The sequence below is a fragment of the Rhizobium sp. BK399 genome, from assembly GCF_014194695.1.
Classification (GTDB): Bacteria; Pseudomonadota; Alphaproteobacteria; order Rhizobiales; family Rhizobiaceae; genus Rhizobium.
In genome coordinates, this window is record NZ_JACIAH010000015.1 from 1 (window position 1) to 114730 (window position 114730).

The following is a 114730-nucleotide window of genomic DNA, read 5'->3' on the forward strand; positions in this document are numbered from 1 at the left end:
GGCCTGGATCTGGATCGGGCTGGAGAACTTTGCGGTTTGCCAACCGCTGAGAGACTCGTTGGTGAAAGTTACAGTCGTCAGGAGCGTGCCGTCAGAACTCCAGATCGATCCGGTGTGCGCCCCAGTGTCGCCGGCCGCCTTATAGAAACGAATTCCGGTAATCGTACCGCTGCTCGATGAGGTGAACTTCATGCCCAACTCGACCGCGGATCGGTCGCTAAAGGCTTGTCCGGTCGGACCTTCATTTGGCTGAAACAGCGAAACGCCGGCCGCAACTTCCTCCACGGAAAGGCTCACGCTTCCCTGGTCGGTGCCACCTCGTCCATCTGAGAGGGTGTAGCTGAAGCTTGCCGGACCAACGTAATTGGCGTTCGGTGTAAAGATCACGTTGCCCGTTTGAGTGTCCAGCGCAACCGTTCCGTTGACTGCATTGCCAACCCCGGAAATGGTAAGTACGTCACCATTGGCGTCGGTATCGTTTGCTATCAGAGAGGCGAATGACAGTGTCAGGCTGCCGTTGCGTGCGATGGTGAACCCGCCGTCGTCGGTTGCCACAGGTGCCGTGTTGGGACCGGCGTCAAACACAACATCGACCCAATAGTTCGAACCGCCAGGGCTATTGCCCGGGAAAGTACTGCTGGCGCCGTATGCATAAACACCGCCACCATCGACTGCCTTCAGCACGCCATTTGCGTATGTCGAACCGGGACCAAAATAGTTCTCGGTGACAGAATAGTAGCCGTTGCTATGGTAGGAGGCGACGAATGTCGTCCCTGCGGGGATATGAATTGGCGAGGAGAAGGTAACTGTCTGCCAGCCCGAAATGGACTCGCCTGTCGATACGCCTGTGGCGAGCAACGTGCCATTGGCATCCCACAGACTGACCGTATGCTCACCAATGTTATAGAAACCCTTGTAGAAGCGAATTCCTTCAACGAAGCCACCGATGGTTGACTGAAAACGGATCCCGAGTTCGACACCGTCGCGGTCGATCGCAGTCTCGAGCGCTGGCTTTGATGCCAGTGTCCAAAGGCCGGTAGTATCCGGCAGTGTAATTGTAACCTGCTTTCCGGATGATGGCGTCTCCACGTTGACGCTGTCGTCGACGGCACGCGACATGACCGTATAGGTGCCGCTCGCCTGGACGACCCAATTGTAGCTCCAGTTCTCGCGTCCGGATGCCTTGAACCAATGTTGTCCGCCGTCAGTGGATACCTCGATACCGGCGATAATCCCCCCGCCGAAGTCCTGGGCCGTTCCAGCGATCGTGACGTGCTGGCCTTCGACGAAACTCGCACCAATGATTGGCGACGTAATCGTTGATGTTGGCTTGACGTTGTCAGTGGACTGCGTCGCGAGAATAAGGCTGGCATCCAGCGTCGTTGGCTGGATTCCCATATCCGCGAACATGTTGACCATAGCCTGCTGGACGTTCGGGTCTGTCGGCGTTTCCGGTCCTTCATGCTGATCGTTCAATCCCCACGACCAGAATACGGTGCCTGCGCCGAATACCAGCGCTCCGCTTGCGGCTCGATACATCGTCAGGCTATGATTTACGACGGCATCGCCGATGGTAGTGCCATAGTCCCGAAGATAGGTGTTCACTGCCACTGTGGACAGGGACAGGTTGATCAGCCCGTCTGGTCGGAACCCATTTTCGACGTCAGAATCCCATTCGTAGCCGAGCAGGTTCTGAACGAGATTGTATGTTTCTCCGGGCTGTAGGTTGGCAACGTCGGTGTTTCGCCAGAAGCGCAGGTTCGAATAGTCATAGGGGATGGAAATTGTATCAAGCCGGTAGCTGTCGACGGTGAACATGGTTCCGGTCAGCGAATTCTCCGGCTCCTGTCCGGGGTCCGCGTAGCGTGGATCGCGCCACGTGCCGGTACCGACACTGCTCGGATCCGTGCTGGTCCCCCAAGTCTCCTTGTAGCAAACCATGGTCCGGTAGGCTTGGCCGTTGCCATCAATGCTGCTTTCCCACCGCACCTTCCAATAACATTCGTTGCCGCTCCAGAATGCAAGGTTGACGCCGCTATCCCGTGCCGCCTCGACGTTGGCACGTTGTTCGGCAGACCAGTATTCGTCATGCCCGACGGAGAGATAAGCTTGGTGGTTGAGGAGCAGATTGCCATTGCGGGCAGCATCGACGCCCGTCACATACGACACGTCGTATCCGTTCTGCTCCAACCACTGGATCGCCGAATGTTCGACGCCAAAGATGAAGTCATGCGTGCCGCCAACGGGGCTGGTGTTGGTGATGATGGGGCGGTTGTAGCTGATCGCCGATGCGCGGCCGATTGCCGTCAGGCCGCAACTGCAATTGGGAGGCAGGTAGCCGATCATATCAGCCGGGTCGACAGGCACCTGTCCGTAGTAAAGGCTCGCCCCACCCCAGGCATTATAGGCCTGCCAGGTCGTATCCGAGGTCTGGAAGACGATGTCGCTTGTTGAGGCATCGTCGCGCACCACAAACGGGATAATGCTGGCGTCTTCGACGCCATCCTCGCGGACCAGTCTGGCGAAATAAACGCCCGATACTGCGTCCCCTGGGATCTCCCAGCTTGCCGAAACCGACCAGTTGCCGCAATCGATCAGGCCGAGCGACATATCGACGATCGGATGCGGCTGGATCTGAGCCGTCGTCAGGGACTTGTCGATCGAGGCAACCTTGCGCGCGCCGTCGCCGCCGTAATAGCCGAGACGATAAATGTCGATGCGGTAGTGGGTCGAGTCCGTTGCGATCTTGAAGTCAACGGTCTGGCCGATATTGGTACTAATCTCGGTCGCAAAGCCCTGGATGGTACCGCCGCCGTCGCCGTCGATGCCCCATTCGCTGATCGGGTTGCCCTGCTTCATGTTTTCGAGGGCAATCTTGTTCAGCGTCGGAGTAGCCGCTACCGTCTGAGTGACGGCCACCACCGTTGTTGTTGATGCGGTCGCAGCGAGGGTCATCGGCGCTGGCGCGGCGGACGCATCTTGCTCAGTGGTTCCCACGTCAGCCGTTGCCACGCCAGTGGTTCCGACGATTGCAGCCGAAAACGTCATGGCCGGAATACTCGACGTATCGGTCGTGCTTGAGACCGGCAGCGTGACGTCAGAGGCAACCGACAGAGAGGACTCTAGCGAGATCGCGGCAAGTGGTGTGGAAGGATCGGGGGGCAATACGGTACGGGGCTGAGCTGTCGTCTCTGGATCAGTAGCGGAGGAGCTTGCCGTCGATGTCGCATCGGCGGTCAGCGTCCGGCTAGCTCCACCGGTCGCGTCGCTTGTGGAGGTAGCGCTTGAAGCCGGCGACATTTGCGTCGCGGCTGGATCATTCGTCAAAGGAGACAGAGTGGTTTGCGATCCCGTGAGCGAGTTCACGGAGCCGACAGCGCTGGGATCAGTAATCTGCGGAGCACCGGCTGACGAACCAACAGCTGCGTTCGCGAGAAGAGAGCCGCCCGTTGCCACTGCGCTGTAAACGGTCGACGTGCCGCCGAACGCGCTCAGATAGTCACGGTTCTTGATGTTGATCCTCAGCATGAAATCCACCCCCCAGTCGCAAATGCAGCAGGTGTCAATCGTGTCATGTTTGCCGCGAAAGTGTACGACAGCAAAGAGCGGTACTCGACGTTGCAGACCCTACGCCGATAGGATGATATGGCACTCGCCGACCTGAGCTAGCGAGGAATTGGTCGAGAAAACCGACATGCCTCGATGCTTGCATGTTGCCTCCGCGAAGTGATCCGGAAGCACGCTTCAGGCTCGTCTATAGTTCATTTTTCCAAGTTGCTCAGGCGCTGCTACAGATCGAGACTAAGTAACTAAACGCTCATCGCCGCAGCGAGCGAAGGCGATGAAGCTAGCTGCACAATTGGGCGGATCCAGGTGCCGTATCACTTCGATTGGAGGCCGGGAATCGGTGATCCCACGATTGGCGGATGGATTACCGTCGCACTCTATTTTGTTGCATGCGTGAGCTGCCGCAGGACGATGGCAACCGTCCTTTCACCGGGCTCGAGCAAGCAATTTGACGGCTTCATCTGGCGTGGAATTGCCATCATGTTTTTCTTACTGGGCATAAACAAGCAACTCGACCTCCAGTCCGCTTTCACGGAGATTGGCCAGATGATCGCTGCATCAGAGGGGTGGTATGACGAGCGTCGAACGGTACAGTTCTACTTTATCATAGGCGTTGTCTTTATCATAGGCGTTGTCGCCCTTTGCGCGGTTGCGTTGCCAATAGCGGCTTTCTTCGCAAGAAGACTCCCACACCAAATTTGGCTGGCCCTCGCGGGATCGATGCTTGTGGTGGGCTACGGCGTCATTCGAGCAGCATCTTTTTATCATTTCGACCAATTCATCGGCAGCCACCTATGGGGCCTCAAGTGGAACTGGGTCCTTGAGATGACGGGTATTGTCATCGTGCTGCTCGCGAGCGAATGGCGGCGAGCAGAACTCCATCGTCAGATGCGGCGACGGACGATTCTCCAATAGACGATGCGATGATCAGCGCATTTCGCGGACTTAGCGGGCGCGGCCCAGCATTGATCCGTCTCTGTCAAAAGAGAACGAACGCCGCAAATTCAATCCAAGGGTCTGCGTAAGGCAGAGACCGAGAAATGTCGGGTCCCTAGCACGCTCATGCGCTCGTTCCACAGGATGTTCCCAATATACAAACGCGGGCAAGTGTAGGCGAACCCAACAGCGACTTTGACCAAGACCGTCATAAAAGTTTCATCCGGCACTGCCGGCGGGAGGCTTGCACGCTTTTGCAGCAATATGCAAAATCTTGCAAATGGAGATCGAGCCGTGTCCGCAAAAGTGTTTGTGAGCAGCCAGGAAGTGGCTGAAAAGGCGGGGTCTCACGATCTGCGGTGTCGCGGACATTTACGCCGGGCGCCAGCGTGTCCCAAGAGACGCGCCGGCGCGTGCTCGAAGCAGCCGAGGCGCTTGGGTACCACATCAATGAACTTGCTCGCGGTCTCATGCGAAATGAGAGCGGCATCGTCTGCCTGATCGTCTCCGACGTTGCAACGCCCTACCGTTCTGCCCTTTTTGGAACAGCTTACACTGCTGGTTCAGAACGCTGGCAAGGTCGCGATGCTTGTCAATACGGACCGTGCCGATGGCAGTGTTGATCGTACTCTCAGGCAAGCGATCCGTTATCGCGCGGATGCGTCAATCATTCTCTCCGGCATGCCTGATAAGTCCATTGCCGAGCTTTACCTGCGCAACGGGCAGCGTCTCGTCCTTATCAATCGCGACGATGCGCAGCCCGGCCCGCTGCGGATCAACCTCGATGACTACGAGGACGCCGGACGCGTGGTGACGGCGCTCGTCCGGGCCGGATGTCGAAAGCTCGAATTCGCCAAGTCCAACGCGGGAACACCGAGCCTCATAGCCAGAGAGCGGGGCTTCATCGCTGCGGCAAGGGCCCTTGGAATGGAGGTTTCAGTCGAGCGTCATGGGTGGACGGGCTGCGAAGCGGGCAGGGTCCTGGCTCAGCGAATATTGACGCGCGCAGAGCGCCCGGATGCGGTCTTCTGCGCAACCGACCTCCTGGCTTGCGGTTTCATGGACGCAACGCGTCAATACCGGGCGAGTTATGCATCGCGGGCTTCGACGATATCGAGCAGGCCTCGTGGTCTTCCTACGACCTGACAACCGTTGGCCGTTTTCTACGATCGCTTCAAACGCAGTCGAATGGTTTTCGAGGGCCACAGTCGGAGAATGGGGTGCAGTCGATCAAGCTTCATGCCGAACTGATCTGGCGGGGATCAATCAGGGGGGCATAGCGCCCACGGCCTCTCAGAATAACGGGAGGTTGCTCCACTGTGCCAGGTACCACCCGGCCCAGATGGCAGGTGCCAGAAACGACGCGTAGGGGATGCGAGCCGTTGCGGGCCAATGGCCCTGGTGCCTGCTTTTGGCGAGAACAAAAAGAAGTGCGGCAAGGGTACCGAGAAAGACGACAAGGGCGAATTGCTGCCATCCGACCCATACGCCGGCAGCCGCACCGAGCTTTACGTCGCCAAGCCCAAGTCCCTCGATACCACGCAGCCTCAAGTAAACCTCACGTACCAGAAGCAGTGATCCGCCGGTGAGCGCTGCATCTGCAATGATACCAAGCAATGACCTCTCCACATCGTCACCCAGCGGATCGAGACCGAGCAGGAATGCGCCGACCCCGATCGCTGCCAGCGCGAGATTCAGAAGGTTAGGAACCCTGAAATTGAGCCAGTCCTCGATTGTAACCAAGGTCACCAGGGCGGCAAGCACCGCGCCGAGGGTTGCGCGCGGCAATGGCAGGGTCGTCAATCCGACCACAAGGGCAGCCAGTGCCGCGATCGCCACTGCTGCCAGACGTGTATCGATGGTTTTTGGCCACTGCACTATTTGACCTTGCGCCCGCCCATTCCCCACATTTTCGACTGCAGCTCCTCGGCGACGCTTTGCGCATCGCGACCGTCACGAATGACCATGGGCCTGATCAGGATCAGAAGCTCTGTCCGGGTATTGGCGCGGTTCTTGCTGCCGAACAGATTGCCGACGACCTTCATCCGATTGAGGCCCGGGATGCCGTCCTTTGCGCGCTGTGCCTGTTCGCTGATCAAGCCGCCGAGCAGCACAGTCTGGCCGTCGACGACGGACACGGAACTCGAAATGCTCCGGTTGGAAATCGTCGGCGTCAGGCTGTCCGGCGACGAAGACGAGGAGATCTCCTGTTCGATGCGCATTGCTACGACACCGTTCTCGGCGATGCGTGGGCGGACATTCATGATGATGCCGGTATCGCGATATTGCACCTCGTTGCTGACAGGCGCATCAGCCGCGTCTACAGGGGTAACGGTGCGCGTGATGATCGGGATCTGGTCGCCGACCTGGAAGCGCGCAACTTCGTTTTCCAGCACGACGAGAGACGGGGACGACAGGATCTGAACGTCTGTGACCTTGTCGAGGGCGCTGATGATGATGTCAGGGCTGCTTTCGGAGCCAAGAACGAAATTGAAGCCGGGCACTTCGCGCGCGATATTGTCGGCGAGCACGTTGAAGAGGCCAACCGAACCGTTGTCCGATCCCGCTCCGAGGTGATGGCTCTTGACGAAATACTGGACGCCGAAACGCATGTCGTCGGTCAGGCGCACTTCGGCCATCGTGACGCTGATTGCCACCTGTAACTGCGGCACGTCAATCCGGGTCAGCGCACCGAGCACCCGCTGGCGCATTTCGAGATCGCCGTAGATCACAATGGAATTGTTCGAAGGGTCGGCACGAATGCGCACCGCGTCGGCACCGAGTTCGTTTGATGTCGGTTGACCGAAGCGCGCAGGATCGATCTCGGCCGTGTCGGTTCCGCCGCCGCCGGTTTGGCCGGCACTTGCGTCCGCTGGCTGGGCAGCAGCATCGGCGGTGTCAGCAGACGCTGGAGTTGCCCCTGGTTTTTCGTCGCTTTCCGTGTCGTCGCCAGTCGAGAACAGCTTTTGCAGCAGCTCGGCAATCTTCGTCGCGTCCCGGTATTTCACGCGGTAGACATGCACGCTCTGCCCGAAATCGGGGTTTTCCCGGTCGAGCCGACGAACCCATGTCTGCGCGCGCTCCGTCAGCGTGCGGCTTTGCGACACCGCCAGAATTGCGCGAAGACGCGGCATCGGCATGAACTGGATTGCACCGTTCTCGCTGCCCTTGGCCGCGAATATGCGTTCGAGTTCAGGTATAACAGCCTCGGGCCGGGCATTCTGCAGTGGTAGAATGCCAACCGCCTGATCCTTCATCCAGTCGACATCGAACGCGCCTGCCGTTTCGATCGCGGCCTGGCGGTCAGCACCACTGCCGGCGATGACCAGCAGATTGCGTGTCGTTTCCACACGAATTGCGCCAGGCCTTGCGCCGAAGCCATCGATCAGACGGGCAAGCGTCTGTGCGCCGATATAGCGGACGGGAAGGATGGTGATGCCGAAGCCAGGGCCGCTTCCCCTGACCGTTGTCTGCCCAGCTACGGCCGAACCGGCTTCAACGATCTGGTAGGCGTTGCCACGCTTCACGAGGTCGGCGCCATTCATGTTCAGGAGCGTTTCCAGGATCGACAGCAGTTCGCCCTTTGCGACCGGGCGGGCCGTCGAAAGCGTCACCGAGCCCGAGACCTTCGGATCGATCGTATAGGTCTGGCCAAGCGTGTCGCCGAGGATTGCCTGAACCACTTCACGCAGCTCTGCGCCCTGGAAGTTCAGGTTGACCTCGCCTGCGGCCGGCGTCTGCCCCGTATGGATAGGGTCTACGACCCCATCGCCCGGCGTCACAAATGTGACTGCCTGGAGGGGGCCCGAGCTCGTTGCGTTGTGAGACGCCACCGATCCGTCAGGGCGCGGCGAACGAGCGGACAGGTCTGCATTCGTCACGGAACCGAGGATAGACTTGGGGCTATCCATGGAACCATGATCGGGCAGCACGCATCCGGTGGCCAACACACACCATCCGAACAGCAGGCCTGCACGACCAATTGCACTGCTAGGTCCCATCTCCCCTCAACTGATTCTCTAGCTTCCAGTATCCGAACCTAGCATTTTTCAGGGGGCGCGTTATCGCTAATGGCGACTATGCACATCTTACAGTAGGCAAACCGTAACGGCCTGATATCTTACCCAAAGGTCGGCATGGACTTGTCGTTCAACTTGGCGGACGCTGTTGCAAATCGCAGGAAGGACGCAGCGCAGACGAGGCGATATCTGGATGGCCACTGCAACGACGTTGACGGACTTTGTCCGATATCTGACGACGAACGATAATCTGGTCGGGCCATCCGAGAGGGTGTCGCTTGAGCGGATGTTGAAGGCTCCCCCTTCGAGCTACAGTCAAATCTGGGAGACCGGCGTACTGTCGGGAGATCAGCTCGCCGAGGCAATTGGCGAATTTCACGGGCTCGGTCGCGCCGCCGTCGACCAGATAGAGTTCCGGCCCGAGCTTACCGCCGATCTGTCGCCGCGATTCCTGCGCGCGGCATGGGCGCTTCCGGCACTGGAGAAGGGCCAGCAGATTCTGGTGATCGCCGACCCGACACGCGAGGAGGCGATCGAGGCGGCGGCGGCCGCGCTCGGACAACGCGTGGAAATGAGAGTGGCGACGTTCGAAGAGATGGCGATGCTTTTCGAACGGTTGCTTTCTAAGGATCGGGCAAACGTCCTTTCGCCTGCCGACCAAACGGCAGCGCGCTCGCAGAGTGCGGCCGAAGAGGATCTTGATCGCCTTCATGATCTCGCGAGCGGCGCGCCCATCGTCAGGGCCGTCGACCAATTGCTGGAAACCGCGTTGAACTTGTCGGCAACCGATATCCACATCGAGCCCCAGCCGGATGGCGTGCGGGTGCGAATGCGGGTGGATGGCATGCTGAGGACCATGCAGCCGCTCTCGAACGATATCGCTCGTGGTGTCGTTTCACGCATCAAGATTCTCGCCGGACTCAACATCGCCGAGCACCGGCTGCCGCAGGACGGGCGCGCTCGTATCACCATCAACACGACGCGCGCCGATTTTCGTGTAGCGACGATGCCAACCTTGCATGGCGAGGCGCTTGTTGCCCGAATTCTCGTCAAGGGTGCCGAGGCACTTGATCTTTCCCGACTTGGCATGGCCGCCCGCGATTTTTCTATTCTGCGCACCCAGATCGCCGAGCCGCATGGGCTGATCGTCGTTGCCGGCCCGACGGGGTGCGGCAAGACGACGACGCTGACGGCGGCGCTCTCCAGCCTCAACAGTCCCGAACGCAAGATCATGACCATCGAGGATCCGATCGAGTATCAGATCGCCGGCGTAAGCCAGACGCAGGTGAAGCCATCGATCAATCTGACCTTCGCGAATGCGATGCGCTCCTTCCTGCGCCAGGACCCCGACATCATGATGGTCGGCGAGATGCGTGACAGCGAAACCGCGTCGATCGGCATCCAGGCAGCGCTCACGGGGCATCTAGTGCTTACGACGCTGCACACCAACAGCGCAGCCGATGCGATCATCCGGCTGATGGATCTCGGCGTCGAAACCTTCCTCCTTGCGTCCGCCTTGCGGTGTGTCATCGCACAGCGACTTGTCCGCAGGCTCTGCGAACGCTGCAGGGCGCCTGTGAACGATGGTGCCGGCGCTGAGCATGCCGCCCTTGCGCGTCGCGGCTTCGTCCCGCGCCCTGGGGACAGCTATTTCCGTGCAGTCGGTTGTGCCTATTGTGGGGAAAGCGGTTATCGAGGACGCGTCGGGATATTCGAGGTCCTGCCCGTCGATGCCGAGCTCAGCGGGCTCATGCGCGATGACGTCGATCCCCAGAAAATCCAGACAGCGGCGGTGCGTGCCGGCATGACCACGATGCTCGACGATGGCTTTGCGAAATACCGAAAGGGCATCACGTCGATCGAGGAGGTTCTGCGCGTTACGATCTGAGCGTTAAGATCTGACGGGCGCTATTGGGTCGGGGCAAACATCCGATAGTCCTGGCGCTGGCCGTTCTGTTCGAGCTTGACCGTACGGTTGTCGACGATGGAGACGACCCAGTTCTGAAGCCTGTCGCCGTCCTTCAGGCGATGGATCTGGCCGCTCGCGGGGTCCTGCAGGAGTGCCTGGCGGTTGCCGCTGATCGAAATGATCCCCACGAGCTTTATCTCAGGTGCAGATGGCGACGTTTCGGAGACACTGGCAATGACTGGCGCAACGTCTACGACCGGCTCATCAGCGACCGGGGGCTGCCTTGAGGGTGAAAACAGCGGGTGAAGCCGGGTCGCTTCGAGCTTATCAAGGGTCACGCCACTCAGCCACGGCGTCGCTGGAGCGCTGGGCTCCGATTGGGACAGAGCCGCGCCCGCCATCGCCACCAGGGCGACGCCCGTCACAATTCCAGATCTTTTCAAGCCGGTCACAGCTTGCTCCTTCGCCAGTAGCCCTCGACCGAGGCTGAAACGCGCAGTACAGGCGGCTCCCTGCTGCTGACGCTTGTTTCCGCGCTCTCGATCGTGATCGATTTGAAGAGCAGGGCTGTCGGGTTGCTTTCCGTCGCAAAGAGAATTTGCTGCAGCGGCTCCGTGGTCGTCTCAAACAGAACGCGCATTTCGACGGCGCCGTCGTCGGGTGCATCCTCTCCGGGGTCGACGAATTCAAACTGAGCGATCTTTGCTCCGGTCTCGCCGATCACATCGGTCATCAGGCGTTGCAATTCGGCGGCTGCGACAGCCGGCGTGTCGCCTGGGAGGTAGATCGCGGCACCATCGCCGTCTTTGTCATCCGTGTTGCCTTCGAGCGCCGCGAGCCTGGTCTTGAGTGCCTCCAGGGACAGCCGCTGCTCGGCATTTTCCTGCGACAGCCCACGTGCTTCCATCACGCTCCATGCCGCTATCGCCCCAGGAACGAAAAACAGGCCAGCGAGCACAGCAATCGTTGCCATTCTGACGTTTCTCGCGGCGCCCTGCTTCCGGTTCATTGTGTTTTGGCTCCTGCAAGATGGGCCAGGATTTCGAACCGCTCTTTGCCGTTGTCGCCATCGCGGACGACCGGCGCGGAGAAATTTGCGGCTTCGAGCATCTCTGAGTCTTCGATGATACTGATCAGCCGCGCGGCATTGGCGGAAAATCCTGCAATACGCACATTTCGATCTGCAACATCAAGCGTGGTGAGATAGGTCGTATCGGGGATGATCTTCGAGAGTTCATCGATCAGGACAACCATGGAGGCGGCATCCCATTTGCGCGCCAGTTTCGCGCTGGAACTGTCGGCCTGTTCCGCCTTCTGACGCGCCTTGTCAATCGTGCCGCGAAGGCTGGCGAGGGAGGCTTCTATCTGCTTTTTCTCCTGCGTTGCCTGTTGGAGCTGAAAGCCGCCAACTGACAGCATGGCTGCCCCAATTGCCGCGAGGACGCAAAGGGACGCGAGAGCGATGCGCGTACGTCTCGCCGTAAGTGCCGCTTTCGCGCCCGGTAACAGATTGATCCTACTCGACTTCGCGAGTGGATCGGTCGCAAGTCCGACGACGACGGGCTTGATGCCGACAGCCTCGAGGGGATCGATCGCCGACCGCATCGCAGCGAGCGAGACCGCGACGACGCGAACATCTAGCTGATCGGCGGTGTCGGTCGCTTCGCCGTCCTCAAGATCGTAGTCGAACGTCATCTTGTCCGCGGGCCATGGAAGAAGCTGTTCGAGCTGATGGCGGATGATCGCATCGACATGGTGTCTGCTTGCCGCCGGGAGTTTGAGCGATCGCACGACCGAACGATCCGCGCCAAGCCGCATTTCGACTGGCTGTGTTCCGACGACGCTGCTAAGCCAGCCGAGCTCATCACGGGGTCCCTCGGCCTTGTGGATCGGCCCCGCCCTGGAGACGCGGTAGCAAACGAGCCTCGCCGGCTCCTCGACAACGAGAAATGTTCCACGGTTCCTGCGGGGGATGTTCGCTGCGGCCTGCCAGGAAACCATCTCGCCGAGCAAGGCTGAAAAGCTTCGTTTGATCGATGTGGTTATCCCGGTCATTCGATACATCTCGCCATCAACGTCCCCCCGTTCCGGTAAATGTCCAGGCATAGACGACATAGCCTTTGGGGGTGTCGGTTGCGTCGGCGACGACCATCTCGGCGGTTCCGACCCGGCCGCTTTTGCTGTGGGCAACGAGGTTCACGCGAAAGACGGTCGGCCTCTCCACCGTGAGGAAGCCTTCATATCTCTTTACCAGGGCACGCCGCTCGTCGCTGTCTTCGTCGTTACGCAACGCTGCAATGGTCGTGGCGTCCGCCTCGCTCATACCCGGGATCGCAAGCAGCGCCTTCCGGGAGGCCGCTCCCGGATCAAGCATGCCAGTCCGGTTGTGCACCGTGAGAAACGACTCGAGTTTCATGTAGTCATTCTCGCTCAGTCCCTTGAGAAAGCGCAACTCGCCAACCGACTGGAATTTTGCATTCATGGGCAGACCGCTTGCTCCGTTCCCCCTGTAGTCGGAGCGCTCGGCGCCTTCGGGTGTCCGCTCGTCGTCTCCGTCGCGCCAGTCGACGACCCGCGCCGCAAACGCGTCGGGGGAAAGCGACTGGCCATCGACTGCCTTGAATAGCCCTTTCAGCAGTTCGGGCGGAGAGGCATTGAGATCGAGCCGTCCCGCTTCGGCGGCAACCTGCAGGGTGACACTTCCGGTCGAAAGCGTGATGATGCGACCGTCGACGAATGCAGCGTCTCTGTCTTCGGTAAAAAGAAGGTAGGCGGACGCCGTGGCGCCGCTGTCGAGCAGGTTCTCGGTCACGAGATCGTCCACGCCCAGACGCGTGAGAACCAGGGTCGGCTGCGCCGACAGCACCAGCGTCGATACTATTCCTGCCAGCAAGCCGCATACGACAAGGGTTGCCAGCGTGACATATCCGCCATCACGTTGCATCGGGACCTCCCTCGCAGCTCGCGCCTTCCGGGCATAGCCGTGGCGGATCGACATGGGGGGAAACCACCAGCGTCAAAGGTGCGCGCCGCGAATCCGACTTGCTCCATATCTGCAGGCGAATGACATCGGGAAGCGTCGGGCGATCGGACCAGGAATTGCTCCACACGAAGCCTTTCCGGGTGTTTTCAGCAAACGAGAAGCGATAGTCCCATGCTCCCTGCAGCAGTGCCGTCGGTGGAGCGGCGCTCACCTTTTCAAAACTGGTTGCCGAGGGAAATCGCGCGAGGGCAGACCGGACGAGAGCGCCAGATCTGACTGAAATCCAGACCAGTTGATCGGATGCGGAGCCGGTCGCGAGACCGACTGCAGTTTCACTGCCATAAAACAGGAGGGGCGCGCCGGCCTGCTCGCTGGTCTTGATGGCAGCAACCTCTGACAGGTCGCGCCTGAGGGCAGTGAGCCCTGTGGCAAGACGCTCGATGTTTCCGGCGTCGCGACTGGCCGCCGCAGAAGACCGGGTCACGAGATAGGCCGACAACAGCAGCGCCTGAAAGACGAGCGCGCTGAGCAGGAGGACAACCAGGGCCTCCAGCATGGCAAAACCACCCTCTGAACTCTTGCGCTCCTTCCTCATTCAGCCACTCCGACCAACAGTCGATCGACCGCCAGCCGTCGCGAAGACGATACGTCGACGGAAAGCCTCGCCTCGAGCAGTGTCTGTCCCTCCGGCCCCCGCCCTTCGGCCTCGGGAGATCGTGTGATGACGGCACGCCACCTGCGTCCGTGGCTCACGCCAGCAAACGTGCCGGGACGAACGATCTTTCCCTGCAGTTCCTCGGCGAGGACTTCCTCGGCGACCAGCCGTGCTTCGAGCCAGGCATGCGATTGAACGACGGAGGCGCGCGCCGAGACCAGGCTTCTCGGGACCACGTATAGAACAGCTGCGAGGATGGCGACGGCCACCAGAACCTCAAGCAGCGTAAATCCTTGATCGCGCCGGTCGTGTGCATTCGGGGCACTCTTAGTGGGGGCCGCACACATGCCGGGCCTCATTCGAGTGCTGACAGCGCAATGCCTGACGTCAGCGGGTTGACCGAGATGCGGAAGGTCGCGCGCGGTCCCGAGATATCGAACGTCCCGCCGGAGGAGCGGCCATTGGCCTGAAAGGATACCATGCGGCCGTGCGCGGCGCGCTCCACCCGGATCGCAGATCCTTCGCTCAGCATGACCCGTCTTGCGGAGGAACCGGACAGGACCGTGCCGCGACGCGTGTCGATGGTCGATACGACGGTGCGGCCTTCCGCCATCGCGATGTTCCGGTCCTGTCGCAGGAGTGCCGCGATCTCCGCTGCCTGAACCTTCAGGCTCATCGCCTGGCCGGCGTTGATCATGTAGGGCAGTGCCATCGCCGCCACGAAAGCAATGATTGCGAGTGCTGCCAGAAGTTCCAGCAGCGCAAAACCGCCATCACTCGAAGAATGGCTACTGGATCGCGATGTCTGCGGCATTGTCGGCCCCCCCTTCAACGCCATCGGCACCAAAGGAAATGATCTGGGGTCGCCCCTTGTCACCAATGCGGTATTGATATTCGTGGCCCCAAGGATCCAGCGGAACCGAGGCCTGCTGGATATAAGGGCCCTTCCAGCGCTTGATCGCCGAGCCGCTGACCAGCGCGGTGAGGCCCTCTCGTTCTGTGGGGTAGCGCGAGGTGTCGAGGTAGAAGAGATCGAAAGCCGAGGTCAGGGCTTCGATCTGCAGCCGTGCGGCACGCACACGAGCCTCCGAGAGGTAACCAAGAACGCGCGGAGCAGCAATGCCAGCAACCAGGCTGAGGATCACGAGCACGACCAGCAATTCCAGGAGGGTAAAGCCTCCGTCGCCCCTTACCGTGCGGCGCCGGGGCGATTTGCGGGTGGTTGGCAGTGGGTGTTGCAACGGCTTTTTCATGGCGGTCACATCAGTAGATCGTTCAGGCTGAGCAACGCCGTGATCACCGAAACGATGATCCAGGCGATCAGGGCACTGACAGTCAGCAGCACCAGCGGGCCGATGATCGCCGTGGCACGGGCAATCGAGCGGTCGAGCCGGGTCTCGTAGTAGGTTGCAACCCGCAGCGCGGCCTTGCTAGTGTCTCCGGTGGTTTCACCGACCCGAAGCATCTGCAGGCCGTAGGGCGGAAGGAAGGAAACGCGGGAAAGGGCATCGGTGAGCTGACTGCCGTCTCTGACCCTTGCCAGAACTTCGGCCACGACCTCTGCGGAGTGCTCGTCACGCATCAAGCCGCGTATAAGGCGAAGGGATGTCGGCAGATCGACGCCACTCTTGTGCAGCATGGCAAATGTCGAACAGAAGACGACGGCGCGCTCCTGCATCAGCAGCGTATCGAAGCCTGGGAGATAACCGAGCAGGGAGAGGAGGATCGACTTTGCCGTCTTGCTGCGGGTGATGACGAGGGCAAGGCAGAGCGCACCGACACCGATGGCCGATATCAGCGTGCTGTTGGCCGCGACCGCGCGCGACAGGGTAAAGACGATCGAGGTCGATGCCTTCGCGTCCGCGCCCATGCCGACCAGCGCGTTGTCGAATTCGGGAATGACGACGGTCAGAACGAAAAACAGGACGCCCACGGCTGCAAGGACCAGAAATGCAGGATAGGCGAGTGCCGAGGTCAGGCGGCGTCTGAGTTCCCGACCCCGCCGCCGCTCCTGGGCAATCACCTGCAGCGTGACGTCAAGGTTGCCGGCAACCTCGGCGACCTCGACCATCTTGATGTAGGTCGGGGGAAATGCCGCCGGATAGGCGTCGATCGCTTCGGCGAAGCTGTGTCCCTTTGAAACCACGTCCAGAAGCGAACGCGTCATGTTGCCGAGCGCATGCCGCTTTGTGGATTGATGGATGATCTGCAACGCCCGGTCCAGGGCAACACTTGCAGAAAGGAGGGCAGCGAGATCTTCCGTGAAAGCTGTTACATCGTCGTAGGACGGGGTCGACTGGAACGACAGGCCCAGTCCTGCGCCTGTTTTCTTCACTTCCTCTATATCAATTGGAAACAGGGACCGACGCTCAAGCTCCGCGGCCATCAGCGCGCTGGAGTTTGCCTGCAGAATACCCTCGAGCATGTGCCCCGAGAGATCGATCGCCCGGTACCTGAAGTTTGGCATTTTCGTACATCGCCCCTGATGCGTCGAAAATTCATACAGTATCGATCGAGTTCATATCTGGAAATAAGTACAGGGTAATTATACGAAATTCGGGAAAACATTCAACCGTCCCACTATTTAGAAAATATAAATTCGACGGTTTGTTTCTGAAAAAAACTGAATATTTTAAAAATACTACGATCCTGTTTGTTTTCACAAGTTTTAGGGTGTATTGTAGGGCCACCGTCACGCATTGATGGAACTCGTTACATTTGATTGGGGGCTGGTCGAATGTATATCTCTAAAAACGCGTCAAGAATCCGTCAACGAGAAGCACAACTTGCTCGAGATAATCGGGCAGAGATAGTTTGGGCATTGAACCAGGGGCAGGTCACCCGTCGAGAATTACTCAAATGGGGGATCTTTACGGCAAGCGGATATCTCGCCTGCAAGAACGGGCTAAGCCCGTTTGCAACGAGCGCCTATGCGTCGGTTCCGACAGGAACACCGCGAACACCGCTGTTCGGCATCCAGAAATTTTCTCAGCCGATGCATCGGCTGAACCATCTGAAACCGTTGCCGATCACACGGACGGCTGAGGGCCATGCGGCCTTTCCGGCCGGCCTTGGCGAACGGCCGGCCAAGCGGCTTTCCTATCACACGGATTTTTCCGCTGACCCCGCGAATGGGGCGTTTATCAATCCGCTGACGCATCACGGGCCGATCGAGGGACGGCCGCCCGGCGAGGTGTTCGCGCACCAGCGATGGGACGAGTTCTTCCCCAAGGTCGGCTACATCATGCGGCTTGGCCAGATTTCGCAAACGGGCGGCCACAGCTATTTCCACGACCATTTCCCGGTACAGGAGCCGAACAGCTGCTGGACCTATGCGTCGGGTCGCGCTGGCGAATGCGGCTTGCCGCCATTCCTGATCAAGGGGCGCTATGGCGAGCCGATCATCACGCGCATCTACAATGACCTGCCGACCGACCGGAAGGCGAACAACGGCTTCGGGCGCAATGAAACCCAGTTGCATTTCCATAACGCTCATAACGGTGCGGAAAGCGACGGAGCCGCGAATGTGCATCACTTCCCCGGTACGTTCTACGACTACCGCTGGAGTACGGCGCTGGCGCGGCGCGACAAGATCAATACCCAGGCCGGCGACCCGCGTGCTTCCGGTCCCGACGACAATATCGGCCTCGTCAATGTGGCTGGTGATTTCCGGGAACTGCAGGGAACGATGTGGGCGCACGACCACCGCTTCTTCTTCACGGCGGAAAACGTCTACAAGGGCAACCTTGGCGCCATCAATTACTACAGCGGCCCGGACCGGGGCAATGAAGAGCTGAATGACGGCGTCAATCTGCGCCTGCCAAGCGGCAAGCTTCTCGGATGGGGTAACACCGACTTCGACGTCAATCTGATCTTCTCGGACTGCGCCTGCGACGCCGGCGGTCAGCTCTACTTCGACATCTTCGACACCGACGGCATGCTGGGCGACGTCCCGCTCGTCAACTTCGGGTTCGCACCCTTCTTCGAGGTGCTGCCACGCAAGTACAGATTCCGCGTCCTGAACGCGTGCATGTCACGCTTCCTAAAGCTCGGACTGGCCGATGCCAGGGGTAATCCGGTTCCCATCAAGTTCATTGCCAACGACGGCAACCTCGTTGTCACACCGTTGACGATTCCGGCTCTGCCAGTGCAGGGGATCGCCGAACGCTACGACTTCGTTGTTGATTTCTCTGGCTTCAAGATCGGCGATCGCATCAAGGTCGTCAATCATCTGCGCCATGAAGATGGGCGACGCCCCAAGGAAGAGCTTAGTCTCGCAAAGGCGTTACAGGGTACGCCGGACGATCCGGTCGTCGGGCCGATGCTGGAGTTCCGCATCGTCGGGGCTGTTGAAAGCGTCGATGTCCCGGGCGTCATTCTTCGCGCCACCGATCCCGACAAGAGCCAGGTTCCAGCAACGCTCACGGAACAAATTCCGATCGTGACGCCGGTGCGCACGCGCATGGTCGAATTCGGCAGGGCGGGAACCGGGGACTCGCGTGGGCCGAATGGCTGCACGCCGGATTGCGGTGAGACCGTGACCTTCCCATGGACCATTCGCATCAACGGCGAGACGGCGCATTCGATGAACGCCAACCGGATTTCCCTGCTCATTCCCAAGGCCGGGGAAGTGGAGCACTGGACCTACAAGAACGGCGGCGGCGGCTGGGATCATCCCATTCACCTGCATTTCGAGGAAGGCATCACCATGCTGCGGAATGGCCAGGCTCCGCCACCGACCGAGAACCTGCAGCGGAAGGACGTCTGGCGGCTTGGAGAAAGCGGCAGCGTGACGTTCCAGATCCAGTTCGGCGAGTTTGGTGGGTCCTACGTGAACCATTGCCACAACACGGTGCACGAAGACTTCGCGATGCTGGCGCGCATTCAGTTGCTGACTGGCGTTGCGGGGACGCCGCAGGCAGCGGTGACGCCAACGCCCAATCCGACCGAGTATGGCGTCTTCTTCACCACGCCGGAAATATTGCCTGAAGGTGCGCCAAAGGGGTGGACGAATACCCAGCCGCAGATGCAGGCCCAGCTGAACACCAATCCCCAACCATGACGGCTGCGCTGATTGCGCAGCCTTTCTCTGTTCGGGGTGTGGGTTTCCGGAGGTGTATTTATGAGACGTAGGCCCGTGGCCGTCCTGGCTATCGCTGCCATTCTGTCAGTTCTATGTGGCGGGGCTGCTTCCGCCGCTTCGCGTTGGGGAAAAGACTACTTTCCCAACGTCGAAGTCATCACCCAAACCGGCGACAGGGTGCATTTCTACGATGACCTGATTAAGGGCAAGATTGTCCTGATCAGTTTCATTTTCACCAGTTGTACCGATCTGTGCCCGCTGACGACGGCCCGCATTACCCAGGTCGTTGACCGGATCCAGGACCAAATCGGCAAGAAGATCTTTGTGGTATCGATCACTGTCGATCCCGAAAACGACACACCTGAAAAGTTGAAGGCGTTCGCCGATGCCTTCTATAAGGGACCGGGCTGGACGTTCATCACCGGCAAGCCTGAGGACATACGCGCCATCAACGCAAAGCTTGGGAACAAAAGCAACGTTGCAACTGATCACCGCAACGAAATCGTGCTTGGCAACGACACCACCGGAGAGTGGGCAAGGAATTCGCCTTTCGCCGACATCGAGAGCGTGGAACTAGCGATCCGCGATATGGATCCGGCATGGCGCGAGGGGCATTACGCTCCCGCGCTATCGTTGGCTCCAGCCACAAATCAACAACAAGCCGGCCTGACGCTGGATCGCGAGCCGGGACAGGTTCTGTTCAAGAAGATCTGCGCACCGTGCCACACGGTAGGGGTCGGCGACCGTATCGGCCCGGATCTTCTCGATGTTACGGTCAGCCGCGATCCGGCATGGCTGAAGCGGATGATCATGAATCCTGTCCGGCTGAGGGCGGAGAAGGATCCAACGCTGGCCGAGCTCGACGCGAAGTTTAACGGTGTGCGCATGCCGAACCTTGGTATGTCGGAGGCGGATACCGCCGATCTCATATCATACCTGGCGACGAAATCGGCCGAAATAGCGGAGCTGCGCGCCCAACCCGAAGCGACGCATGTTCACCAACCTGACGATGCATCAGAACATCACGATCATGCTGGAATGATGCCTTCCAATCCTTAAAGGTGGCACGCGCCTTTTCCGTTTACCCGGCATGCGCGTTGAATGGGAAGCTCAACGCGTTCGGAAGATCCAAGGACGACTGCAGGTCACGCTCGTTGATGACTTGCGGCGACCGACAGATCCATCCTGCATCAGATGCCGCGCGGCGATCATGCGGGCGGTCAAGGCCCGTTCAATCGGCTGGCTATTGGATCACGCATTCTAAGAAGCATGGCTTGCCGGTCCGAACTTGGTATCGCTCGACCATTGACAGCGCCTCCAGAAAGAACAAATAAGGAACTGTCTAAGGGAACGGAGACCAATGCCGGAGATCCATCCATTCAAGCGACTCCGTGCCTGGACGTTGCTCGCTGCTCGCGATCAGGGCCAGCTCATATCAATTACATGCGACTACTGTCGGGTGACGCATCGGTATCTCGCAACAGATCTCATCGAGCTTTGCGGCAACGTTACCCTCGACAAAGTCCTGCGACGGTTCAGATGTGAGAGATGCGGCAAGAAGAACTACCTGAACATGACCTTGCATGTTCCTCACGGAAGCGAGTTCGGGGACCTGCCAATTCGGCGGCTGCGTGAGGTCCGCACCACGAGGATTCCGGTCTGGTGCGACGATCTCCTGCGTTAGCGCGACCGTGATGTCTTGACTGACCGATCTTTTATCGGGTTGTCCCAAAAACGAACGCAACCGCAGCGACGACGGCCATCGCAGTGATTGGTCTCTCCCGGATCGTGTTCTCGATGTCCTCGAGAACCCTGCGGGTTCTCACCCTGACGACGTCGACGGATCCCGCCGCTGCCCCGGATAGGGAATCCTTCACCGTTACGGCGTCGTGGCGCAACGTGCGGAATTTGTTTTGCACGATCTCCCGCTTGTCATGAGCCTCGGACCGGTCGACTCCCACGTCGTAAGCATCCGGTGCCGTGCTGACACGCGCGGCGCTTTCAACGTCGGTCCGGCCGGCCGGGATCGCCGTATGAGTGACGGAGACCGGATCAGACGCCGGGAAAGTGGATTCCAAACCAGCCTCGAGTTCTCCCTTGCGCGCGCGGCGGCGTTGCTGAGCCTGCTCCTTGCGCATCGATTGTACTGCCGGGGATTTGCCTGGATCGTCAGCCATGTCGTTGTCTCCTTGCATTGCGTGGAAACTTAAGCTCCCAGATGAAAAGAAGTTCCGGCGGAAAGACAATTCGTTAGAAGATCAGGCTGTTGAGGGTTACAGTCTGGAGGGTAGAAGGCCGCCTGGTCGGAGTGTTGTCCGTCGGTCAGCAGGGCCCCAGGGCCGACCTGGATCCGTGCGTCACCCGCCACGCAGGGAAAGGCGGCCTGAGACACGCGGCAGCGAGCGCCTGAGAGCCGCTTGGCGAACGACATGGCGTGGCGAGCCTTTGACATATATCGGAGCCGGTGGTGTTGCCAGCGTCGCTGCGACCTTTTGCTGAGGCCTTGTTCGTCCCGGCAGCGTCAGGGAACCATCCGAGGGAATATTGAGTTAACAGCATTCACGATACCGGGAGCGCAGCATGTTTGTCTCATCGCCCGTACCAATTCGCCGGGTCGCCATCTCCTTTCACGACACCGATAACCGACAGATCGCCACAACGGTCTCCGAAATGACGGAATTGCTGCTCTCGAGCCGATGGCCGAAGAAGCCCAACGACACGCTTTGGCGAGACGCGCTGATGACATGCCTCCGCTCTCAGCAGGATAAAAAGAAGGCGAAACGTGCCCGCAAGGCTTTCGTCAAGGCAGCGCGCGGGGCAAGGATCACCGTCATCCCGAAACACTGAAGACCGGGGCGACCTTTAGCGCGGACGCTCGACGCGGTACCCGCTTGATTCTGCAGTCATGGCGATGACTTGAGCGCTCCCGCGATTGCTTTTGCCACACGCTTCTTGCACCTGCAGACGGAATTCCTATCTGTGATGCGACCGCATTGCGGAGATGTGACATGGATAGTCAAACAAGCCACCCGACGATCGAAATCGTTCCTCCCCGACGTACGCGTCGCCGTTGTCCGGATTTTGTCCTGTGCTTGTGTTGCAATCGCCCGCATGCGCCATCCGAGATGGACGAAGACGGTTGCGGTATCTGTGATGAGTGCCTTGGCGTCAGCGACATGTCCTCGGCCCTCTCAGCATTCGAAGACACGTTCGAACAATTTCCCGATGGCTACATGGAGGGCGTTTTTGAGGGACGCCGCTGGAGTGCGACCGTACGCCGATCCTTGGACGGACGACGCACGTGGATGCTGGCCGAGGAGCTTGGCGGGAACGAGATCGTCAGCTTCAACTGGTATCGACTTTCCGAAGGACGTGGCGTTTTGAAACCCTGCGAGATGTCGGCGTCGAAGGTGATCGATTTTGTTCTCGGGTTTCGGATCGATCCGAACTGCGTTGAAGGCCAAAGCGCGCTTGCGCGGGTCGCTTGGCCGTCCGCCACTGGTTGAGACGGTGGCAGAAACCGGCCTGCCAATCCTGAACATCGAAAAACGCCGTTGCACACGAAAACAAGGGTGGCGGGGAAGCGATCCATCGATTGGCGAAATAATCCTGCCTGAGCGGCAATCCGGTCGGCTGGATCGTCTGTTGGCGCGGCACGCGGACCTATTTCCATTCAAAAAATCTGTCTGACGATAAAGGCCGACGTTGCGCGAGCACCTGAGCCCGCTCGGTTTCCTGCTGGTAGGCCACGGCATCCTCATCGCTGTTCAGCCCGACGAAATGCATCTTCGTCGATTCCGTCCTTGATGCGCCCTTCTGGCGATAGACGAGATGCACCGCGCAGGTCGGATACTGCCAGCCACCGGTCAGAAATTCGGCCAACTGCCCGGCATTCTGCTGTTGCACCTGCCCGGAAAAGGCCAGGAACTGGCCGAGGCCGAAGAACCCGCTGAACAGCCCGTAAGCGTTTTGGGGTTGCATCTGCACGGCGCGACCGGTCGTGAAATCGCGCCGATAGCACAGGCCCTCCGTCTGCCCCTTCGCCTTTTTTTCCGTGTAGGTGACGAGGTTCCTCTGGGCGAGAAGTTCCATCGTCAACGCGAAGGTCTGATAGCGCTCCGCATCCTCGTGCAACCGGTCGATCCTGTCCTTCAGGTCAACGACGTAGTCCCGGTAAAATGCGGCTGTCATTCTCAACGCTCCGATTGTGATCAACGCGCTAGCTATCAGATAATCCGGCATTGCCAAACAGGGATGGAGATGAGGCAGGACGCCGCCGTCCTCAGATGTGCAGGGCGTGCCCCAGCGCCTTCAATGCCGCTTCCTGAAATGCTTCGCTGCGCGTCGGATGCGCATGGATCGTGCCTGCGATATCCTCCAGCCGTGCTCCCATCTCGATTGCGAGCGCAAAGCTTGCCGAGAGTTCGGAAACGCCGGCACCGACAGCCTGAACGCCAAGGACAAGACCGGTATCGGCTCGCGCGACCACACGCACGAAGCCGTCTTCTGCCAGCATCGTCATTGCGCGGCCATTTGCGCTGAACGGAAATTGTCCGAGGCGGATGGCAAATCCCTGTGCGCGTGCCTCATCCGGTGACAGGCCGGCGGTGACGATTTCCGGATCCGTGAAGCAGATGGCGGGAATGCAACGTTTGTCCCACGCACGCTTTCGCCCGGCGACGATTTCGGCGACCATTTCGCCCTGCGCCATTGCGCGGTGCGCAAGCATCGGTTCTCCGGTGACATCACCAATTGCATAGACGCCACGCATCGAGGTGCGACAACGATCATCGATGCGCAGATAAGTGCCGCTCCGATCGAGGTCGAGTTCATCGATACCCGATCCCGCTGTCCTCGGTCGACGACCTGCTGTGACGAGCACACGATCAACCGGGAGGCGTTCGCTCCCGCCGTCCGACGTTTCGATCGACAGCGCATCGCCATCGAGACCCGTGGCCTTCGTACTCGTCAACAGCCGGATACCGAGCTCACCAAGCCGCCGTGCAATCGGCCGCACCAGGTCTGCATCATACTGCGGCAGGATCTGCGGCGTGGCTTCGACGACGGTAACCGCCGATCCCAGCTTGGCAAAGGCCGTGCCTAGTTCGAGGCCGATATAACCGCCTCCCACGACCACCAGGTTCTTCGGCAGCTCGCGAAGGGAAAGGGCCTCCGTCGAGGAAATGATCCTGCCACCGAAAGGCAGAGCTGCGAGTTCGACAGGCTCGGATCCCGTGGCAATGACCACCGTCTCGGCACGGATCACCTGGAGGCCGATCTCTGTCTCGACCTCGACCGTCTTGCCATCGCGGAAGGCGGCCCGACCATGAACGATCTTGACCCGTGCCTTTTGCAACAACGCGGTCACGCCGGCGTTCAGGCGGCCGACAATGCCGTCCTTCCAGCTCATGGTCCTTGCGAGATCGATCGACGCCGCTTCGACGCGAATGCCCATCGCGTTCCTGCCTTCAAGCATGTGTGCCGTCGCCGAAAACTCCTCGGCGGCGTGGATCAGGGCCTTCGAAGGGATACAGCCGACGTTGAGGCAAGTACCCCCGGGCTTGTCTGCCTCGACGATGACAGTATCGACGCCGAGCTGTCCGGCGCGAATGGCGCAGACATAACCTCCGGGGCCAGCACCGATGACAAGGAGTTTGCAGGTGATCTCTTTCATGGACCTAGCCTTCGATGAAGATGAGTGCCGGGGTTTCGAGCAGGAGCCGAACGCGCTGGACAAAGGTGGCTGCATCCCAGCCGTCGATGATCCGGTGATCAAAACTGGAGGAGAGATTCATCATCTTGCGCGGCACGAACTGGGTGCCATCCCAATGCGGACGGATGGCGATCTTGTTGACACCGACGATCGCCACCTCTGGATGATTGATCACGGGCGTTGACACGATACCGCCGAGCGCACCGAGGGAGCTGATCGTAATGGTCGAGCCGAAGAGTTCGTCGCGGGTGGCCGTGCCCGTGCGTGCGGCCTCGGCGAGCCTGCCCATTTCAATCGCGCAGTCAAAGATGCTGCGAGCCTCTGCGTGCTTTACGACCGGGACAACTAGTCCGGCTGGGGTCTGGGCGGCGATGCCGATGTGGACGGCGCCATGCCGGGTCAGGATGCCCTTGTCGTCATCGAAGGTTGCGTTGACGCTCGGTTGCTCGGCGACGGCCTTGACGATCGCCCGCATCAGGAACGGCAGGACGGTTAGCTTAGGGTGCTCCGGCTTGCGGTCGCGGTTCATGGTGTTGCGCAATTCCTCGAGCGCCGTCATGTCGACTTCCTCGACATAGGTGATGTGGGGAATGCGCGACGTCGACAGCGTCATCTTTTCGGCGATGCGGCGTCTGAGCCCGGTGAGCTTGATCTCCTCGGTCAACGTCTTCCTTGCCATCGCAGGCGCCTGCGGCGCGGTCTCGCCACGGGCAAGAAACTGCTCGACATCCTCGTGCAGGATCCGGCCTGCGGGGCCGGTCCCCTTGACCAGGCGAAGGTCCACGCCGCTATCGCGCGCGACGCGTCTGACGGAAGGCGATGCGATCGGTTTCTCGATATCCGAATTGTTCAGCCGGGCCCCGTCTCTCAAGGTCTTGTCGACTTCAGTTTTGTCGGACTGGGCCTGGTCTTTCTGCACCTGCTCGGGCCGCCCCCCGTCAACGCGTGCCTGATCAGCGCGTGCGGGAGAAGCACGCTTCGCCTCGACGCCACCATCCATTGGCTGCCCCGGGCTGACGGGAGCAACATCGGGAGCCTGCGCCTCGACCGGCCTTGCTGTCCCGTCGTCGGTCTCGATGCGGACGAGGGGGGCCTTGACGGCGATCTTGTCGCCGACCTCGGCGCCGAGCCAGACGATCGTTCCCGTGACAGGTGACGGGATTTCCACCGTCGCCTTGTCGGTCATGACTGCCGCGATCACCATGTCCTCGCGGACCGGGTCGCCCGCCTTCACATGCCATTCGACAAGCTCTGCCTCGGCGACACCTTCACCGACGTCAGGCATCTTGATGATGAACTCGCCCATTCCTCAGGCCTCCATGACTTCGGCAAGGGCTCGCCCGACGCGACCGGGGCCCGGGAAGTAGTCCCATTCCTGTGCATGCGGGTAGGGCGTGTCCCAGCCCGCCACGCGCACGACGGGGGCTTCCAGGTGATAGAAACAATGCTCCTGCACGAGAGAGGCGATTTCACCGCCGAACCCTGATGTCAGCGTGGCCTCGTGCACGACCACGCAGCGCCCCGTCTTGTTGACCGATCGCACGATCGTCTCGAGGTCGAGCGGCAGCAGGCTGCGCAGGTCGATGACTTCAGCATTGATGCCTGTATCCTCGGCAGCGGCGAGCGCGACATGCACCATTGTGCCGTAAGCGATGACCGTCACAGCCGACCCCTCGCGGCGCACAGCCGCCTTGCCGATCGGAATTGCGTAGTGGCCCTCTGGCACTTCGCCGAGCTCATGCTTCGACCAGGGCGTCACGGGACGCTCATGATGGCCATCGAAGGGGCCGTTGTAGAGCCGCTTCGGTTCGAGGAACATGACAGGATCCGGATCCTCGATCGAGGCAATGAGAAGCCCTTTTGCATCATAGGGGTTTGACGGCACGACCACCTTCAGCCCGCAGACGTGGGTGAACAGCGCTTCCGGGCTCTGGCTGTGCGTCTGCCCACCGAAGATGCCGCCACCCGTTGGCATGCGAAGCACGATCGGACAGGTGAAATCACCATTCGAGCGATACCGGATGCGGGCTGCTTCCTGGGTAATCTGGTCGTAGGCCGGGTACATGTAATCGGCGAACTGGATCTCTACGCAGGGTTTCAGTCCATAGGCTGCCATGCCGATCGCCGTACCGACGATACCGGACTCGCTGATTGGCGCATCGAAGCAGCGTGTCTTGCCGTATTTTGCCTGAAGGCCTTGCGTGCATCGGAAGACGCCGCCGAAATAACCAACGTCCTCGCCAAACACGACGACATCATCATCGCGCGACATCGAAACATCCATGGCGCTGCGCACCGCTTCAATCATCGTCATCCTGGCCATGTCAGAAACCTGCCTTCTGCCGCTGCCGACGAATGTGTGGCGGCATCTCCGCATAGACGCCCTCGAAGATATCACGCACGGACGGCCTGCCTCCGGCATGGAGGGTGCCATGCTGCTCGGCCTGCTTCTGCGCCTCGATGACCTCGTCCATGATTTCGGCTTCCATCTGGACATGGCGCTCTTCCGACCAAGCGCCCGTGACAATCAGGTGCTTTTTCAGACGCAGCACGGGGTCGCCGAGTGGCCAGGCCTCGGATTCCGTTTTTGGCCGATAGGCGCTTGGATCGTCGGAAGTCGAGTGAGCGCCTACACGATAGGTTACGTATTCGATCAAGGTCGGCCCGAGATTGCGCCTGGCGCGTTCCGCGGCCCAGCAGGCGACGGCATAGACGGCGAGATAATCGTTGCCGTCGACCCGCAATGCCGGAATGCCGAAGCCGAGCCCACGCGCCGCAAACGTCCCGGACCCTCCGCGCGCAATCCCCTGAAACGTCGAGATGGCCCACTGGTTGTTGACGATGTTGAGGATAACGGGCGCCTTGTAGGTCGAGGCGAAGACGAGGGCGGAATGAAAATCGGATTCGGCTGTCGAGCCGTCGCCGATCCATGCGGCGGCGATCCTGGTGTCATTCTTGATCGCCGATGCCATGGCCCAGCCGACAGCCTGGACATATTGCGTGGCAAGGTTGCCCGAGATGGTGAAGAAGCCATGCTCCTTCGACGAATACATGATCGGTAATTGGCGGCCCCGCAGCGGGTCGCTCTCGTTCGAGAAGATCTGGTTCATCATCTCGACCATGGGGTAGTCGTCAGCGATCAGGAGGCCGGCCTGGCGATAGGTCGGAAAATTCATGTCGCCCTTGCGCAGCGCCTTGCGGAAGGCGCAACTGACGGCCTCCTCACCAAGATGCTGCATGTAGAAGGACGTCTTTCCCTGTCGCTGCGCCATCAGCATCCTGGCATCGAAGGCGCGCAGCTTCATCATGTTGCGAAGGCCGGTCAGCAAATCCTCATTTGACAACAGGCCGGCCCAGGGGCCGACGGCCTCTCCATCACGGTTCAGGACACGAATGATGGAATAGGCAAGGTCGCGAATATCCTCTGAGGCAACGTCAACGGCGGGGCGCGGCACTGCGCCAGCCTTTGCAATCTTCACATTGGAAAAATCCGGTTGTCCGCCCGGCCGGACGGCGGGTTCGGGCACATGCAAGCTCAGTTGAGCGGTATCCGTCATCGTCAATTTCCCTCCCGTTTGCGATGGCTGCTCCTCCCTTTACGCGGGGCATCGCACGATCATGTCTTACAGGTTGCGCGCGATCACCATTCGCTGCACGTCGCTGGTTCCTTCGTAAATCTGGCAGATGCGGACATCCCGATAGATCCGCTCCACCGGATAATCGGCCATGTAGCCATAGCCGCCATGGACCTGGATCGCGGCCGAGCAGACCCGCTCTGCCATTTCGGATGCAAAAAGCTTGGCCATCGACGCCTCCGACAGGCAGGGCAGACCGCTGTCGCGCAGCGCCGCTGCGTGGAAGACGAGCTGGCGGGCAGCTTCGATCTCGGTCGCCATGTCGGCAAGACGAAAGGCGACCGCCTGGTGTTCGATGATCGGTTTGCCGAACGACGTTCGCTCGCGCGCATAATCCCTGGCTGCCTCGAAGGCTGCGCAGGCCATGCCAACGGCCTGGGCACCAATGCCGATGCGCCCACCCTCGAGGTTCGCCAACGCGATTCTGTATCCCTCACCCTCGTCACCCAGCCTCAGGTCGGCGGGGATGCGCATGTCATTGAAGGCAATCTGGCAGGTGTCCGTCGAATGCAGCCCCAGTTTTTCCTCGACCCGGACAACCTCATATCCTTGTGTGTCGGTCGGGACGATGAAGGCGGTGATGCCCTTCTTTCCGGCGGAAGCGTCGGTGACGGCAAAGACGATGATCATCTGGCCATTCTTGCCGGAGGTGATGAACTGCTTGGCGCCATCGAGGATGTAATCATTGCCATCACGACGCGCCCTTGTGCGGAGATTGGACGCGTCTGAGCCGGCCTGCGGTTCCGTCAGCGCAAAACCCCCGATCCATTCGCCACTCGCAAGCTTCGGAAGAAAGCGCTGTTTCTGCTCCTCGGTGCCGAATTTCAGGATCGGTACACAGGCAACGGAGCTGTGCACGCTCATGATGGTGGAGCAGGGCCCGTCGCCTGCGGCGATTTCCTCAAGCGCCGCCGCATAGGCAAGGGTGCCGGTTTCCGATCCGCCGTAATTCTCTGGTACCAGCATGCCGAGGAGGCCAAGTCCGCCCATCTCTGCAAGCTCTTCGCGAGGAAACCTGTGCTCGCGATCGCGGTCGGCTGCACCCGGAGCAAGCCGCTCGCGGGCAAAGTCTCTGGCGAGATCACGGATTTGCTGCTGCAATTCGTTCAGGATCATCGTGCCTTTCCTCCCGCCTTTCTAGGCGCGCTCGATCGCAACCGCGGTCGCCTCGCCACCCCCGATGCACAGAGCGGCCATCCCGCGCTTTCGATCATAGCGCTCAAGCGCGGCAAGCAGGGTGACGAGGATACGCGCACCGGACGCTCCGATCGGATGACCAAGCGCGCAGGCTCCGCCGTGTACATTCACCTTTTCGTCAGGCAGGTTCAGGTCACGCATGGCGGCCATGGCGACAACGGCGAATGCTTCATTGATCTCGAACAGGTCGACTGTATCGAGCGGCCAGCCGGTTCGGTCCGACAGCTTCTGCAACGCTCCGATTGGAGCGGTTGCAAAAAGCGCTGGTGTCTGGGAGTGAGTAGCGTGGCCGCTGATCGTCGCACGCGGCTGCAGGTTTCGGCGCTCGGCCTCGGAGCGGCGCATCAACACGAGAGCGGCCGCACCATCGGAAATCGAGCTCGAATTTGCCGCCGTTACCGTTCCGCCATCGCGGAAGGCAGGCTTCAGCAAGGGTATCTTGTCGATCTTCGCCTTGCCCGGCTGTTCATCCTGGTCGACCGACGTTTCACCCTTCCCCGAGGAGACGGTCACCGGTGCGATTTCCGCGGCAAAGCTGCCGTCGTCGATGGCCCGCTGCGCGCGGGTCAGGGACATCACGGCATACCGATCCTGCGCCTCGCGCGTGAACTGGTAGGCTTCTGCGCAGTCCTCTGCGAAGGTTCCCATGAGACGTCCCTTGTCGTAGGCATCCTCCAGCCCGTCGAGGAACATATGGTCGGTCACGCGGCCATGGCCGAGCCTGTAGCCGCCGCGGGCACGATCGAGAAGATAGGGCGCGTTGGTCATGCTCTCCATGCCGCCCGCGACGCCGATGGCAGCACTTCCGGCCGCCAGGAGATCATGGGTGAGCATGACGGCCTTCATGCCGGATCCGCACATCTTGTTGATGGTGCTTGCGCCGGTGGAAAATGGCAGACCAGCCGCAATTGCGGCTTGTCTCGCCGGTGCCTGGCCCTGGCCGGCCGGCAGAACGCAGCCGAAGATGACTTCGTCGACCGCCTCCGGCGCGAGGCTGGCGCGTAGGAGGGCGGCCCCGATCGCGCCAGCTCCGAGCTTTGGTGCCGTTGCCTCCTTCAGCGCTCCCTGGAAACCGCCAATCGGCGTTCGGGCTGCTGCGACAATCACAATCGGATCCTCTAGAGCCATCCTTCTTCCTCCCTTTTGTCAATGGGTCAGTGCGCGGGGTCAGCGCGCGCTCATGCGCAAGGCGCCGTCGAGGCGAATGACCTCGCCGTTGAGCATCCTGTTCTCGAGGATATGGCGCACGAGCGCCGCAAATTCAGCTGGCCGGCCAAGACGCTGGGGGAAGGGCACACTCTTGCCGAGCGCTTCTTGCACCTCTTGGGGCATGCCGGCCATCATCGGGGTCTCAAAGATCCCCGGCGCGATGGAGACAACACGAATGCCGTGTCGGGCAAGTTCGCGCGCAACGGGCAGCGTCATGGAGGCGATGCCGCCCTTGGAGGCAGCGTATGCGGCCTGACCAACCTGACCATCGAAAGCTGCAATCGAGGCGGTATTGACGATGACGCCGCGCTCCCCTTCCTCGTCCGGCTGCTGAAGCTGAAGCGCCAGAGCCGCAAGGCGGGTCATGTTGAAGGTGCCGACGAGGTTGATCGAGACGGTACGCACAAAGCTCTCGAGATCATGCGGTCCGTCACGGCCGATGATCTTCTCGGCCGGTGCGACGCCGGCGCAATTGACAAGCCCGTGCAGGCTGCCAAACACGTCGGTCGCGGTGGCAATGACAGCTGAAGCATCATCGGCGCGCGTGACATCGGCTTTGACGAAGCGTGCATCCGACCCGAACTCCGAGGCGATGGCCTCGCCGGCTGCCTGGTTGAGGTCGGCGATGACAACGCGCGCTCCGGTTTCGATCAGCAACCGGGCAGTGGCTGCGCCAAGACCGGAGCTGCCGCCGCTGACGATGAATGTTCCTCCACGGATCTGCATGACTGTCCTCCCATGCGTCGCTGGTCTTTTTTCGATCGCCCAACCCGCTCCCCTGGGCGGCAATCGACTGCAGCTATGCCTGCAGGCTGTCGCCATTTTCGCGATTGCTGCTTGCAACAGCAGACTGCCAAAAAAAGCTCCGGCATGCCAAGGAAAGTGACGCAACTTTCCTGCGTTTTTCATGGTTGCGGAGCTGGAAAGCGAAGGTTTTTCCGGGCTTCGGCGAAAGTACGTTGCGGCGTGCCGGAAAAGGCATCAAAACCGCCGACAATGGGGCATTTGCCGCCGTGCCGGATGATTGTCTATCGCCGTGAAGCACAGGACCTGGCCGGCGGCATTACGCGGCTTTGATGAAATGTGCAGCCATTTTTCAAGAGTTCCGACAGCTTTCACACTGATGTGTTTGAGTAGCGCCATATGGTTGGAGTTCTGGCGATCCTCCCAAAGTTTAGCGTTGCAGCAAAACCGGGAGGACGGTAGGCTTTGCACTTGCTGGGGAGCTGCGGTCGTGATCGAAACGAACACTGTCCAACTTGTGTTTGCGCTGAGCGTTGCTCGGGAACTTGCCTCCTTCGAGGGGCCGGACTTCGATCTGGTGGTCTTCCATATCCAACAGGCTCTTCAGGCCGCAAGGGACGAGGCGCTTCGGAAGGGAATCGTTGTCGAGATCGAGGGCGACGAGACGATCCAGTAGGGGCGGCCGTTGCCCACGGAGAAGGCATGGTCCGGGCGCACAATCGTCTCTCAGGCATGAGAGATGACTTCCATTAACGTTCACATTGGTCGTCTGCATCATCGGACGCGATAAGCAGAACATCTGGCGACATTTTTATTCGCTGTGTCGTAGACTTCAACGTTGAACTGATTGCGTTAAAGCCGTCAGGATTGGGCGTAAGTTCTGGGACGAGCTGAACGATTGAGAGAGGCTGTCACGGCCTTGGTTGACCCGAATTTGGCGTGCGAAACAATGCATTAGGGACAAGACCTGCACTGGACGAAACAACTTGCGGCGCCATGTATCTATTGGGTTTCAGGAATGGCCGGTGGGGTCACCTGATGTATCAGCCCGATGGGATGCCAAATGGAGGCAACGGGCAGCTCATCGTATCCTGATAGATCCGGGGACCTCGCCGCCATGCTGAGGGGGCCCGACGGGATGGGAACGTTCCAGTTCCACTACCCTGTCTGATCCGACATCGTCGACGCTAGGTCGCATCAGGTGGCACCGGTTCATGTGACGCCGATATGTCGTCCGGCTCCGCCTCACTGAGCATTCCCCGGTAGATCCCGGGAACAGACCCTTCGATCGGGATTGCACCGACGCTCTGGCGATAGAAGTCCATCGGGCCTGCGCCACCGATGATGCCATAGGCATATCCCTGTGCGGACATGTCGAGCAACGTTGTCAGGAGCAGCGCCCGGCCGACCCCTTGACCGCGCGCTTTGGTATCCACACCGGTTGGTCCGAAGAAGCCCTTCGCAGTCGCCTCGTGGCAGGCAAAGCCGATCAACGTGCCATCCTTTATCGCGATGAAGCATGTGGGCGGCTGCCGCATTGCCGCGGCTGTCGCCTCGCTGGACCAGCCGGCTCCAAAGCGCGGCGTGATCCAGTCTGTGAGTGTCTTCAACTCCGGCGGAAGCAGGCGGCGGATGGTAATGCCGTGGCGCTCCATCATGGCGCCCACCGACGCATCCGGCTTGAGATCGTAGAGTTTGACGAGCATGTCCATGATGGGGTCCTTCTGATGACTAACCCTTGACGGCACCGGAGGTCAGTCCGGCCACGATCCGTCGCTGGAAAACCAGCACGACGGCGATCAGCGGCAGGGTCACCGTCACCGACGCGGCCATGATCTGGCCGAAGGGATATTCATAGCGGTTTGTGCCTGCGATCAGCCCGATGGCGACGGGCACGGTGCGGTTTTCATCCGTCAGGGTAAAGGTGAGGGCAAACAGGAATTCGTTCCAGGCAAGGATGAAGGCAAGGATTCCGGTGCTCGCAAGGGACGGCCCCATCAGGGGAAGGAGGATCTTCACGAGGATGCGCAGATGCGAGCACCCATCGACGATCGCGGCCTCCTCCAGCTCCCGCGGAAACTCCCGTATGAAGGTCGTCAATATCCAGGTTGTGAAGGGGACCGTCGACAGGAGATAGGTGAGAACGAGGGCGCTTGGACGGTTAAAGAGGCCGAGCCAGTTGATGAGCTCGAACATGCCCGACAGCACCACGACCTGCGGAAAGATCGAAATCATCAGGATCACCATCAGCACCGCACGGCGCTGCGGGAAATCGATCCGGCCAAGTGCGTAGGCGGCGCTGATGCCGATGAAAAGAGACAGGCAGGTGGTGGATACGGCCACATAGGCGGAGTTCAGAAGCGATCCCATGAACACGGGATTGTCGATCAATTGCCGGTAATAGGTGAAATCAAGCGCGGGCAGCAGAACCGATCGATAGAGGGCTGCCCCCTGCTTCGTCGATGAAACGAAAGCCCAGTAATAGGGAAACAGCGTATAGACGAGCACCAGGCCCAGTGCGCAGACTTGCAGGGTCCGAAACGCGCGGCGCCGCAGCCGGTAATGGGCACTGGACCTGCGCAGCGGGCGGGAAAGGGTCAGGTCGGCCATCATCAATGCCCCGCTGCTTTGTCGAGGCGCAATGCGCCGATCAAAATGATGGCAACGAGGGCGACCAGCAGGAAGACCCATGTCGAGGCCGCGGAACCGATGCCGAGTTCCTGGAAGCTGATCAGGCGGTCGCGAGCGTAGATCGAGACGGTCATGACCTTTTCGTTGCTGCCGGCGAGCACATAGGACAGGTCGAACATGCGCAGCGCATCAAGCGAGCGAAACAGGACTGCGACGCCGATTGCGGGCCGCAGCATGGGAAGAGTGATCGACCAGAACCGTTTCCATGCCGGGATCCCGTCCACGGCCGCCGCCTCGAAGATTTCGTGAGACAGCATCTGCAGGCCAGCAAGGATGAGAAGGACCATGAACGGCGTCGTCATCCACACGTCGATGAAGATAACGACACCCATGATCAGCGAGCCGCTCGCGGTCCAGGCAACCCCGTGATCGATGAGGCCGAGTTCGATCAGCACCTTGTTGATCACCCCGAACTGGTCGTTGAGCATCCATTCCCAGATCTTTGTCGCGACCACCACCGGAATGGCCCACGGCACCAGGATCGCCGCGCGGGCAAGGCCGCGGCCGGGAATTGCATCGTTGATCAGGAGCGCGATTGCGAGCCCAAGGACGGTCTCGATCGATACCGATATGACGGTGAATACCAAGGTGTTCCTGACGGCAAGCCACCAGCTCGGATCGTTGAAGACCTCGAGGAAATTGGCAAGGCCCACCATGGTGTAAACGCCCGGGTCGTCGAGATAGGCGTCGGTGAACGCAAAGAAGAAGGTGCGCCCGAGCGGCCACACGGCCACGACGAGCATCGCTGCGATGACCGGCAGCAGGAAGAACCAGGCGGCGCGATGGTCGCGGCGGGCAAGGCGGGCACTCATCGGATCGCCCTCCTTGCATCCGTCTCGTCAGACGGAACCGCGATCCGCTCACCGTCGGCGGCAAAGAAGAAGATGGAGTGATCCTCGAAGGAGAGCGCAACGTCCTTGCCGATTAACGACTGTTCGGGGGAGGCTGCAAGCCGGATCACCCAGATCGGGCCGCCAGCGATCCTGCAATAGGCGAAATGCTCGTGGCCGAGATCCTCGACGCGCTCGAGCACGCAGTCGAAGCGGCCGGTACCGGCCGGGACAATGCGCAAGGCCTCCGGCCTGACACCGATTTCCGCCGGTGCCGCAAGGTTGGCAACCCGTGGGAGCCACAGGCCGCCCGGGCCGAGCACGCCCTCGCCGCGATCGTCCGCTCCTGCCTTCACGGGAAGGAAGTTCATCCGCGGGCTGCCGATAAAGCCTGCGACGAAGCGATTGTCCGGGCGATGGTAGAGCTCAGAGGGCGTACCGATCTGCTCTACGCGGCCGTGGTTGAGAACGACGATCCGATCGGCGAGGGTCATGGCCTCCGACTGGTCGTGGGTGACATAGATCATCGTGGTGCGAAGGTCCTCGTGGAGCCTTGCGATTTCCATCCGCATTTCCATCCTGAGATCGGCATCCAGATTGGACAGCGGTTCATCGAACAGGAAGATGTCCGGTTGCCTGACCAGCGCCCGCCCAATGGCGACGCGCTGTCGCTGGCCTCCGGACAGTTCACGCGGTCGCCGCTGCAACAGGTGGTCGACCTTCAGCATGCGGGCGACGGTTTCTACCTTGCGCGCGATCGCATCGCGCTTGATCCCCATTGTTTCCAGCGCAAATCCGATATTGCGGGCAACCGTCATGTGCGGATAGAGCGCATAGGACTGGAAGACGAAGGCAACGCCTCGCTTGGCGGCGGGGACGTCGGTGACGTCGTCGCCGCCGATTCTGACTGTTCCTGACGATGCGGAGATCAGGCCGGCGACGATGCGAAGCAGCGTTGACTTGCCGCATCCCGAGGGACCGACAAAGACGACGAATTCTCCGTCCTTAATCGCAAGGTTCACATCCTGAATGACCTTATGTGTTCCGAAACTCTTCGAAACGGATTCCATCGAAACCGATGCCATTGTTCACCTTGGCTTGCACAGGGGCAGGGCCGGCTTGCTGCCGGCGAAAAAAGGACGCGGGGGTCAGCGCCACGGTCGCCCTGCGACGCCCCCCGCGTCTTTTGCCGATTAGCGGCTTTCCTTGAGCTTCTCGAGGCGTTTGCCGAGTGAAGCGAAACCGTCCTTGGGATCGGTGGAACCCGACAGCATGTCGTGCACGGAGCGATAGAAGGCCTGGGAGACTCGGTTGTAGCTGGTGCCCGTATAGCCTGATGGCCGCACCGCACTGTCTGCGAAGGCCTGCTGGTTGTCCTTCAGGAACGGGATCTTTTCCAGAACCTCGGGATCGCTGTAAAGCGACTGGATGGATGGATTGAGGGTTGCGTCGACGGCACGCATCTTCTGCATGTCGGTGCCGGTGATGAAGTTCACAAAGTCTGCAGCGACCTCAGGCTTTGCACTGTACTTGGAAACGCCATAGTACATCGGACCAAGGCAACCGCTGGATTTCTGCCCCTCCTTGCCGACAGGCAGTGGCATGACCCCGACCTTGTCGATGATCGCGCTGCCCTCCTTGTGGGAGGTTCCCCAGACATAGGGCCAGTTGCGATGGAATACTGCGTCGCCGGCTTCGAAGACCGCCCGTGACGCCTCCTCATCGTAGTTCAGGACGCCTTCCGGACTGATCGAACCAATCCATCCCTTTGCCTTCTTGATCGCCTCGGCGGCGTCGGCATTGTTGATCGTCACCTTTCCGTCATCCGAGATGATGGTGCCGCCGCCATTGGAGGCAATCACCTCGATCGCATCGCAGGTCAGGCCCTCATAGCTTTTTGCCTGCCAGGCATAGCCCCACATCTTGTCGTGGCCGTCAGCACGCTCCTTGTCCTGGATTTCCTTCGCCGTGCTGGCAAGTTCGTCCCAGGTCTTCGGCGGCTGCTTGCCATATTTTTCAAGGAGGTCCTTGCGATAGAACATCAGGCCCACATCCATGTAGGCGGGCATCGCGACAAGGTTGCCGTCAAGCTTTGCCGCATTCAGCGTCGAGGCGAAATGCTTGTCCTGGTCGGCCTGGGGGATCATCGTCTTCAGATCGAGAAGGTTGGCCTTGAACATGCCAAGCCAGATCACGTCGAGAAATAGGACGTCGACATCCTTCGATTTTGCGGCCAGCAACTGCTGGTAAAGCGGGATCGCATCATCGAGCAGCGCCGGCATCTTGTTGATCTTCGCCTCGTTTCCGGTCTTCGCCTTCCAGGCGTCGGCAACCTTGGTGCAAAGCTCGAATTCCGTCGGTGAACAGAAGGCCGAAATGGTTTCCGCATGTGCGGTGCTGGCCCAGAGGCCGGCAACGGCTGCAGCCGCAGCGAGGCATTTCTTCAACATGAGCTGTTCCTTGTCTTTATCACACTTGAACTGTGTGGAACTCTGTGGTTCCTGATCCTAATAGGACTGGTTATGACCAGTCATGTCAACTGGACTCTTGCACTTACTGCGAGCAAAGATGTGACACCGCCTAGCAAGCACCGATCCGGGAGCGGAGCGTGACGACAGGACAGAGAGCGACAAGCAAGGCCGGTGAGGCGACCATCGACAGGACTGCTCCCCGTCCGCTCCATCAACAGGTTTATGAGGCGCTGCTGTCGTCGATCCGCGAGGGGAAGGTGCCATTGCGCGGCAAGTTGCCTTCCGAGCGCGAGCTGGTTTCGCTCTACGATGTCAGCCGTATCACCATACGACATGCCGTGCGCGAACTGATCCGCCAAGGTGTCGTGCAAAGCCAGGCTGGCAAGGGTCTCTACGTTGTCGACAACGGTGCAGGTTTCGAGCTCGAAGTCCTCAAAAGCTTCACCAGCACCGCCCTTGCAAGTGGTCGCACGCCCGGGCAACGGCTGCTCGACATCGCCGTCGTCAAGGCATCGCTGGATGTCACCCGGCCGTTGATGCTGCCGCCTGGATCGGAGGTCATCGTCCTGTCGCGCTTGCGTCTGCTCGATAAAATTCCGGTCGTCCTGCAGACGGACTGGATCGCGGCGTCGAGGGCCCCCGGCCTGACCGGTCTTGACTGGACGATTGCAAATCGGTCGCTCTATTCTGAATTGCGAGAGCTCTACAAGATTCAGCCGCGCCGGGGCCAGACAACGCTCAGCGCGCGGCTCGCGAGTGCGGTGGAAGCAGAACTCCTTCAACTTCCACAGCCGGGGGCGGTGCTGACAGTCGACCAGATCGCCTTTGATGAGCGTGACCGGCCGATAAACATGACATCCCTGATCCACCACCCCGAACGTTACCCGCTGACATTGCTGCAGTCGGCCACCGGCGACTTCAAGCACTACGGTTGATGTTGTCGCATGGCGGAGGGCCGCGGCCTGTACCGCCGTTTCATAAGAGTGAGAGACGCGATGAACGGCACAAAACCGCGCGGCTCTGAATTGTCATCCCGGCGACCTCGATCGCTCCTCGGCCCTCGCTCCTTGGCCCCGGGACGGCTACCCGATGATCTGTCGCCTAGGGACAATTGACATCAGACCGTCCCCAGCGATTTCGGGAGAAATGGTCGTGTAGTTTTCGATTGATGGGCGATTGCCGAGATCTTGCTTGTGACCGGCGGCTGTTATCACCAGGACGCTTGCTCCCGCCGCTTCGCCCGCCTGCACGCCGGCCTCGACATCCTCGAAGACGAGACAGTCGGCTGAACGAACGCCGAGGACCTCGGCGCCAAGGATGTAGCACTGGGGATTCGGCTTGCCGATGGTAACGTCGTCTCCGGTGACCATGAAGCGGGGAACGGGCAGCCCTGCTGCGCCAAGCCGGCGTAGGGCCAGAGGCTTGGTCGAGGAGGTTACGATTGCCCAGCGCTCGGGCGGCAGCGCGGCGAGGAACTCCGCAGCGCCGGGAATGGCGACAACACCGTCGACGTCGTCGATTTCGGCCTTCGTGATCTTGTCGGATTCTGCGACAGGATCGATACCGGGAAGGCCGAGCTGACGGATCGTGTCGATACCCCGTTTTCCGTGCATGGTCGGCAGGAAGCGGACGGGATCAAGTCCGTGGCGCTCTGCCCAGGCTCCCCAGACCCGTTCCGCTGACGCGGTCGAGCTCAGGATGGTGCCGTCCATGTCGAAGAGGAACGCGGCATACTGGTTTGGATCGGGAAAGGCGGACGGCACGGTGATCTCCTGGCTTTACGGATACGGCCTCATATGTGGCCTGTGTCGCAGAAGGCCGCAAGGATCGGACTGACGATCATCGTGGAGATCACGTGAGACCGCTGAGCGTCAGCATGACGCAGAAAACGAGAAGAACCGCGGAGCCGCAGCGCCGGGCAAACAGCGGCATTTCCTGCCTCCGGCCGATGATCGCCCGTCCGAAGGCAAGCCACAGAGCGGAGGTCGCCGCCGTGGTTGCCAACAAAACCAGCATAGTCGGGACGGCATCTGCCCCCACTGACGGCACCATGGCCAGCCCGATGATGATGGCCTTCGGATTGAGGAGCGTCGTGACGAAGAGTTCGCGCGGGCCAACGGTTGCTGCCTTCCCACCTTGAGAAGGTGCCCACAGTTTCAATGCCAGGGCGAGAACCCAGGTCGCCGCAAGAAACTTCACGGCCTGGGCGATTTCGGGATGTGAATGAAAGATTGGACTGGCAAAGCCGGAGACCAGCAGGACCATGATTTGATAGGCGACAACCACCGCACCCACAAGCGTGAGGCATCGTCCTGGTGTGAGGGCGGAGGTGGCCAGGGCAAGCACGGCATTTGTCGGGCCGGGTAGAACGAGAAGGCCAAAGACGCCAAGCCCGAATGTTAAAAGATCCATGTCACAAACCTTCCTATCTGGCATCCTTCTGGCACGACCGCGTCAACAGTCTTGATCGGAATCAACTGTGACGACCCTGATGAGAATATTGGCTTATAACTAGTTATAATGTATCTATCTTATATCTCCATAAACCGGAGATGTGCGCCTTGTCCGAGCATGCGTCCCTGAACCACGGATGCTGGTCAGAGGTGTGATTGACGACAAGATCGATCAGGACGCGTATGCCGCGCTGTTTTGCGCCATGGGTGAATTCGACGAAATCGCCAAGCGTGCCGTATCGACGATCGACGTTGTAGTAGTCGGAAACGTCGTAACGGTCGTCGCGTCCGGGGGACGTCTGGAAGGGCTCAGCCATATGGCGGTGACGCCGAGTCCGGCGAGATAGTCGAGACGTCGCTCAAGGCCCTGAAAATCACCTACGCCGTCGCCGTTCACCATCCATGAATGTCCCGACGGAAAGAGAATAGATGACGGCGTTCTTGTACCAGAGGTCATTGATCAAGATCATGCTCCCTTGAAAGACGCACCCCGGAGGCAAGCGTGCGAGCCCGCGAAAGGTTCCCTGGCCAGGAGTGAAGGCCCGATCCGGTACGCAGAGACCGAGCCCCCGGGCATCGTGACGTGACGCCGTTGCGCAACGGAAGGAAAGGGCCGCAGAGCGTGACGCCCCCTCTATGTGAGGCTCTTGCCCGTGCGCCTTGCCGCTTCATTGCGAACCAGGTGCCAGCATTGAAGGTCGAGCATTGCGTCGGGCAGGGCGCGGTGGGTTGGCGCATTGCCGGACCTGATGGTGGCAATGACGCCCTCGACAAGGTTTGCGAGCGCGGCTTCGTCCGCTGCAGGTGCCATGAGATCGCGCGCAGCGGCGAGAAATGCGTCCCTGGATTTGCCGATCCTCAGAGCGTGGCGTGGCAGGCCGCCGGCGCGCAGGAGGACGCTCAGCCATTTTCCGTCCCATGAGGGAGCGCTGGCATAGAGGTCGTGCCCTGAAAGCTCTTTCATCATGCCCTGCGCCACCTCATCCGCGGCGATGCCGTCGCTATCGATGAGTTCTCGCGAAATGCCGTGGATCGCTTGCGCCTCGGTGGACCAATCGGTCCAGTCGGGTGCGGGGCGTATCAGGAAGGAACGGGAGCGACCGTCCTGAAACACCCAGGCAACCTCGATCGGGAAGCTCTGCTTGGCGAGTGACGATGCTTCGAAATCCAGGAATACGATCAAGGGGATATCACCGGTGCTGCTGCCTCCCACCATGTCATTGGCCAGGCTCGGGGGCGCGCGTCGAGCCAGTGACGAATTGGCCAGTGACGACTTGGCCAGTGACGACTTGGGCCAGTGACGAGGCGGCGCCTTGCAGCATCGGTATCATATCCGGCCGCCGTTGGCAGCCATTACATCGGATAGCTCGAGGTTCGGGACGAGCCGCTCGTCGCAGTGCAGACCGGCCTGCTGGCCAGACAAGCCCAAGGCGCTCTGGAAGTCAGCGCCAGCGCGTCGCGATCGGCCGCGCCATCATTCGCAATCCGCAGGTCTTCTTTTCGAGGAGCCGCTATCGAATCTCGATGCACCACTGCGCTGCACCTCGAACGAACTGCACGCGAAACTCGGCGCGACGATGATCTACGTCGCCCAAGATCAGGTCGAGGCATTGACCATGGCAGACAAGATCGTTGTCCTGAATGGCGGGAAATCGAACGGGTTGGCAGCCCATGACGCTCTACAACAAGCCTGCAACGCCTTTCGTCGCCGGGTTCAACGGGGCACAGAAGATGAACTTCTTCAATGGAGAGCCTGCTGCGAAAGAGATGGTGAAGCCCCGGCGCAGCAGGGCAGGCACCTGAAAGCAGAGGACTTGCCGGAGCCAGTCGGACTAACGCCAAGGATGGACTTGCCGGCGAGCGCAGCAAGGATGATCGGGAGCTGTCCCTTTCGGGAAATGGGAGACACCGAACAGGCGCAGCACCGGGCCGAAATTCATGTCGGCTTCGAGCGATCGCGCATCCCGGTCGAGCCAGCGGGCAAGACGCATTGCCCAGCGCTCGATTGCCCGTCTTGCCAGCCGTCCGGCGAGGTTCGGGTGATGTGCTGCATGGCAGCCGTTGCAGAGCACGACCAGGCTCGACAGTTCATAGGAGCCGCCCATCGATCGCTGCAGGAGGTGATGAAAGTCAGCATCACGCGATCGCAGCTTCGTCAAGCACGAAACGCACTTGTATCCATCCCGCGCAAGCACAAGGCGGCGCGTGTCTTCCCAATGTCCCACGAGGCGAAGCTCGTCGTCGGTTGTCGTGCTGCCAGTCTGAAGGATAGTCGCTGAGAAATGGAACCAGATTGGTGCCCTCACACCGGCCGCGCTGCCCGGTCTGAAGCCCCGGGCGCGGCTTGCAAGGCATGGGCTATCGCACCAGCTTTCGAAGCCGCGGCATTCCCCTGGAAGCCATGACAGGCGCGGTGAAGGGGCGCGGCACTGATGGCATGACAGTCGTCCGCAGGGAGGCAACCCGATGGTCGCCGCAACGATAAGCGCCGATCGGCCGATGGTTGGCGAACGTCAGCTGGCGGCCTTCAAGGCCTGCGTCGAACGTCCAGTGATCTCGTTGAGCGTCGAGAGAATCTTTCGAACGCCGTAGTGGTCGGTCGAATAATAGATCGTCTGGGCGTCGCGACGGGTTTTCACGACATTCCCCTCACGAAGACGGGCGAGATGCTGGGAGAGAGCCGATTGCGAAAGGCCGACGCGTTTCGCCAAGTCGCCGACGTTCAATTCATTGTCCAGGAGAAGGCTGGCAATCAGCAGTCTTTTTTCATTTGCCAGGAGCGAAAGAAGTCTAGCCTCTTCCTCGAATTCTGTATCCATGCGCATTTCAGGAGTTCACCTACATTCACAAAATCGATCGCTTACTTAAACGTAAGATGACAAAATAGCCATAACCATGATTGAATTTGATTGGGCTACTTTAGGTTAATAGACCTTCGACCGGGTCCGAACCGGAACCCGGGACTGTAGTGATCAACTCTATGAGGCCGGCGGATCGGGCGCGAGTTTTGTAAAGTTCGGCCTGAGCATTGGCGGAAATTCGGAAGGAGCTTTTCCGGCCGACTACTCAATTTGCCGGAATGCGTGAAGAGCGTTGTGGTCGTCCAATGTTACGAATAGGCCGTGCGTGAACACATCACGGACCGGCGTCGTCTTGCCGATTTGCCTTTGTCCTATAAGGTTGACAACGCGGGTGTTCTCCAGCGCCGGCTGTCTGAGCCTATCGTTCGGCTGGGAAGGATGCCGTTGTGGCTGCGTCGAGCGCGTGACGGCCGAATGGATTGATAGCCACGAGTACCATCAATATGGCAGCCGCTGACCAAATTCTGACTAAAACGATATTGGCTTTCATTCGATAACCGTGGGCGCGTACGCTGAACTGGTCGCGCAAGGTTCTAGTACTATTCATTGGTCAAAAAAAGATTACCGCGATCCGCTGACCTGACGACCGATCCTGCCATCCGCAGCCTCTGTCGCCTGGCGGTTTCTGTCGGTCGAGATGACGCCGTGCGACCAATATTTATGCCCCTGTGGTAGACCTGATTGGCTGTGACCGGCTTGCTCTCATTCCGGGTTGGTAGGCGAATCCACGATCGCCCCTGGACCGGTGTTCAGCGTTCGAAGGGCTCGCCGAGCGATGCTACCCCATTCAGCTTTAGAAGACGCCGGTCTGACGAAATGATGCCGAGGACAAGGATAGTGACGAGGTAAGGCAGACTTGCCAGCAACTGCGATGGAATGTTCACGCCTGTTGCCTGTGCGGCAAGTCCCATCAGGGAGACCGCTCCAAACAGGCAGGCGCCAAGGAAGATCCGGCCGGTAAGCCAGGTTCCGAAAACAACAAGTGCGATCGCAATCCATCCGCGACCTGCGATCATTCCGTCGGCCCAGAGCGGAGTGTAGACGACTGCGGCATAGGCGCCGGCAAAGCCTGCCATGGTCCCGCCGAAGGCGACGGCCGCAACGCGAACGGCAATGACGGGATAGCCGATGGCGTGCGCTGCCTTCGGGTTCTCACCGACGGCACGCACGACCAGGCCGGTCTTGCTGTAGGAAAACATCGCCCAGATCGCGAGTGTTGCTACGAGTGAAAGCCAGACGACGATGTCCTGTTTGAAGAGCCCGCCAACGACAGGGATCTGGGAGAGAAAGGGAATGGCGATCTTGGAGATCCCAGGAACCGTAAGCGCTTCATAGGGCTTACCGAACAGCGCCGAAAGCCCTTGGCCAAGGATACCAATGGCGAGCCCGGCCGCGACCTGGTTTGCCCGGAATCCAAGTGCGACAAAGGCAAAGACCAGCGACAGCAGCGCACCGCCGACGCCAGCGGCGACGAAGCCGAGAAAATGTCCGCCCCCATGGTAGACGATCACGAAGGCGAGCACCGCGCCGAAGGCCATCAGACCCTCGATACCCAGGTTGAGCACGCCGGCGCGTTCGACGACGAGTTCACCGAGAGCGGCGAGAAGAAACGGCGTCGCGGCCGCGAGCGTGCCGGCAAGGATGAACTGGAGGGCGTTCATGATTGGCTCCGGTGAACGGCGCGAGGCCAGTCGATGCGGTACCGCACGAAGGCGATGGCTATGAGGTAGGCGAGCAGGAGACTGCCCTGGAAGACGCGGACAGCAGCGATCGGCAGATTGGCCGAGACCATCGCATTGTCCCCGCCGATGTAAAGAGCTGCCATGATCAGCGAGGAAACGATGATGCCGAGCGGATGCAGACCTCCGAGATAGGCGACGATGATGGCGGCATAACCGTAGCCGGTCGAGATCGAGCGCTGCAACTGTCCGAGCGGCCCCGCGACCTCGGCAGCGCCGGCAAGGCCCGCGGCAAAACCGCCGATCAGCAGCGAGAGCCAGATCGCCCCGCTTTCACTGAAGCCGGCATAGCCGGCAGCGCGAGGGGCAAGCCCCCCCACCTGGAGCTTGAAGCCGGTAAAGCTGCGCTGCATGAAGATCCAGGCAAGGGCGGACAGCACAAGCGTGATCACAAGCGAGACATTGACGCGGGTGCCGGGAATGAGAAGCGGCACCATGGCATCGTACTGGAACATCACCGACTGCGGGAAGTTGAAACCGTTCGGGTCCTTCCATGGGCCTAGCAGCAGGTAGTAGAGGAGTTGCGCTGCCACGAGGCTCAGCATCAGCGATACGAGGATTTCGTTGGCGTTGAACCGGACACGCCAGACGGCGGTCAGTGACGCCCAGAGCGCGCCGCCGACGGCGCCGAGCAGTAGCATCGCCGGCCAGATCCATTGGCCGGTAGCGTTTGGATACCAGATCGGAATTGCCGAAGCGAAGATCGCGCCGAGAATGAACTGGCCCTCGGCGCCGATGTTGAAGACCTTCGCGCGAAAGCCGATCGCAAGACCCTGGGCAATGAGAAGAAGCGGCCCCATCTTCAGGAGTACTTCGGAAAACGACGACCAGGACAGGAACGGTTCGAGCAGCATCGCATAGACGACGGCTGTCGGGTCACGGCCCATCAGGACATAAAGTGCGAGATTGAGAAGCGTGGCCACCACGAGCGCGATTGCCGGGGCAAGCAGGGTTGCCGTGAGAGAGGCGCGCTCCCTGCGCACGAGGCTCGGGAGGAAATGGAGGGTGGAGGATGCGCTCATGCGAAAGCCTTCTCGGAGGATTGTGCCCCCATCATGTAGCGACCGATCTCTTCCGGCCGGGTATCGCGGGTGACGAGTGGCCGGCTCAGCGTGCCGTGATAGAGCACCTGGATGGAATCGCAGAGCTCGAAAAGCTCCTCGAGTTCCTCTGAAATGACGAGGATGGCCATCCCTTCGTTGCGCAGGGTAATAAGCCGGCGGCGTATGGCAGAGGCTGCTCCGACATCGACGCCCCATGTCGGTTGGGCGACGAACAGCAGCTTCGGCGACAGCATCATTTCGCGTCCGACGATGAATTTTTGCAAGTTGCCGCCGGACAGAGAACCAGCCTCCGCCTCCGGACCGGAGGCGCGAACGTCATGCTGGCGCATGCAGTCCTCGGTAAAGGCAATGGCTTTGGCTCTGTCGACGAGGCCATGCTGCAGAAGATCGAGGGGATGCGCAGTCAGGAGGCTGTTAAGGGTGAGGGGCATTTCCGGTACGGCGCCGCGCCCGAGCCGGTCCTCCGGCACGAAGGCGAAGCCGAGCTTCCGGCGTGCGGCCGCATCGAGCCTGCCGACGTCCCTGCCCATCATGAGGATATGGTTCGCCTGGTCGCGAGGCAGCATTGTTTCGCCCGATATCAGCCTGGCGAGCTCGGCCTGTCCGTTTCCCGAGACCCCAGCTATGCCGAGAATTTCGCCAGCGCTGACCGCCAGGCTGATACTGGAAAGGGAAACAGCAAACGGGTCGTCGGGACGGTGGCTGAGGTTATTGATCTGGAGCCGCTTTTCGCCACCGGCGTGGGGAACCGCCGGCATCGGCTCCGGCATGTCGTGACCGATCATCATGCGGGCGAGGTCATGGGCATCGTGCTCGCGCGGATCCACGTTGCCGGTCACCTTGCCGCCGCGCAGGATCGTCGCGTGATCGCAGATTGCCCGGATCTCCTCCAGCTTGTGCGAAATGAACAGGATCGAAACGCCGCCATCCCGCAACCGGCGCAAGGTATCGAACAGCGTCTCGACGAGCTGGGGCGGCAGCACGGAGGTGGGCTCGTCGAGGATCAGGAGCTTCGGGTTGGTCATCAGGCAGCGAATGATCTCGACCCGCTGGCGCTCCCCGACAGAAAGCGCGTGCACGTGGGCGAGAGGGTCGACTTCGAGGCCGAAATCGCGGCCGAGTTTGCGGACGCGCTCGGTCAACTCGCTCTTGCGTCCGGGTACCACCAGATGGATGTTTTCAATGACCGTCAGTGTCTCGAACAGCGAAAAATGCTGGAAGACCATGCCAATGCCGCGACGGCGCGCCTCGGCGGGAGAGGCGAGGTCGAGGACCTCGCCTTCCCAGGCGACGGTTCCGTCGTCCGGCTGCTCGACGCCGTAGATGAGCTTCATCAGCGTCGACTTGCCCGCCCCGTTCTCGCCGAGGATCGCATGGATGGACCGCGCAGCCACGTCCAGATCAATGCCCTGGTTGGCTTTGGTCTGGCCGTAGCTCTTGGAGATGCCGCGGAGTGACAGAAGGGGTGCAGGCATGGCTTACTTCGGCAGAGGCGTGGTGACGCCCTTGACGTGCCAATCCATGGCAATGATTTCCGCGTCCGAAAGCGTCGCGGCTGCAGCCGCGGCCTGGCTGCCATCCGCCTTGGTGACCGGACCGGCAAAGGGCGAGCCGCTCCCGTCGGCGAACTTGGCCTCGACTTCCTTCATTTTCGCCGCCACGTCGGCTGGGATGTCCGGGCTTGCATCGGCAATGTGAACCACCTTTTCCTTCATGCCGAGGAAGGCGTTGGCACCCTTGAAGGTCCCCGCCAGGTGGGCGTCGACGGACGCCTTGAAGAACGGCGACCAGTCGGTGGCGGCACAGCCGAGGTAAAACTTCGGCGCATATCTCTTCATCGAGGAATTGAGGTTCAGCGAATAGACACCTGCCGCTTCGCAGGCCGAAACCACCGACGGCGTGTCCTGGGCATTGGAGAAGATCACGTCGCAGTCCTGGGCGACGAGCGCCTTGGCTGCTTCCTGCTCCTTGGCCGGGTCGAACCAGGAGTTCACCCAGACGACCGTAACCTCTGCCTTCGGGTTGACTGCCTGTGCGCCGAGGGTGAAGGCGTTGACGGAGGCAATCAGTTCCGGAATGGCGAAGGCGGAGACGGAGCCGAGCTTGCCCGTCTTCGAGAGTGCGGCGGCCGCCATGCCGAGCACGTAGGTGCCTTCGAAGTTCTTGGCAGCGAAGGGCGAGAAGTTCGGCGCCACCTGGAAGCCGGAAGCATGAAGCACGCTGACCTTCGGATTGCGACGCGCGATCTGCAGCGCACCATTCTGGTAGCCGAAGGAGCCGGCGATGAGGAAGTTGTTCCCGTCGGCCACCGACTTCGTCATGATGCGGTCGGCATCCGGACCTTCCGCGATGTTTTCGAGCACGGTGACCTTGACCTTGTCGCCATGGGCGGCTTTGACCGGTTCGAGCCCGTCCTGGAGCGCGCGGCCCCAGCCGACATCGCCGATCGGCGAGGGAACGACGAGGGTGATGCCGAGCGGGCCGTCGGCTGCGAGGGTTGCTCGTGCGCCGAAGGTCCCGGCAAGGCTTGCGGCGGCAACGCCCTGCATCAGAGTTCTGCGGGTGATGTTGGTCATTTTGGTTCCCCTTTTTGCATGCTTTAGAAATTGACGGTCGCGAGCGCGGCTTCGGCTTCGGCAAACAGCCGCTTTTCGTCAAGGCCGATGAACTCGCCGTTCTCCCACACGATCTGGCCGTTGATCATCGTCATGTCGGTCGCCATGCCGATGCCGACCTTGGCAATCAGGCTCAGCGGATCATGACGTGTGCCGACGTAGTCCATGCGTCGCGTATCGATGGCAAACAGGTCGGCGGCCATCCCGGGCGCCAGCCTGCCGATGTCCGCTCGACCAAGCAGCGCCGCGCCACCGGTCGTGGCATAGCCGAGGAAGTCGACCGGAACCGGGACGGGGTGTTTTCGCCCTGAAGCCGCCAGGCATTGCAGCATGTAGGCCGAGTGCACGCAATGCATTAGGTTCGAATTGTCGTTCGAAGCAGCGCCATCGCAGCCGATCCCGATACGCAGGCCTAAGGCCTGCATGGCCGGTATGTCTGTCACCTCTGCCCCGACCAGATAGACCGGTTCCGGGCAATGGGAAACGCCGGTGCCATCTGCCGCCATCTTCGCCAGTTCGTCATGGCTGAGTTCCCAGCAATGGGCATAGAAGGCATCGGGGCCGGCAAATCCGAGTTCCGCGCAATAATCGACGGTCCGCATTCCGTGGCGCGCCGCAATGACCGGGCTCTCTCCTTCTCCGACGTGGGTGTGCATCCGCACTCCGCGATCGCGTGCCAGCGCTACCGACTCCACAAGGGTCTCGCGATAGCTGTTGACGGGCTGACAGGGGGCAACCACCACTTGTCGCATGCTGAACGGACTGTCGTCGTGATAGGTGTCGATCAGGCGGGCGCAATCGGCGATGAATTCGTCCGTCGTTTCCAGCATGGCGTCCGGGATGGTGGACCCTTCCGATTTCGGCAAGGTGTTGCCGCCACGCCCGGCGTGAAAGCGCATGCCAAGCAGCTCGGCAGCCTCGAACTGCCGGTCGATCAGCCGTTTGCCGGCATGTCTCGGGAAACAGTACTGGTGATCAAACGCCGTCGTGCAGCCATGCTTGATCAGTTCGGCCATGGCGGTGACAGAGGAGTGATAGAAGCAATCCTCGTTGAGCCGCGAGAAGACCGGATAGATCAGATCAAGCCATTCGATGACAGACAGTTTCGTCCAGTCGAGGTCGGCCCGGTTGCGTACGAAAGTCTGGAAGAAATGATGGTGCGTGTTGACGAGCCCGGGATAGACGAACCAGCCGCTGGCGTCCCTGGTTATCGTATTCGCCGGAAGCTCAAGCTCAGCCAGATTGTCACCGATCGCCCGCATGACGGGACCATCCGTCAGGACATCGACATTGCGACGGGCGGTCGGCCCCTTGCCGTCGTCGACGACGACAGCGGCGCAGTTTTTCAGGAGATAGCCGGCCATGTCATTCCTCACCCGCCTCGATCGATGGGTCGGGCTTCAACTCATGCAGCCGATGAATGCCTGGCATCTCGATGAAACCGTCGAGCGCGCGAATGGCGCGCGACCAGAGACGGATAGCTGGGTAGGGATCAAGCAGGACGCCGCCATCGGGGGCGAGCGCGACATAGGGGAAGCAGGCTATGTCGGCGATCGTCGGCCGGTCGCATGCGAGGAACGACTTGCCCCGCAGTCCCTGTTCGACCAGGCCGGCCTCAAGTTCGCGCAACGCCGCGATCCCGTGCGCCTGGAGAGCGGCGATGTCACCTGGCCTGTGCAGCATCTCATGCAAGCGAGCCCCACCGAGATTGGCGGTCAATCGATGTGAGAAGGAAAGCCACTGCTGCACGCGGGCTGCCTGTTCGGCCGTGCCGTCACCCAGCCACTCGGGCGCGGTTTTCATCGAGAGATAGACGAGCATCGCCGAGGATTCGGTCAAGACAAGATCGCCATCCTCCAGGATCGGGATCGAACCGGCCGGGTTCAGCCCCAGGAGCTCTGCTTTCCGATGCTCGCCGCCCGGATGGAAATCCACGGGCCTGATCTTAAGAGGAATGCCCGTCAGGGCAGCCATCAGGCGCACTTTGTAGCAGCTCGGGGAAAGGATGTAATCGTAGAGTTTCATTGCGCCACCAGCTGTGCACCATAGGTGTAATTGTGACGTTTGAGCCAGCGCCGGTAAGCCACGGACGTCATGTCAGCGCGGGTGGGGATCTCCATCCCGGGATCGAGCGGCAACAGGTGCGGGATCTGGTTTTCGAGGATCGAACGGTCCTGCAGAAAGATAGTCTGCTGGAAATGGATGAGGTCCGTCATCGAGGTCTCGTCGTCAAAGAGCGCCATCCACGGCCAGACATCGCAAAGATCCTCGGCCAGCGGCTGGACGAAGAGGGCAATGACATCCCATTCGGTTGGCCGGGGTGGGCAGGTCTTGTAGAGCACCGAGCAGGTCGGTGACGGGACGCGATACATGTATTCCGTGGTGATACCGCCGCTTGCGGACTTCGCCGCCTGCGGCTGGTAGAACTTGACCTGGGTTGCCCAGACCTCGTCCTCGACGTCTCGAATTTCCACCTTGTAGTTCTGGACTTCCGTGTGTGGCTCGGCGCCGAGAATGTCGGTGTGAACGAAAGGAAAATGCGCGATGTCGAGAAAGTTCTCGACCGCGCGCAGGGGCGAACAGCGGACGCGAACGACACCGACTTCGACAAACCGGCGGCCGGGCTGATCAGCCTCGGGAATGGAAAAGAGGTCCTTGGTAGGTTCTCCAAGCGATGACCAGACATGTCCGAAACGCACGAGGACGGGAAGGATCCGACCTGCGGAGGTTATTACAACAGCGTCTCCGTTCGCGTCGGCCGAGACCGCGATCTTTTCCCCCATCAGGGCCGTCTTGTAGACGCCCATGGCGAGGTGGCTGAACAGGCCAACGGGATACCACTCGTTGAGCATCGCATTCCCTGCCATTATGCGATCCCTCCCTGCAGGCTTTCAGCGCGTCTGCGCAGGCTTTCGGCTGCCCTGGACGCCATGATGCGTTCGGCGGGCGTCGCGCCGTCATCGACGAGAACATGAACGAGCGTGCGGTGCGGTTGCAATTCGACGAGCAGCAGGCGGACTGCCTGCGAATTCTCCACGGTTTCCAGCACGCCGCGCGCGTCCAGGGTCGCGCCGGCGGCGCGCTCGATGGCGCCAATGTCTGCTTCCACCGTCAGCGACCGCAGCGGAACAAGGCCGGCGAGTGCGGGCGGTTGATGGGCGGGGTCTCCGACAGCCACCCAGAGCAGGCCGTCTGCCTCCTCGACCTTTTGGGTTGCGACGCGGATTGTCTCCGGCGGCGAGAGGCCGGGATGGGCTGGAATGCGAAGACAATTTCCTGCCTGTGAGTAGCTCCAGCCGTGATAAATGCAGGACAAGGCCTCGCCGCGGACAAAGCCATGCGACAGGCGCATGCCACGATGAGGACACCGGTCAGCCGAGGCCGCGACGCGACCCGACTGTGACCTCCAGAGAGCGATCGAGCCGGCTGTTGTGCGTGCGGGGATGACCGTTGCTGGCGGTAGATCCCCTGATAGCGCAACTGGCGCCCAGAAGCCCGTCATTTCGGCTGGCATGGTTTGAACTTTCTTTATATTATCAATGTCTTGCCGTACTTCAAGTGTGGCTGGTCATTTCACGACTTGCAACGGGCGGAAAGCACGTTTGCATAATCTTTTCGCATTGGCAACGCTGATCAAATAACGTGCACTGGAAAATCGAGGCGGCGTTCCCGGGCTAGTTTGGATCCTTGCCAACCGGCGTTCGAACGATGGTTTCCACCCAGACATCGATGGGGCCGAGCGAGCATCCCATTTCCATCATGTCGATCAACTCTTCGGGGCCGGCAACATCGAGTTCGATCCGATCGGCACTGCTGTGGGATATGGATTGCGACAGGCCGAGTTTTTCAGCGTGACGCCTGATCCAGGGGACGAAGGAGGGGGCCTCGAGGTCTCCGAGGATTGTTATTCGTTCCTTCGGTTGAGCCTGTGTTTGTTCTGCCATGAACGTCTCGCGCTGTGTTTGATCACAGCATAGCGTCTAATCGAGCCAGTGAAAGCGCGATATCGTGTCTGTGGACAATGCTGTTTCGTGGAAACGACGGCCGTAACTGGCCGTCGACTGGCCCGGACGGCGGTTTAGATGACGGTGGCCCCCAGACGCGTCCTCGCGTCGAGGATGGCGGCGCAGGCGGCGGCAGCTTCCTTTCCTTTCGTCACGAAATGCTGCTCGAAAAAGCCGACATGGACGTCTGTTTCCTGGAAGTGATGCGGGGTCAGCACCACCGAGATGACGGGAGTGCCGGTATCGAGCTGAACGCGCATCATGCCGTCAAGGACGGTTGCGGCAACGAAATCGTGTCGATAGATCCCGCCGTCAACGACGAAGGCGCAGGCAACGACGGCGTCGTATCGGCCGGTGGCGATCAGTGACTGGGCATGGAGCGGAATTTCGAGGGCGCCCGGCACATCGATGACCTCGATGTCGGAGCTGGACCGTCCGATGGCCGTCCATTCGTCGGCGAAGGATTGAACCGCCTTGTCGACAATATTGGCATGCCAGCGGGCACGGACGACTGCGATGCGTTTTTGCTTTGAAACCACGGTCTGAAGCATTGAAATGCCTTTCAAGGGTATGCCGGTGGCCCGGCTGTGACGACAAAGCCCCGGAGGGCCTGATCCCTTGAGCGAACAGACAGGACGCACTTCTTTCGCTGCGAAAGACGCGCCTGCCATGTCCTCTTCCATCCGGACTGTACCGTCGGCTCCGGCATCGCACCGGATCTGCTGACCTTCCGGCAACACCGGAAGCGCTCGCGGGCTCCAGGCCTCGGCCTGATACCGCCGGTGGGGAATTGCACCCCGCCCTGAGAACGGCAACGACCTTAGTCCGGCTGCCACTGGCGATGCAAGTCCCCGTCCGCCGGACATTGTCGCAAAACTGCCCGTTGACGGGCGAGGCAGCCGGTTTCTGGCGAAATCGGCCGCCGGCCCGTCCCGGAGATCAGGTCCTCGAAGGTGCGCTTGATTGCCTCGATCAGGACGACGGCGGAGGCGGCACCTGGATCCATGTGGCCGATGACCCGGTCTCCAAGCCGCGAGGAGCGCCCCTTGGCGGCAACCATGTCTTTTGTCGCTTCCGCGCCCCTTGTTGCGGCCTCGAGCGCAGCGCTCAGACATTGGCCAAGGGGGCTGCCTTGAAGGCGAGCGGATCTCGCTGCCGCTGTTGCCGGCAGCCAGGCATCGATCATCGTCTTGTCGCCCGGTTCAGCCTTGCCCCTGTCCTGGATCCCCTGTCCCATTGCCTCGATGGCATCGACCATGTCGTCGTCGGACAGGACAGGCTTGCTCGTCGTCGAAGACGAACCCCTTATCCGCCGGATGCTGAGGGACGAGCTCGAGGACGCCCGAATGGTTGTCAGCGAAGCGCGGGACGCGGCTGACGCGCTTGCCGTGCTTGCCCCGCGACCCCTTTATCGAAGCTATCATCACCGACATCCACTTCAAGCAGGGGCTGGACGGATCGGCACTGGCACGTTGGCAAAGTCGCTGCGACCTCGGGTCAAAGTCATGACCATGTCTGCCGATCCGAGCCTTGCTCTCCCGGAGCTTCCTTCCGGCTGTCGATATTTCGCCAAGCCCTACGAATGCAGACAGGTCGTCGCGAGCATAGGGAACGAAGTCAGGGGATATGTCGCGTGAATGGCAATCCGAATGGGGACGGACCTGCTTCGGGTTCGAACAGGGCTATTGTCTCTTTCGGGCCGCTTACTCGCAACGCCTGCGGCGTCGTTTATCAAAGCCCGGATATATCTAGCCGGTCTCATTCGCCTGGGGCGTGCTCGCTGGAATCCAGACGCGTGTCGTTATCGTGTTGCCTGATGTCAGGACAAGGCCGCAAAGGATGGCCGCCATGGCCCAGCAGAATGACGATGATGGGAAAGGCCCAGCGGCCCCGGCGGCGCTCCAAGCCGCCGCCGGGAGCTGCCTGCTATGCCGTGAGGATATAGACGATCGCGAGAGTATCGGGATCTACAATGATGATCCGGCCATCCGCAAGGAGGAAGAAGCGGTAGCCTTCATACTCCGGTACGATCTTCACAACCCGCGGCGGCAGCGGTTCAAGATGGACCTTCTTTGGAATCCTGGTGCCGACCGAAACCGTGAAGTCGGGCTCTCTTACCGGCTGGACATGAACCTCCTTCACGACCTGGCGAATTTCCGTCTGCTGCTCGACAGTCACGTTGACGTTCGTCTTGTTGTTCGTAGTCTGGTTGCTCGTCGTGCTGTTGTTGTTGGTGGTGTTGGTCGTCGTCGAGTTCTGGTCGCTTGACTGCTTGGTGGCATCACCGCTCTGGGTAGTGTTGCTCTTGTCGGTTCCGTCAGACGACTTGGACTGCGTGCTGCTCTTCGAGCCTGAGGTCCCCGAGCCGCTGGTGTCGGACTCGGTCTTCTGCTGCGTCGTCGTGCTGCCTGTGGCGTCCTGCGATCCAGTCTTCGACTTGGTCTCAGTCGATGTCTTGCCCGACGCGGTTCCGCTGGTCGAGCCGTCGCTCGACGGCTGCTTGGCGCTCTTCTGGGTTTCCGACCCTGAGCCTGTTTTCTGTTCGGACGACATACTCTTCTTTGAGCAGGCGCCCGAGGCGTCAGGCGAAGAACAATCGGTGCCCGAGGTGCTTGAATCGGACTGCGACTGGTCGGACTTTGTACCCGACTCCGAACCCGACTGGGAACCGGGCTGCGTGTCGGTCTTCGTGCCTGTCTGCGCGCCTGTACCTGATTGGCTCTGGGTCTGCGTATCCTGCTGGGCCTTGGCCGGCAGGGTGGCAAACGGCGAGACGCTGAGCGACAGCGTTGCGATGATTATGGCGAGATTGTTGTTCTTCACGATTTGATCTCCTAAAGATCGGGGAACGCTATGCACTGCGCATCCTCATGCGCGTCACGCGTACCCTCATTGCTGGAAAATGGCGGCTGCAGCCGCCCGTGGTCACTGGATGACCTGGATGACCTTCCGGGAGGAAGGTTCGACGATCACACGCTCGTCGTTGACGATCGCGTATGCGTACTTCGGTTGATCAGGAACCGGAGTAACGACAACGGTCTTCGGCAAGGGCTGTCCGACGACAATCTTTTCCTTGACGACGATGCGTTCTGTCGGGGCAGGAGCCTGCTGGACATAGGTCACCACCTTCTGAGGCGGTGGATCGAGAAGGGTACCTGCGACGCCACCGACGACGCCACCGACGGCCGCACCCACGGGACCACCGACGACGGCTCCCGTCGCGGCACCACCGGCTGCACCGGTAACCGTCGACGACTGCGCAAAGGCGCACGTCGATGCCAGGAGAACCCCGGCCACGATTCCTACTGCTTTGTTATTCATAGAGTTTCCTCCTTTTGTTGTGGCGGGTTTTTGCCACTGCGGGGTCACAACCTACAAATCATGGCACTGTTCCAAACTTGGGACTTCAGTCGGAGGGGCCTTAGACTTAAGTCCCGTACATGCTGGCTCGCGAGTGCTCTCGACACGTTCGGTTCTGCTGCTGAAAGATGCCCATCCGGGTTGAACCAGTCGGCTCCTGAAGCGAACCTGTCTGCGCTTTGACCGGGATGCCCTAGAGCCAATCAAAATCATCGGACCAAAGTCCGAGATCAGAACTTTATGATCGGTCGAATGTTTCCGTCTTACAGCGATGTGAAGGGATTGGGCCATGACCTGCGGCAAAGACTACTCTCCGCATGAAGACGCGGGATCACTGGCTCGGTGCGGGATCGAACGAAGACGTCGACGGAAGCCAGCGAGTTCAGCCCGCACCGCAGGGAAATTAATTCCGGCGACGATGCATTGGCTTTTTAATTTCGCCTTGTCTGCCGACAGGTCGCTTCCTTGTCGATCGGTGATGCGGCGACCGGGCGAGTGCCAGCCGTTGGAGTAGCCGAGCATCAGAGATTTGGTCGTGATTTTCTTCGCCAGTTTCTGCGCGCCTTAAAGACTTGATCGGAGGACCAGCCGGATGGAAACAGCAGGATGTGAAATCGGACGTCAGCGTTCGATCGGACCTGAACGACGGCCTGTCCACCTCTTCGTTGCCATGCCTTTGGTGCGCCGCCCATGACAGACATTGAATTCCATCGAGGTCCTGCCAACGGCGCTGGGCAAGATGAGGCTCATACGTCTCAGCAGGCGACGCCCGCTGTCGAACCCCCGCCGCCGCCAATTGCCATCGAGCCCGATCCGGAGTTGACGCCGGAAGAGATAGAGCAGGTGCGCAAGAAGTATCTGCTGAAGCGTTTCTGGATAAGCGCCCGTGGTTACTGGGGTCCTCATGGAGGCAGGCTCGCCTGGGTATGCACGATCGGGTTACTGGGACTGATCGTGATAAACGTCGGCTTCCAGTACGGGATCAATGTATGGAACCGTCGAATTTTCGACGCCATAGAGCAGCGTAATGCTACGACCGTATATTTTCTAAGCGGCGTGTTCCTGCCACTCGTGTTTGGAAGCGTGGTGGTTGTCGCGGCGCAAGTTTCTCTTCGCATGATGATCCAGCGGCGCTGGCGTTCGTGGCTCACGAATGCGGTGCTTGCCCGTTGGCTCGCAAACGGGCGTTACTACCAGTTGAACCTCATCGGCGGAGACCACAAGAATCCCGAAGCGCGTATTGCGGAGGATCTGCGGATCGCCACGGAGTCGCCGGTCGACTTCATCGCCGGCGTCATGTCGGCATTCCTGGCGGCCTCGACCTTCATTGTCGTGCTCTGGACGATCGGCGGAGCGCTGCATGTGACAATCGCAGGCTCGACGGTCACGATTCCCGGCTTTCTCGTCATTACCGCTGTCATCTACGCTGCGATCACATCAAGCTCGATGGTGGTGATCGGCCGCAACTTCGTCCACGTGTCCGAGGTCAAGAATCAGGCGGAAGCCGAATTCCGCTATACGCTGACGCACGTGCGGGAAAACGGAGAGAGCATTGCACTGCTCGGTGGTGAGGAAGAGGAGCGTAGCGACCTCGACAAGACGTTTACCAACGTGCTGAGGCAATGGGCATTGCTTGCAGGCCAGCACCGGCGCACGACGATTGTGTCACAGGGATCGATGCTGTTTGCGCCCGTTGTGCCTGTCCTGCTCTGCGCTCCAAAGTTTCTCGAGGGCAGCATGACACTTGGGCAGGTGATGCAGGCGGCTTCCGCTTTCGCCATTGTTCAAAGCGCGTTTGGATGGCTGGTCGACAACTATCCCCGCCTTGCCGATTGGAACGCCTGCGCACGGCGCATTGCGTCGCTGATGGTGTCGCTCGACGGGCTCGAGCGCGCGGAGCAGAGCGATGCCCTCGGACGCATCAAGCATGGTGACGTCGAGGGCGAGGCGATCCTCAGCCTGAACGACCTGTCCGTCTCGCTCAATGACGGCACCGCGGTGGTCAAGGAAACACAGGTCGAAGTCGTTCCCGGCGAGCGGGTCCTTGTCGCCGGCGAGTCCGGTTCGGGCAAGAGCACGCTGGTGCGGGCCATTGCGGGTCTTTGGCCATGGGGTGGAGGGAGCGTCAATTTCCGGCCTGGTCGGCGACTGTTCATGTTGCCGCAGCGGCCCTATATCCCGTCCGGGACGCTCCGGCGTGCTGTCGCCTATCCTGGTGCAGCCGACAGCTGGTCCCTCGAAATGATCAAGGAGGCCCTCGACAAGGTTGGACTCGACTATCTGAATGACAAGATCGAGGAGGAGGCGCCATGGGACCAGACGTTGTCGGGTGGCGAAAAGCAACGCCTCGCCTTTGCCCGTCTGCTGCTCCACAAGCCCGATCTTGTCGTGCTCGATGAAGCGACATCAGCACTCGATGAGAAGAGCCAGGACAGGATGATGGAGACGATGATCCAGGAATTGCCGAAGGTCACGATCGTTAGCGTCGCGCATCGCGCCGAACTGGAAGCCTTCCATAGCCGGAAGATCACGCTGGAGCGCCGCGAGGGCGGGGCACGACTTGTCAGCGACGAGGATCTCGTCCCGCACAAGAGAAAGCGCAGCCTTCTGTTGCGCCTCATGAAGAACCAGCAGGCCCTGTCGAAAAGCAGCACAAACCTCGGCGCGGCTTCCTCGCCGGACGTCGACTGAACGAGCGCCTCCGCTGCAGCAAGCGGCTCGGGAGGTTCCATGACCGCCGCGCTGTTGTCGCGCCGCCGTCTGCACGATGAGATGGTTGCGCGCTGCCGGGTGGGGATCGCCTGCAATATTACAAGCTTAACCAGGAGATCCATAGCGGGATCGTCAGGCTGGCCGCGAACTCGACACTGAGCGGAGTTCACCAGATGCTGCAGACGCGGCTCAAGCGGATCCGTTTCATCCGTCACGAAGGCGACGAGAAATGGGCTGCGGCGGTTGCCGAGCACGAGGAAATGATTTTTGCGCTCGAGGCAAGGGACGAGAGCCGGCTCTCGGAAGTTCTCGGCCGGCATCTTGGCAATGCCTGGGAGCGGGTTCGAAGCGCGATCTAGGTCACCACGGACGAGCCGGCGCGTTTCGGTGCAACCGGCGCCGGCCATGGCCTGTCGAATGAGCAGTGCCGGATCGGCCGAGCTCTCACGAGCATGTTTCAACTCACATCTGGATGATGGGTAGGTTAGCCTATTCCGAAGGGCGCCTTTGAGACAGGCGTCCGAATTTCGCGCACGCGATGGCGTTGTGTTCGTCCTCTCGCGGCAAGAAGCCTGTCCATCTCCTGTTGGCGGTTGCCAAAGCTTTCGATCAATCGCCGGGCTTCTCCCCTGTTCAGGCAATACTGCTTCTGCAGCGCGGCGAGCGTATACATTCCATGCACGTCTTCAGTCATGTCGGCTCCTTTCCCATTGGAAACAGGGCCGGCTCCGCACTGGTTCCGTCACGCTATAAGACCTGTTGTAACCATTTGGTGAGCGCCTTGCACTGACAAGTGCGCCTTTCCGGCCCGATGTCCCGGGCGGGAAACAACGTGTGCCAACCGGCGACAGAAATTGCATACTAAGATCGCATGCATTTTTGCGCGCAAGTTGTAGACATATTTTCGCGCGGCCGCTACAAGAAGGTACCGTTCTCCTGATCAGTGCGATCGCTTGGCGGCCGCTGGGGACTTGTTCCTTTCGGCTGTTGCGATGCTGGGCGCTTCAAAGACAAAGATATGACTGACATGATCGACATGCTTTTTAAGAATGCCAGACTTTCTGACGGCGGCACCTACGATATTGCGGTCGCAGATGGGCGGATCAGATCGATTGCAGACAAGGGCAGCGACGCCGAAGCGGGATGCGTCATCGATATCGCTGCAGAGCTTCTTGTCCCCGGCTTCGTCGAGGGCCACATCCATCTCGACACCAGCTTCTACGGCGATGCCTGGATTGCGCACAAGCCTTGTTCCAACGGCTTCGACGTCCATGAGCGCGTGGCCTTCCAGGCGCAGAACATGGCAATCGCCGCACCCATGGACGAACGGGCACGAAAGCAGCTCGATCTCTGCATAGCAAATGGCGCGCTGCTGATGCGCAGTCACGTGATGGTTGACGCATCGGTGGGGCTGAAATCCCTGGAGACCATCCTGAAGGTTCGGGAGGAATACCTTGACCTGATCGACATTCAACTCGTCGCCTTTCCTCAGGGCGGCATTCTGAAAAGTCCGGGAACGGCGGAGCTGCTGGACGAGGCCATCGTTCTAGGCGCCGATCTCGTCGGCGGCCTCGATCCATTGAGTTTCGACCGGGACATCAAGGGGCATCTCGATGTCGTCTTCGGGATTGCGGAGAGGCGCGGCGTTGACGTCGACATTCACCTCCACGACCCGGGAACGCTTGGTTCCTTCACAATCGAAGAAATCTGCGCGCGCACGACTGCGCTCGGCATGCAGGGACGGGTTGCCATCAGTCACGCCTACGGACTTGGTGACCTTTCCCCCGAGGCCGCCGGCAAGAGTGCGGGCCTGCTTGCGAGGAGCGGTGTATCGATCATGACCAATGCGCCCGGCAGCCATAACTTTCCGCCGGTTGCGCTCCTGAGGAGCGAAGGGGTCGTGGTTTTCAGCGGCAGCGACAACATTCGCGATTCCTGGTGGCCTTACGGCGATGGCGACATGTTGAGGCGCGCAGAGATCATTGGCTACCGTTCGGGTTTCTACACGGATGCAGAGCTCGATGCTGCGTTCGATGTCGTCACCTCAGGCGGTGCCAAGGCCCTCAATGTCGAAGGCTACGGCATCGAGGTCGGGGCGAGGGCGGATTTCGTGACACTTGCGGCGAGCCACGTCCCCGAAGCTGTCGTTTCTGTTCCGAAAGGTCGCCGCGTGTTCAAGGCCGGCAGGCTCGTCGCCGAGAACGGTGCGATCATCAATCGCCGCTGATTGAACGGACGCTCCAGTCAAGAGCGCCGTTCAACATCAGGAAGCTGTCGCCTCCGGCTGCCAGGACGCCTGAGTGTCGAGGGCGGCATGAGAGGATCATCGAAGCGCCGCGGAACTATGTCGGGCGATGGGCTGGACGAAGCGTGAGGCGCTCGATCCTGCCCGCCAGCGAGAAGATCAGAACCTCGATATCCGTGTCGATCCTGTCGCCGTCCAGGAGCCTGACGACGTCATCGACACCCGATGTCGGCTGGCCGTCGATCGCCAGCAGGTAGTCTCCTTCGTGCAGCCCTGCGCGGGCTGCAGGGCTGTCCGTTTCGACCCGGCGCAGGCGCACGGCTGTCGTCTGCGCAAGGCCGGCCTGAAGCGCAATGCGGCGATGCAGTTCGACGGTGTCGGCTGCAATGCCGATATAGGCGCGTCTCACATGTCCGAAGCGGAGCAGTTCCGACACAACATGCTTGGCGGTGTTGGAAGCGACGGAAAATGCGATGCTCTGTGCGCCCTGGATCACCGCTGTATTGACGCCGATAACCTCGCCTGCCGACGATACGAGCGGCCCGCCGGAGTTGCCGGGGTTAAGCGCTGCATCCGTCTGGATGATATCGTCCATCAGGCGACCGCTTGCCCCTCGCATCGAACGCCCGAGCGCTGAAACGATGCCAGCCGTCACGGTCCATTCAAAGCCGAGCGGATTGCCGATCGCGATTGCGATATGGCCGCGCTTCAACGATTTGGAATCGCCCAGTCTGGCAAAAGCCCCAGACCAGTCGTTGGCACGAATGAGCGCCAGATCACTGTCGGGGTCGCGGCCAAGGACCTTCCCTTCGATCGCGAACCCCTCCGGTGTCTTGATGCGGACGGTCCGGCTGTCTTCGACGACATGGTTGTTGGTGACGACAAGACCATCAGGTGAAATTGCAAAGCCGGATCCGTGTCCGGCGCGGCCACTCACACGTTCGATGCGGCTGACGGCGGGGCCAACCAGATCGACCGCGTTCGATACCGATTGCGAATAGGCATCCAGCAGCCCCGCGTCAGACGGCTGGATGTCGCGATCAATGAATCCCATGAAAGACTCCTCGGACGCAGGAAGCGTCGAAGTGAGGAACGGCAGCGGCTGCGGAAAGCGAGGGGCTGTCGGTTCGACAGGTTGAACAACGATGATCAGATGAGGTGGCTCAGATCCCAAATCAAGTGGGCAGGGCCGTCGGCCCGAAACTTGGTCGCTGACCGGTGAGCTTCACCGAAAGTTGACTTTCGAGCGGCAGGGCGACGGCGACAATGTGCTACATTTCTCGCAGCGGGACGATCGAACGGAGGCCTGATGCTTGCAACACTTGCAGTGCTCATGAGTTTGTCAGGTCCGACGCCGGCCGCCGCACTGCCGGCAGGAGGCGAGGTCGACGTCAAGCTCGTGCTCGCGGTCGACACGTCCCGGTCCATGGACCAGGAAGAGGTTCGCATCCAGCGTGAGGGCTACGTCGAGGCGCTGAAACACCGCGAGTTCATCGAGGCAGTGACCGGCGGGCTCAACGGCCGCATCGCGATCAGCTATTTCGAATGGGCGGGCTATGTGGTTCCGGATTCGGTCATCGACTGGCAACTGATTGCCACGGAACAGGACGCCATCGACTTTGCTGCAAGGCTAGAAGAGCGGCCGATCACGACGCAGCGCCGGACATCGATCTCGACAGCCATAGCGCAGGGCGCGGCCATGATCGTTTCGAGCCCTTATAACGGTCGGAGGCAGGTGGTCGACGTCTCGGGTGATGGCACAAACAATTCCGGCAATCGCGTTGAGCCAACCCGCGACAAGGCCGTCGAGGCCGGAATCGTCATCAACGGGCTTGCACTGATGCTGCGTCCCTCCGGCGCGCCAGGCGGCCTCGACAAATATTACGCGGACTGTGTGATCGGCGGGCCAGGTTCCTTCGTCCTGCCGGTCTACAAGATCGAGGACTTCGCGACCGCAGTGCGACGAAAACTTGTCCTCGAGGTGAGTGGCTTTGTTCCTCTTCCCTTCTCACACAGGATTGCCGACCAGGCGAAGACGGATTGCATGATCGGCGAGCGGCAATGGCAAGACATGTTCGATCGCTGAACGCCCAGATGACTGGATTGCTTCACGGACAATGGTTCAACGCCTCGCGCAGAACCTCGTAGACCCTGTCGTCAAGAGACTGGGAGACATTGAAGCGCATGTATTGCGTCGCAGACTGGGAGAGGCTGAAGGCGTTTCCCGGCGCCAGAACCACACTTCTGTCCAGCGCGGCGCGAGCGACCTTTGCAGCGTCGGCATTCCCCGGAAGTCGACACCAGAGAAACATTCCTGCCTGGGGTTCGACAAAGGGAAGGATGCCGAGCGGCTTCAGCCGTCTGCTGACGTCGAGCGTCGACTTCGAGAGGCGTGTGCGCAGGGCTTCGACGTGCTTGCGGTAGCTGCCGTCGCTCAGCACCTTGTAGACGAGCTCGGCAGAAAGCCGTCCGCCGCCGAACGAGGTTGCGATCTTGAGGTCGATGACGCTCTCGATCCACTCCTTCCTTGCCGCGATGAATCCGCACCGAGCCGAGGCCGAAAGGGTCTTTGAGAAACTGCCGATATGGACCACCCGGTCAAGGCCGTCGAATGCGGCGAGCCGGGGCGCAACGGTGTGCTCGAAATCCGCGAAGATATCGTCCTCGATAATGGTCAGGTCGAACTGGTCGGCAAGCTTCAGGACCCTGTGGGCGACAACAGGTGAAAGCGTGGCGCCGGTCGGATTATGAATCGCCGAGTTGGTGATGTAGAGGCGGGGGCGATGCTCAGCCAAGACCTGCGCGAAAAGATCGATGTCAGGCCCCGACGACGTATAGGGGACGCTGACCATGGTTGCACGATGGGCCCGCAACAGCGCCTGGAAGTTGAAATAGCATGGGTCGTCGACGAGCACGGTATCGCCGGGCTCGAGAAAGAACCGGCACAGAAGATCGATCGCCTGGGTTCCGGACTCCGTCAGCATGATCTGGTCGGGCGATGCTTCCATTCCGCGGTCCGCCATGCGCCTTGCAATGAGCTGTCGCAGCGGCTCCAGGCCAAGAGGGGAGCCATAGTCGGAAAGAGCCGTGTCGTCGCTGCGCGACAGCGCGCGCAAACCCTTGCGGATCGCTTGATTGGGAAGCCAGGACGAGGGCAGCCAGCCGCAGCCTGGTTTCGGGTCGCTCTCTCTTGCCTCCAGTGATTGTCGCGATACCCAGAACGGGTCGACGGCGCGATCGAGTTTGGGACCGGCAGCCGACAGCGAGAATGGCGCGGCCTGTGGGGCAACAAAGAACCCGGACCCGGGCCTGGAGACAATGACGCCTTCCCCGACCAGGCGCTCATAGGCGTCGACAACTGTCGATGTGGAAACGCCAGATATTGCAGCCATCGCCCTGACCGAGGGCAGTCTTGCCCCGGCTGTCAGGCTTCGCCCGGCTATCCTATGGCGGATGGTTGCCATGACGGTCTCGACGCGGGTGAGGGTGTGTTGGCCGGCTTCTTCCATCTGTATGGCTGCCTCTAGCATAACAGTTTTGTCAAACTGTATCAGACTGTCGCTGGTATTGTCAGCGGTTTGGCGCGATCAAGGCGGCTCTGAGACGAGGTATTTCCATGGAACGTTCAACATCCGGATGGCTCAGCGGCTTTATCGGTGTCGTGATCTTCAGCGGATCGCTGCCTGCCACGCGGCTGGCGGTGGCGCAATTCGATCCGATATTCCTGACCGCAACACGGGCAGCGATCGCCGGCGTCCTCGCACTTTTGCTGCTGATCTGCTTTTCCGAGAAACGTCCTGAAAGGCGTGACATCCCATCACTGCTGATTGTGGCGGCAGGGGTTGTCGTCGGCTTCCCGCTTCTGACCGCGCTTGCATTGCAGCACATCACATCAGCGCATTCGATCGTGTTCGTCGGCCTGCTGCCACTTGCGACGGCCGCCTTTGGCGTCATCCGCGGCGGCGAGCGCCCCAAACCTCAATTCTGGCTGTTTGCGGTCACGGGAAGCGCGGTTGTCTGTACCTTCGCCATTCTGCAAGGACTGACCGCAGCACCGGTCGGCGACGGACTGATGCTTGCTGCGATCGCGCTTTGCGGCCTTGGCTACGCCGAAGGTGCAACACTGTCCCGGCGACTGGGAGGATGGCAGGTGATTTCCTGGGCGCTCGTCCTGTCATTGCCCGTCATGGCCGCTCTTTCGCTGTTGTCGATGCCGTCGAGCTTTTCCGGAATCCAGGCGCCAGCGATGGCTGGTCTCGCCTATGTGTCGCTGTTCAGCATGCTGATCGGCTTCATTTTCTGGTACCGAGGCCTTGCTCTTGGCGGTATCGCCGGCGTCGGCCAGTTGCAATTGCTGCAGCCGTTTTTCGGCCTGATCCTGGCGGCTACATTGCTCAATGAAACCGTCACCTGGGCGATGTTTGCGGTGACGGCGGCCGTGGTCGCCTGCGTCGGCGCCGCCCGCAGGTTCGCGCGTTGACCGCTGGCCATTGCCAGCACTCAGGAAAAGACAGGCCTAGGCCGCGTCCCGTTCTACTGCGGCCGGGTCGTGTCCGACGAGAATCATTGCCTGCGAACAGGTCATGCCCCTTGATGCCATGAGCAGCAGGCTGAGTTCCACGGCCCGCGGAACGGGTACTTCGCCGCTCGCCCAGCGACGGCACGTGATGTAGTCAATCTGGAAAAGCTGCTGGACGGTCCCCGCTGTCAATCCGACTACAGCAAGCGCCGCCTTGTATTCAGAGGGTTTCATTGTTGCGTCCCATGCGCGATTCGAGCGCGCTTTATTTCGTTGCTGACGAGATTAGGTTCTTTTAATTTTAACGAACCCTCATATGCGACATATGGTGTCCTTCCTGCGACAATGCGGCTGCGTCGCCCTCCATAAAACGAAAGTTTCCAGCGCGGTGATGCGCAGGAAGAACGGAGACGCCCACATCAATTTAGCACAGGCTTGCTTAATAGGGTTGAAAGGTCTTGCTGCGACGATCAGATTGATTAAAACTGGATGCAGCATGATGACTTCGATACGAATGCGTTGGCTGCAATTGGGCCTGATTGTCCTGTCGTTTGCGGGCTGCACGAGCGTGGAACCTCTCGACACATCTTTGACAACACAATCCACGCCGCAAATCAGGCAGGCCGACACCTCGATCATTGCCGAGAGAGTCGGGGAGTCGGCCGTCGGCGTCGAACCGCTTGCCTGGGCCAATCCGTCGACCGGGAGCACTGGCGTGATAGAGGAAATCACCGTTGCACCAGGGTTGGATGGAGAATGCAGAAATTTCGTGACAACGCAGCGCTCCCTGCAGGGCGAATCACGAATCAAGGGTGTCGCATGCCATTCTGCCAATGCGGGTTGGAAGGTCAGCCCGGCAAATTGAAAGCCAGTGCTCGCGTCGGCCTCATGGGTGGATGACGGCCAGAAGCGGCAGGTTTCCAACCGATCCCGGGGACACGGGATCTTTTGGCAATGACGATCCAATCAAAGCCAATTTGGGTAGAGACCCGATCATATAGTTTAATCAATCGCGGTCGGACGACATCGAGAAAATCTACCAAGGCCGCAATACCCTGACCTGAAAAGGGCTCCAAGCATGGCAACGCCACGAAGAGCTTGCAAAGATCACAAAAGGTCTGGCCGAGTTTTACGAATGGTATGAAAGCGGAGATGCCCTCGAAACCCACAAGGACAGCGAATCAAAAGCCAATAGGGTTTACGCAACCGCCATTGCTGGCATCCTCGAATTGGCCCACAAGAACAGTAGCTCTCCACATCATGTCTTGTCTTTGGCCGGGCATCAGTATCTGGGTGGGTTGGGAAAGAACGACAATCGCCTCCGTGTGACCAGCGATGTACTCAGTCTAACTTCGGGCGTTGCGGCAAAAATCGAGGGTGTCGAGAACTGGCCGTGATTCCGGATCGGTGTGAGGTTTTGGGAGCCGATTCCGCCGGATTGTTAAGTCCATTCCGCTTGCGTTTGAGGCGCAGGCGGAGTTCTCCAACAAAAACAACAACGCCGTTTGCGCCTCGGTCTGAGGCGCTATAGCCCCGCTTCCTTTCCGAGGAGGCTGACGGGCCTGCCCGCAGCCTCGCGGAGACCGTTGCCAGCACAAGCCTTACCTGGCGCAAACTGCGACGGTATCATCGTCAAGGCTGACGAAGGAAACGCCGCCGCTTTCGAAGGCAAGGCGCAGTTGCGCCTCCGTTGCCCGATGGACGTCATGTCGGTTGCCTTCGTAGTCACGCACGGTGCTCCTTGATACGCCAGATCGGTCAGCGAGTTCGCTCTGGGTCCAGTCGAGGAGCCCGCGCGCCGCGCGACAGAGTGCCGGCGTCAAAATCTTGGCATTGATAGCTTGACCCATTGTGCAAACCTGCCCATATTGGTTATTATCTAACATATATAGCAGTTTCACTTGCTTTGCTAGACGCTGTAGCGGGTTGTCCGCGGTCGACCGGGCGGAAAAGAAAAGGATCATGGTGTTGGGATAACAGGCGGACCATATCTACTCGTTATCCTGCTCGTCCTGCCCTTCGCAGGAAGTCTCCTGTCCGTATGTCTGCTGAACACCACATCCCGCCGCCTTCCGGCCGGCCTTGCGGGGCTGGCGACACTTGCCGCACTTCTTCTGACCGCCAGCCTCTATCCGGCCGTGTCGGATGGCGGGGTTGTCAGGTACAGCGCTGCCTGGTTGCCCCAGCTTGGTCTCGACTTCTCGCTGCGCATGGATGGTTTCGCATGGATATTTTCCATGCTCGTGACCGCAATCGGGCTGCTCGTCGTCGTCTACGCACGCTACTACATGTCTGAGGCAGACCCGGTTCCGCGATTCTTCTCGTTCCTGCTCGCTTTCATGGGCGCAATGCTCGGCATCATCATCTCGGGAAACGTCATCCTGCTGTCGGTATTCTGGGAAATGACGAGCATCTTCTCGTTCCTCTTGATTAGCTACTGGCACAACAGTGCGGCCGCCCGCGACGGTGCCCGCATGGCGCTCACGGTGACGGGTATCGGTGGCTTCTGCCTGCTGATCGGCCTGCTTCTTCTTGGGCATATCGTTGGAAGCTACGACCTCGACAAAATCCTGGATTCGGGTGACCTCATCCGCGCCCATGCGCTCTACGTGCCAGCGCTCATCTTCGTTCTGCTCGGGGCGCTGACCAAGAGCGCGCAATTCCCCTTCCACTTCTGGCTACCGAACGCCATGGCGGCGCCAACGCCGGTATCCGCGTTCCTGCACTCGGCCACCATGGTTAAGGCAGGGGTCTTTTTACTTGCGCGCTTCTGGCCGGCATTGTCGGGGACCTTTGAGTGGTTCTGGATCGTCGGTGCCGCCGGCATGATAACACTTCTGCTCGGGGCTTACTTCGCGATGTTCCAGCAGGACATGAAAGGACTGCTCGCCTATTCGACCATTAGCCATCTCGGGCTGATCACCACCTTGCTCAGCCTTTCGAGCCCGCTGGCCACGGTCGCTGCGATCTTCCACATGCTGAACCACGCGACTTTCAAGGCCTCTCTCTTCATGGCAGCCGGCATCATCGACCACGAGACCGGCACGCGTGACATGCGAAGGCTGAGCGGTCTGTTTCGTTTCATGCCCTATACCGCGACCCTTGCCATCGTTGCGAGCGCGGCCATGGCCGGCGTTCCGCTGCTCAACGGATTTCTCTCCAAGGAAATGTTCTTTGCCGAGGCGGTCGAGACGCATGCGGACTCGATCCTCGATCGCATCCTGCCCTATGTCGCCACCGTCGCATCCGCATTCAGCGTCGCCTATTCGCTCCGCTTCATTCACAGCGTCTTCTTTGGTCCTCCTCCGGTCGACCTGCCGGTCAAGCATCCCCACGAGCCGCCGCGCTTCATGCGCTTTCCGATCGAACTGCTGGTCGTCCTTTGCCTGATTGTCGGCATCATTCCGGCGCTGTCGATCGGACCGTTTCTCAGGGCTGCGGTGATCGGCGTGCTTGGCAGCGATACTCCGGATTACAGCTTGGCCATCTGGCATGGCGTCAACCTGCCACTGATCATGAGCCTGATTGCGCTTGTCGGCGGGACGGCGATCTTTCTGACGCTGAAGGACTATTTCGCGCGCTGCGAGGACGGCCCCCCCTTGCTGCGACGCCTCAAGGGCCAGCGCATTTTCGAGCGTGCCCTGGTCGAGGTCTCATGGCACTGGGCCCGCATTGCCGAGCAGCGTCTCGGGACGCGCAAGCTGCAGCCCCAGCTCCGTTGGGTCGTGATCATGGGCTTTGCCGCCGGTCTTGTGCCTCTTTATCTCAGGGGTTTCGAAAGCCGCCCCTTTCAGAATTCCGGCGTTGACCCGGTGTTTGCCATCCTCTGGACAATTGGCATCTGCCTGGCGATCGGTACGGCCTATCTTGCCAAATACCATCGGCTGGCGGCGTTGATCATGCTCGGCGGTGTCGGTCTGATCGTCTGCACGACGTTCGTGTGGCTTTCGGCGCCCGATCTTGCGATTACCCAGCTTCTTGTCGAGATCGTCACCACCGTCCTCATTCTCCTTGGTCTGCGGTGGTTGCCGAAGCGCACGGAGGGAATTGGCGAGGCGATGACGCTGCGCGCCCGCTTCCGCCGCTTTCGGGATTTCGCTCTCGCCGTTGTCTGCGGGATCGCAATGTCGTTCATGGCCTATGCTGTCATGACCATGCCAGTCCCCGACGCGATCGCAAACTACTTCCTTGAAAACGCCTATTCCGAAGGAGGAGGTCGCAACGTCGTCAATGTCATTCTCGTCGATTTTCGCGGTTTCGACACGCTCGGCGAAATTGCCGTCCTCGGCGTCGCGGCGCTCACGGTCTATGCCTTGCTGCGCCGCTTCCGCCCCGCTGCCGACAGTATGGACATGCCGGAGCAGCAGCAAATCCAGAACCGGTTCGACGAGGAGCGGCCGGAGCGGTCGGCCGGGGATACTGTCCGGGACTACCTCTTGATCCCCTCCGTCATCATGCAGTGGATGTTTCCTGTCATCATTACCCTTTCCGTCTACATCTTCATGCGTGGTCATGATCTTCCAGGTGGCGGCTTCTCGGCCGGCCTGACCCTCTCGATCGCCTTCCTGCTGCAGTATCTTGCGGGCGGAACGCGCTGGGCTGAGGACCGTATTCGCATCCTGCCATTGCGCTGGATGGGCGCAGGGCTTTTGACGGCTGTTCTGACCGGTGCGGGCGCCTGGGTTCTCGGCTATCCGTTCCTGACCTCGCATTCGCGGTATATCGACCTGCCGCTGATCGGCAAGATCCCCGCCGCCTCCGCGCTTTTGTTCGACCTCGGCGTCTTCAGCCTGGTCGTTGGCTCGACGGTGCTCATTCTCGTCGCACTCGCCCACCAGTCCATCCGCATCAACCGCCTGCGCGCCATCGACGCTGCCAAATCGGAGGCGAGGTAATGGAACTTGTCCTGTCCATTGCGATCGGCGTGATGACCAGCTGCGGGATCTGGCTCATTCTGCGCCCTCGCACCTACCAGGTGATCGTCGGACTGTCGCTGCTGTCCTATGCCGTGAACCTGTTCATCTTCGGAGTGGGCGGTGTGAAGGCCAATGTCCCGCCCATCCTCGGGGATGACGTTGCGGCAGCCGCCCTTGCCGACCCGGTACCGCAGGCGCTCGTCCTCACGGCCATTGTCATTGGCTTTGCAACGACCGCGCTGTTTCTCGTCGTGCTGCTTGCCTCGCGGGGTCTGAGCGGAAATGATCATGTCGACGGGAGGAACGAGCCGCGATGACCGGCTTGATGCATCACCTCATCGTCGCGCCGATCCTGCTTCCGCTGGTCGCAAGTGCAATCCTGCTTCTGGTCGATGAGCGTCGCCGCACGACCAAGGCGATGATCAGCCTCGGCTCAACGCTCTTTCTGATCCTCGTTGCCCTTGTCTTGTTCCGGACCGAAATCGGGCAAGGCGACTTCGAAGGGGTCTACCTCGTCGGCAATTGGGCGGCCCCCTTTGGCATCGTGCTGGTGCTGGATGCACTGTCTGCGCTGATGCTGCTCCTGACCGCGCTTCTGGCGGTTTCGGCGCTGGTCTTTTCACTTGCCCGCTGGCATGCGGTGGGCGCCCACTTCCACAGCATGTTCCAACTCCTGCTGATGGGGGTCAACGGTGCCTTCCTCACAGGTGACCTCTTCAATCTGTTTGTATTTTTCGAGGTCATGCTGGCTGCATCCTATGGTCTCCTGCTGCATGGCTCGGGGCCGCTCAGGGTCAAGGCGGGGATGCACTACATCGCCGTCAACCTGGTTGCGGCGCTGCTCTTTCTGATCGGTGTCAGCCTCATCTACGGCACGGCGGGGACATTAAACATGGCAGATCTTGCTGCCCGCATTCCCGAGATCGAACCGGATCGCCGCATGCTGATGGAAGCCGGTGCCGGAATTCTCGGGATCGTGTTCCTGATCAAGGCCGGCATGTGGCCGCTCTGCTTCTGGCTGCCCACCGCCTATAGTGCCGCCTCCGCACCGGTTGCCGGAATTTTCGCCATTATGAGCAAGCTCGGCATCTATGTCATCCTGCGCCTGACGATGTTGCTGTTCAGTGTAGGGCCGTCGGCCAGCTTCGGAACTGTCGTGCTGCTTTATGGCGGGATGGCGACCCTCATCTTCGGGACCATTGGCGTGCTTGCCTCGCAGGCACTCGGGCGCCTGGCGGGATTTTTCGTGCTGGTGTCGTCGGGAACGCTTCTGATGGTCATCGGGATCAACGACGGTGCGATTTCCTCAGGCGCGCTGCTTTACCTCGTTAGCTCGACGCTGTCGATCAGCGCCTTTTTCATGCTGATAGAGCTTGTCGAACGCGGCCAGGACGCTGGCGCCAACGTGCTTGCGGTGACCATGGAAGCCTATGGGGATGCCGAGGACGACGAAGCCGCGGAAAGCGAAGGTGTCACGATGCCCGGCACCATGACGATCCTCGGGATCTGCTTTGCCGCATGTGCCGTGCTGCTTTCCGGCCTGCCTCCGCTGTCGGGATTTGTCGCTAAATTCGCGATGCTTTCGACGATGATGGGAGCAGGGGCGATCGGCGTGCCGCCGACAGCGGCGGTCTGGGCCCTGGCCGTTCTTGTGATCCTCTCCGGTGTCGCAGCGCTGATTTCCATGACGCGGGCCGGAATTCGCACCTTCTGGAGTTCGCTTGAGGGAACGGTTCCGCGCGTGCTGGTCATCGAGGTCGTGCCCGTCTTGTTCCTGCTTGCACTCACGCTTGCGCTCACGGTCCAGGCCGGTCCCGCGATGCAGTACATGGATGCCACCATCCGCAGCCTGAGCAGGCCGGGCCTCTATATCGATGCGGTAAGAGATGCGGTGAGACTTCCTGCCTACCGGGATGCAGCCACCGACGGCGATGAGGAGGGCAGATAGTGCTTCCGTATCCGATTCTCACCCTTTTTCTGGTGCTGATGTGGTTGCTGCTCAACGGGTTCAGCCTCGGTCAGCTCGTGCTTGGCATCCTCGTTGCCGTCTTTGCCTCCTGGGCCATGGCATCGTTGCGCACCGAGCGACCGGCCCTGGCGAAATGGTATCTTCTTCCGAAACTGTTCTTCCGGGTTGTTGTCGATATCGCGGAGTCCAATCTTTCGGTCTCATGGATCATCCTCCGACGCGGCCGGCGGCACGATCCCGGCTTTCTCAGCATCGAACTGGAAGTTCGCAACCCCTTTGCCCTGGCGTTGCTTGCGATCATCCTGACAAGCACGCCAGGGTCTGCATGGCTTGAATACGACTCCAATGACAACACGGTTCTCCTGCATGTCCTCGACATCCAGAACGAAGCGGTGTGGCGCAACACGATCAAGAACCGGTACGAGAAAATGCTTATGGAGATATTCGCATGAGTGCCATCATTGTGTTTACCGCGGTTTCGATTGCGCAGCTGATGCTGGTTGCGGCGATGGCGATTGCCTCGATCAGAATGTTCATCGGACCCCGTGCTCAGGACCGCATCATCGCCCTCGATACGTTCTACATCAATGCAATGCTTCTCTTGGTTACCTTCGGTGTCGGCACCGGCCGCGTGGTCTACTTCGAGGCAGCACTTGTCATCGGCATGCTTGGCTTCGTTGCCACCGTTGCCCTCGCCAAGTTCCTGATGCGCGGGGAGGTGATTGAATGATCTATGAAGCGACAGATCTTCCCCTTCCGGTCGCCATAGCGGTTGCGGTCTTCCTGCTGCTTGGTGCGACCCTTGCGCTGATCGGAGCAATCGGATTTCTGCGACTGCCGACCTTCTATGAGCGCATCCATGCGCCGACACTCGGCACGAGCTGGGGGATAGGCGGTATCATGCTCGGCTCGATGATCTTCTTTTCGGTCGGCTCCGAACGATTGGTCATTCACGAAATCCTCATCGGAATCTTTGTCACCGTGACGACGCCGGTGACCTTCATGCTGCTCGCGCGCGCCGCTCTCCACCGTGACCGGACGGAGAGGAATCCGGAGGTTCCCGGCAAGCAGACAGGCGAAGCCGAGGTTTGAAACTCTCTGGTCGGCCGCCCTACAGCCACTCGTCAGGCTCTTTCGCCTCTATGGCGGGCAGAGATCTCGCGATAAAAGCGACGTGGGCGGCATGGCAGTTCCAACACAGGCACGGACATCCCGATCGCCCGATGTGCATCTTCCGAAGGGAGAGCATCGACCCTTGCCGCGTGCCGCATCCAGCTGATCGCAGCGGCGGCCGGGCTGCGGACGATCAACTCTTCAGCTGCACCAACAAATCCTTGCGGGGCGATCTTGATTGGACCTCGTTGTCCCCTAGCTCCATAAAAAGGGGCGAAGAGTGCCTCGACGGGGCCGCGCAACTTTCAGCCGGATGGAGCCCACCATGAAACATCAAACATTGGAACAACTGCAGGCAATTGCGGGGATCGACCAGGCGTTTCCGCAACGGTTAATGTCTCGCAACGAACGTCTCACGCGCTGGGTTGAGCTCCTTGAGGCAAGCCCGCATCGGCGGCTGGCAACGCTCTATCAGACCGAGCATCAGCCGACGTCAATCCTGTCGCGCCTGCGTAGCGACAATTCGCCGATTTCGGTCGCGTTCGAGGATCCGATCCTGCGTACTTCCGGCCTTGAAGGGGATACCTATGGCGAGGCCAAGACCTTCTTCGGTCTGACCGACGGCGAATTGCATAACGTTCTGTGCTATTGCCATTTCGGCGCAACGGTCAGCGCTGCAACGGCGGCCCACTATGTCCGCGGAATCCTCGGCACGGAAAAGCCGACCCTGTTTGCGCGGCTACGGGCCCTGTTCATGTCCTGAGGGTGTCGACAGGGCACAGGAAAGAATCTGCCCGGCTTGCCGTCCGTCTGAACGACGGCCGGCCCGACGTGACGGGGTCAATCACCCTGGTCGCCGGACAAACCTGTCTGCTCCTGCAGGGTGCTGAGGCATTGATCGTTATGGGCAAAGCGGAAAATGCTGTAAACCGCCAGGCCAAGTTCATCGCTGCCTGATATGGTGACGCTCGCCGACTGTGCATTCTTGTACTTTGCGCTGAGATTATCCCATTGCTCAAAGACCTGCCGTTCCTGCGCCACCACGGCGTCCCGGAACATTCCGTCCTTGCCGTATTTGGACCTGGCAGCGTGATCAACCTTTTCGTCGGCCGGACCAAACTCGGACGCGAGCAGTGACGCGGCCTCCTTGTAGACCTGTCGCGTAGTGGTGCCGCGCTGGTCGTCATTGATATAGCGCGACACGGCAACGACATTGCATATCCCCATGCCTTGAACATAGGCGAGCACGTACTGGTCATAGAGGTCGCTCCCACCCGGCAGGCTGGAGCATGTATACTGACCCGTCGTATCGGCGCCGTCTCCGTAGATCGGCTTGCAGCCCAATGCCGATGGCAGCGAATCCTGCGCAACACCAAACGGCCTGAACGCCGGTGGCGCCGATTCAGTTGGCGAAATGGAGGCGGTAACGGTCGAGGCAGCAGCGAGGACCACGGACGTCAGAATATCGATCAAGGCCATCGAATCACTCCCGAGCAAGATCGGGCCATAGCACGCCAGCGCCCGACGCGAAGCAGACCCACGCTCAAAGCATGGGCGGGCATCACAATTTCCACAGCCTTTGGCTCCGCGCAGGGATTGTGAACCACTAAGGCCGCAGCAGCCAGATGGTTCCATCACAACATTGTGGGTGTATCGTTTTCCAAGCGGCTGCAGACGGCTGTGGAGGCTGGAGGACGCTCGGATGCGCCCTTAGCTTTCGGAGATCCGCCGCTCTTCGTCGGAGCCGGTGGCGAGCTGCTTCCAGTCCAGGTCCTCCTGCAGCTCGAGATATTGCCCTGGCCCAATTCGATCCGTGTCGCGCAGTTCCTCCAGCCGCTCGCGTTGCGCAAGCACTGCAAGCCGCGACAGGAATTGCCGTCGATCGACCTCGGACTTGCCCGGGTTGGCATCCCGCTCGCAATGTTCACGATATGCCTGGCGCAGTGCTTCTACCTCCGCGCCACTCTCGGTCGAAAGCCGGACGAGCGCAGCCTCGGCCAATGACTTTCGCGCCAAGAAAAGCTCCTCGCGTGCCTCTTCCTGTCGTCCGAGCTTCATAAGCCTGATCATCGGAGCCAGGGTCGCGCCCTGGATGATGAGCGTCGCCAGCACGACCGAAAAGGCTGTCAGCACGACGAGGTTTCGTTCGGGAAAATCGGCTGGCAGCGCAAAGGCCGTGGCAAGGGTCACGAGACCGCGCATGCCAGACCATCCGACAAGCAGGGTTTCGCCGGATGCGAAGGGTGCAAGACTGTGTCCGCGTCGATGACGAAATCCTACGATGGCGTGAAAGAGGAAGGCGACCGAAAGCCGCGCGCCAATCACCCCGGCGACGACGATCGCCGCAAACCGGAGTGCCCGGGCGAGTTCGGCAGCCGACATCGCCTCCACGATGCGACGCGCCTGCAAACCCATCAGCAGGAATGCGACGACGTTCAAAAGGAAGACAACGGTTGTCCAGACGGCGAAGGAATGAACGCGCATGCGTGGTGAATCATTGACCGTGGTGAGGACTGCAATGGTCATCGCCGACGATACAGTCGCCAGCACGGCTGACAGATGCAGCCTTTCGGCGATCAGCCAGGTTGCGAAGGCGTACACGAACTGAAGCAGCGTGCCGCCGACAGTATTGTCTGTGACAGGTCTTAACCCGGAGACGAGATAACCGAACAAAATGCCGAAGGCTATTCCGCCTGGAGCCGCAAGGCCAAGTCGCACCACGGTGCTCAAATCGATGCCACCGCGAGCCTGGACGGTCAGGGCCGCGCTGAACAGCAGAAGGGCGGTGGCGTCATTGAAGAGGCTCTCGCCCTTGAGCAGGGCGTCCACTCGCCGCGAGACCGGCAGATTGGACAGGACGGCAGTCGCGGCGGCGGCATCAGGCGGAGCAACGATTGCCCCAAGCGTGACGGCCACGGCAAGCGGCAGCCCGACAGTCCATGCGCTGATCGAGACCACGACACCTGTGGTGACCAGTACGGCGACCACGGCATAGACGAACAGCGGCAACGCCATCCGCCTGGCTGCGCCAAGCGGAAAATCATAAGCTGCGTCGACGAGGACAGGCGCGATGAACAGGGCAAGCGCCGTCGGCGGGTCGATCGGAATGACCGGGGCGCCTGGCAGCATCGCGACAGCGACGCCGGCGGCAGCGAGAATGCCGGGATAAGGCAGCTGCATTCGCCGCGTTACCTGCAAAAGCAAGATCGCGACCGCAAGCAGGGCGACGAGGGTTTCAAAGAACGTCATCGTTGAATAGTAGCAGGCTTTCGCGCGCGTTGAAGCGGTCGTAAATTCCCTGTAATGCTCGAAGCCTCGACTGCCGACATGATAGTGCAGCGGCGCGGAGCGCGAAGATGGATTACGACGTTGCGATTGTGGGTGCTGGCGCTGCGGGCATTGCGGCGGCGCGCCGGTTGGCTAAGGCCGGGCGTTCGGTGATGCTCATCGAAGCGAGCGACCGCGTCGGCGGCCGCGCCTGGACCATCGAACTGGCTCAGATGCCGCTCGACATGGGATGCGGCTGGCTGCACTCGGCCGAGCGTAATCCCTTGGTCAAACTCGCGCAGGCCAAAGGCTTCGAGATCGAAGCAGGCCCCACGGCCTGGCAAAGACAATGGCATGATCTCGGCTTTTCTGCCGAGGAGCAACAGGCCGCCGCGACCGCCTGGTCGACCCTGCAGCAACGCATGGAGAGCGCTCCGCCGGCAAGTGACCGGGCCTCGGACCTTTTGCCGCCAGAGGGCGAATGGAACAATTATTGCCAGTCGGTGAGCGGCTACATGAATGGCGCTGCCCTCGACCGACTGTCGGTCGTCGATTTCCTTGCCTACGACAAGGCGTCGACCGATTCCAACTGGCGGGTGCGTAAGGGATACGGCAGCCTGATTGCATCAAGCCTTCCGGAGGTGGCACTCAGGCTGTCCGTGCCGGTTCGTCGCATCGCCTTGACCGGTCAGGGCGTCCGTCTGGACACCGATCATGGCGCTGTCAGTGCGCGCACGGCTGTTGTCACCGCCTCGACGAACATCCTGTCCAGGGGTGCAATCGCCTTCGACGCGGATGTAGACGACCATCTCCATGCCGCAGGCAAACTCCCCCTCGGCCTTGCCGACAAGCTGTTCTTCGAACTGCACGGCGACCACGGGCTTGACCCCGAGTCCCATCTCCTCGGCAATCCACATGCAAGCGAAACCGGCAGTTACTATATCCGGCCGCTTGGTCGACCGGTGATCGAGGGCTTCTTCGGTGGCACGGGCGCTGTCGCCATCGAGCGTGCCGGGCTGCTCGAGGCCTTTGCGTTTGCGATCGAGGAGTTGTCGGCGCAGCTCGGCGCCCATATCCGTCGCCATGTGCGGCCGCTTGCAGCAACATCATGGTGCCGGACCGACTGGGTGGGGGGCTCGTACAGCCATGCATTGCCGGGTGAGGCGAGCGCCCGCCTGACCCTGGCGAGGCCTGTGGCCGAGAGGTTATTCTTCGCTGGCGAGGCGACCCACCCCTTTGACTTTTCCACCGCACATGGAGCCTGGCAGAGCGGCGAGAGGGCAGCCGATGAGGTGATCGAGCGGCTTGCCTGAGCCTCGGGTGCCGTCCCGGTGTGGCAAACGGTCGCTGCGTCCAATGCCGCTGGACAGGGGCCGGGCGAGCTGATTGCATGCCGGCGGCTCGGGGCCAAGGGGACGGATCATGGACACGGGGAATGGATGCATGACGCAAGGAAGCTTTGGCTTTCCGCCTGCGGACATTCGGGCACGCTCGCTCGGGGAACTTCACGCGCGGCCCTATGCGCTCGTGCCGGCGTCGCGCGTCATATTCCAGCTCGCTTTCCTGACGGAAAGCGCCGGTGACAACGATCACGAGACGCTTGCAGATCTTTCCCGGTCAAGCGGGGTTGCGCCACCCGCCCGCGAAACGAGCCATCATGCCATCACCTGGGGGCCGGGGACGCTCCGCTGGGAGCGGCATACGGAATTTTCGACCTATTTCTGGGACTGTCCAGCACCGGACAGGTTTGGCCAGACGATCGCCGTGCATCCCTTCGGCGCAAGCTTTTCGCCACCGGGGCCATTCATCTCCGGTATCAGGCTGGAAATCCGGCCCGATACGCCTGAGACGGAGCAGGAAAAATCGGTCTTCGACCCGACCAGCCTGTGCCGGAGCGAACTGAAGAATGGCCAGGCCGCGATCCTCACCGATTTTCGTCAGGACGGAGACGGTCTGACGAAAATTCTGGTCATCGATCGCGGCATGTCCGACAGCGCCCGGGGCGCGCTTGTCCAGCGCCTTCTCGATATCGAGACCTACCGTACCCTTGCGATGATGGGCCTGCCACTGGCGCAATCGCTCTCGCCCGAAATTCGCCAGATCGAATCCGGCCTGACGGCGATTACCCAGCGCATGAAGCTGCATGCGCGCGACGAAGCGGACCAGATGTTGTCCGAGATTACACGCCTGGCCGCCGAGCTGGAGGCGAATGCGGCACTCAGCCTCTACCGGTTCGGAGCCAGCCGCGCCTATTACGAGATTGTTCAGGAGCGTATCCGGGCATTGGCGGAGACGGCGATGCCCGGCAGCGAGACGCTCGGCGCCTTCCTCGAGCGTCGGCTTGCGCCGGCAATGCGGACCTGCCAATCGGTGGAGGAACGGCAGGCGAACCTGTCGCGCAAGCTGGCGCGCGCGACAGCCCTGCTGCGGAGCTGGATCGATGTCGAGCTGGAACGCATCAACACGACGGTGCTCAATTCGATGGACCGTCGTGCGCAACTGCAGCTGCGGCTGCAGCAGACCGTTGAAGGCCTGTCCGTTGCCGCGATCTCCTACTATGTCGTCGGGCTGCTCGGCTATCTGGCGAAGGGCGCGCACAATATCGGCCTCGACGTCTCCCCGGAAACGCTGACCGGCCTGTCCGTTCCCCTCGTCGTCGCCGGCATGTGGCTTGTTGTGCGCAGCATCAGGCGCAGGCATGCCGAAGAGGATAGGCATTGATGTGCTTTCCCAGGCAGCCGGAGCGATATGCGATTGGGCTTGCGGGAGACAAAGGCAATGGCCCGACTTGCGGCAATCCGCTTTGGGGCGCCAATTCCTTCCCGGTTCAGGCGGTCGAGCACTCGTAAAGGACTGCCCCCGTCGAGCCATCGACACCCTGTAGGCTTACATCGTAGCCCCATAGGTGGCGGATGTGAGCCAGGGTGGCATCACGGTTGCTTTCTTCGAGAAGGATGCCGTTTCTGACATTGTGCTGCAGCCTGAGCTGCCTGTCACCGAGCAGGTCGACATCAACCACCTGGATATCGGGCTGTCTTGCGCCGACGTCATAGCTGCGCGCAAGCGACGACCGGATTGCCGCATAGCCTCGTTCGTTATGGATCGAAGATACCTCGCAAAAATTGTCGGTGGCGCGATCGCTCAGCACGAACAGCCGGAATTTTCGCATCATGGCCGGGCTCAGATACTGCAGGACAAAGGACTCGTCGCGGTGATTTGCCCAGGCATCCAGAAGCGTTGCCTGCCAGTCACCATTGCCGGCAAAGGACGGAAACCAGTCGCGATCCTCCTGCGTCGGGTCCATGCAGATGCGCTGGATGTCCTGCATCATCGCAAAGCCAAGCGCATATGGGTTTATTCCTGGGAAGCGGGGATCATCAAAGGCGGGTTGGAAGACCACGTTGGAATGACTTGCCAGGAGCTCCAGCATCACGCCTTCGCTGATCCGGCCCTGATCGAAGAGGCGGTTTATGATCGTGTAGTGCACAAAGGTGGCGCAGCCCTCGTTCATCACCTTGGTCTGGCGCTGCGGGTAGAAATATTGCGCAATCACCCGCACGATCCGGAGGATTTCACGCTGCCAGGGCTCGAGGATGAGACTGTTCTTTTCCAGGAAGTAGAGCAGGTTCTCCTCGGGAAGGTTGAGAACCTTCTTGCGCTCGGACGCATCGCGTTCGGCATCCTCCGGATTGCGGCTCTCTGTTGCGAGCGGCAGTGTTCGCCACAGGTCACTATAGGTCTGTTCCTCGTATTCCAGTCGTTCGCGGGCACGCTCCCTGACTTTTTCGGATGAAAGGCGCGGCGGCCGCCGGTAGCGGAAGACGCCCTGGTCCATCAAGGCGTGTGCCGAGTCCAGGACTGCCTCGACGGCATTCGTCCCGTGCCGCTCCTCGCATTTGGAAACGTATTTCTTGGCAAACTCCATGTAGCTCAGGATCGCGCCGGCATCGGTCCACTGCCGGAACAGGTAATTGTTCTTAAAGAAATGATTATGGCCGAATGCGGCATGGGCGGTCACCAGCGCCTGCATGGCCATGGTGTTTTCTTCCATCAGATAGGTGATGCACGGATTGGAATTGATCACCAGTTCGTAGGCAAGTCCGCGCCGGCCCTTGCGATAGAGATTGTCCTCGAAGATGAAGCGCTTGCCAAACGACCAGTGCTGGTACATCAACGGCATACCGACCGAAGAGTAGGCATCCAGCATCTGTTCCGACGAAATGATTTCCAGTTGGTTGGGATAGACATCCAGCCCCATCTCGTCGAGCGCCACGGTTTCGATGGCGTCGTAGGCACGTGAAAGGGTTGCGAAATTCCAGTCGGAACCGTCAAACAGCAGGCCTGGGCTCGAGCGTCTCGCCATTCGGTCTTCCCTTACTTGCGCGTGCGCACGGCAGGCTGCCGGGTAAAGAGCTTGCGAAAAACCGGATAGATGTCGGCCGGCTTGGAAATACGGGTCATCTGGAAGTTGGGGATCGCGCCGTCGACGGTGCGGTAGGCACGCCACAGCGAGGTGCCGTTGTCTGTGGCTCCAAATATTTCCGTTTCGCGCTCATCAATGATTTCGACATAGGCGTAGTACTGGCAAAGGCGCATCAGATGGTTGCGGAGAAGCTCCGCGCAGCGTTCCGAATCGCCGCTGATATTGTCGCCGTCGGAGGCCTGGGCGGCATAGATATTCCAGAGATTGGCGGGATATCGCTCCTCGATCACCCGAAGCATTTCCTCGAGCGCGGTCGAAACAACAGTGCCACCGCTCTGCTTGCTGTAGAAGAACGTTTCCTCGTCGACCTCATGGGCCTCATCGGTGTGACGGATGAAGACGATGTCGATCCGCTCGTACCGGCGCGTGAGAAACAGATGCAGCAGCACGAAGAAGCGCTTGGCCAGATCCTTCTCGCGCTCGCCCATCGATGCCGATACGTCCATCAGGCAGAACATCACGGCGCTGGCATTGGGCAGCGGCTGGCGTTCGAAGCGGTTGAAGCGAATATCGACGGGATCGACATAAGAAATGCGCCGTCGCCGCCGTTCCAACTGCTCCAGTTCCTCGCGCAGCGCCTGCAGGCGCCGCCGGTCCGCGGCAGATCGCTCCTCCATCGCCTCCAGCACGGCGATCTCGTCCGCAACTGCCTTCACGGTCGCCTCGCTCGGGCGTTGCAGCGCTATTCGGCGGCCGAAACTGTTTCGCATCGTGCGCCCGACATTGATGTTTGTGGGCGTTCCAGCGGTGCTGAAGCCGACACGGTGCGGCTTGTAGGTAACCGTTTCCTTCAGATTGAGCTTTACCATGTCAGGAAGCTCGAGATCCTCGAAGAAGAGGTCGAGGACTTCGTTGCGCGACAGGATGAACTGGAAATCATCCTCGCTCTCGCCGCGACCAGCGCCGCGATCTCCGCCTCCGCCACCTCCTTGTGGTCGCGACAGCTTGTCACCTGCCATGTATTCCCGATTGCCGGGGAGGATGTACTCCCGGTCGCCGCTGCCGCTGCTTGGCTGGAATGTCGGCTCGCCCGCGCCACGCTTGGGCATGGGAACGCCGTGGGCGGCGTCCACATCGGCGATCTTGTCCGATTTTACCTGCTCCTTGATAGCCCGCTTCAATTCCTCCCGGGCTCGGTTCAGGAAACGCTGTCGGTTGCCAAGGCTCTTGTCCTTCGGATTGAGCCGGCGGTCGATGAAATTCGGCATCTGCCAATCCCCCGGTTCGGCATTGTCAACCGGCCTTGTTGACCCGCATGTACCAATCAACGAGCCGCCGGACCTGGCGGACGGTGTAGCCTCGCTGAGTCATGCGCTGGACAAATTCGGCGTGCTGCTTTTCAGTCGAACTGTCCTTCTTGGAGCCGAAGCTGATGACAGGCAGTAGATCCTCGACCTGACCGAACATCCGCTTCTCGATTACCTCGCGAAGCTTTTCATAGCTGGTCCAGGAGGGGTTCCGGCCGCTGTTCCTGGCGCGGGCGCGCAAGGTAAACTTGACGACCTCGTTGCGGAAGTCCTTGGGGTTGGCGATGCCGGCCGGCTTTTCGATCTGCGACAATTCGCTGTCGAGAATTTCCCGATTGAGAATCTGACCGGTGTCGTAGTCCTTGAAGTCCTGGTCCTCCAGCCACGCGTCGGCATAGGAAATATAGCGGTCAAAGAGGTTCTGGCCGTACTCGCTGTAGGATTCCAGGTAGGCCTTCTGGATTTCATGGCCGATGAATTCCGCGTAGCGCGCGGCGAGTTCCGACTTGATGAAGTCGAGGTAGCGCGCCTCCGTTTCCTTCGGGAACTGCTCCCGCCGGATCGCCTGCTCCATGATGTACATCAGATGCACCGGATCGGCTGCCACCTCCTTTGTGTCGTAGTTGAAGGTCTCCGAGAGGACCTTGAACGCGAAGCGGGTGCTGATGCCGGTCATGCCTTCATCAACGCCCGCCGCATCGCGATATTCCTGGACGGACTTTGCCTTCGGATCCGTATCCTTCAGATTCTCGCCGTCATAGACGCGCATCTTCGTGTAGAGCGGAGAATTCTCATGCACGTGAAGGCGTGTTGCGACGGTGAAGCGGCTGAGGTTCTCGAGGACTTCGGGAGCACAGGGGCTGTTTGCCAGTTCGCTCTCGCGAAGAAGCTTTTCGTAGATCTGCCGTTCCTCGGTGACCCGGAGGCAATAGGGAACCTTGACCACAAGGATACGGTCGAGAAATGCCTCGTTATTCTTATTGTTCTTGAACTGCAGCCACTCGGATTCGTTTGAGTGGGCGACGACGATGCCCTGGAAGGGGAAGGCGCCGAAGTTCTCGGTCCCGTTGTAGCTGCCTTCCTGGGTCGCAGTCAGCAGCGGGTGCAGGACCTTGATCGGTGCCTTGAACATTTCGACGAACTCGAGAAGCCCCTGAGTCGTCCTGTTCAGCCCGCCGCTGTAGGAATAGGCGTCCGGGTCGGCCTGGCTGAAGTTTTCGAGTTGTCGGATGTCGACCTTGCCGACCAGGGCCGAGACGTCCTGGTTGTTTTCGTCACCCGGTTCGGTCTTTGCAATTGCGATCTGGCGCAACCGGGATGGCGTCAGCTTGACGACGCTGAATTTCGAAATATCGCCGCCGATCTCGTCAAGCCGCTTGGTTGCCCAGGGCGAAATCAGCCCGGTGAGGCGGCGCCTGGAAATGCCGTACTTGTCTTCGAGAAGGCCGGCCATGCGGTCCGGGTGGAAGAGCCCAAGGGGGGACTCGAAGATCGGGCTTACCTTGCCATTGACCGCCAGCGTATAGATTGGCCGCTGTTCCATCAGCCTTTTCAGGCGTTCGGCCAGCGATGACTTGCCGCCGCCGACGGGTCCGAGCAAATAGAGGATCTGCTTGCGTTCCTCGAGGCCCTGGGCAGCGTATCTGAAGTAGCCGACGATCCGCTCGATCGTATCTTCCATGCCATAAAAGTCGGCAAATGTGGGGTAGATCTTCAGAGTCCGGTTGGCAAAGATGCGGCCCATGCGTTCGTCGGCACTGGTATCGATCAGCGTCGGTTCACCGATCGCCTCGACCATGCGCTCTTGCGCCGTTGCGTAGAGACTTTTGTCGTCGCGGCACGCTAGCAGATATTCCTGCAGGCTAAATTCTTCCTGCGCAGCACTTGTGTAAATTTCCGAAAAAAGATCAAAGACGTCGCTTTCACCCTTTTGCATGATGCTCTCCCGCGGCCGGCTGGTTAAAACGGGATAGCAGCCCTGTCGGCCCGCTCATCACTATAACGGCGCTGCGTAGTATTTGTTCCTTCAGATACTTACAGGAATTCGGATTTGGCTCGTAAGGGCCATACAGCATCATATCGTCTCCATTCTAGCGCTGGAATTGCGACTCAAATGTTGAGCAGTGCTGATGACAATATGCCACGAAAGCCATCCAATCTCCATGGCAAAGGTCATCACGCTGCCGCGACGACCATTGTATTTTCGACCGCTGCAATTCTGTGCCGGCGAAGGAAATCACAGCCGCAGGACGCGTTTTGCTACGGCGAAGGACGTTGGGTGGCCGTGCGAGCGCTCACAGAAGAGTGAAGACGAGCTGCGACCAGTCTCTTAGCTGATGCCGCCGAGGCAGACGTATTTGATCTCCATGAATTCATCGATTCCATATTTCGACCCTTCGCGGCCGAGGCCGGAGAGCTTGACGCCCCCAAAGGGCGCTTCTGCCGTCGAGATCAGCCCGGTATTGACCCCGACCATGCCGTATTCGAGGGCCTCGGCCACGCGGAACACGCGGGCGAGATCCTTGGCGTAGAAATAGGATGCTAGGCCGAACTCGGTATCGTTGGCTTGGGCGATCACATCGGCCTCGTCCTTGAACCGGAAAAGCGGCGCCACCGGCCCGAAGGTTTCCTCGCGCGCGACAGCCATGTCGCTGGTGACACCGGTCAGCACCGTTGCCTCATAAAAGGTGCCGCCAAGCGAATGGCGCCTGCCACCCTCCATGACGTGTGCCCCCTTCGACAGGGCGTCAGCCACATGCTCCTCGACCTTTTCCAGGGCCGGCTGATCGATCAAGGGACCAAGGATCACACCCTCGTCGAAGCCATTGCCGATCTTCAGCTTGCCGACAGCCGTGGAAAGCTTCTGCGAAAAGGCCTCGTAGATACCGTCCTGGACGTAAAGGCGGTTGGCGCAAACACAGGTTTGTCCATTGTTGCGAAACTTGGCGATCAGCGCGCCTTCCACCGCAGCATCGAGATCGGCATCGTCAAAGACGATGAAGGGGGCATTGCCGCCGAGCTCCAGCCCGAGCTTCTTGATGGTCGGGGCGCTCTGCCTGTAAAGTTCGGCGCCGATTTCGGTCGAGCCGGTAAAGGTCAATTTGCGCACGATCGGATTGGCGGTCATCTCCGCCCCGATCTCGCGCGCCGAACCGGTGATGACGGAGAACAGGCCGGCGGGCAGTCCGGCACGCTCTGCAAGCACGGCGATCGCGATCGCTGAAAAAGGCGTCTGGCTGGCTGGCTTCAGCACCAGGGCGCACCCGGAGGCCAATGCCGGACCTGCCTTGCGGGTGATCATGGCGTTGGGAAAGTTCCAGGGCGTGATGGCGGCAACCACGCCGATGGGCTGCTTCATCACCATGATGCGCTTGTCCGGTTGGTGGCCGGGAACGAGATCGCCATAAACGCGCCGGCCTTCCTCTGCGAACCATTCGATGAAGCTTGCGCCATAGACGATTTCGCCGGTGGCTTCGGCAACGGGCTTGCCCTGTTCCAGCGTCAGGATGCGGCCGAGATCGTCCTTGTTTTCGATCATCAGCTCGAACCATTTGCGCAGGATGATCGCACGGTCTCTTGCTGTGCGGGTCGCCCAGGCCTTTTGCGCCGTGGCGGCCGCCTCGATCGCAGCTTTGGTTTCCGCAGCGCCAAGCTTCGGTACACGACCGATGATGTCGCCTGTGGCCGGGTCATTGACCTCGATCGCGTTCGATGGATCGGCGTCGATCCATCGACCGCCGACCAGGGCCGCCTCGCGAAAGAGTCCAGGATCCTTGAGGTTCATCTTCTCCATCCCATCCAAAAACGGTGTCGTTGCTGGTGGCAATGTCGGCCTCCTTTGCCGCGCTTGTCAAATGCCATCACGTGGCATCGACATGTGCAAGATTTTCGCAGCCTTCGCCCTGACTGTCTTCCGTTGCCCCCGGGGAGAAAAGGGTGTTGCAGAACACGAATACGGGAGCGGTCCGGTTCTCCCGGTCGATGCCGGGAACCTTATTCGGGAGCCGACATCCAACGTTTGTACAGCGATAAACTGTCCGGCCTTTCGGCAAGGACGAAGGAGGTTCCATGACTACGCGACTGATGACAGCTGTGACCACGATCTGCCTGCTTGGGTTGGCACGCTGCGCCGGCTGCGGACAAACCGACAGATCCCCAGATCGCTCATATCGCCTACACGGCCGGATCGATCGAGATCGAGGCGGCAAAGCAGGCACCGAGCTTTGCCGAGGACATGGTGCGGGACCACGAGGCGATCAACAAGCAGGCGCTTGCCCTGGTGAAGAAGCTCAAGGTCACACTGCAGGACAATGATGATGCGGCATCGATGGACCATCCTGGCCTTCGCGGTGGCCCTCGGGGCCGCTCCAGCGCGGGCAGAGACAATCGCGGTAACGATCGAGAAAATGATGTTTGCGCCCGCCGGGGGTCACCGCCAGGCCAGGTGAAACGATCGAATGGGTCAACAGGGATATCCTTGCCCATACGGCGACCGCCGAGTTCAAGGGGATCCGGTCGATTGACTATTACTGTTGGTTCCATCTGAACATGAAGGGACGGATTGAGGCCGGGCGGCGACGGTCAGCCGCCCTCGAAGCTGATCCGTTACGGATGATCACGCCCCATAATCCCCTTCGCCCGTCGGCAAGGCTGGCGTATACAGCTGCGATGTATTCCCTGGAACGCCCTATTGTCTTCGAGCAGATCGTCAAAAAAAGCAGGTTTCTGGCGGCGGCCCTACCGATTGCCGATGAAGCCGACGCGAAGGATGCACTGGCCACTTACGCGCATGCCGATGCCAACCACAATTGCTTTGCCTGGCGAAGCGGCCAGACCTATCGGTTCAGCGACGACGGTGAGCCGAGTGGAACCGCCGGCAAGCCGATCCTGCAGGCAATCGACGGGCAATCGCTCGACAAGGTCATCGTCATCGTCACGCGTTGGTTCGGCGGTGTGCTCCTCGGCACGGGCGGCCTGATCAGGGCCTATGGCGGAACGGCTGCCGCTTGCCTGCGGGCGGGGGAGACGATCGAGATCGTCCCGACGCTCGAAGGAACGATTGAGGCAGCCTATTCGGACCTGGCGATCCTGAAGGCGCGCCTGGCGGCGGTCCCGGGCCTCTCCATCCTCAAGGAGACATTTCATGGAGGCGGCGCCGAGCTGACGGCAAGCTTTCCGGAATGGAAATCGGAGGACGTCGAACGGCTTGTTGCAGACACCACAAGCGGACGCAGTACGCTCTTTGTGCCGCGGTAATCGCAAGGCCAGCCAAGGCCCGCTGCCGCTCTTCAATATGGCAACGCGCAATGCTCCATCCTGATGGCGACCGATCAGCGCCAGCCGAGGGCCGGCGCGACATGCTTCAGGATCATTTCGATGACATGGGCATTATAGTCGACGCCGAGCTGGTTGGGCACGGTGAGCAGCAGCGTATCGGCTTCCGCGATCGCTTCGTCCGATGCGAGCTGCTTTACGAGAGCGTCCGGTTCGGCCGCATAGGAGCGACCAAATATGGCCCGCGTGTTCTGGTCGATAAAGCCGATCGAATCCTGCTCCTTGCCACTGCCCCCGAAGTAGGCACGATCGCGATCATCGACGAGCGCGAAGATGCTGCGGCTCACCGACACACGCGGCGTTCTCTGATGGCCGGCCTCCTGCCAGGCCCGCCTATAGGCGCGGATCTGGGCTGCCTGCTGGACATGGAAGGGTTCACCGGTTTCGTCATCCTTCAAGGTAGAACTCTGCAGGTTCATCCCGAGTCTGGCCGCCCAGATGGCGGTCGCATTGGATCCAGCGCCCCACCAGATGCGATCGCGCAGGCCCTGCGAATACGGTTCGAGACGCAGCAGGCCAGGTGGGTTTGGAAACATTGGTCTTGGATTGGGCTCGCCAAAGCCCTCACCCTTCAGCGCCTGCAGGAAGACTTCGGCGTGGCTGCGTCCCATATCGGCGTCGCTCGACCCTTCGTCTGGCTGATAGCCGAAATAGCGCCAGCCGTCGATCACTTGCTCGGGCGAGCCACGGCTGAGCCCGAGTTGTAGCCTCCCGTTTGCAATGAGGTCGGCCGCGCCGGCATCCTCGGCCATGTAGAGCGGGTTTTCGTAGCGCATGTCGATGACCGCGGTTCCAATTTCGATGCTCTTCGTCCTGGCGCCCACGGCGGCAAGCAGTGGGAATGGCGAGGCGAGTTGCCGGGCAAAATGATGGACGCGGAAATAGGCGCCCTCCGCCCCGAGCTCTTCGGCGGCCACAGCAAGATCGATCGACTGAAGGAGAGCATCGCCGGCAGAGCGGGTTTGTGACTGGGGCGAGGGCGACCAGTGGCCAAAGGAAAGGAAACCGATTTTCTTCATGATGACGTCCGTGACTGTGACGGTCTGAACCGCCGGATTGTGATGGCCATAACATGGGAAGGGGAATTTGCCATGAAAAGGCGATTGAACGCTGCGTTCACCGTTTGCGACCTCCGACGTCAGACAGACTAAACGCCGCCGGAAATACGGGATGCCGCAACGATGAGCGGTCAGCGCGGTGCTGCGACCGGCCTTGCGAATGGAAGGACAAGCAATGCACAGGCAGTCAGGACGGCGGCCATCATCCACGCCTCGTTGATCGCCTGGACACTCGCCGCCGTCTGCACCAGGGGGTCGAGTGCCGCGACGGTATCCGGGTTGAGGGTGCCTCCATGTCCAACAAGCTCCTCTGCGGGTGCGCCGACAAAGGCGGCGGCTGCGTGGTCGCCCGCGCGCAGCCGATCCCACAGGGATTGCGTCAATGGCTCGGACCGCGTGTAGATGATCGTGTCGATCATGGCGATGCCGATCGCGCCCCCAAGGTTGCGCATCAGGTTGAAAAGGCCGCTGGCATCCGGAACCTGGTCGGGCGGAAGGGTCCCCAGCGCCAATCGAGTCGGCGGCAGCAGACAGAACATGATCGCTGCCCCACGCACGACCTGCGGCCAGAACATCGCGTCGTAACCGGTCCGTGGATCCTCGAACGCACTCATCCACAGTCCGAGCGCAAAGAGAAAGAAGCCGACGGCAGAGAGGAGGCGCGGATCCGTCCGCTTCTCCAGATAGACTGCGATCGGTGCGGCAATGAGTTGCGTGATGCCGGTCACGAGCATGGTCGCGCCGATCTCGAGCGCGTTCTGTCCCCTGATGAAGGCCAGAAAGACAGGCATGAGGTAGACTGAACCGAAGAGGCCGATCCCGAGCCCGAAACTCAGGGCAGAACCGATCAGGAAATTTCGATCACGGAAATGACCGAGGTCGACGATCGGACGTCTGCGGCGCAGCGAGCGAACCGTAAAACCGGTTCCCGCGACGAAGCTTGTGGCAAACAGGCCGGCCACAAGGGACGAAGTCCAGCCTGACGTGGGCGCCTCCTTCAGTGCAAGTTCTAGACTGGCAAGCGAGATCGCCAGCATGACGAGCGAGGCAAGGTCGAGGCTTTTGAGTTCGCCGAAATCTGCCTTGTGGTGCGGAAGGCACCGCCAGGCTACCACCGCAGAGACAAGTCCCGGAATGATGTTGATCAGAAACAGCCAGTGCCAGGAATAGGTCGCCGTCAGCCAGCCGCCGATGATCGGGCCGATGGTGGGGGCAAGGACGGCGAGCACGCCTGCGATGGTCGTGGCGATCGCCTGCCGCTCGTTCGGAAAAAGAATGAAGACGGCGGAGAAAACGGCGGGGATCAGTGTTCCCCCCGAGAAGCCCTGAAGCACCCTCCATGACACCAGTGCGCCAAAGGTTCCGCTCGCTGCGCAGCCGGCCGAAGCCACGACGAACAGGAGGATGGAAACGATGAACAGCCACCGCATCGTCAGAACGCGGGTAAGAATTCCCGTCAGCGGGATCGCGACCACTTCCGCGATCAGGTAGGCTGTCTGGATCCAGCTCATCTTGTCGGGATCGATGTCGATGCCTTGCTGGATTGTCGGCAGGGACGTTGCTACGACCTGGACGTCGAGGATCGCCATGAACATTCCGGTGCACATCGCGACAAAGCCGACCCAAACCATCGCTGACGGCGCATGATCGGAGACGGTCTGTCGATGCTGTGGCATTCGATGGCCTTGCGTTTGTCTATGGCAGGCGGTCGCCTTGCGAGGTTATTCGGGGCGGTGGAAGAAAGCCTCGATCCGATAGCCATCGGGATCGATCATGAAGGCGGCGTAGTAAAATGATCCGTATTCCGGCCGGAGACCCGGTTCACCATTGTCGGTCCCGCCATTGGCAATGCCGTTGGCGTGAAAGGATCGAACAGCATCCTCGCTCTTGGCGACAAAGCAGAAATGCAGTCCCGATTCGATGTCGGGGACAACCGGCCGTGCGGCCGGCTTTATCCAGAATTGCGGGTGTTCGGCGCCGTAGCCGACCCAATTGTCACTGTTTGAAAGCCTGGTGTATCCGAGAGGCTCCAGCGCCTGGTCATAGAACTTGCGTGCACGCTCGAGATCGGCAACGCCAATGGAAACATGGTCGAACATCACTTCTCCTCTGAGGTCGGCAGCGTGGTCTCGCTGCCGCGGACATTGGGCCCGGGGACGATCGGAGGGCCCGCGTGGAGACTACAGTCTCGCATCCCCAAAGGAAATGATTTCCATTGGTCGTGCCCCGTCGACATCTGGCTCGGTGAGAAGGATCGTTGGCCCGTCGCTTATCTTGAAAGCAACGTTGCCGACGGTGAGAGGAAACAACGGCAGACAGTCGTTAAGGTGCAGACTACTTGTTCTGCATGAGCCAGATCTTGCCCGCCATCGTGATACCGCAAGCGGCGTCGTATTTGCCCGCGTCCGGCGAAAGGTCTTGCAGCAATCCGAATTGTTTCAGATCATCGACTGTCGCCGAGGTCAGGAATTTGATCTTCTGCGGGCGTTCCTTAAACCTGTCGTTCTTCGCATAGGTCACGGTTGCGTTCAGGTGGGTCCATTTCCCGGCATCAGCGGGAAACAGATTTCCATCCCTGGCGAGTTTCAGGCCTCTGATTTGTGTCGGCGTAAGCGTGGTCGGCATTATTGCAGTCCTTGAAGTGTTGACATTGCTGTGCATGGCGATTTCCACCAGAGGATCATCTGGAGCCTGTCAGGCCCCTGCCGCTGCCCGGGAGGCTTCGCGAAAGGATACGAGCTTGCCCTTCGCTTCGTCCCAGAGCACGAGCCGCACACATCTGAGGCTATCGCCAAGCGAGATGCGGCCAATATTTCTCAGCTGTGGGTAGTCGCGCAATACTTCGGGCAGCCGGTAGTAAGGGATCCTGCTCGACAGGTGATGAACATGATGAATCCCAATGTTGCCGGTTATCCATCGAAGCACCGGCGGCAGATCGTAGTATGAAGCGCCGTGGAGCGCAGCTTCCGCAAACTGCCAGTCGTCGGCATTCGACCAGTGCGTCTCCTCGAACTGGTGCTGTACGTAAAAGAGCCAAATACCTGCTCCCCCTGCGAGGGTCACGATTGGCAGGTGGATTGCAAGAAAATGGGCAATTCCGACAGTCCATATCAATCCGAGCGACAGTGCCGCGATCGCGAAATTGGTCGCCATTGTGGAAATCCACGGCGACAGACCATCGCGCATCATCCCGAACGGCAGGCGTTGCTTTAAAAGGAACAGCCAGGCGGGCCCGATGCCGAACATGACCAGCGGATGCCGATAGAGGCGATAAGCAAGCTTTTTCAGTCTTGAAAGTGAATGGTACTCGGCGACCGTAAGGGTGTGGATGTCGCCCGTTCCTCGCTCGTCCAGATTTCCAGCCGATGCATGATGGGTAGCATGCGCCCGCCGCCAGTAGTCATAGGGGGTCAGGGTCAGAACGCCGATTGTTCGTCCCGTCCAGTCATCAAGACGTCGGCGCGCAAAAAACGAGCCATGTCCACAATCGTGCTGGATCATGAAAAGCCGCAACAGGAATGCAGCCGCCGGAACGATCGATATCATTCCCAGCCAGACGCCCTTCGAGAGAGAGATGAATGCAATGCCCCAAAAAATCGCAAAGGGAACGAGCGTCACCACGATCTCGAAGCTGCTTCGCCAGAGGCGAGGCTGGCGGTATGCGGAAAGAACCTTTAGCCACGCGCGATCATTCGCCCTTACCGGAGCGGTAAGCACTGCGACACTGCCTTTCATATGTCCAATTTGCCTTCCTGGCCGAAGAACCGATGCCGCAGCCTCGCTCGCTTCGCCAATTCCTGCTTCAAGGGGCGCCTGCCTCAACGAGCATTTCAACCTCGTATTGGAAAACATGTTCCTTCCCGCGTGATGTTGCCAACACGCTGGGGTGCTTTTCGACTTGTGAGAAGGGAAGTTGTTACGAAGCGACGAGCGCAGCAAAAACAAATATCGGCAAACAAGTTTCGATGCCGCCTCTTATAGAGGCCACGACAAAGCGTCAACCTGCAGGAAGGGCTGGGAGCGCCAGGAGTACAAACCGGTTTGCCGATGGCACGAGCAGCCAGGCCGGACCGGTGCCCCAAAAATGAACGTGCCGCTTCGCGGTGGTGCGCGAAGCGGCATGCACTCGGGCCGACCCCGGGGTCGGGCATGTTCGCGTCCTCCCCAGCAGGACGCGAATGCTACGCGGTACTAGTTTGCCTTGACCCTTCGGGCGAGTGCCATGACATAGTCGTCAGCGATGTCTGCCAACGTCAGTGCGACTTCTGCTTCGTTCCAACCCGCACCCACTGCGCGCTGTACAAAGGCCCGGAAAGCCGTTGCAAGCACTTCCTCGCGCTCGACGACGCGATACGGATCATTCGCAGCATACTGAGGATTGTTAATATTGATCGTGGGATTGGTCGGGTCCATTGCCTGTGCCTCTGAAAGTTGCCTTATTGCACTGGAGCGCATTTGTCGTGCACTCCATCTCCGCTGCCTGCACTTTGATTATGCTTCGTTTTTAATGGCTTACCCGACCCTTGTCGTTAGCCAAGCATCCGGAAACTTGCAGCAGCGTCCATTTCTGAGAGCAGCAACTCCAGGTAACTGCTATTTTTAACGGGGCCGGCAGATGGTGCCTGCGGGGTTGCGTTGATTGACGCGGTTGCTGTGTGCAAGGCGCGTGCGGCACTTCCTTTGCGCTGGAGTGTCAAGGCCACACGCCAGCGTGCCGGTTTCCCCGTCGACCACCTTTTTTGTTGATTGGAGGACCGTCAGTCCTGGCGGTGGCCAAGCGACCTCAGCCACTTGTCGAAGGAATCTGCGCCTTCGACCCCCGAGATCGGTTCGACCGCCTGTCCGAGGTAGGAGGGAACGGCGATGTGTCTCGCCTCGCGCGGGGTGTAGCCGAATTCCTTGCTGAAGGCCCGGCTGAAGTGGGCGGCGGAGGAAAAACCGGCAGCAAAGGCAATGTCGATGATCTGCTGCCGGTTGGCAGCATCGCTAAGGGCAGCGTGAGCGGAGAGGAGCCGTCGACGCTGGATAAAGTGGTGGACACCGCCATCGCGCTCGAAAGCCTGGTATAGCCGCGTGCGCGACACGCCGAGTTCGCGACAAATTCGCTCCGTCGTCAGGTCATCGGCCGTCAGATTGGCCTGCACGAAACGGAAAACCCGTTCCTTCAGGGGCAGGGACGAGGGCAGTTCTGCCGAAGGATAGTCCGCCGCGGACGGCGAGACACAGGTCAGGATCATGTCACGGACCGTCTGGACCACGTGAGGAAGATCCCCCTCCGACAATTGAGCAAGCTTTGCCTCGAGCCCGTCCAGATAATCGATCAGCAGCGTTGTCCGCGTTCCCGATAGCGTCGTGTTGTTCTTGACCTCGGTGGAGGTGAAGTAAAGCAGTTCCCGCGGCAGGTAGAGGGACAGGATCTCGGCGTCCGTCGAACGCCCTCGGAAAGGGTGTCCAAGGGTTCGCAACTCGACCTTGCCCGGTTCGCCGTGACAAACGCGTCCGTCGACCTCGGTCCATGTCCTGCCGCTGCGCACGACCATGACGTGCCAGTGGTCCATGAGGTTTGACCTCACCTTTGTCTCCTGGCGAAGGAAGCTGTGTGCCGGGGCCGTCTGCTGTACGACCAGCATTCCGCCGAGGTTCCATGCTGCGTGGTCGGCCGGGAAGGGCGTTCCGGGAGGAACGCTGTCCGGCAGCCGAACGTCGACCAATGGCGCCATATAGGCCTGCCAGGCAGAGAACTGCTGGTCCGCCGGCAAATTCCCCGTGGTAAAGCGGAGCGGCTTCAGGACCGAGGGAGGAGCGGGCGGTTCCGGCGGCTTTTCCTCTCGCGGGAACCGGCGGCGTTCGATCCCTGACGTTCTGCTTTCTTCGGCGCGCGCATCCTCACCTGCGGGCGGCGCGGCTGCTCGTGATGGTCCATTGTCGGGCAATTGACGCCTCCTTGACGGACCAGGCAAGGCACCACCCTTGCCTGGTCCAGGCCAACTCATAATCCTAGGTCATCCTCAGATCGACGCCCGGGTGCAGCTTCTTCAGGTTCGGCAGGGATTTCATCTGCCAGGAGACCTGAGAAGAGCCAAGCACCGTCAAATGCAGATCCGGTCGCTTGCGCGCTTCGATTGTCAGTTTAGCCAATAAATTTATCCCCGAGGAGTTGAGGAATTCAAGCCCAGTCAGATCCAAGGTAGTCTTGCCGCCGCCGTCTTCAATGGCTTTCATCGCCAGCGCATGGACCGGCGCATAGGCATCGGGTCCCGCGAGCCTCATCGTACCGTCGAAATAGACGGTGCCGCCCTCGGACCAGACGCGGTATGCTTCTTCTCTAATTTCCATTCAGCACCTTTGATGTTTCAGGACGATGGAATTGCCATCGCGGCATAGGTCTGGATCTTCGTCGGTTCGTTGTCTTCCTCGCCTTCGAAAAGCCAGGCAAACTGCACCTCGTAGTCGCTCATCAGCGTCAGAATGCCGAGGCCGGATGCATTCCCGCTTGTCGCCATCGCACTGGCCTCGATTTGCTCGATCAGGAGCTCGCCGGGGTCACCGCTCGTGACCGTGGCCAGCAACTGCTGAAACCTGTCGGCGGTTTCGCGGTCGACGAGGTTAGAGACGCGAAGCCGGAAGCAGTCTGCCTGTGCCAGCGCTTCCACGACCACCTCGCCGCGGCTGCGAAACTTGATGGCGTTCTCGATCAGCTCGTTTGCAAGATAGCCAATATCCTGTCGAAGCTGGTTGTAAAGCCGCTTTGACGGCCGAAATCTCGGTGTCATCATCTCTGCAATGAAGTCTGACGTCATCCCGGAATGTTTCCAGGCGAGATCGAGCGGACCGTCAAGCAGACGCAGTCGAATGGAGTGGGCAATCTCCGGTGACGCCAGATATTCCTGTCCAAAGAGCACCGTTGTCATCACTTCACCTATGTCGCATCACGACCAGCGTGATGTCATCATGAATCTTCTGCGTTCCGATGTACGCCATGAGGCCGTCAATGATGCCGTCCTTGACTTCCTCGGCCGACTGGCCGTGCAGCTGTCGTGCGCTCTGGCAAAGCCTTTCGATGCCGAACAGCTCGCCACGGGAATTTTCGGCCTCGGTGACACCGTCGGTGTGGAGCACGATCAGGTCGCCTTTCTCAAACGAGATCTCGCGCGTGTCGACGAATGGCGTGATGTCGGACTCAAGGCCGACGGGCAGGCCGAGGTCGCCGGTATCGATGCGCTCGACCTCGCCGGTCTGGCGCACCACGATCAGATCTTCATGCTGCCCCGAAATCGTCAGTCGGTCGCCGTCGTAATCGAGGAACGACAATGTCAGGTGCTTGTCGGTCCTCGTCCGCTCGATGTTCTTGAAGATCGCGCTGTTCAAGTGGGTGAGGAATTTCGAGGGATCCGTTTCTCCTGCCTCCAGCAATGCCCGGGCCACCGACTGCACCATGAGCATCAGCACCCCGCTCTCGAGGCCATGACCGGTCACGTCGCCGATGCCGATCTTCAAACTCCTGCCGCTCTGCAGGACATCGTAATAGTCGCCCCCGACCTCGTCTGCGGGACGCATGTAGGCGGCAATCTCCAGGTGCTCGACCGCGCCGAGTTCGGTCGCGCGCGGCAGGACCATCATCTGAATGTGCCTGGCGACATCCAGCTCGGCGCCGAGACGCAGGTTCTCGCTCTTCAGCTGCGTGTTCAAGGCCTGGATTTCCTCCTTGGCCTCCTCGATCTGCCGCGTCCGTTCTGTCACCATGTTTTCGAGGTTTTCGGTGTGAAAGCTGATCTGCTCGGCCATGCGATTGAAGGCGAGCCCGGCCTCTGCCACCTCGTCCTTGCTGCGAATGTCGACCCTGACGGAATAGTCCTTGGCCTGAATGCGCCGGGCAGCTGCCGCGAGGGCGCTGATGCCGCCGGTAATGCGTTTCGACGCCGCAAAGACGGCGGCGGTGACGATCAGAAGCGAGATGAGGACCGCAAGCACCTGATAGATCAGGATGCGATTGGTCGCTTTGGTGATCTGCTCTCTGGCGGCGATCAGCGAGGCATAGATCTCCCGCTCCGGGACAACGATGCCGAGCGACATGGCCTCCTGCTTGACCGGCCCATCCACCCACAGATTGGACGGGGCAAGCTGCTTGGTGACAAGCAGATAGGGCACGTCCTCGCCGTTCTCCGTCAGCGAGATGCGCTGGACCTTGCCGTCCTGATCCAGGGGAAGGGAAGCGATGGCCTTTTGCGAGCTTTTTGGCAAGGAACGGTCAAGCCCGGTGACACCCTTGCCCGCCTCTTCATTCGCCGCCTGGAGGCCCATAACCCTCTCGCCGGCCGAATTGATCGCCACGACATTGCCGTTCGACATGGCAAGGAAACCGAAGCCGGTCTCTGCCACCTTCACGTGTTCGACGACCTCAGCGAGCTGGTCGAGCGTGATGTCGGCACCGGCGGTCCCGGCGACGCCGCGACGGTCGGGCGTCCACAGTGGATGGAAGAAACTGACGATCAGCTTTCCGGTGATGGCATCGGTATAGGGCGCGGTTTGGGTGATGTTGTCTGGAGCGGGACGCGACGCGGGATCAAGCGCCCACCGCTCCCATGACTCGTAGAGCCCCGGAAAGAAGAAATCCCAGAAGTTCTGGTCGTTGTGTTTCGGATAGAGCCGATCGAACGTCTGCGCCTGATCCGTGTAGGGCGCCGTCCTGAAGATTGGCCGCTCCTTCGGGCCGATGTAGTACATCTGCAGTTTCGATGCGCCCGTCCGCAACAGGTTCGGCGCAACGAGATCGAGAACGGTGCTTGTGTCGATATCGGCCTGGACCTGGGGTAGTGGACGATGATCCTTGTCGAGCAGATACCCCCATACACTGACGACGGAAGGGGACCCCGGAAGGTTCTGTGCCCAGTTGCCCTTGGCGTCATAGGCAACCGTCACCCCTTTGGGTTCGGCACTTGCCATCGCGGCGCCAACCGCATCGTTGCGGGCCGAATGATCGATCTGGTCCTGCAGAACGCCTGCGAGGGCCTTGACATCCGAATGGACCTGACCAAGAAGGAGGCTGACCTGCGCAGCCGTCGAATCCGTGGATGTGCGAATGTAGTCCTGGCTCGCCTTTTCCAGGCCCTGACCGACCTGTGCCGTCGCATCCCGGGACAATCGCTGCACGTTCCACAGGGCGAGGCCGCCACTGACAAGCAGGTCGAACAGCACCGCACCACCGACAACGATGATGAATTTCGTACGAAACGACCGAAGCCCAACACCTTGCCCGCCAGCGGTTACCGTCATAGTGGCTTTTGTCCCGAAGCGGCCCAGATCGGCCAGCCGGCATAGCCGCGCGGATGCAGGGCAGCAAAGATATGATCAGCGAAACCCTGTCTGAAACGCTTGATGAATTCGGGCGTATCGCCGCGCCTGACTGCCATTTCGCCGGCGTAGACATCTTCCCACGCCTGGATGATGTCAGCGAACTCCTGGGGGTCGCCGTCGTGATTGGTAACCATGAAGCTCTCGATCTTCACATCGTCAAAGCCGGCATCCCGCAACAGGCGTGAGCCCTTCGGACCCATCTCGACATCCATGTCGAAATGGCGAAACAGCTTGGCGACCTCGGTATAGGTCCACTGAATACTGTCGGCGCGCGGCTCGCCCAGGCAGTGGGAGTTCTTCTCGTTCGTGATGTAGACGCGCCCGCCCGGTTTGCAGATGCGAAAGAGTTCCCTGAGGAGAACCTCCGGCCGGTCGAAGATCTGCAGGGAATGCCGGCATGTCACGAAATCGAACTGGTCGCTTTCGAACAGCATCTGCGAGGCATCGCCGAAGGTATACTCGATGTCCCTGACGCAGAATTGCTCCGCGACCGAGCGTGCGTAGTCGAGGCTTGCCACCGAGTGATCGAGCGCAACCATCCTGGCGGGGTTAAATTCCTTCCGGACAAGCATCGCGAAATCGCCGATGCCGCAACAGATGTCGGCAATCGTCATGCCGCTGCGCAAGCCATGACGGGGCAGGATTTGCCGTTCATGCCGCCAGGTCATCTTGGTCTGGGTTCTGAGGATCGGGATGAAGCTCTGGTTCTCGACGAAGGTCTGGCCGGGATAGAAGGCTGAATCGTAGACCTCCATTGTGATGTTCGGGGAGAGCTCGCCGAGATGCCTGAACATCTGCGTTGCCCATGTCACGACGCTCGATACGACAACGACGATCTGCAGTTCCGGCCTCGAGCGCGACGCGTCGACCAGGACGCGGCTAAGCGCGTGGAAGGCCGTGCTGTTCATATGCGCCACGCGCTTGAGGTTGACATAGAAGACGCCCTTCACCGTTTCGATGCCATCCCGGAGGACTTTAAGGTCGTCGGCGATGTCGGCGATGGAGCGAGGGCGGCAGACACCGGCGGCGAGAAACTCCTGATTGCTGGTGTCGAACTGCGTCGTGAAGGCCGGAGAAAACGTGATGGCGGTCAATTGAGCAACCTCTCGAGCGGCAGGTCGACGACGAAGGTCAAGGTGTCGGCACCCGTCGAGCGCAACTCGATGCCCGCGTCATAATTGACCGCCAGCCCCACGAGGACCGACTGCTCAATGGGCGCTGTCTCATCTGCGATGATCTCGACATAGCCAGCGAGCTTGTCGCCATCCTTCAGCGAGTCCACGACCTCGCTATAGTGCCGTTGCTGCTGCGATGGGCAGGGGAAGCTCAATTCGATGCGTTCGACGTGCTGGTGGCGATAGAAGCCGAAGACGAGCTCACCATCCTGGACGTCGGCGCGAAACGACATCTCGAGAAGTTCGTTCAGGGCTGATGACAGAAGGTTGGAATGGCGCAACGGGTCACGGCGGTCATGGCTGACCATGCGGGCGACATAATTTGACAGCTGGTCGCAATGCAGCCAGTCGGCCGTGAAGGTTGCCATCTCCATTTCGAGTTTGAGCAGTTGCTCGAACGCGGCCTCTTTCATTGCATCGGACCTTTCAATTGCTTCCCTGACCAACGGACATCTGCGCACCGTGGGCACGCGTTGTCGTACCGGCGGCTGCGTCGATCCTTGCCTTCTTCCCATGCCGGATGAACGAACCAAGCCGATCGACATGCATGGGCGGGCCCAGGAAGTAGCCCTGCAGACGGTCGCATCCCTCTGCCAGGAGCCAGGCTGCCTGTTCTGCGGTCTCGACCCCCTCGGCAGTGACGCACATGTCGAGACCATGTGACAGGGAAATGATCGACCGCACAATCGTCTGGCTCTTTTCGTCATCAAGCAGATCGTTGATGAAGTACTTGTCGATCTTGATGTTATCGAACGGGAAATTCTTGAGGTAACTCAACGAGGAATATTCCGTCCCGAAATCATCGAGCGAGATCTGGATGCCAAGTACGTTGAGGGTGTTCAGCGTGTCGAGATTGTTGGTCGTACGTTCCAGGAGCACGGTTTCCGTGATCTCCAGTTCCAGCCGCTCGGCGGGTAAGCCGACGAGGTCGAGCGTTTGTGACACGCGGTCGGTAAATCCGGCCGTCAGGAACTCGGCGGGGGAAAGATTGACGGCAACCGTATAATGGTCCGGCCAGTTGAGGGCCGCCCTGCAGGCTTCCTCCAGTACCCATTGGCCGATTTCGCTCATCAGGCCATCGGCTTCGGCCATTGGGATGAAGACGATCGGCGGGATGACGCCAAGCCGCGGGTGGCGCCACCGCAATAGCGCCTCAAAACCGGTGACAGTTCGGGAAGGGTCGAAGAGAGGCTGATATTCAAGGAAGAACTCCTTGTGCTGCAGCGCGACCCGCAAGCTCCGCCGCAGGAACTCCCTTTGCTCGAGGACAATCAGCATCGCCGGATCGAAGGTGCGCGCGCGACGTCTGCCCTCTTTCTTCGCCGCATAGAGAGCAACGTCGGCAGCCTTCATCAGTTGCTCGCCCTCGTTGCCGTCGCGGGGCGCAATCGCGATGCCGACGCTCGCCCCGACAAAGACTGTGATGCCATCCACCACGAAGGGCTTCTTGAACTCGGCAATCAGGTCGTCCGCCAGTCTCTCGCCTTCGCGTGGCTGACCCTGTGCGAGCTGGATGATGGCAAATTCATCGCCGGCGAGGCGAAAGGCTGTGTCATCGGTGCCGAGCACGCTTCGAATGCGGTTGGCGGCAAGCTTGAGCACGATGTCGCCGGCACCGTGGCCGAGCGTATCGTTGACCGGCTTGAAGTCGTCGAGGTCGATCTGCATCAGTGCGAGATTGGTACCCTTCGTCGGCAGGAGACGCGCGAGTTCGTCACTGAAGCGACGACGATTGGGAAGCCCCGTCAGCACATCGTGCGTTGCCTGGTGACGCCAGAGCGCCCGTTCGTCTTCCTGGGCGTGTGTCTCGCCGGCAAGATCGCCGGCTGCGATCTCGATGATTGCGAGCCCGTCCTTGGCGGGAAGCAGCAGCAGGTCGCATTGTTCGTCAGGTGTCCTGCCCAGCCGGACCGATCGCGGTCTGCCGGATTTGATGACCTGTCGGACAAGCTCGGCGATCGGCGGTCTGGCGAGCGTCGGGTAGACGTCCGACAATGTTACGGTTGATCGACCGGCGAAACCCTCACGCTTCGCCAGATCGTCGGACCAGTCGATGATGACGAGGTCGAGATCAAAGAGCGAGAACGTTGCCGCGGCGCGATGAAAGAATTCGGATCCTTGCGGAACCAGCTTGGGCCAATCCGGACGATTTTCCGGCATATAGCTTGGACCTCCTCATCCCGCCGCGCTCGGGTGTTGGCTTCTGACTGCCACCGTTTCGCAATGGCAGCTTATATAAGAGCTAGCGTATACCGTGTTCCAGTCAACAGAAAACGCTACCATAGCACAGTATTCTGCACGTTTGTGGCGATCGCAACGCCAAATTGGCGCGAGCCTCACGTGTGTCTCAGGGCAGGGTTGCATCTGATGACGACGGATATCGTTTCCCTCGGCAACGGCAAACGGAATTGCATTCGGCCGAGGTCGGAGCCCATCCAGAGGACCCGCACGGCGAATCAGGCGCCTGGCAACGATTGGCGTGTCCGGTCTTGCCTGGACTAGAGGAAGAGGGACTGCTTGCCGGCGTGGTGAACCAGCGCGGACCATCCGCTGTGATGAAGATGTGATCCTCGAGACGAACGCCGAATGCATCTGGGAAGACGATCATCGGTTCGTTCGAGAAGCACATGCCCGTCGCAAGGGGAGTGCGGTTGCCCCTGACGATGAACGGTGCTTCATGGATGTCGAGGCCAAGGCCGTGGCCGGCGCGGTGCGGCAGACCGGGCAGGCGATAGTCGGGACCGAGACCATGTCGGGAAAAGACGGCGCGCCGCGGCGTCAAGGCTTTCGCACGGGGCCCCGAGCTTCGCGGCGTCAAACACCGCCTGCTGACCCTTGCGCTCTATGTCCCAGGCGCGCTCGAACTCGGCCTTGCCGCCGCCGAGCATGGATGCGCGCGTCAGGTCGGAGTGATAGCCGTCGATGCGGCAGCCGGTATCGACGAGGATGACGTCTCCCGCAGAAAGGATCTGCTCGCCATCGGGGCCATGTGGCAGGGAGGTGGCAGATCCGAACGACACGATCCTGAAGGTCGATCCATTGTCGGCGCCAGGCTCGATGCTGCTGGTCGATGAAACGGGAGACCTCGGAGCCGGCGATGCCGGGCGCGATCATGTCGCGAACCTTGCGCTGGATCTCCAGCGTGATGTTCATCGCATACTGGATCGGGGGCAATCTCTGCCGGCGATTTGATCATGCGAAGGGCGTTGAGCATGCCGCCGCCGTCGACAAGCCTTGCCGCCCCCATCTGGCCTGCAAAGGCGTGGTAGAAGCTGAGTTCGATTGCGTCATCGAGTGCAAGGATGCCGGATGGCGGGATCAGTCCGGCAACGAGTGCGGCGCTGCTCTCGTCTTCCTCCCAGCTCAGGATGTCGCCCGGCAGATGAGGGAGGCTTTCCACGCGGCTGCGTTCGAAGCCCGGAACGATGTAGGTAAGCCTGTCTTCGGTGACAAGCGCGCCAAGCAGCCTCTCGCTTGGCTGCCAGACAAGGCCGGTGAAGTAGCGAAGGCTTTCAATCGGGCCAAGGAAGGTTGCCGCGACGCCACGTGACTGCATGGCCTGACGAAGTCCGGTCAGCCTTGCGAAGCGCTCGTCCTTCGTGATTGCCGCGACGGGTGAGGCCTAAGCGAAATGTGTCACGCGAATTCTACCTGTGATCTGTGCTGAATGATGTCCGCGACCATAAGGCAGATGTAGGCAAGTCGTCGACAAGGCAATTCATCAGGCCGTCCGACCCCCTTCGAAAACTTCGGCGCAAGGTTTGGCGGAGCGCTCCTTTGCCCCGCTTTTCGAAGATCCGCTTGACAGGCTATGGTCGAGCATACGGAAGTCGACCTTGCGTGATTCCTCGCGCATCCTTTTGAAAGGGCCGCAGATTCAGCCTTGCGCAATGACCATTCGTGGAGAGCCGCCGATGAGAAGGTACCGGAGATTTCTTGCAATGTGTGGGGCTTTCATGCTCGCCGCGGGCGCGTCAGGCTGCGGGACGCCCCCCAACTCCTATGGGTCCGCATCTGGCTACCTGCCGGGCGATTCGATGAATCGAGCCTGTTCTGACGGCTTCCGGCCGAGCGATGGTCGTTCGTGCAGTTACTGAAACGGGGTTCCGCAGCTCTGCGTTGATGCACTACATGGCGGTGGCGGCTTCTGCCTGAGAGTGAATGTCCGCGCATCTGTCCCTGACGTCGGGCTGGCCGGTTCGGCGATGTCCGCTCCGGCGGCGCATCGGCTCGAAAGAGCGGCTCGCCAGTCGCACCGTGACGCAGTCGGCTCGATCTAGAGGATGGTGGGTTCGCTCGGCTCTCCGCGGGGTGACACGATGGTCGATCCCCATTGCTCACGTCCGATCACCCTGATTGCGTCGTCAGGCCCCGGGCGGGCGAGCGCTTTTGCTTCCTCCCACGGCGCGTTCAGCCAGATGTCGGTCTCTTCCCTCGTCAGCAGCAGAACAGGCATCGCCTTGTCGTGGATCGGTTTTACGACGGCGTTGGGGTCCGTGGTCAGGAAAGCGTAGAGATCGTCGGTGGTCAGTCCGTCCCTGGCCTTGCGTACACTGGTCCAGCCCGGCACGTGAAGACCGGCAAAGAACATCACCGGTCTTTCCTCATTGCGAGCAAACCACGCATTGGGGACACGATCGCCGTCGCGCTGGGCCGCGGGATCAGGCTCGGCAAAGGAGGTTACGGGGACAATGCATCGATGTTCCCGGCCAAGCCAGCGTTTCCAATGCGCCAGATGAAACTGCCGCACATTTGTTGTCCCACGGTCCGGCTCCATGCGGATCAGGGCGTCCATGTCCACCGCCTCACCCTTCTTCCGGAGCTTCTCGGCACGAGCTTCGGCAGCTTTCTTCTGGGCGAAAAAAGGGGAGGGAAGGCCCCAGCGGGCATGAACGAGCTGCCTGCGACCATCGAGCGTGTTCCTGACGATGGGGCCGGCCTGGTCGGGATTCATCTGGTAGGCGGGCATGAGGTTGACGAGGCTCTCGACGTCGAGGGCCCATTTGCTGACCCAGTCCTTGTCCTCCATGCGATACAAGTTGCACATTTGCAGACCATCCCGTTTCGATGGCCGCCACGGTAGACGAGGCAATGACCGATGCCAACTGCTGCGATCGGGTGACATCAGCGCGGCGGCCGAGCGGCGTTCTTAGCGCCGCGGATGTGACGGTTGCGATGCGTCCCATGCTTCCAGCGTCTCAACGAACCGCGTCAGCCACGCATTGGTCTGATGGGCGTCCAGGGCGCGGTGGTCAATCGTCAGGGATACATAGGCCATCGGTCGGATCTGGATTGCGTCAACGCCGTCGACAATTCTGACGACAACCCGCTTTTCTATCTTTCCAACGCCCAGAATGGCTGATTGCGGTTGGTTGATGATGATCGGGGCTGCGACAAGCGATCCCGAGACGCCATGGTTCGATATGGTGAACGTGCCGCCGCGCATGTCGGCATTGGTCAGCTTTCCGTCCCGTCCCCGCATGGTTATGTCCTGAAGCCTTGCGGCGACGTCGGACAGGTCCAGATCCTGGGCCCTGTGGATGACGGGAACAACCAGCCCGCTGTCGCCGAGCGCGACGCCGATGCCTATGTTGAGGTCGTCGAAGATCTCCAGGTGGTCGTCGTGCCATCGGCTGTTGACCTCAGGGACTGCCCGCATGGCTGCGGCACATGCCGCGACAATGTAGGACGAGTAGGACAGATCGATGCCTTCGGCCGCAAATTCTGCCCTGTACATGGCACGATGGCGCATCACGGCGGTGAAGTCGGCTTCGAAGATTGACGTGACGTGGGGGGCGGTCGTGACCGACTCCAGCATGTGCCGCGCGATCGACAGCCTCATCGGCGTGTGTGCGACAATGCGGGAGCTGGCAGGCGGTCGATCGGACTGTCGTCGATCAGTGTCGGAAGGTGTTTCGCCACCGCCTGGCGATTTCCTCGCCAGGAATGCGTTGTCCATATCCATACGGGTCACGCGACCGTTCCGCCCGGTGCCGACAACGTTTGCCGGATCGATGCCGTATTCCTCGAAAGCGCTTCGCACCGCCGGCGACAAACGTTCGCTGCCGAGCGTTCCGACGCCGGCACATACGGGAGCGTTGTCACCTTTTATCGTCTCGTTCTCAGCGGTCTCGCAAGTCCCCTGGTCAGGGAGCGCATGGTCGGCCCGGATCCGGGCGAGCACGGCTCCGGGCGTTGCGTCGGCGCCAGGCATCATGAGGATCTCGGCGAGAATGCCGGCAACGGGTGCCGGAATCTCTTGGGTCACCTTGTCGGTTTCGATCTCGACCAGTGCGTCGTCCTCAGCAACTGCATCTCCGGCCTGTTTCAGCCAGTTGCGAACGACGGCCGTTGTCCCCTCCTGTTCCAGGGGGACCAGGACCTCGATAAAGTTCGCCATCGTCTAGTACTCCAGGAGGTCCTTGATTTTCTGTCTGATGCGGTCCGCCGACGGCACTGCCCACTCGAGCAGGACCGGACTGTGAGGACTGGGTATATCAGGCATCGTCAATCGCGAGACCGGCGCGTCGAGGTCGATGAAGGCCTCATTTGCTATGACGGCAGCAATCTCGGCGCCAAAGCCGGCCGTGCCAAGATCCTCGTGTACGACAAGGCACCGCCGCGTCCTGCGCACCGAGGAAAGGACACTCTCGCGGTCCCAGGGCATCAATGTGCGAAGATCGATAAGATCCGCCGAGATCCCTTCTGCAGCCTCCTCGCAACGAGGGACCATCGCGCCCCACGTCACGATCGTGATCGCCTCGCCCTTGCGGGTAAACCGCGCCTTGCCGAAGGGGAGGGTGTAATGGTCGCCAGGATAGGGTCGACGTGCCCAGGGATGGTCGAGCATTGCCCGGTGCTCGAAGAAGATGACTGGATCATTGCCGCGCAGTGCAGTGCGCAGCAGTCCGACCGCATCTTCCGCATTTGAGGGAACCGCCACCTTCCAGCCGGGCTGATGGATGAAGGCGACTTCGTTCGTCTGGCTGTGCCACGGATCCCCACACTTGAAGAAGCCACCCGGCATGCGCAGCACGACAGGCGCGGCGAACCGATTGTTGGTGCGCCACCGGATTGTCCCGCAATCATTGATCTGCTCCGTTGCCGGTTCTGCATATTTGCGGAACTGGATTTCCGGAACGGGAACAAGTCCGGCAAGCGCCATTCCGACCGCCCGCCCGACGATGCCTTCCTCCGAGAGCGAAGTATCGAACACCCGGTCCTTCCCGAATTTCTCCTGCAGGCCGAGTGTCACGGCATGGACGCCACCCTTCTGGCCGATGTCCTCACCGAACAACACGACGCGCTCGTTGATGCTCAGTTCATGATCAAGCGTGCGTCTGATCGATGTGACCATGTTGATACGCTGGCCTTCCGGGGAAGGCTCATCGGTCGATTCCGGCGGGCGATAGCCGGTGCTGTACTGGCCACCCATGGCCTGGAGATCGCCCTCGAAGAAAACATGGCGCACCACGGTCTCCGGTGAGGGCACGTTCCGGCTTTCCGCCTCGATGCGGGCCTGTTCTGCAATGCTATCCGCTTCCGCCCTTGCTCTGTCCCACGCCTCTGCACTCATGATCGATGGGACCAGATAATCTCGCAGGCGCGGCAGCGGGTCGCGCGCCCACTCTGCCTTGACGAGTGCTTCGCTTTTGTAGGCCTGCGTATCCTGGAAGCTGTGGCCCTCAAGGCGCGGGACGCTCAGGCGCAGAAGGGCCGGCATTCTGTCGCCGCGGACATAGTGGACCGCCTGTCGGGTGAGGCGGGCGACATCGGCAGGACTGCAGCCATCGCCTTCAAATATGGCAAGGTTGCGCCAGCTTGCGAGGTTGGCCGCGATGTTCCCGCCGGGCGTCTGCATGTCCGATGGCACGGAGATCCCGTACCCGTTATCCTCGACGTAGAACAGCATCGGCAGCTTTTGTGTGGTGGCAATCGTCAATGCCGACCAAAAGCCATTCGACGCAACGGACCCATCGCCACCGAGAACGACTGCGATTGCATCGCCATATTCAGGCTTTCCCATTGGCCCCGCATAGTAGTGAAGCGCCTCCGCCCAACCGGCCGTCGGCGTGTATTGGGCGCCGACACCGCCGCACATCGGCAGGGCCGAGGCGCCGTTTCTGCTCGGATAGTTGAAGACCACGCCAATGTCGCGGCCGTCGGAATAGCCACCTGCCCGACCCATGGCCGAGCCGAGGGCGTCGGCGGGGTCGACGCCAAGGGACAGGAGCAAAGGCCGTGACCGGTAGTAGCCGCATGTCGCATCGTGTCTGTTCGTCAGCTGCAGGCCGAGGATGATCTGCGCCATGTCATGGCCGCGGGCGGAAAATTGATAGAGGACCTTCTTCTCCGGAACAAGGCGCGCTTCTTCCATTTCATCAAGGCTCCGCGACAGCTGGAGCAGACTGGCAACCCGCGTCCAGTCAATGCCTTCGTCAGGTACCTCCCTGTCTCGAAAACGGGTCGCGACCACCTGTGCCATCTTCGTTCCTCCTCGACTCTTGGTTCTGGGGAGAATAGCGCAGTGTCAGAGACGAAGCGTTTCAGGTTCCAGCAAAAAGCGCCTCCGGATGAAACATCGGTTTCAAAAATACCTCCATAAGCGGAAGTTTTCCGTCCGGATAATCCTGGGGAGGGATCGGCTTGTCGAAGCAGTAATGCCGGAGCAGCCTGTCGTCCCCCTGAGAGGTTCCGTCCGGGAGTGACCCGCCGCTTGTTCTTTCAGCTTCCTCGCCGGTTATGCTGTTTTTGTAAAATGGTTTAACGCCGTGCGAGCCACAAAAACGGGGTCCAGGTGCTTGAAGACTATCGACCTCGTGATCAGACAATGCTGGCCGAGTTGGTCAGCGCTCGCTCGACGCCGCGTGGACGGCCGATTTCCCTCCGGAGGGACGGTTCACGCCCGCCAACATCAAAGGTCGCCGCTACTGGTATTTCGACATCCCCGATGGACACGGAGGAACGACACGTCGCTATGTCGGTCCGCAACACGATCCTGATATCGCGCAGCGGGTCGCTGACCACAAACGTGAGAAGGATGACCTTGGCACGCGGCGGCGAATGGTCGCGAAGGGGGAACGACTGCGCCCGATGCCATGTCCGAAGACATCGTAGAGGCATTGGCCGATGGCGGTCTGTTCCAGCTTCGGGGCGTCCTCATCGGCACGGTGGCTTTCAGTGCTATTCCCGGGTTGCTGGGCGTCCGCTTGCCGATGACAGCCATCCTCACCGGGGTGCCGATATTGCGCAGGACTATGCCATCTCCTGGGAAGTCGAAGATAGCCTGCCGCCGATCGTCGAGCTGCTGCAGGGGGTGATCCTTCATTCCGGCCGGTGCCTCATCGATCCGGCGCCGCAGCCTCGTCGGCATTCCAGAATTCGACTGGCTATCGGGTTGAATTCCTGACCTCGAGCCCCTGGTGACCGAGTGTCAAACCTTGTCCGGATGCTCAGTTATACTGTTTTTGCAAAACAGCCTGACGAGTGCCGCGTCGGCGGTTATCGGACGCACGACCCGATGTGGAAACCGCCGCCCGGTTGCTCACCGGCAGGGCGAGGTTGCAAATTCGAGATGCCACATATGCGGTTTTCGAAGTGCTCATTTGGAAAGCAGTCAGCTATATATTTGTGCAACGCACAAGGAGATATGACATGAAAATCGGCAACCGGATCGGAGAGTTCTTACAGCTCCGCAAAGCCTACAGAGACCTTTCGAGACTCGACGATGCAGCCCTGAAGGACATCGGGGTCACGCGTGGTGACATCAAGCGCCTGGTTTACGGTCGCTAAGACGACGAGAAGACCGAGACATCAAGGCCCGCCAGAGCGGGCCTTTGTTGTATTTGGGCCATACCGTCCAGCCCCGACCCCGACATACGGGCAACCAATCATCAGAGCGATTGCCGCGGGAGGACACGCGCTTACCTCCGCGTAAAGGGGTGAACTGGCAGGTGCCAAAGCAGCCGCCTTTGAGGCCTGGCCGACGATGCCGTCAAGCGCTGATTGCAACAAGCCGACGGCGTTTCGGAATGAAAATTGTTAACGCCCCGGGCGTCAGATATTAACCATTTGTTAACCAAATCAGCGATAAAAATTGGTCAACGTTTTCTTAACATAGATGACCAAAGTGCTAACTGACGCTCGCTCTATCCGTATCAAGGGCCGCTCCTTCCTCGCGGTCATGCTATCGCCAGATCTTCCCTTCGACGACTGGCTCGTACGACTGGATGATCTTGCCGCGCGGTCTGCCGGCTTCTTCCTGGGGCGGCCTGTGGTACTCGACGTGAGCGATCTTCAGATCGACCGCGCACAACTGAAGGGCCTAATTGCCGAGCTTGCACAGCGCAATGTCAGCATCATGGGGATCGAAGGCTGCCGCCCGTCGCTGATCGGACCAGGCATGCCGCCGGCTCTCAAGGGAGGGCGCCCAGTCTCGGATTTCGAGGTTCCCCAGCAGGAGCCGACCATTGATGTTGAACGCAAGGCGCCGGTGATCGAAACGCGTGCGGCGTTGCAATCAATCGTCATTCGCGAGCCTATCCGTTCCGGTCAGTCGCTGATTTTTCCAGAAGGCGACGTTACCGTCATAGGTTCGGTCGCGTCAGGTGCGGAGATTATTGCCGGCGGTTCGGTTCATATCTACGGAACATTGAGGGGGCGCGCCATGGCTGGTTCGGTTGGCAATACGTCAGCGCGCATCTTCTGCCGCAAGCTCGAGGCAGAGCTCGTTGCCATCGACGGCATCTACAAGATGGCCGAAGACATAGCATCCAACCTTCGCGGACAGTCCGTTCAGCTCTGGCTGGACGGTGATTCCATCAAGGCAGAGAAACTTAGTTAGGCCCGAAACTGGCTATCACACAGGAGATAAAGATGGGGAAAGTCATCGTCGTCACTTCGGGCAAGGGCGGAGTGGGCAAGACCACATCCACCGCAGCCCTCGGAGCAGCCTTGGCCCAAAGGAACGAGAAGGTCGTTGTTGTCGACTTCGACGTCGGCCTTCGCAACCTCGACCTCGTCATGGGGGCTGAGCGCAGGGTTGTCTACGACCTGGTCAACGTCATCCAGGGGGACGCGAAGCTTTCCCAGGCGCTGATCCGCGACAAGCGGGTTGAGACGCTCTTCCTTTTGCCGGCATCACAAACGCGCGACAAGGACAATCTTACCGCCGAAGGCGTCGAGCGCGTGATCAATGACCTGAAGCGTCATTTCGACTGGATCATCTGCGACAGCCCAGCCGGCATCGAACGTGGCGCTACGCTGGCGATGCGCCACGCCGACGTCGCTGTGGTCGTCACCAATCCGGAAGTTTCCTCCGTCCGCGACTCCGACCGCATCATCGGTCTGCTTGATTCGAAGACTGAGAAGGCTGAACGCGGAGAGCGGATGGAAAAGCACCTGCTCCTGACACGCTACGACCCGAACCGTGCCGAACGGGGTGACATGTTGAAGGTCGACGACGTGCTGGAGATCCTCTCGATCCCGCTGCTTGGCATCATCCCGGAAAGTTCGGACGTGCTTCGCGCATCCAACATCGGTGCCCCCGTGACCCTGGCGGACAATCGCAGTGCGCCTGCGCTGGCCTATTTCGATGCGGCGCGGAGACTGGCGGGTGAGGAGTTTCCAGTCGTCATCCCGGGAGAGAAGCGGGGCATCTTCGGCAAGATCTTCGGACGGAGGGCGGCTGCATGAGCATTTTCAACTTCTTTGGGAAACAGCGGACCGCGCCTGCGGCCCGCGAGCGCCTGCAGGTATTGCTGGCGCACGAGCGCGTCTCTGCCGGGTCTGATCTTGTCTCGCTGTTGCGTGAGGAAATCCTTGCGGTCATCGCCAAGCACATTGACGTCGACAACGAAAGGGTGCGCGTGACAATGGATCGCGACGAGCATATGTCGGTGCTGGAGATTGATGTCGAAATTCCCCTTGGTACGACCGTCAAGGCGGCGTGACTCAAGGCAGCATGATTTCAAGGCGGCGTCCCTGGCGCCGCCTTTTCATTTTCAGCGTCAAGCCTCACCTCAGACAGGCAACGCCGCTGCCGTCGTCGATGCGGTCGCCGGCTATTTCCTTCGCAAGCCATCCATCAAGAGCCCGATGAGGCGGTTCGAGCGGTCGCGCCATTCCGGGGACGCTGGCAGGGAATATATGCTCGAAAGGGCGTGCAGGAGGTCCGTCGTGTCGATGTCGTCCCGGATCTTGCCCTCTTGCGCTGCTGTTGTCAGAAGGCCGCCCGCCGCGCTTTTGAGGCGGCCGGCACCCTCGGCAAAGAGAGAGCTGTTCGAGTCCATCAATATCTTCAGGCTGCCGGCCATTCCGCGCTTGGTGGCGATGTAGTCGACGAAACGTCGCATCCACTCTTCCAACGCGATATCGGAGGGATGCCTTGCCGCAAGCTCCAGTGCGGCAGCCGCGAGAGCCTCCAGTTCCCTGCGGTAGATCACTTCAACCAAGTGCTCGCGGGTGGGAAAATGGCGATAGAGGGTGCCGATCCCCACGCCGGCCTTTCGAGCAATATCCTCGAGCGACGTTTCAACGCCATGCTCGGCAAAGGCGGCGGACGCGGCTTCAATCAACTTTTCCCGATTCCGGCGTGCGTCGGCCCGAAGGGGAGGGTGTGAGGGCGGTGCTGTCTCCGGCGCGGCCGAGGGCAAACTAGACTCCATGCACGTTCGGGACTTGACGCGACGCGGCAAGTCACTAGATTAAACGGAGGCGCCTCCGATTATATGGAGCGCCCTCCACTTCTTAATCCAGAAGAGGGCATGATGTCATGCTGAAACGCGCCCGGCCTTGCTTTCATGACGTTAGCTAGCGCGCCGGGCTTGTTTGGCCACCCCTCTGGAACCTCATTTGCCATCCCGTGACGAGAGCAGGAGCTCCCCATGACCCGGACGATTCATCTTTCCCTCGACGTCAATCGACACCGTTACGAACTCGATGTCGAGCCACGCGTGACCTTGCTCGATGCGCTTCGCGAGCAACTGGGCCTGACCGGTACGAAGAAGGGCTGCGATCAGGGACAATGCGGCGCCTGCACGGTGCATCTCGATGGCAAGCGCGTGCTTGCCTGCCTGACCCTTGCCGCGCAGGTCGAAGGCCAGGAGGTCACGACCATCGAGGGGCTGGCGTCAGACAATGGCGATCTGCACCCGGTGCAGGCAGCCTTTCTTGACCATGATGCATTCCAGTGTGGCTATTGCACACCGGGGCAGATCATGTCGGCGGTCGCATTGATCCGCGAGGGAGGCGCCATGACGGACGAGGAGATTCGCGAGGCCATGGCCGGCAACCTCTGTCGCTGCGGAGCCTACAACCATATCGTTGCGGCCGTGCGCCAAGCTGCGGAGATGGCCCGATGAGAGATTTCGAGTATATCAGGGCCCGCTCGGTCGATGACGCCCGAAAGCACGTCATGCAATCGGGCGCCGTGTTTATCGCAGGCGGGACAACCCTCCTCGATCTCGCCAAATGCGGCGTTGCCGCTCCCGATTCGGTGATCGACATCAGCCGTCTTCCGGATCTGGCGAAGATCTCTGCTGACAGCGACGGTGTCACGATCGGCGCGCTCGCGAAGATGGAGGATGTGGCAGCAAGCCCCGGCATTCGCGCCGATTATCCGGCCGTTTCAAAATCCCTTTCCCTTGCCGCCTCCGCACAGTTGCGAAACATGGCGACAACAGGGGGGAACCTGTTGCAAAGGACACGCTGTCCCTATTTCCGCGACCCCGCGACCTTCAAGGCCTGCAACAAGCGCGCCCCCGGTTCTGGCTGTTCGGCAATTGAGGGGGTAACCCGAAACCATGCCGTGCTCGGAACCAGCGACGCCTGCATCGCGTCCTATCCGGGCGACCTCGCTGTCGCGCTGGCTGCCCTCGATGCGGTGATCGATCTCGGCGGGCGTCAGGTGGCCGTGGAAGACTTCTTCCTGCTGCCGTCGGACACGCCGGAGAGAGAAACGGTACTGGAACCAGGAGAAATGATCCTGTCGATCAGGGTTCCCCGCACGCCGCTGGCAAGAAACTCGACCTACCTCAAGGTTCGTGATCGCCAGTCCTTCGAGTTTGCCGCCGCAAGTGCAGCCGTCGGATTGGAATTCGAGGCCGACGGCAAGACGATCCGCAACGCCAGCGTTGCATTGGGCGGGGTTGCGACAACGCCGTGGCGGGCGCGGTCCGTTGAAGCAGCACTGAAGGGGAAATCCCTTGATGACGTCGGAGCGATTGCGGCCGCAAGCCGCCTTGCCATGGAAGGTGCCGTCAGTCACGGCGGCAACCGTCACAAGATCGAACTCGCACCGCGTGTCGTGACGCGCGCCATTCTCGAGACAGGAGGTCTGGCATGACCATTATGGAACCTCGCAGCAAACGTGGAGACTCCTCTGATGGCACGATCGGTGGGCGACTGTCGCGCCTTGACGGCCGGCTGAAGATCACCGGCGGTGCGCCCTTTGCCCTCGAGCATCAGGTCAAGGGGGTCACTTACGGTGTCCTCGTGCAGAGCAGGATTGCAGCCGGGCGCATCGTCGCCATCGACAGCAGCAAGGCCGAGGCAGCACCGGGAACGCTGATGGTGCTGACGCCGGACATCGAACTCAATCTCAGCATTGCGTCGGACTGGTATGGAAACCGGCCGGACAACCAGCCCTATCATCCGCTGTCCCGGGACATCACCTTCAACGGTCAGGCCGTTGCGGCTGTCATCGGGGAAACCCTGGAGCAGGCGAGTGAGGCGGCAAGGCTGATCGAGATCACCTATGAGGAGGCTCCGGCGATTGTCGGTTTCGACGACGCCGCGGCGAAAGAAGGAAAGCTACTCGACGCACTGACGGTCACCTGGGGTGATGCAACGAGCGCACTCGCCGCTGCCCCTGTTCGCGTCGAGGCAGAGTACAAGACGCCGCGGGAATTCCATGTCGCGATCGAGCCGCATGGCCTCACCGCAGAGTGGGACGGGGACACCTTGACCATCCGGGAGCCCAGCCAGTGGACGCACGGAATGGCCCGCACCTATGCAGAGTGGTTCGGATTGCCCTATGAAAATGTGCGGATCATTTCGCCGTTCATCGGAGGCGGGTTCGGTTCCAAGGCGACGGCTTATGCCTATGGCGCACTTGCAGCGGCGGCTGCCCGCAAGCTCGCCCGGCCGGTGAAGCTTGCCGTGACGCGTCCTCAGACGTTCACCGCCCTCGGCGGCCGTGCCGCGACCCGGCAGACGATCGCACTCGGCGCGAATTCGGAAGGGGTCCTCCAGGCACTTGTCCATCGCGGTGCCAGCGAAACGGCGACCTATGCCGATTTTCCGGAGCAGACCAGCGCAGCAACGCCGCTGATGTATGCGGTCGAGAATTTCAGTGCGGAGCATCGGCTGGTCGCGGTGAATACGATTGTTCCTGGAGCGCTGCGGGCACCAGGCAAAAATCCGAGTGCCTTTGGGCTCGAATGCGCGATGGACGAGCTCGCTTACGCGGTCGGCATTGATCCTGTCGAGATCAGACTGCGCAACTATGCCGAACGTGATCCGCAGTCGGGCAAGCCCTGGTCTACGCGGCGGTTGCGGGAGGCGCTGTCAGCGGGCAGTGAAGCATTCGGATGGTCGCGC

General features: G+C 60.4%; 106 protein-coding genes, 6 pseudogenes and 1 riboswitch (1 of these 113 cut by a window edge). Of the genes and pseudogenes, 38 read left to right on the plus strand and 74 right to left on the minus strand.

Annotated elements, in window-relative coordinates; translation table 11 throughout:
• Positions 1–3528: N,N-dimethylformamidase beta subunit family domain-containing protein (locus FHT97_RS23995; protein WP_183864486.1), on the minus strand; the 3528-nt coding region annotated here is incomplete at its 3' end.
• A 450-nt stretch (positions 3529–3978) separates the two neighbouring features.
• On the opposite strand from FHT97_RS23995, the gene FHT97_RS24000 reads away from it, so the two are divergent.
• Together FHT97_RS24000 and FHT97_RS24005 are read left to right on the plus strand one after the other, a co-directional pair.
• Positions 3979–4482, plus strand: a complete 504-nt coding sequence (locus FHT97_RS24000) for a hypothetical protein (RefSeq protein WP_210296777.1) — start codon at positions 3979–3981, stop codon at positions 4480–4482.
• A gap of 315 nt (positions 4483–4797) precedes the next feature.
• Positions 4798–5783 (plus strand): annotated as a pseudogene (locus tag FHT97_RS24005) (substrate-binding domain-containing protein).
• Between the two features lie 13 nt (positions 5784–5796).
• Here the strand turns inward: FHT97_RS24005 and FHT97_RS24010 are convergent.
• Together FHT97_RS24010 and gspD are read right to left on the minus strand one after the other, a co-directional pair.
• The gene (locus FHT97_RS24010; protein WP_259130829.1) at positions 5797–6381 is read right to left on the minus strand and encodes an A24 family peptidase; all 585 of its coding nucleotides are present in this window, start codon (positions 6379–6381) and stop codon (positions 5797–5799) included.
• Positions 6381–8414, minus strand: a complete 2034-nt coding sequence (gene gspD / locus FHT97_RS24015) for a type II secretion system secretin GspD (protein ID WP_183864488.1) — start codon at positions 8412–8414, stop codon at positions 6381–6383. The genes FHT97_RS24010 and gspD overlap by 1 nt, the downstream gene beginning before the upstream one ends.
• Before the next feature lie 301 nt (positions 8415–8715).
• On the opposite strand from gspD, the gene FHT97_RS24020 reads away from it, so the two are divergent.
• Positions 8716–10410 (plus strand): GspE/PulE family protein, encoded by a 1695-nt coding sequence (locus FHT97_RS24020; protein ID WP_183756505.1) that lies wholly within the window; start codon positions 8716–8718, stop codon positions 10408–10410.
• A gap of 20 nt (positions 10411–10430) precedes the next feature.
• Here the strand turns inward: FHT97_RS24020 and FHT97_RS24025 are convergent, their stop codons facing one another.
• The 9 genes from FHT97_RS24025 to FHT97_RS24065 are packed head-to-tail and all read right to left on the minus strand — an operon-like array spanning position 10431 to position 16536.
• Complete coding sequence (locus FHT97_RS24025) at positions 10431–10883, minus strand: hypothetical protein (RefSeq protein WP_259130833.1); 453 nt, start codon at positions 10881–10883, stop codon at positions 10431–10433.
• A complete protein-coding gene (gspM, locus tag FHT97_RS24030) occupies positions 10880–11440 on the minus strand; it encodes a type II secretion system protein GspM (RefSeq protein WP_183756504.1) in 561 nt (186 codons plus the stop codon). Before gspM ends, FHT97_RS24025 begins: the two co-directional genes overlap by 4 nt.
• The gene (locus FHT97_RS24035; protein WP_183756503.1) at positions 11437–12486 is read right to left on the minus strand and encodes a PilN domain-containing protein; all 1050 of its coding nucleotides are present in this window, start codon (positions 12484–12486) and stop codon (positions 11437–11439) included. The genes gspM and FHT97_RS24035 overlap by 4 nt, the downstream gene beginning before the upstream one ends.
• A 16-nt stretch (positions 12487–12502) precedes the next feature.
• Positions 12503–13375, minus strand: coding sequence for a type II secretion system protein GspK (locus tag FHT97_RS24040; protein ID WP_183864489.1), 873 nt, complete (start codon positions 13373–13375; stop codon positions 12503–12505).
• Complete coding sequence (locus FHT97_RS24045) at positions 13365–14009, minus strand: hypothetical protein (RefSeq protein ID WP_183756501.1); 645 nt, start codon at positions 14007–14009, stop codon at positions 13365–13367. The genes FHT97_RS24040 and FHT97_RS24045 overlap by 11 nt, the downstream gene beginning before the upstream one ends.
• Positions 14006–14416 (minus strand): prepilin-type N-terminal cleavage/methylation domain-containing protein, encoded by a 411-nt coding sequence (locus tag FHT97_RS24050; protein ID WP_183864490.1) that lies wholly within the window; start codon positions 14414–14416, stop codon positions 14006–14008. Before FHT97_RS24050 ends, FHT97_RS24045 begins: the two co-directional genes overlap by 4 nt.
• An 8-nt stretch (positions 14417–14424) precedes the next feature.
• Positions 14425–14883 (minus strand): prepilin-type N-terminal cleavage/methylation domain-containing protein, encoded by a 459-nt coding sequence (locus FHT97_RS24055; RefSeq protein WP_183864491.1) that lies wholly within the window; start codon positions 14881–14883, stop codon positions 14425–14427.
• Complete coding sequence (gene gspG / locus FHT97_RS24060) at positions 14858–15322, minus strand: type II secretion system major pseudopilin GspG (protein WP_183756572.1); 465 nt, start codon at positions 15320–15322, stop codon at positions 14858–14860. Before gspG ends, FHT97_RS24055 begins: the two co-directional genes overlap by 26 nt.
• A gap of 5 nt (positions 15323–15327) precedes the next feature.
• The gene (locus FHT97_RS24065) at positions 15328–16536 is read right to left on the minus strand and encodes a type II secretion system F family protein (protein WP_183864492.1); all 1209 of its coding nucleotides are present in this window, start codon (positions 16534–16536) and stop codon (positions 15328–15330) included.
• Positions 16537–16890: 354 nt separating this feature from the next.
• Here FHT97_RS24065 and FHT97_RS24070 point away from each other — a divergent pair, with 354 nt between their 5' ends.
• Complete coding sequence (locus tag FHT97_RS24070; RefSeq protein ID WP_246712759.1) at positions 16891–19131, plus strand: multicopper oxidase domain-containing protein; 2241 nt, start codon at positions 16891–16893, stop codon at positions 19129–19131.
• 60 nt (positions 19132–19191) lie between these two features.
• Complete coding sequence (locus FHT97_RS24075) at positions 19192–20211, plus strand: SCO family protein (RefSeq protein ID WP_183756496.1); 1020 nt, start codon at positions 19192–19194, stop codon at positions 20209–20211.
• A gap of 656 nt (positions 20212–20867) precedes the next feature.
• Here the strand turns inward: FHT97_RS24075 and FHT97_RS24080 are convergent.
• Positions 20868–21329, minus strand: coding sequence for a hypothetical protein (locus FHT97_RS24080; protein ID WP_183864493.1), 462 nt, complete (start codon positions 21327–21329; stop codon positions 20868–20870).
• A gap of 403 nt (positions 21330–21732) precedes the next feature.
• On the opposite strand from FHT97_RS24080, the gene FHT97_RS24085 reads away from it, so the two are divergent.
• Both FHT97_RS24085 and FHT97_RS24090 read left to right on the plus strand, forming a co-directional pair.
• Positions 21733–21999, plus strand: coding sequence for a DUF982 domain-containing protein (locus tag FHT97_RS24085; protein WP_183864494.1), 267 nt, complete (start codon positions 21733–21735; stop codon positions 21997–21999).
• 161 nt (positions 22000–22160) lie between these two features.
• Positions 22161–22658 (plus strand): hypothetical protein, encoded by a 498-nt coding sequence (locus tag FHT97_RS24090; RefSeq protein ID WP_183864495.1) that lies wholly within the window; start codon positions 22161–22163, stop codon positions 22656–22658.
• Positions 22659–22815: 157 nt separating this feature from the next.
• Here the strand turns inward: FHT97_RS24090 and FHT97_RS24095 are convergent, their stop codons facing one another.
• The 8 genes from FHT97_RS24095 to FHT97_RS24130 all read right to left on the minus strand — a co-directional run bounded on the left by FHT97_RS24095 (position 22816) and on the right by FHT97_RS24130 (position 31632).
• Entirely contained in the window at positions 22816–23343 is a 528-nt protein-coding gene (locus FHT97_RS24095) for a hypothetical protein (RefSeq protein WP_183864496.1), read from the minus strand.
• A 91-nt stretch (positions 23344–23434) separates the two neighbouring features.
• On the minus strand, positions 23435–24826 hold the full coding sequence (gene lpdA / locus FHT97_RS24100) for a dihydrolipoyl dehydrogenase (RefSeq protein ID WP_183864497.1): 1392 nt from the start codon (positions 24824–24826) through the stop codon (positions 23435–23437).
• 4 nt (positions 24827–24830) lie between these two features.
• Positions 24831–26171, minus strand: a complete 1341-nt coding sequence (locus FHT97_RS24105; protein ID WP_183864498.1) for a dihydrolipoamide acetyltransferase family protein — start codon at positions 26169–26171, stop codon at positions 24831–24833.
• A gap of 3 nt (positions 26172–26174) precedes the next feature.
• Positions 26175–27188: an alpha-ketoacid dehydrogenase subunit beta gene (locus FHT97_RS24110; RefSeq protein ID WP_183756488.1), complete on the minus strand. Its 1014-nt coding sequence runs from the start codon at positions 27186–27188 to the stop codon at positions 26175–26177.
• Position 27189: 1 nt separating this feature from the next.
• The gene (locus tag FHT97_RS24115) at positions 27190–28422 is read right to left on the minus strand and encodes a 3-methyl-2-oxobutanoate dehydrogenase (2-methylpropanoyl-transferring) subunit alpha (RefSeq protein WP_183864499.1); all 1233 of its coding nucleotides are present in this window, start codon (positions 28420–28422) and stop codon (positions 27190–27192) included.
• A 66-nt stretch (positions 28423–28488) separates the two neighbouring features.
• The gene (locus tag FHT97_RS24120; RefSeq protein ID WP_183756486.1) at positions 28489–29616 is read right to left on the minus strand and encodes an acyl-CoA dehydrogenase family protein; all 1128 of its coding nucleotides are present in this window, start codon (positions 29614–29616) and stop codon (positions 28489–28491) included.
• Between the two features lie 21 nt (positions 29617–29637).
• Entirely contained in the window at positions 29638–30825 is a 1188-nt protein-coding gene (locus FHT97_RS24125; RefSeq protein ID WP_183864500.1) for an acetyl-CoA C-acyltransferase, read from the minus strand.
• A 39-nt stretch (positions 30826–30864) separates the two neighbouring features.
• Positions 30865–31632, minus strand: a complete 768-nt coding sequence (locus FHT97_RS24130) for a 3-hydroxyacyl-CoA dehydrogenase (protein ID WP_183864501.1) — start codon at positions 31630–31632, stop codon at positions 30865–30867.
• A gap of 508 nt (positions 31633–32140) precedes the next feature.
• Here FHT97_RS24130 and FHT97_RS24135 point away from each other — a divergent pair.
• On the plus strand, positions 32141–32326 hold the full coding sequence (locus FHT97_RS24135; protein ID WP_183756482.1) for a hypothetical protein: 186 nt from the start codon (positions 32141–32143) through the stop codon (positions 32324–32326).
• 511 nt (positions 32327–32837) lie between these two features.
• Here FHT97_RS24135 and FHT97_RS24140 read toward each other — a convergent pair.
• The 5 genes from FHT97_RS24140 to FHT97_RS24160 all read right to left on the minus strand — a co-directional run bounded on the left by FHT97_RS24140 (position 32838) and on the right by FHT97_RS24160 (position 37621).
• Entirely contained in the window at positions 32838–33362 is a 525-nt protein-coding gene (locus FHT97_RS24140) for a GNAT family N-acetyltransferase (protein WP_183756481.1), read from the minus strand.
• A 19-nt stretch (positions 33363–33381) separates the two neighbouring features.
• Positions 33382–34263, minus strand: coding sequence for a carbohydrate ABC transporter permease (locus FHT97_RS24145; RefSeq protein WP_210280962.1), 882 nt, complete (start codon positions 34261–34263; stop codon positions 33382–33384).
• On the minus strand, positions 34263–35153 hold the full coding sequence (locus tag FHT97_RS24150; RefSeq protein WP_183756480.1) for a sugar ABC transporter permease: 891 nt from the start codon (positions 35151–35153) through the stop codon (positions 34263–34265). Before FHT97_RS24150 ends, FHT97_RS24145 begins: the two co-directional genes overlap by 1 nt.
• Positions 35150–36256 carry an ABC transporter ATP-binding protein gene (locus tag FHT97_RS24155; protein WP_183864502.1) on the minus strand — a complete coding sequence of 369 codons (1107 nt, stop codon included), beginning with the start codon at positions 36254–36256 and terminating at the stop codon, positions 35150–35152. The genes FHT97_RS24150 and FHT97_RS24155 overlap by 4 nt, the downstream gene beginning before the upstream one ends.
• Before the next feature lie 108 nt (positions 36257–36364).
• Positions 36365–37621: an ABC transporter substrate-binding protein gene (locus tag FHT97_RS24160; protein WP_183756478.1), complete on the minus strand. Its 1257-nt coding sequence runs from the start codon at positions 37619–37621 to the stop codon at positions 36365–36367.
• A 158-nt stretch (positions 37622–37779) separates the two neighbouring features.
• On the opposite strand from FHT97_RS24160, the gene FHT97_RS24165 reads away from it, so the two are divergent.
• Positions 37780–38577: a GntR family transcriptional regulator gene (locus FHT97_RS24165; protein ID WP_259186255.1), complete on the plus strand. Its 798-nt coding sequence runs from the start codon at positions 37780–37782 to the stop codon at positions 38575–38577.
• Positions 38578–38724: 147 nt separating this feature from the next.
• Here FHT97_RS24165 and FHT97_RS24170 read toward each other — a convergent pair whose 3' ends face one another.
• From FHT97_RS24170 to FHT97_RS24185, 4 genes and pseudogenes are all read right to left on the minus strand, one after another.
• Entirely contained in the window at positions 38725–39405 is a 681-nt protein-coding gene (locus tag FHT97_RS24170; protein ID WP_348649638.1) for an HAD family hydrolase, read from the minus strand.
• Positions 39406–39493: 88 nt separating this feature from the next.
• Positions 39494–40054 carry a threonine transporter RhtB gene (locus FHT97_RS24175; RefSeq protein ID WP_183756477.1) on the minus strand — a complete coding sequence of 187 codons (561 nt, stop codon included), beginning with the start codon at positions 40052–40054 and terminating at the stop codon, positions 39494–39496.
• A gap of 151 nt (positions 40055–40205) precedes the next feature.
• Positions 40206–40559 (minus strand): annotated as a pseudogene (locus FHT97_RS24180) (alpha-amylase family glycosyl hydrolase); the annotation flags it as partial.
• A 170-nt stretch (positions 40560–40729) separates the two neighbouring features.
• Positions 40730–41278, minus strand: coding sequence for a transcriptional regulator (locus tag FHT97_RS24185; protein WP_183756568.1), 549 nt, complete (start codon positions 41276–41278; stop codon positions 40730–40732).
• Between the two features lie 242 nt (positions 41279–41520).
• Between FHT97_RS24185 and FHT97_RS24190 the strand changes: the two are divergent.
• Positions 41521–41859, plus strand: a pseudogene (locus tag FHT97_RS24190) (sugar ABC transporter ATP-binding protein); the annotation flags it as partial.
• 68 nt (positions 41860–41927) lie between these two features.
• On the opposite strand, the gene FHT97_RS24195 reads toward FHT97_RS24190, so the two are convergent.
• The 13 genes from FHT97_RS24195 to FHT97_RS24255 form a co-directional block, all read right to left on the minus strand.
• Positions 41928–42320 carry an HNH endonuclease gene (locus FHT97_RS24195; protein ID WP_348649639.1) on the minus strand — a complete coding sequence of 131 codons (393 nt, stop codon included), beginning with the start codon at positions 42318–42320 and terminating at the stop codon, positions 41928–41930.
• A 288-nt stretch (positions 42321–42608) separates the two neighbouring features.
• On the minus strand, positions 42609–42920 hold the full coding sequence (locus FHT97_RS24200; protein WP_183756476.1) for a metalloregulator ArsR/SmtB family transcription factor: 312 nt from the start codon (positions 42918–42920) through the stop codon (positions 42609–42611).
• A gap of 785 nt (positions 42921–43705) precedes the next feature.
• Entirely contained in the window at positions 43706–44617 is a 912-nt protein-coding gene (locus FHT97_RS24205) for an ABC transporter permease (protein WP_183864503.1), read from the minus strand.
• Complete coding sequence (locus FHT97_RS24210) at positions 44614–45717, minus strand: ABC transporter permease (protein WP_183756474.1); 1104 nt, start codon at positions 45715–45717, stop codon at positions 44614–44616. Before FHT97_RS24210 ends, FHT97_RS24205 begins: the two co-directional genes overlap by 4 nt.
• The gene (locus tag FHT97_RS24215) at positions 45714–47234 is read right to left on the minus strand and encodes an ABC transporter ATP-binding protein (protein ID WP_183864504.1); all 1521 of its coding nucleotides are present in this window, start codon (positions 47232–47234) and stop codon (positions 45714–45716) included. Before FHT97_RS24215 ends, FHT97_RS24210 begins: the two co-directional genes overlap by 4 nt.
• A 3-nt stretch (positions 47235–47237) precedes the next feature.
• Positions 47238–48335, minus strand: a complete 1098-nt coding sequence (locus FHT97_RS24220; protein WP_183864505.1) for a BMP family ABC transporter substrate-binding protein — start codon at positions 48333–48335, stop codon at positions 47238–47240.
• Between the two features lie 23 nt (positions 48336–48358).
• Positions 48359–49738 carry an amidohydrolase gene (locus FHT97_RS24225; protein ID WP_183864506.1) on the minus strand — a complete coding sequence of 460 codons (1380 nt, stop codon included), beginning with the start codon at positions 49736–49738 and terminating at the stop codon, positions 48359–48361.
• 1 nt (position 49739) lies between these two features.
• Complete coding sequence (locus tag FHT97_RS24230; RefSeq protein ID WP_183756470.1) at positions 49740–50399, minus strand: glutathione S-transferase family protein; 660 nt, start codon at positions 50397–50399, stop codon at positions 49740–49742.
• Positions 50396–51241 (minus strand): aromatic ring-hydroxylating dioxygenase subunit alpha, encoded by an 846-nt coding sequence (locus tag FHT97_RS24235; protein WP_183864507.1) that lies wholly within the window; start codon positions 51239–51241, stop codon positions 50396–50398. The genes FHT97_RS24230 and FHT97_RS24235 overlap by 4 nt, the downstream gene beginning before the upstream one ends.
• Positions 51241–51888 (minus strand): Rieske 2Fe-2S domain-containing protein, encoded by a 648-nt coding sequence (locus FHT97_RS24240; RefSeq protein ID WP_183756468.1) that lies wholly within the window; start codon positions 51886–51888, stop codon positions 51241–51243. Before FHT97_RS24240 ends, FHT97_RS24235 begins: the two co-directional genes overlap by 1 nt.
• Before the next feature lie 160 nt (positions 51889–52048).
• Positions 52049–52318: an acylphosphatase gene (locus FHT97_RS24245; RefSeq protein ID WP_183756467.1), complete on the minus strand. Its 270-nt coding sequence runs from the start codon at positions 52316–52318 to the stop codon at positions 52049–52051.
• Between the two features lie 134 nt (positions 52319–52452).
• Positions 52453–52929, minus strand: a complete 477-nt coding sequence (locus FHT97_RS24250) for a 6,7-dimethyl-8-ribityllumazine synthase (protein WP_183864508.1) — start codon at positions 52927–52929, stop codon at positions 52453–52455.
• Between the two features lie 116 nt (positions 52930–53045).
• Positions 53046–53192, minus strand: a riboswitch (FMN riboswitch).
• Between the two features lie 6 nt (positions 53193–53198).
• Entirely contained in the window at positions 53199–53735 is a 537-nt protein-coding gene (locus FHT97_RS24255; RefSeq protein ID WP_183864534.1) for a DAK2 domain-containing protein, read from the minus strand.
• Here FHT97_RS24255 and FHT97_RS24260 point away from each other — a divergent pair.
• Positions 53635–54015 (plus strand): hypothetical protein, encoded by a 381-nt coding sequence (locus FHT97_RS24260; protein WP_183864509.1) that lies wholly within the window; start codon positions 53635–53637, stop codon positions 54013–54015. The genes FHT97_RS24255 and FHT97_RS24260 overlap by 101 nt on opposite strands.
• Before the next feature lie 289 nt (positions 54016–54304).
• On the opposite strand, the gene FHT97_RS24265 is transcribed toward FHT97_RS24260, so the two are convergent.
• Positions 54305–55201 carry a DUF1236 domain-containing protein gene (locus FHT97_RS24265; RefSeq protein WP_183756464.1) on the minus strand — a complete coding sequence of 299 codons (897 nt, stop codon included), beginning with the start codon at positions 55199–55201 and terminating at the stop codon, positions 54305–54307.
• Between the two features lie 102 nt (positions 55202–55303).
• Positions 55304–55699 carry a DUF1236 domain-containing protein gene (locus FHT97_RS24270; RefSeq protein WP_183756463.1) on the minus strand — a complete coding sequence of 132 codons (396 nt, stop codon included), beginning with the start codon at positions 55697–55699 and terminating at the stop codon, positions 55304–55306.
• A 729-nt stretch (positions 55700–56428) separates the two neighbouring features.
• Here FHT97_RS24270 and FHT97_RS24275 point away from each other — a divergent pair.
• Both FHT97_RS24275 and FHT97_RS24280 read left to right on the plus strand, forming a co-directional pair.
• Positions 56429–58429 carry an ABC transporter ATP-binding protein/permease gene (locus FHT97_RS24275; RefSeq protein WP_183864510.1) on the plus strand — a complete coding sequence of 667 codons (2001 nt, stop codon included), beginning with the start codon at positions 56429–56431 and terminating at the stop codon, positions 58427–58429.
• A gap of 63 nt (positions 58430–58492) precedes the next feature.
• Positions 58493–58809 (plus strand): annotated as a pseudogene (locus FHT97_RS24280) (FCD domain-containing protein); the annotation flags it as partial.
• Between the two features lie 125 nt (positions 58810–58934).
• On the opposite strand, the gene FHT97_RS24285 reads toward FHT97_RS24280, so the two are convergent.
• Positions 58935–59144, minus strand: coding sequence for a hypothetical protein (locus FHT97_RS24285; protein ID WP_183756461.1), 210 nt, complete (start codon positions 59142–59144; stop codon positions 58935–58937).
• 333 nt (positions 59145–59477) lie between these two features.
• On the opposite strand from FHT97_RS24285, the gene FHT97_RS24290 reads away from it, so the two are divergent.
• Positions 59478–60677 (plus strand): amidohydrolase family protein, encoded by a 1200-nt coding sequence (locus FHT97_RS24290; RefSeq protein ID WP_183864535.1) that lies wholly within the window; start codon positions 59478–59480, stop codon positions 60675–60677.
• 115 nt (positions 60678–60792) lie between these two features.
• Here FHT97_RS24290 and FHT97_RS24295 read toward each other — a convergent pair whose 3' ends face one another.
• Positions 60793–61749 (minus strand): trypsin-like peptidase domain-containing protein, encoded by a 957-nt coding sequence (locus tag FHT97_RS24295; protein WP_183756459.1) that lies wholly within the window; start codon positions 61747–61749, stop codon positions 60793–60795.
• A 255-nt stretch (positions 61750–62004) separates the two neighbouring features.
• Here FHT97_RS24295 and FHT97_RS24300 point away from each other — a divergent pair, with 255 nt between their 5' ends.
• The gene (locus FHT97_RS24300) at positions 62005–62781 is read left to right on the plus strand and encodes a DUF1194 domain-containing protein (RefSeq protein WP_183756458.1); all 777 of its coding nucleotides are present in this window, start codon (positions 62005–62007) and stop codon (positions 62779–62781) included.
• Positions 62782–62803: 22 nt separating this feature from the next.
• Here FHT97_RS24300 and FHT97_RS24305 read toward each other — a convergent pair whose 3' ends face one another.
• Positions 62804–64225 (minus strand): PLP-dependent aminotransferase family protein, encoded by a 1422-nt coding sequence (locus FHT97_RS24305; protein ID WP_183864511.1) that lies wholly within the window; start codon positions 64223–64225, stop codon positions 62804–62806.
• Positions 64226–64311: 86 nt separating this feature from the next.
• Here FHT97_RS24305 and FHT97_RS24310 point away from each other — a divergent pair, with 86 nt between their 5' ends.
• On the plus strand, positions 64312–65175 hold the full coding sequence (locus tag FHT97_RS24310) for a DMT family transporter (protein ID WP_183864512.1): 864 nt from the start codon (positions 64312–64314) through the stop codon (positions 65173–65175).
• Between the two features lie 36 nt (positions 65176–65211).
• Here the strand turns inward: FHT97_RS24310 and FHT97_RS24315 are convergent, their stop codons facing one another.
• The gene (locus FHT97_RS24315; RefSeq protein WP_183756455.1) at positions 65212–65448 is read right to left on the minus strand and encodes a hypothetical protein; all 237 of its coding nucleotides are present in this window, start codon (positions 65446–65448) and stop codon (positions 65212–65214) included.
• 82 nt (positions 65449–65530) lie between these two features.
• Here FHT97_RS24315 and FHT97_RS24320 point away from each other — a divergent pair, with 82 nt between their 5' ends.
• On the plus strand, positions 65531–66079 hold the full coding sequence (locus FHT97_RS24320) for an RT0821/Lpp0805 family surface protein (RefSeq protein ID WP_246712760.1): 549 nt from the start codon (positions 65531–65533) through the stop codon (positions 66077–66079).
• A gap of 736 nt (positions 66080–66815) precedes the next feature.
• Here the strand turns inward: FHT97_RS24320 and FHT97_RS24325 are convergent.
• On the minus strand, positions 66816–67109 hold the full coding sequence (locus tag FHT97_RS24325) for a helix-turn-helix domain-containing protein (RefSeq protein WP_183756566.1): 294 nt from the start codon (positions 67107–67109) through the stop codon (positions 66816–66818).
• A gap of 78 nt (positions 67110–67187) precedes the next feature.
• Here FHT97_RS24325 and FHT97_RS24330 point away from each other — a divergent pair, with 78 nt between their 5' ends.
• The 7 genes from FHT97_RS24330 (at position 67188) to FHT97_RS24360 (ending at position 73975) form a co-directional block, all read left to right on the plus strand.
• Positions 67188–70109 carry a monovalent cation/H+ antiporter subunit A gene (locus FHT97_RS24330; protein ID WP_183864536.1) on the plus strand — a complete coding sequence of 974 codons (2922 nt, stop codon included), beginning with the start codon at positions 67188–67190 and terminating at the stop codon, positions 70107–70109.
• Complete coding sequence (locus tag FHT97_RS24335) at positions 70109–70447, plus strand: Na+/H+ antiporter subunit C (RefSeq protein WP_183756454.1); 339 nt, start codon at positions 70109–70111, stop codon at positions 70445–70447. The genes FHT97_RS24330 and FHT97_RS24335 overlap by 1 nt, the downstream gene beginning before the upstream one ends.
• Complete coding sequence (locus FHT97_RS24340; RefSeq protein ID WP_183756453.1) at positions 70444–72078, plus strand: monovalent cation/H+ antiporter subunit D; 1635 nt, start codon at positions 70444–70446, stop codon at positions 72076–72078. Before FHT97_RS24335 ends, FHT97_RS24340 begins: the two co-directional genes overlap by 4 nt.
• Complete coding sequence (locus FHT97_RS24345; RefSeq protein WP_183756452.1) at positions 72078–72551, plus strand: Na+/H+ antiporter subunit E; 474 nt, start codon at positions 72078–72080, stop codon at positions 72549–72551. Before FHT97_RS24340 ends, FHT97_RS24345 begins: the two co-directional genes overlap by 1 nt.
• Entirely contained in the window at positions 72548–72829 is a 282-nt protein-coding gene (locus tag FHT97_RS24350) for a K+/H+ antiporter subunit F (protein ID WP_183756451.1), read from the plus strand. The genes FHT97_RS24345 and FHT97_RS24350 overlap by 4 nt, the downstream gene beginning before the upstream one ends.
• The gene (mnhG, locus tag FHT97_RS24355; RefSeq protein ID WP_183756450.1) at positions 72826–73191 is read left to right on the plus strand and encodes a monovalent cation/H(+) antiporter subunit G; all 366 of its coding nucleotides are present in this window, start codon (positions 72826–72828) and stop codon (positions 73189–73191) included. The genes FHT97_RS24350 and mnhG overlap by 4 nt, the downstream gene beginning before the upstream one ends.
• A 346-nt stretch (positions 73192–73537) precedes the next feature.
• Positions 73538–73975 carry a hypothetical protein gene (locus FHT97_RS24360; protein ID WP_183756449.1) on the plus strand — a complete coding sequence of 146 codons (438 nt, stop codon included), beginning with the start codon at positions 73538–73540 and terminating at the stop codon, positions 73973–73975.
• Between the two features lie 77 nt (positions 73976–74052).
• Here FHT97_RS24360 and FHT97_RS24365 read toward each other — a convergent pair whose 3' ends face one another.
• Together FHT97_RS24365 and FHT97_RS24370 are read right to left on the minus strand one after the other, a co-directional pair.
• Positions 74053–74691, minus strand: a complete 639-nt coding sequence (locus FHT97_RS24365; protein WP_183756448.1) for a hypothetical protein — start codon at positions 74689–74691, stop codon at positions 74053–74055.
• A gap of 231 nt (positions 74692–74922) precedes the next feature.
• Positions 74923–76461: a cation:proton antiporter gene (locus tag FHT97_RS24370; protein ID WP_183756447.1), complete on the minus strand. Its 1539-nt coding sequence runs from the start codon at positions 76459–76461 to the stop codon at positions 74923–74925.
• A gap of 107 nt (positions 76462–76568) precedes the next feature.
• Here FHT97_RS24370 and FHT97_RS24375 point away from each other — a divergent pair, with 107 nt between their 5' ends.
• Positions 76569–77792, plus strand: a complete 1224-nt coding sequence (locus tag FHT97_RS24375) for an NAD(P)/FAD-dependent oxidoreductase (RefSeq protein WP_183864513.1) — start codon at positions 76569–76571, stop codon at positions 77790–77792.
• 130 nt (positions 77793–77922) lie between these two features.
• Positions 77923–79200, plus strand: coding sequence for a DUF3422 family protein (locus FHT97_RS24380; protein WP_183864514.1), 1278 nt, complete (start codon positions 77923–77925; stop codon positions 79198–79200).
• A 106-nt stretch (positions 79201–79306) separates the two neighbouring features.
• Here FHT97_RS24380 and FHT97_RS24385 read toward each other — a convergent pair whose 3' ends face one another.
• The 4 genes from FHT97_RS24385 to gabD form a co-directional block, all read right to left on the minus strand.
• Positions 79307–80842, minus strand: a complete 1536-nt coding sequence (locus tag FHT97_RS24385) for a SpoVR family protein (RefSeq protein WP_183756444.1) — start codon at positions 80840–80842, stop codon at positions 79307–79309.
• Positions 80843–80853: 11 nt separating this feature from the next.
• Complete coding sequence (locus FHT97_RS24390) at positions 80854–82170, minus strand: YeaH/YhbH family protein (RefSeq protein WP_183756443.1); 1317 nt, start codon at positions 82168–82170, stop codon at positions 80854–80856.
• Between the two features lie 25 nt (positions 82171–82195).
• The gene (locus FHT97_RS24395; RefSeq protein ID WP_183756442.1) at positions 82196–84145 is read right to left on the minus strand and encodes a PrkA family serine protein kinase; all 1950 of its coding nucleotides are present in this window, start codon (positions 84143–84145) and stop codon (positions 82196–82198) included.
• Positions 84146–84538: 393 nt separating this feature from the next.
• Positions 84539–85993 (minus strand): NADP-dependent succinate-semialdehyde dehydrogenase, encoded by a 1455-nt coding sequence (gabD, locus tag FHT97_RS24400; RefSeq protein ID WP_183756564.1) that lies wholly within the window; start codon positions 85991–85993, stop codon positions 84539–84541.
• A gap of 284 nt (positions 85994–86277) precedes the next feature.
• On the opposite strand from gabD, the pseudogene FHT97_RS24405 reads away from it, so the two are divergent.
• A pseudogene (locus tag FHT97_RS24405) lies at positions 86278–86539 on the plus strand (DUF4142 domain-containing protein); the annotation flags it as partial.
• A 338-nt stretch (positions 86540–86877) separates the two neighbouring features.
• A complete protein-coding gene (locus FHT97_RS24415; RefSeq protein ID WP_183864537.1) occupies positions 86878–87465 on the plus strand; it encodes a YigZ family protein in 588 nt (195 codons plus the stop codon).
• A 74-nt stretch (positions 87466–87539) separates the two neighbouring features.
• Here FHT97_RS24415 and FHT97_RS24420 read toward each other — a convergent pair whose 3' ends face one another.
• From FHT97_RS24420 to FHT97_RS24485, 14 genes and pseudogenes are all read right to left on the minus strand, one after another.
• Positions 87540–88562, minus strand: a complete 1023-nt coding sequence (locus FHT97_RS24420; RefSeq protein ID WP_183864515.1) for an LLM class flavin-dependent oxidoreductase — start codon at positions 88560–88562, stop codon at positions 87540–87542.
• 170 nt (positions 88563–88732) lie between these two features.
• Positions 88733–90277 carry a DHA2 family efflux MFS transporter permease subunit gene (locus FHT97_RS24425; protein WP_183864516.1) on the minus strand — a complete coding sequence of 515 codons (1545 nt, stop codon included), beginning with the start codon at positions 90275–90277 and terminating at the stop codon, positions 88733–88735.
• A gap of 45 nt (positions 90278–90322) precedes the next feature.
• Positions 90323–90700, minus strand: a complete 378-nt coding sequence (locus tag FHT97_RS24430) for a VOC family protein (RefSeq protein WP_183756439.1) — start codon at positions 90698–90700, stop codon at positions 90323–90325.
• Between the two features lie 235 nt (positions 90701–90935).
• A complete protein-coding gene (locus FHT97_RS24435) occupies positions 90936–91226 on the minus strand; it encodes a hypothetical protein (protein ID WP_183756438.1) in 291 nt (96 codons plus the stop codon).
• 69 nt (positions 91227–91295) lie between these two features.
• Positions 91296–92336: a fatty acid desaturase gene (locus tag FHT97_RS24440; protein WP_183756437.1), complete on the minus strand. Its 1041-nt coding sequence runs from the start codon at positions 92334–92336 to the stop codon at positions 91296–91298.
• A 456-nt stretch (positions 92337–92792) separates the two neighbouring features.
• Entirely contained in the window at positions 92793–93014 is a 222-nt protein-coding gene (locus FHT97_RS24445) for a hypothetical protein (RefSeq protein WP_183756436.1), read from the minus strand.
• 344 nt (positions 93015–93358) lie between these two features.
• The gene (locus tag FHT97_RS24450; RefSeq protein WP_183756435.1) at positions 93359–94534 is read right to left on the minus strand and encodes a helix-turn-helix domain-containing protein; all 1176 of its coding nucleotides are present in this window, start codon (positions 94532–94534) and stop codon (positions 93359–93361) included.
• A gap of 64 nt (positions 94535–94598) precedes the next feature.
• Positions 94599–94937 carry a hypothetical protein gene (locus FHT97_RS24455; protein ID WP_183756434.1) on the minus strand — a complete coding sequence of 113 codons (339 nt, stop codon included), beginning with the start codon at positions 94935–94937 and terminating at the stop codon, positions 94599–94601.
• A 17-nt stretch (positions 94938–94954) separates the two neighbouring features.
• The gene (locus tag FHT97_RS24460) at positions 94955–95512 is read right to left on the minus strand and encodes an ATP-binding protein (protein ID WP_183864517.1); all 558 of its coding nucleotides are present in this window, start codon (positions 95510–95512) and stop codon (positions 94955–94957) included.
• A 4-nt stretch (positions 95513–95516) separates the two neighbouring features.
• Entirely contained in the window at positions 95517–97874 is a 2358-nt protein-coding gene (locus FHT97_RS24465) for a SpoIIE family protein phosphatase (RefSeq protein ID WP_183864518.1), read from the minus strand.
• Positions 97871–99049: a class I SAM-dependent methyltransferase gene (locus FHT97_RS24470; RefSeq protein WP_183864519.1), complete on the minus strand. Its 1179-nt coding sequence runs from the start codon at positions 99047–99049 to the stop codon at positions 97871–97873. The genes FHT97_RS24465 and FHT97_RS24470 overlap by 4 nt, the downstream gene beginning before the upstream one ends.
• A complete protein-coding gene (locus tag FHT97_RS24475) occupies positions 99046–99543 on the minus strand; it encodes a ubiquinone biosynthesis methyltransferase UbiE (RefSeq protein WP_183756430.1) in 498 nt (165 codons plus the stop codon). Before FHT97_RS24475 ends, FHT97_RS24470 begins: the two co-directional genes overlap by 4 nt.
• A gap of 13 nt (positions 99544–99556) precedes the next feature.
• The gene (locus tag FHT97_RS24480; RefSeq protein WP_183864520.1) at positions 99557–101290 is read right to left on the minus strand and encodes an EAL domain-containing protein; all 1734 of its coding nucleotides are present in this window, start codon (positions 101288–101290) and stop codon (positions 99557–99559) included.
• A 346-nt stretch (positions 101291–101636) separates the two neighbouring features.
• A pseudogene (locus tag FHT97_RS24485) lies at positions 101637–102734 on the minus strand (Xaa-Pro peptidase family protein); the annotation flags it as partial.
• A gap of 310 nt (positions 102735–103044) precedes the next feature.
• On the opposite strand from FHT97_RS24485, the gene FHT97_RS31060 reads away from it, so the two are divergent.
• Entirely contained in the window at positions 103045–103227 is a 183-nt protein-coding gene (locus FHT97_RS31060; protein ID WP_246712761.1) for a hypothetical protein, read from the plus strand.
• 179 nt (positions 103228–103406) lie between these two features.
• Here FHT97_RS31060 and FHT97_RS24490 read toward each other — a convergent pair whose 3' ends face one another.
• The 3 genes from FHT97_RS24490 to FHT97_RS24500 form a co-directional block, all read right to left on the minus strand.
• Positions 103407–104177 (minus strand): SOS response-associated peptidase, encoded by a 771-nt coding sequence (locus tag FHT97_RS24490; protein WP_183756428.1) that lies wholly within the window; start codon positions 104175–104177, stop codon positions 103407–103409.
• Positions 104178–104279: 102 nt separating this feature from the next.
• A complete protein-coding gene (locus FHT97_RS24495) occupies positions 104280–105530 on the minus strand; it encodes a 2-oxo acid dehydrogenase subunit E2 (RefSeq protein ID WP_183864521.1) in 1251 nt (416 codons plus the stop codon).
• A gap of 3 nt (positions 105531–105533) precedes the next feature.
• A complete protein-coding gene (locus FHT97_RS24500; protein ID WP_183864522.1) occupies positions 105534–107615 on the minus strand; it encodes a transketolase C-terminal domain-containing protein in 2082 nt (693 codons plus the stop codon).
• 613 nt (positions 107616–108228) lie between these two features.
• Here FHT97_RS24500 and FHT97_RS31065 point away from each other — a divergent pair.
• The 6 genes from FHT97_RS31065 (at position 108229) to minE (ending at position 111081) form a co-directional block, all read left to right on the plus strand.
• Positions 108229–108450 carry a GSU2403 family nucleotidyltransferase fold protein gene (locus tag FHT97_RS31065; RefSeq protein WP_281412077.1) on the plus strand — a complete coding sequence of 74 codons (222 nt, stop codon included), beginning with the start codon at positions 108229–108231 and terminating at the stop codon, positions 108448–108450.
• Positions 108451–108466: 16 nt separating this feature from the next.
• A complete protein-coding gene (locus FHT97_RS31460) occupies positions 108467–108556 on the plus strand; it encodes a hypothetical protein (RefSeq protein WP_259186264.1) in 90 nt (29 codons plus the stop codon).
• Between the two features lie 228 nt (positions 108557–108784).
• The gene (locus FHT97_RS24510; protein WP_007797120.1) at positions 108785–108922 is read left to right on the plus strand and encodes a DUF1127 domain-containing protein; all 138 of its coding nucleotides are present in this window, start codon (positions 108785–108787) and stop codon (positions 108920–108922) included.
• A gap of 328 nt (positions 108923–109250) precedes the next feature.
• Complete coding sequence (gene minC / locus FHT97_RS24515; RefSeq protein WP_183756425.1) at positions 109251–109973, plus strand: septum site-determining protein MinC; 723 nt, start codon at positions 109251–109253, stop codon at positions 109971–109973.
• A 32-nt stretch (positions 109974–110005) separates the two neighbouring features.
• Entirely contained in the window at positions 110006–110824 is an 819-nt protein-coding gene (gene minD, locus FHT97_RS24520; protein WP_183756424.1) for a septum site-determining protein MinD, read from the plus strand.
• A complete protein-coding gene (gene minE / locus FHT97_RS24525; protein WP_183756423.1) occupies positions 110821–111081 on the plus strand; it encodes a cell division topological specificity factor MinE in 261 nt (86 codons plus the stop codon). The genes minD and minE overlap by 4 nt, the downstream gene beginning before the upstream one ends.
• Before the next feature lie 111 nt (positions 111082–111192).
• Here minE and FHT97_RS24530 read toward each other — a convergent pair whose 3' ends face one another.
• Positions 111193–111783 carry a helix-turn-helix domain-containing protein gene (locus FHT97_RS24530; RefSeq protein WP_310503147.1) on the minus strand — a complete coding sequence of 197 codons (591 nt, stop codon included), beginning with the start codon at positions 111781–111783 and terminating at the stop codon, positions 111193–111195.
• A gap of 231 nt (positions 111784–112014) precedes the next feature.
• Here FHT97_RS24530 and FHT97_RS24535 point away from each other — a divergent pair, with 231 nt between their 5' ends.
• The 3 genes in view from FHT97_RS24535 to FHT97_RS24545 are tightly spaced (each overlapping or abutting the next) and all read left to right on the plus strand, a layout consistent with a single transcriptional unit that may run on beyond the window.
• Complete coding sequence (locus FHT97_RS24535) at positions 112015–112491, plus strand: (2Fe-2S)-binding protein (protein ID WP_183864524.1); 477 nt, start codon at positions 112015–112017, stop codon at positions 112489–112491.
• Positions 112488–113474, plus strand: coding sequence for a xanthine dehydrogenase family protein subunit M (locus tag FHT97_RS24540; protein WP_183864525.1), 987 nt, complete (start codon positions 112488–112490; stop codon positions 113472–113474). The genes FHT97_RS24535 and FHT97_RS24540 overlap by 4 nt, the downstream gene beginning before the upstream one ends.
• Positions 113471–114730 carry the 5' portion of a xanthine dehydrogenase family protein molybdopterin-binding subunit gene (locus tag FHT97_RS24545; protein ID WP_183864526.1) on the plus strand. Its footprint extends 1041 nt past the window's final position, so the window shows 1260 of its 2301 coding nt (coding positions 1–1260); its start codon is at positions 113471–113473; its stop codon lies off the right edge, out of view. The genes FHT97_RS24540 and FHT97_RS24545 overlap by 4 nt, the downstream gene beginning before the upstream one ends.

Coding starts and splice junctions, on each gene's coding strand:
- minD (WP_183756424.1), top strand. CDS start 110,006: ATGGGGAAAGTCATCGTCGTCACTTCGGGCAAGGGCGGAGTGGGCAAG.
- FHT97_RS24510 (WP_007797120.1), top strand. CDS start 108,785: ATGAAAATCGGCAACCGGATCGGAGAGTTCTTACAGCTCCGCAAAGCC.
- FHT97_RS24200 (WP_183756476.1), bottom strand. CDS start 42,920: ATGCGCATGGATACAGAATTCGAGGAAGAGGCTAGACTTCTTTCGCTC.
- FHT97_RS24315 (WP_183756455.1), bottom strand. CDS start 65,448: ATGAAACCCTCTGAATACAAGGCGGCGCTTGCTGTAGTCGGATTGACA.
- FHT97_RS24085 (WP_183864494.1), top strand. CDS start 21,733: ATGTTTGTCTCATCGCCCGTACCAATTCGCCGGGTCGCCATCTCCTTT.
- FHT97_RS24460 (WP_183864517.1), bottom strand. CDS start 95,512: ATGACAACGGTGCTCTTTGGACAGGAATATCTGGCGTCACCGGAGATT.
- FHT97_RS24425 (WP_183864516.1), bottom strand. CDS start 90,277: ATGCCACAGCATCGACAGACCGTCTCCGATCATGCGCCGTCAGCGATG.
- FHT97_RS24230 (WP_183756470.1), bottom strand. CDS start 50,399: ATGAAACTCTACGATTACATCCTTTCCCCGAGCTGCTACAAAGTGCGC.
- FHT97_RS24435 (WP_183756438.1), bottom strand. CDS start 91,226: ATGCCGACCACGCTTACGCCGACACAAATCAGAGGCCTGAAACTCGCC.
- FHT97_RS24320 (WP_246712760.1), top strand. CDS start 65,531: ATGCGACATATGGTGTCCTTCCTGCGACAATGCGGCTGCGTCGCCCTC.
- FHT97_RS24045 (WP_183756501.1), bottom strand. CDS start 14,009: ATGAGGAAGGAGCGCAAGAGTTCAGAGGGTGGTTTTGCCATGCTGGAG.
- FHT97_RS24305 (WP_183864511.1), bottom strand. CDS start 64,225: ATGCTAGAGGCAGCCATACAGATGGAAGAAGCCGGCCAACACACCCTC.
- FHT97_RS24035 (WP_183756503.1), bottom strand. CDS start 12,486: ATGACCGGGATAACCACATCGATCAAACGAAGCTTTTCAGCCTTGCTC.
- FHT97_RS24050 (WP_183864490.1), bottom strand. CDS start 14,416: ATGTGTGCGGCCCCCACTAAGAGTGCCCCGAATGCACACGACCGGCGC.
- FHT97_RS24340 (WP_183756453.1), top strand. CDS start 70,444: ATGACCGGCTTGATGCATCACCTCATCGTCGCGCCGATCCTGCTTCCG.
- FHT97_RS24360 (WP_183756449.1), top strand. CDS start 73,538: ATGAAACATCAAACATTGGAACAACTGCAGGCAATTGCGGGGATCGAC.
- FHT97_RS24115 (WP_183864499.1), bottom strand. CDS start 28,422: ATGACGGATACCGCTCAACTGAGCTTGCATGTGCCCGAACCCGCCGTC.
- FHT97_RS24535 (WP_183864524.1), top strand. CDS start 112,015: ATGACCCGGACGATTCATCTTTCCCTCGACGTCAATCGACACCGTTAC.
- FHT97_RS24160 (WP_183756478.1), bottom strand. CDS start 37,621: ATGTTGAAGAAATGCCTCGCTGCGGCTGCAGCCGTTGCCGGCCTCTGG.
- FHT97_RS24350 (WP_183756451.1), top strand. CDS start 72,548: ATGAGTGCCATCATTGTGTTTACCGCGGTTTCGATTGCGCAGCTGATG.
- FHT97_RS24130 (WP_183864501.1), bottom strand. CDS start 31,632: ATGCAGATCCGTGGAGGAACATTCATCGTCAGCGGCGGCAGCTCCGGT.
- FHT97_RS24225 (WP_183864506.1), bottom strand. CDS start 49,738: ATGGCCGGCTATCTCCTGAAAAACTGCGCCGCTGTCGTCGTCGACGAC.
- gspG (WP_183756572.1), bottom strand. CDS start 15,322: ATGAAAAAGCCGTTGCAACACCCACTGCCAACCACCCGCAAATCGCCC.
- FHT97_RS24475 (WP_183756430.1), bottom strand. CDS start 99,543: ATGAAAGAGGCCGCGTTCGAGCAACTGCTCAAACTCGAAATGGAGATG.
- FHT97_RS24500 (WP_183864522.1), bottom strand. CDS start 107,615: ATGGCACAGGTGGTCGCGACCCGTTTTCGAGACAGGGAGGTACCTGAC.
- mnhG (WP_183756450.1), top strand. CDS start 72,826: ATGATCTATGAAGCGACAGATCTTCCCCTTCCGGTCGCCATAGCGGTT.
- gspD (WP_183864488.1), bottom strand. CDS start 8,414: ATGGATAGCCCCAAGTCTATCCTCGGTTCCGTGACGAATGCAGACCTG.
- FHT97_RS24380 (WP_183864514.1), top strand. CDS start 77,923: ATGACGCAAGGAAGCTTTGGCTTTCCGCCTGCGGACATTCGGGCACGC.
- FHT97_RS24150 (WP_183756480.1), bottom strand. CDS start 35,153: ATGAGTGCCCGCCTTGCCCGCCGCGACCATCGCGCCGCCTGGTTCTTC.
- FHT97_RS24055 (WP_183864491.1), bottom strand. CDS start 14,883: ATGCCGCAGACATCGCGATCCAGTAGCCATTCTTCGAGTGATGGCGGT.
- FHT97_RS24155 (WP_183864502.1), bottom strand. CDS start 36,256: ATGGCATCGGTTTCGATGGAATCCGTTTCGAAGAGTTTCGGAACACAT.
- FHT97_RS24495 (WP_183864521.1), bottom strand. CDS start 105,530: ATGGCGAACTTTATCGAGGTCCTGGTCCCCCTGGAACAGGAGGGGACA.
- FHT97_RS24120 (WP_183756486.1), bottom strand. CDS start 29,616: ATGATCCTGAACGAATTGCAGCAGCAAATCCGTGATCTCGCCAGAGAC.
- minE (WP_183756423.1), top strand. CDS start 110,821: ATGAGCATTTTCAACTTCTTTGGGAAACAGCGGACCGCGCCTGCGGCC.
- FHT97_RS24220 (WP_183864505.1), bottom strand. CDS start 48,335: ATGACCAACATCACCCGCAGAACTCTGATGCAGGGCGTTGCCGCCGCA.
- FHT97_RS24065 (WP_183864492.1), bottom strand. CDS start 16,536: ATGCCAAACTTCAGGTACCGGGCGATCGATCTCTCGGGGCACATGCTC.
- FHT97_RS24440 (WP_183756437.1), bottom strand. CDS start 92,336: ATGAAAGGCAGTGTCGCAGTGCTTACCGCTCCGGTAAGGGCGAATGAT.
- FHT97_RS24300 (WP_183756458.1), top strand. CDS start 62,005: ATGCTTGCAACACTTGCAGTGCTCATGAGTTTGTCAGGTCCGACGCCG.
- FHT97_RS24020 (WP_183756505.1), top strand. CDS start 8,716: ATGGCCACTGCAACGACGTTGACGGACTTTGTCCGATATCTGACGACG.
- FHT97_RS24250 (WP_183864508.1), bottom strand. CDS start 52,929: ATGCTTCAGACCGTGGTTTCAAAGCAAAAACGCATCGCAGTCGTCCGT.
- FHT97_RS24365 (WP_183756448.1), bottom strand. CDS start 74,691: ATGGCCTTGATCGATATTCTGACGTCCGTGGTCCTCGCTGCTGCCTCG.
- FHT97_RS24395 (WP_183756442.1), bottom strand. CDS start 84,145: ATGCAAAAGGGTGAAAGCGACGTCTTTGATCTTTTTTCGGAAATTTAC.
- FHT97_RS24080 (WP_183864493.1), bottom strand. CDS start 21,329: ATGGCTGACGATCCAGGCAAATCCCCGGCAGTACAATCGATGCGCAAG.
- FHT97_RS24090 (WP_183864495.1), top strand. CDS start 22,161: ATGGATAGTCAAACAAGCCACCCGACGATCGAAATCGTTCCTCCCCGA.
- FHT97_RS24310 (WP_183864512.1), top strand. CDS start 64,312: ATGGAACGTTCAACATCCGGATGGCTCAGCGGCTTTATCGGTGTCGTG.
- FHT97_RS31060 (WP_246712761.1), top strand. CDS start 103,045: ATGAGAAGGTACCGGAGATTTCTTGCAATGTGTGGGGCTTTCATGCTC.
- FHT97_RS24105 (WP_183864498.1), bottom strand. CDS start 26,171: ATGGGCGAGTTCATCATCAAGATGCCTGACGTCGGTGAAGGTGTCGCC.
- FHT97_RS24490 (WP_183756428.1), bottom strand. CDS start 104,177: ATGTGCAACTTGTATCGCATGGAGGACAAGGACTGGGTCAGCAAATGG.
- FHT97_RS24385 (WP_183756444.1), bottom strand. CDS start 80,842: ATGGCGAGACGCTCGAGCCCAGGCCTGCTGTTTGACGGTTCCGACTGG.
- FHT97_RS24125 (WP_183864500.1), bottom strand. CDS start 30,825: ATGGCTCTAGAGGATCCGATTGTGATTGTCGCAGCAGCCCGAACGCCG.
- FHT97_RS24370 (WP_183756447.1), bottom strand. CDS start 76,461: ATGACGTTCTTTGAAACCCTCGTCGCCCTGCTTGCGGTCGCGATCTTG.
- FHT97_RS24235 (WP_183864507.1), bottom strand. CDS start 51,241: ATGGCAGGGAATGCGATGCTCAACGAGTGGTATCCCGTTGGCCTGTTC.
- FHT97_RS24260 (WP_183864509.1), top strand. CDS start 53,635: ATGTCGTCGTCGGACAGGACAGGCTTGCTCGTCGTCGAAGACGAACCC.
- FHT97_RS24205 (WP_183864503.1), bottom strand. CDS start 44,617: ATGAACGCCCTCCAGTTCATCCTTGCCGGCACGCTCGCGGCCGCGACG.
- FHT97_RS24140 (WP_183756481.1), bottom strand. CDS start 33,362: ATGGACATGCTCGTCAAACTCTACGATCTCAAGCCGGATGCGTCGGTG.
- FHT97_RS24175 (WP_183756477.1), bottom strand. CDS start 40,054: ATGGATCTTTTAACATTCGGGCTTGGCGTCTTTGGCCTTCTCGTTCTA.
- FHT97_RS24075 (WP_183756496.1), top strand. CDS start 19,192: ATGAGACGTAGGCCCGTGGCCGTCCTGGCTATCGCTGCCATTCTGTCA.
- FHT97_RS24145 (WP_210280962.1), bottom strand. CDS start 34,263: ATGATGGCCGACCTGACCCTTTCCCGCCCGCTGCGCAGGTCCAGTGCC.
- FHT97_RS24430 (WP_183756439.1), bottom strand. CDS start 90,700: ATGTTCGACCATGTTTCCATTGGCGTTGCCGATCTCGAGCGTGCACGC.
- FHT97_RS24390 (WP_183756443.1), bottom strand. CDS start 82,170: ATGCCGAATTTCATCGACCGCCGGCTCAATCCGAAGGACAAGAGCCTT.
- FHT97_RS24245 (WP_183756467.1), bottom strand. CDS start 52,318: ATGGCAGAACAAACACAGGCTCAACCGAAGGAACGAATAACAATCCTC.
- FHT97_RS24000 (WP_210296777.1), top strand. CDS start 3,979: ATGGCAACCGTCCTTTCACCGGGCTCGAGCAAGCAATTTGACGGCTTC.
- FHT97_RS24455 (WP_183756434.1), bottom strand. CDS start 94,937: ATGGAAATTAGAGAAGAAGCATACCGCGTCTGGTCCGAGGGCGGCACC.
- FHT97_RS24335 (WP_183756454.1), top strand. CDS start 70,109: ATGGAACTTGTCCTGTCCATTGCGATCGGCGTGATGACCAGCTGCGGG.
- FHT97_RS24540 (WP_183864525.1), top strand. CDS start 112,488: ATGAGAGATTTCGAGTATATCAGGGCCCGCTCGGTCGATGACGCCCGA.
- FHT97_RS24240 (WP_183756468.1), bottom strand. CDS start 51,888: ATGCCAGCCGAAATGACGGGCTTCTGGGCGCCAGTTGCGCTATCAGGG.
- FHT97_RS24275 (WP_183864510.1), top strand. CDS start 56,429: ATGACAGACATTGAATTCCATCGAGGTCCTGCCAACGGCGCTGGGCAA.
- FHT97_RS24270 (WP_183756463.1), bottom strand. CDS start 55,699: ATGAATAACAAAGCAGTAGGAATCGTGGCCGGGGTTCTCCTGGCATCG.
- FHT97_RS24465 (WP_183864518.1), bottom strand. CDS start 97,874: ATGACGGTAACCGCTGGCGGGCAAGGTGTTGGGCTTCGGTCGTTTCGT.
- FHT97_RS24210 (WP_183756474.1), bottom strand. CDS start 45,717: ATGAGCGCATCCTCCACCCTCCATTTCCTCCCGAGCCTCGTGCGCAGG.
- FHT97_RS24480 (WP_183864520.1), bottom strand. CDS start 101,290: ATGCCGGAAAATCGTCCGGATTGGCCCAAGCTGGTTCCGCAAGGATCC.
- FHT97_RS24040 (WP_183864489.1), bottom strand. CDS start 13,375: ATGCAACGTGATGGCGGATATGTCACGCTGGCAACCCTTGTCGTATGC.
- FHT97_RS24375 (WP_183864513.1), top strand. CDS start 76,569: ATGGATTACGACGTTGCGATTGTGGGTGCTGGCGCTGCGGGCATTGCG.
- FHT97_RS24295 (WP_183756459.1), bottom strand. CDS start 61,749: ATGGGATTCATTGATCGCGACATCCAGCCGTCTGACGCGGGGCTGCTG.
- FHT97_RS24445 (WP_183756436.1), bottom strand. CDS start 93,014: ATGGACCCGACCAATCCCACGATCAATATTAACAATCCTCAGTATGCT.
- gabD (WP_183756564.1), bottom strand. CDS start 85,993: ATGAACCTCAAGGATCCTGGACTCTTTCGCGAGGCGGCCCTGGTCGGC.
- FHT97_RS24110 (WP_183756488.1), bottom strand. CDS start 27,188: ATGGCCAGGATGACGATGATTGAAGCGGTGCGCAGCGCCATGGATGTT.
- FHT97_RS24415 (WP_183864537.1), top strand. CDS start 86,878: ATGTATTCCCTGGAACGCCCTATTGTCTTCGAGCAGATCGTCAAAAAA.
- FHT97_RS24215 (WP_183864504.1), bottom strand. CDS start 47,234: ATGCCTGCACCCCTTCTGTCACTCCGCGGCATCTCCAAGAGCTACGGC.
- gspM (WP_183756504.1), bottom strand. CDS start 11,440: ATGAACCGGAAGCAGGGCGCCGCGAGAAACGTCAGAATGGCAACGATT.
- minC (WP_183756425.1), top strand. CDS start 109,251: ATGACCAAAGTGCTAACTGACGCTCGCTCTATCCGTATCAAGGGCCGC.
- lpdA (WP_183864497.1), bottom strand. CDS start 24,826: ATGAAAGAGATCACCTGCAAACTCCTTGTCATCGGTGCTGGCCCCGGA.
- FHT97_RS31065 (WP_281412077.1), top strand. CDS start 108,229: ATGTCCGAAGACATCGTAGAGGCATTGGCCGATGGCGGTCTGTTCCAG.
- FHT97_RS24095 (WP_183864496.1), bottom strand. CDS start 23,343: ATGACAGCCGCATTTTACCGGGACTACGTCGTTGACCTGAAGGACAGG.
- FHT97_RS24285 (WP_183756461.1), bottom strand. CDS start 59,144: ATGACTGAAGACGTGCATGGAATGTATACGCTCGCCGCGCTGCAGAAG.
- FHT97_RS24290 (WP_183864535.1), top strand. CDS start 59,478: ATGATCGACATGCTTTTTAAGAATGCCAGACTTTCTGACGGCGGCACC.
- FHT97_RS24420 (WP_183864515.1), bottom strand. CDS start 88,562: ATGAAGAAAATCGGTTTCCTTTCCTTTGGCCACTGGTCGCCCTCGCCC.